This window comes from Ectothiorhodosinus mongolicus, assembly GCF_022406875.1.
GTDB classification, from domain to species: domain Bacteria; phylum Pseudomonadota; class Gammaproteobacteria; order Ectothiorhodospirales; family Ectothiorhodospiraceae; genus Ectothiorhodospira; species Ectothiorhodospira mongolica.
Window position 1 is genome coordinate 208,588 of the sequence record NZ_CP023018.1, and the last position, 115,343, is coordinate 323,930.

The following is a 115,343-nucleotide window of genomic DNA, read 5'->3' on the forward strand; positions in this document are numbered from 1 at the left end:
CGCAAATGCGGTTAATTGCTGCTGATCTTGAGTGCTCAGCGGATCAAGGTTACGAAACACCAAGGCAATCTGATCGCTTTCATCCACCGCCACCTCGATTTGCGGGATGCGCGCTTTGGCCTCTAGCCCATCCATCAGCTGGCGCAGCTTCATGATGCGCTCGCCAACACCGGGATGTAGCACGGGACAGCGCTCAATCATGGCCAAATAGGGGCTGGAACGCTCACGAAACCCCACCAGCACACCGCCTTTCTTGGGCACATATTTGACGCCCAAACGCGCTTTACGGCGATAACCCCAAGGCTGGGCGGTGATGGGCTCGGCCCATTCCACCGGGCTGACTTTGCCAATGCGTTCTAAATTGTCTCTTAAGGTTTGTTGTTTCATGCGCAACTGCGCGCCGGCGTTCATGTGTTGTAATGAACACCCGCCGCAGATGCCAAAATGCGCACATTCGGCGGCAACGCGATCGCTGCTGGCTTGCAGCACTTCTTCAGTGCGCGCCTCATCATAGCGGCGCTGGCAACGCGTGTACCGAAACGACACGGTTTCGCCCGGCAAGGCGCCATCAACGAACACGGTTTTGCCGTCGATACGGGCGACGCCGCGGCCTTCGGGCGTCATGTTCTCGATGGTTGCAACCACCGGCTCTTGGGGAATACGCCTACCCATGCTTGACGCCTAGCCCTGCCAGGACTTCAGGAACTGCTGAAAATGTTCGCCTTCGGCATTCTCCAGCCAGTCTTTGAGACGCTGTAACTCGCCGCTGAGCGCCGCCTCCCCCAAACGCCCGCGCATGGCTTCAAAGCGCAGATAAACCAAATAAGTATTGAGGACATCGGTCTCGCAATAAGCGCGAATCCCGGCAAGATCACCCGCCAGCCAAGCTTCCCAGACTTTCGACCCATCCATGCCCATCTTTCCGGGAAAGCCCAGCAGGGTAGCGATTTCATCCAAAGGCGCATTGGCGCGCGGCGAAAAACCTGCCAGCACATCCATTAAATCCACATGACGCCAGTGGTAGCGCGACAGATAATTGTTGTAGCGAAAGGCTTTATCTTCATCACCCATCTCCCAATACCGTGGCGCCGCGATACCATGGCGCAGCGTACGGTAGTGCAGCACCGGAAGGTCAAAGCCGCCGCCATTCCAGGTCACCAGCGTTGGGCTGTAACGCTCCAGACCGTCATAAAAACGCTGAATCAGCTCGGCCTCGTCAGAGGACTCATCGCCCAAGGACCAGACCTTAATGTGCTCGCGCGTAGCCAGCACCACAGAGATGGCGCAAATACGTTGCAGATGGTGCGGTAAGAACTCGCGACCGGTTTTTTGCAGGCGCATCTGAAACATGGATTTGGCGGCGGCGGCCGGCTCTAGGCCTTTTAAGTCATACAACCGCGTACCGCCCTCAATGTCCGGGATGGTCTCGATATCAAACACCATCACCGGTGTCGCGAAGCTCAAACTCATGCGGGATAAACCCCTGTGGAGATGTAACGATCGCCGCGATCGCAGACGATGGAGGCAATCACCGCATGCTCAACCTCGGCGCTAATGCGCAGCGCCGCAGCCATGGACCCGCCGGAGGACACACCGGCGAAAATCCCCTCTTCTGCCGCCAGCCGGCGCATCATGGTCTCGGCATCATTTTGGCTGACCTCCAGCACGCGATCAACGCGACTGGCGTCAAAAATCGATGGCAAATAGGCCTCTGGCCAGCGCCGGATACCGGGGATGCTGGCGCCCTCGGCGGGCTGCACACCGACGATTTGAATGTTGGGGTTTTGTTCTTTGAGGTATTTTGACACGCCCATGATGGTGCCAGTGGTGCCCATAGAGCTGACAAAATGCGTGATCGTGCCTTGGGTGTCGCGCCATAGCTCAGGGCCGGTGGTGCGGTAATGCGCGCCGGGATTATCGGCATTAGCAAACTGATCCAGCACTTTGCCGCGGCCCTCGGCTTGCATGTGCTGCGCCAGATCGCGAGCGCCCTCCATACTTTGTTCGCGAGTGACGAGGATAATTTCTGCGCCAAACGCCTTCATGGTGGCGATGCGCTCTTGGCTCATGTTCTCTGGCATGATCAACAGCATGCGATAGCCTTTGATGGCTGCGGCCATCGCTAGCGCAATGCCAGTATTGCCGCTGGTGGCCTCGATCAGCGTATCGCCGGGCTGGATCTCGCCGCGGGCCTCGGCACACTGAATCATGTTCAGCGCCGGACGGTCCTTGACCGAGCCGGCAGGGTTATTGCCCTCCAGCTTGCCGAGGATGGTATTCGTGGTTGGCCCTGGGATACGCTGCAAGCGCACCAAGGGGGTATTGCCAACACATTGTTCGAGCGTGGGATAATTCATCACTGCGTCACCGAAGAATCAGGGGCCATCATACATGCCGAAGGACGGTTTCGAAATCTCACTGCTGGCGAAGTTAGCACATGAGCTGCGCACGCCTTTAACCGCCAGCTTGGGGTATGCGCAATTGCTGGCCAAGCGCCCGAGCTTGGATGCCGAGTCCGGGGAGATGGCGGCGGCAATCGAGCAGGCCAGCCGAGCAGGCTTGGCTTTGGTGAATGACATGCTGGACTGGTCACGCCTAGAAATGCAGGTGTTGGCGCCACGAAAACGCGCTTTTGAGCTACGCTCGGTGATCACTCAGGCCGCCGATTGGGCATGGCAACGTCCCGGTATCGCGCATGTGCATCTGGATATCGATATCGCGGCGGAAGTGCCTGAGTGGTTGGTCGGCGATCCTGATCGACTGCGGCAGATCCTGATCAACGTGCTGCACAATGCCGCGCGTTTTACCCAAAGTGGTGAGGTGCGTTTGCGCGCTGAGTACTCATCTGAATCCGGTGGCTGGCTGGATTTGGCGGTGGAGGATGATGGTCCCGGCGTGCCTGAGGCTTTTGCCGAGCGTATCTTTGAGCCTTTTTTCCAAACCCCTGAGGCAGCGGCAAAGTCTGAAGGCTCGGGCCTGGGTCTGGCCATTGTCAAAGGCTTGGCCGAATTGATGGGCGGCTCGATTAAGCTGGTATCCCCACCGGATCGAGGCAGCGTGTTTTCTCTTGGACTGCCATTGCCCGTGGCTATAGAAGTCGAGAGCCCACCGCGGTCTACGCACCCGCAGCGCGTTTTGTTGGTGGATGATTCTAAGTTGCATCGCTATTACGGCCTGCAGGTTCTGGCGCCCCTAGAAGCCGAAATTGTGCAAGCTTCTTGTGGCGAAGAGGCGTTATCGCTGATTCGCGAGCAGCGCTTTGATCTGGTGCTGCTGGATCTGCAGCTGCCCGATATGAGCGGGCTGATGTTGCGCTCTGAGTTGCGCCAACGTGCATGTCTCGCACCGGTCATCGCGGTGACCGGTGCTCCTGAGCTTTGCGCAGCCGAAGATATGGCCGAGTTCGCGGCCGTGCTCAGCAAACCCCTAGACCCTTCGGTCTTGCAGGCCGAACTCCGTGCTCTATTCCCCAGCTGGGATAGCAGTGCGCTCACCGCGCAGCCCGCATCGCCAGACACCGACCTCGAGCAGCTCTGGCTGGCCGAGCTCGCCGAAACCATCGCCGCTCTGGAAAACCCCGACTACCCCCGCGAAGCGCTGGCCGCGTTGCTGCACCGCCTGCGCGGCAGCGCCGGCGTGTTAAAAAAGGGGACGGATTTATTTTAAAAAAGGGGACGGATTTATTTTTCCTGCTCTTTCAGGAAAAATAAATCCGTCCCCTTTTTTATTCAGCTACGACGAAGGCGAGGGCGTGGTCGGCTTCATCCGAGAGGCTGAGGTGCAAGCGGGTGACGCCAAGGCGGGCGGCGGTGGCCGCGCCAGCGCCGCTGAGCGCCAGCTCTGGGCGGCCCAGCTCGCTATGGGTGACGCAGATGTCATGCAGGCTGAGCTGGGCGCCAATGCCCACACCCAAGGCCTTGGCCAAAGCCTCCTTGGCGGCAAAGCGCTTGGCGAGAAGTGCCGCGGGCTGGGCCGATTCCTGCCATTGCGCGTATTCCTGCGGGTGCAAGATACGCTGTGCAAAGCGCTCACCATGGCGCTCTAGAGCGCGCTCGATGCGCTCAATGCGCACCAAATCCGTGCCAATGCCAATTATCGGCATGCTGCCCGCCCCGCCTCCATGGCGCCGTGCATCTCACGCACCGCCTGAGCGATCCCCACAAACACCGCACGCGCGATTATCGCGTGACCAATATTTAGTTCATGCATCTCGGGTAAGGCTGCTATCGGCGCGACGTTCTCGTAATCCAGGCCATGACCGGCATTGATCACCAAACCCAATGACTGACCCACCCGCGCTGCCTCAGCAATACCCGCCAGATGCTGATCCCGCGCAGCGCCCACAGCGTCATTGGCATAAGCACCCGTATGCAGCTCCACTACCGGCGCGCCAATACGCGCTGCCGCCTCCAGATGCGCGGCGTCTGGCTCGATGAACAAGGACACCTCTATGCCAGCCGCAGCCAAATCCGCACAAAATTCCCGCAGCCGCGCCTCGTGGGTAATCACATCCAGCCCACCCTCAGTAGTCAATTCCTCGCGGCTCTCTGGCACCAAACACACAGCCCTAGGCAACACATCCAAGGCAATGGCATGCATCGCCATGGTGGCCGCCATCTCCAGATTCATCGCCGTACGCAAAAACGGCTTTAAGGCATAAACATCGGCGTCTTGAATATGGCGGCGATCTTCTCGCAAATGCAAAGTAATGATGTCGGCACCCGCCTCTTCCACCAAAGCCACAGCCGCCAACAAATCCGGATAGCGGGCGCGGCGCACCTGCCGCAAAGTGGCGATGTGGTCGATGTTCACGCCCAAGCGCAACGTTGATAAAGCCGATGTCATGACTGTTTTTCCCGATGCATACGAGTAATGAGTTGGCGCGAGACAATGGTTTTCGAGCCCAAATGATAATCCAGAAGCGCCCGCATCAGGCGCCTGGCCTCACGCAGCGCCACCCGATCGCCGAGCGTCCCGGCCACCAAAGCCTGCAAAGTCGCTCCATGAATACAAAAAGCCGAGTCCCGCTCGGCTTCCAGCGCCAAGCGCAGCTCATCCTGCGGCAACAAAATATAAGCGGCCGCCGCATCCAGCTCGCTGGCATCAATAAACTCCAAACCCTCGCCCAACTGCACCAGCAGCTGCCACTCAAAGCGCCGCAACAAGGGTTCCACGGGCTGTTGCACATCCGCCAGGCCCGCCAGACACGCCTCATAAGCCGCATACACCTCGGCCAAAGGCATATCCCGCGGCAAAAGCTTCAAACACAGTTCATTGACGTATAGGCCACAAACCGCGCGCTCTCCGGTCAAGGTAAATCGCCCCAACTCCTCGCACCGCGTGAGCGTCGCTAGGCTACCCCGTGCGCGCCAATTGACCTGCAAATGCAGGAAAGCCTGAGCCGCACTGCCAGAGCCGCTGCGACCGCGGCGCAAGAGACCGCTCATACGCCCCTCTTCAGCGGTCAACAGCTCCAACAGCTGGCTGCTTTCGCGATAACGGCGGGCGTGCAAGACATAACCCTCGGCCTGGCGCTCCTCGCTCATGTGCCGGTATCAATGCCCATGCGCCGGATGCTCTCGACATCCCGCTGCCAACCCTCGCGCAAGCGCACATGCAAACTCAGCATCACCTTGCGCTGCAACATCGCCTCTAAAGTCTGCCGCGCGCCCATGCCAATGGCTTTGATCATGCGCCCACCCTTGCCCAAAACAATAGCTTTTTGCGAATCCCGCTCGACATAGATCACCGCGCCAATATGCAGGCTGCGGCCGCTGTCTTGCCACTGTTCGACCTCCACCGCTGTGGCATAAGGCACTTCTTGACCGAGGCGCTCCAAGATCTCCTCACGAATCACCTCAGAGACGCGAAACCGCTGTGGCCGATCGGTGATTTCATCCTCGGGAAACAACATCGGCCCCTCCGGTAATAACGCCATCAAACGCTGCAATAACTGATCGAGGCCCGATGCCGTCAGCGCACTGACCGGCAAAAACTCCGCCTGAGGTAAGCGCTCACCCAAACGCTGCAAAAAAGGCAGCAAGCGGCTTTTGTCTTTGAGCCGATCGATTTTATTAATCACCACCAACACCGGCTGTGTTTGCGGCACGATCAAAGTCGCCAGATTTTCATCTCCGGCCTCCCAGCGATCCGCCTCCACCACAAACACAATCACATCCACATCGGCCAAAGCCGATCGCGCCGTCTCATTCAATACCCGCCCCAGTAACTTGGGGGTATCCGGATCCAGCCCTGGCGTATCCACCAACACCAGCTGACGCTGCGCCTCGGTGATAATGCCGCGGATGCGGTGGCGTGTGGTCTGCGCTTTGCGGCTGGTCGCGGCGATTTTCTCGCCCACTAACTGATTCAGCAGGGTCGATTTACCCACATTTGGCCGCCCGACAATCGCCGCCAGGCCGCAATAACTCATCTCAGCTTGCGCCATGAGCGCCTGTCTCCTGCTGTAACTGCGCTAATACCCGAGCCGCCGCGTCTTGTTCGGCGCGCCGCCGGCTAGACCCTTGACCCTCAAGAGACAGCGACAGCGCGGCAATCGCACAACTGACGCGAAACTGCTGCGCATGCGTTGGTCCCAAAACTTCAAGTGTTTTATACAAAGGGATCTCTATCCCTCTGTCTTGTAGATATTCTTGCAACTGAGTCTTCGGGTCTTTCAAGCTCTGAGCGGAGGGTAACTGCGCCAAACGCTCGGTATACAAATCGAGAATAAAACGCTGCGCTGCGGCGTGCCCCGCCAGCAAAAAAACCGCGCCTATGACCGCCTCTAAGGCATCCGCTAGAATCGAATCGCGCCGCTTACCGCCGCTTTTGCGCTCACCCTCACCCAGCAACAAACTCTCGCCCAGCCCGAGCCCACGGGCAATAGCGGCCAGGGAATCCTGATTCACCAAACTGGCTCGCAGCCGGCTTAAATCGCCTTCAGGCGACTCGGGGCACTGATCGTAGAGCTGCGCAGAGATGACCTGGTTGAGCACACTATCGCCGAGGAACTCCAGGCGTTCATTGTGCAAAACAGCAGCACTGCGATGCGTCAACGCCTGAGTGAGTAAAGCGCTATCGGCCACACCCGCAGGCAAACGCTGGCGCCAGGGGGCCTCAGCCGGCATCATCCACGCTCACTGAATGCGCTGGCCAATGCGTGACCACTGCATTTCCCGGGCATCAAAATCCCAATGCATCCAGATCCGCGTTGCCCGGCCCACCAAATTGGCCTCAGGCACAAACCCCCAGAAACGGCTGTCATTGCTGTTATCGCGATTATCACCGAGCGCAAAATACATACCCTCGGGCACCCGCACCTCGCCCTCCACTGCGCGCCGCCCCGGCCACGCCAAGGTCTCAAAGCGTTTATCGCCAATCTGTTCGATAATCAGATCAGCACCGCTCATACCCTCGCCAGAACCCGTGCCCACATAACTCTCAATCAGTTCCTGGGGCATGGGCTCGCCGTTGATATACAGGGCCTTATCGTAAAACCCGATCACATCACCGGGCAGCCCCACAATGCGCTTGATGTAGTCCTCTCGGGGATTTTGGGGATATTTGAATACCGCCACATCACCCCGCTCAGGGCTACCGGTCTCGATGATCCGCGTGCGCGTGATTGGCAAATGCACGCCGTAGCTGAACTTACTCACCAAAATAAAATCACCGACCAACAAGGTCGGCATCATCGAGCCAGACGGAATGCGAAACGGCTCGGCCACAAAACCGCGCAATACCAAAACCACCAACAACACGGGAAAGAAGGAGCGCGCGTATTCCACATACCAAGGATCATGCGCCGCCTGGCGACCTGCAGCCGCCAACTTAGCCTGCCGACGCCGACGCAGAACCGCGAGATCCAACAACCAAATGGCCCCGGTCAAACCAGTACCCACCACCAGAATCCATTCCAAATCCACTGCCATTAGTGTTTCCCATCGACTTGTAAGACCGCCAAAAAGGCTTCCTGCGGCACTTCGACGCGGCCGATATTCTTCATCCGCTTCTTGCCGGCTTTTTGCTTCTCCAGCAGTTTGCGCTTACGCGAGGCATCACCCCCATAGCATTTGGCGGTCACATTCTTGCGCAGAGCCTTGACGCTGGAGCGGGCAATAATCTTCGAGCCAATCGCCGCCTGAATCGCCACCTCAAACATCTGCCGCGGAATCAACTCAGCCATGCGCTCAGTGAGCTCACGCCCGCGCGATTGTGACTGTTCACGGTGGGTAATGATCGACAGGGCATCAACTCGATCGCCATTAATCAAGACATCCACCTTCACCAGCGGCGAGGCTTGGAAACACTTCAGCTCATAATCAAACGAGGCATAACCGCGGCTGACCGACTTCAAGCGGTCAAAGAAATCCAGCACCACCTCGGACATGGGCATGTCGTACCCCAACACCACCTGCTTACCCATGTATTGCATACGCGTCTGCACACCGCGCTTCTCAACGCACAGGGTAATCACCGCACCCACATAGTCCTGCGGCACCAAGATATTGGTGGCAATAATCGGTTCGCGCACTTCGCTGATGCTGTTGGCCGGCGGCAACTGCGCCGGATTATGGATTTGGACCACCTCACCGGAGGTGGTTTCCACCTCGTAAATCACGCTGGGCGCCGTGGTAATCAAATCCAGATCGTATTCACGCTCCAGCCGCTCTTGGATGATCTCCATGTGCAGCATGCCTAAAAAGCCGCAACGAAAGCCAAAACCCAGCGCCTGAGAGGTCTCCGGCTCATAATGCAGCGATGCATCATTCAAACGCAGCTTGTCCAAAGCCTCGCGCAGATCATTAAACTCATCGGCATTCACCGGAAAAATCCCAGCAAACACCCGCGGCTGGACTTCTTTAAAACCAGGCAACGCCTGATCAGCAGGATGCGAGGTATCGGTAATGGTGTCGCCCACCTTGGCGCCAGTGATGTCTTTAATGGTGCCCACCACAAAGCCCACCTGACCCACACTCAGGCTGTCACAGGGCGTGGGCTTGGGCGTAAAAACTCCCACCTGATCCACTTGATGACTGCGACCGGTGGACATCATGGTGATTTTCTGGCGCTTGCGCAAAGTACCCTGCTTGATGCGTACCAAGGCGACCACACCGAGATAATTATCAAACCAAGAATCGATAATGAGCGCCTGCAGCGGCGCCTCAGGATCACCCAGCGGCGGCGGAATCCGCGCAATCAGAGTCTCTAATAAGTCCGGTATACCCTCGCCAGTCTTGGCACTGACACGCACCGCATCGAGCGCCTCAATGCCAATGATCTCCTCAATCTCCTCACAGACCCGATCTGGATCAGCCGCCGGCAAATCAATCTTATTCAAGACCGGAACGACTTCCAGGTCTTGCTCAATCGCCGTATAGCAATTGGCCACGCTTTGCGCTTCGACGCCTTGTGAGGCATCCACCACCAACAGCGCGCCCTCACAGGCATACAAAGAGCGCGAGACCTCATAGGAGAAATCCACATGCCCGGGCGTGTCGATAAAATTCAGTTCATAAGTCTCACCATCGCGCGCCTGATACTTCAGCGAGACACTTTGCGCCTTAATGGTAATGCCCCGCTCGCGCTCCAAGTCCATAGAATCCAGAACCTGCTGCGACATCTCGCGTTGTGTTAGCCCACCGCAGACTTGGATGAAGCGATCAGCCAGCGTCGACTTGCCATGATCGATATGGGCAATAATCGAGAAATTACGAATGTGGCTTTGATCCAACGGAGGGTCCTGAGTCAGGGGGATTTCGCGCCTCGCATTGTACCGACTGCATCGTGCAATGCCCAGCGCCTAAATCGTCAGTGCTCAGTCGGGTCGTAAGGCGGCGGCCAGGCCGTGGCGGTCGAGGCGATGGCAGCAGATAATGTCCTCACCCAAGGTCAGCACCGGCACCTTCTCGTTGAAGCGCTCCCGCAATGCCGGATCTTCATCAATATCGACGATGCGCAACTGGAACTCTGGCCAATCTTTAAGAATGACCAGCTCCCGCTGCATTTGCTCACACAGATGGCAACCCTCGCGGGTGTATAAAATCAGCTCAGCGCCCATATGGCCCACCCCTATTCGGGGATTTCCAGGGCCAACCACACCGGCCCACGGCTGCGCTGTACCAGCACCCGCGCGGTACGCCCGGCCGGCAGCTTGGTCAGCACATCGCTAGCCTGCTGCGGCGATTCCAAGGCTTGGTTATTCACCATCAAGAGAATATCGCCACGCCGAATGCCGGCGCGACTGGCAATACCCGACTCAAGCGCAGCGACCAACACGCCGCCCTCAGGCAGCTCCAATTGCTCGCGGCGCTGATCTGGCACGGGCTGCAGAGTCATACCTAAAGCGCCCACCTGGGTCGGCTCAGCCTTGGGCGGCTGCGGCTGAGCGCGGGCCACCGGCGAGTCATCCGGTAGGGCTTCGATGCGCACGCCGATGGTTTGTGCCTCACCGTCACGCAGCACATCCACCTGTGCCACCTGGCCAATGGGTGAGCGCCCAACAATCGGCGGCAAGGCCGAAGAACGAGGCACTTCCTCACCATTGAATTTCATGATCACATCACCAGCCTGAATACCCGCCTTTTCAGCCGGGCTGTCGGGCAGCACGCGTGCCACCAAAGCGCCGCTAGGCCGGTCCATACCAAAAGACTCGGCGAGCTCACGCGTGACTTCTTGAATAATCACACCCAACCAGCCCCGATCAACCGAACCCGTTTCTTTGAGCTGGGCCACCACGTCCGCCGCCACTTCGATAGGAATGGCGAAAGACAAACCCATAAAACCACCAGTGCGGCTAAAGATCTGTGAGTTAATTCCCACCACCTCACCTTGTAAGTTAAACAGGGGCCCGCCCGAGTTACCGGGATTAATCGCCACATCGGTTTGAATAAACGGCACATAATTCTCGCTGGGCAAGCTGCGACCTTTGGCACTCACAATGCCTGCCGTCACCGAGTGATCAAAGCCAAAAGGCGAACCAATCGCCAACACCCACTCACCGACTTTCAGATCCGAGGAATCGCCGAGTCTCAGCACCGGCAAATTATCCGCTTGAATGCGCAGCAGCGCGACATCAGTACTGGGGTCAGAACCCACCAGTTCGGCGTCGTAAGTCCGTCGATCGCTGAGGCGCACTTGAATCTCATCGGCATCGGCAATGACATGGTGATTGGTCACCACATAGCCGTCAGCGGAGATAATGAAGCCCGATCCCAAGGAGGTGCTGTCGCGGCCTTGCGGCGGCATCCCCCCGCCCCCTTCACCAAAGAAGCGGCGCAATAGATCGCCAAACGGCCCATCCTCAGGCAATCCCTCGGGCAACATGCCCAGCGGTGGATGACCCTGCGGGAGATCAGCGGCCACGTTGCGTGTGGTGCTGATATTCACCACCGCCGGGCTGTAGCGCTCGACCAAGGGCACAAAGTCCGGCAGACCTTGGGCCTGTGCCGTTGCCCAAACCATGGCCAGCAGCAACGCCAACATTTGGCTGACCCGTAATCCCTGTTTTATCATCACTCGCATAAAGAATTCACTCTCTCCCAATATTCATTAAGGCGCCAGCACACCCGGCGCCACCGGGATCACCGGAGGTAGTCTACGCAGCACTACTGGCTGATAACGTGGGTCTTGCCGCATTCGGCGATTCTGCAGCGCCAACAAGCCAAACCCGGCCAGCAAACCCAGACCCCCCAACGCGATCACACCGCCTTCCGGAACACCGGCTGTCTGCGCCAACAGCGCCGCCAACAGCATGAACACCAACGGCAACAGATAAATCAGTAGTGAACCGCGCAGCAGCGCTGATTCTTCAATACCGACCATCACCTCATCACCCAATGACACGCCTACCGGGTCGATCACTCGCACCATAGCGCGGCGGTTACTGAACATTTTGGCGATCACCGAAGTGCCGCAACCCTTGGCCACACTGCAGCTGCCGCAGGTCGACTGGCGCTGGGTTTCCACCCAAGCAAACCCTGACTCTTCGACACGGATTACCCGAGCCTTTTCCTCAATCATCGGCGCTCTCCCGATAGATATTCTCGGCAATCATCTGCATCGTTGCCGCCGGCACCTCACCCAAAATGGTGATCTGATGGTCCTCATGCGGCCTCGCCAAAGCATGCATCGCCCCGGCGCGGGTCATGCCGACCAATAAATCGCGCGGCTGATCGACTTGAACCACGAAGACCGAGACCGATGCCATCCCATCCGACAACAACAAATGCTCTACCGGATGCGTCTCGCCGGGCATTTGACGACGCGTCGCCTGGGTGAGTTCAAAACCACGGGGCAACTCGCGTATCCGCCATTGGGTCGGCATCGACTCGACCCTATCGTCGGCTGCTGGCTCTTGCCAATGCATCACCTCCCCACGATCACTCATCAGCGTCGGTGCAAAGCGTTCCGCGGGAATGTGCTCAGCAAAGCTCAGCTGGGTGAACATAAACTGCTCGAGCACTTGCCCGGCGGGAGTGAGTAGCTGCGATTTGAGCAACATGCCAGATTCTTCGTGTACACACAGACGATGTCCGTAGCGCAGCTCGTCGCGCGGCTGGATATGCACCACCCGGCAATGCCAATTGGCGACCCGCCAGGTCTCACCCAATCGCACTCGATAGTAGCGGCGCACCGGCGCTTCATACTCGCGCATCGGCACTACCCCCGGCAAACCTTGCAAAGTCTTGCGCGGCTCCATGCAGGGACCACTGCTATCTCTTCGCATACACAGCAAAACATCCCCTTCGCGCACCAGTTCCCGAGGATCACCAGAAAGCGTCACCAAGCGTTCGCGAACAACCCCATCATCGACCCCATGCATGATCTGCATGGTCTCCACGCCATGGTCCTGAATGTAAACAAATATCCCTTCATAATTAATCCCTTGAACGGCATTCATCATGCGCTTTATGAGGCTATCAGCCTCCCCATCTGCCGCTATCAAAGGTACCGCCCAGAAAACCATGAGCAGACCAAAGAGGCTCCAACGCAAGGGGCGCATCAACTCAGTTACCACCGGAAACGGGCACGCCCACAGAAACCGCTACCGGCGCCCGACCCATCGTTGACTCGGCATGGTTTTGCATGTAGCGATTGATAAGCTGATGATTGATATCGATGCCTCCCGAAGTCAGCGTTGGTTGCGTCAGCGGCGAATACTGCGGGCTGGCCCACGCTGGCGACTCCTGTCCCAGCCAAGGCAACTGACCTGCTGGCGCACTGGCCACTGGCTGCGCAGCGGCACTGGGTGCGCTGGTTGCGGGCTGCGTCGTTGGCGCGGTGGCGACCACCGGGCTCAAATCGGGCCCCACAGAGGTGGTGGTGAACTGCACACCCACTAAGATGGCCAAGGCAACGCCGGCGGCCACACCGATCCCGCCCACGGCCTTTAAAGGACGGCGCTGGCGCACCCAAAATGGCGCCTTCTCCAGCGGCTCATCAGCCATGGCGGCCTGAATCCGCGCAGACAGATCGGTATCGGCCTGCCAGCGTGCGCCGCGCATCACATCACCCATGAGATGATAGCGGCTGTAACGCCCGCGTAGCTCGGCATCATGCTGCAACTCATCCATGAGCCGACGCTGCTCAAAAGCCCCAGCCTCTCCGTCTATCAGGGCTGACAACCGTTCCTCTTTGGATACACTCATACGCTTCTCACTTTCTGAACATTAGCTCAGCAAAGGCTGTAACACTTTATCAATGGCTTCTCGAGCACGAAAAATACGCGAACGCACCGTGCCAATGGGGCACTCCATAGTTTGCGCAATCTCCTCATAGCTCAAACCCTCGAGTTCTCGCAGGGTAATCGCCACCCGTAAATCCTCGGGCAAGCGCGCGATCACATCCTGCACGGCCTGACTTATTTCCTCAGACAGCAATTCCCCTTCCGGGGTTGCATAATCTTTTAACGCGGATTCGCCGCCCATCTGTTCCGCATCCTGCGCATCCACCCCATAATCAGGCGTACGCCGGCCTTCTGAGACCAGATAGTTTTTAGCGGTGTTGATCGCAATGCGGTACAGCCAAGTATAAAACTGGCTCTCACCACGGAAGCGGGCAATGCCCCGGTAGGCCTTAATAAAGGCTTCTTGGGTCACATCCATGGCCGTGGCCTGATCACGCACATAGCGTGACACGAGGTTGACGATCCGATGCTGGTATTTGAGCACCAGGAGGTCGAAAGCCGCTTTATTGCCTGCTTGCACACTTCTGACCAACTCCTCATCACTTGCCTTGTTGCCCATTCGGGCTATCCCCCTTTAAGGAGCGCTTCCCCTTGCTCCAGTGTGATGGACAGTGACTGCCTGAATTGGTTCGGGTGTTGATACAAAAATCGCCCCCAACATAACCCAAGGCATCAGAATGCCTCAAGTTGCATTACACTGGCGGGCATGACGACACACTCCTCCCCGCGCAACACCACCCACGGCGATGTTTTGATCATCGGCAGTGGGGCGGCCGGCCTGACCTTGGCGCTGCATTTAGCCGAGACGCAACAAGTCATGGTGCTGAGCAAAGGCCCGATCACAGAAGGCAGCACCCGCTATGCCCAGGGCGGCATCTCCGCGGTATTGGATCAACAAGACTCACTGGATGCACATGTACGCGACACCCTGACCGCGGGCGGCGGGCTATGCGATGAGCCGGCCGTGCGTTTTGCCGTCGATGCCGGGCCTGCAGCGATTGCCTGGCTGCTGGATATGGGCGTGCCATTCACCCAAGAGACCAATGCCGAAGGCAAGGTGCAGCTGCATCTAACGCGCGAGGGTGGCCACAGCCATCGGCGCGTGGTGCATGCCGCTGACGCCACCGGTGAGGCTGTGGAAAACACCTTGGTGCAGCGCGTCCGCCAGCACCCCAATATCCGCCTATTTGAACACCATATCGCCGTGGATCTCATCACCACCGAAAAGATGGGCCTGAGCGAGAACCGCTGTGCGGGCGCCTACGTGCTGGATTTAGAGGCGCAGCGGGTCGATGTGTTTGCCGCACCCGCCGTGGTGCTCGCCACCGGCGGTGCCAGTAAAGCCTATCTCTACAGCAGCAATCCCGATGGCGCCACCGGTGATGGCATTGCCATGGCTTGGCGGGCGGGCTGTCGCATCGGCAATATGGAATTCATGCAGTTCCACCCCACCTGTTTGTACCACCCCAAAGCCAAGTCTTTTCTCATCTCTGAGGCGGTGCGTGGTGAAGGCGGCCGCTTGTTGCGCCCCGATGGCACGCGCTTTATGCCCGAGTTTGATGAACGCGATGAGCTCGCCCCGCGCGATATCGTCGCCCGTGCCATTGATCATGAGATGAAGCGACTGGGCGCCGAGTGCATGTATTTGGACATCTCCCACAAACCGGCGGAGTTTATTCAGCAGCACTTCCCAATGATTTATCAACGCTGCCTGGACTATGGCTTTGATATGACCCAAGAGCCGCTGCCGGTGGTGCCCGCGGCGCATTACACCTGCGGCGGCATCGCTACCGACTTGCATGCGCGCACCGACTTGCCAGGGCTTTACGCCGTCGGTGAAGTCGCCTACACCGGCCTGCATGGCGCCAATCGCATGGCCAGCAACTCACTGCTGGAGTGCCTGGTGTTCGCTCGAGCCGCAGCAGAGCATATCAGTGCGCATCCGCCAGCGCCTCTGCCCAAAACCACAATCCCGCCCTGGGACGAAAGCCGCGTCACCGATTCCGATGAAGAGGTGGTGGTGTCCCATAACTGGGATGAGCTGCGCCGTTTTATGTGGGACTATGTGGGCATTGTGCGCAGCACCAAACGGCTGCAACGGGCTTTGCGCCGCGTCGAGCTGCTGCGCGGCGAAATTCATGAGTACTATAGCCACTTTCGCATCAGCAATGACCTTCTGGAGCTGCGCAATCTGGCTGTGGTGGCGGAGATCATCATCCGCAGCGCGCTCAGCCGCCAAGAAAGCCGCGGCCTGCATTACACCCTGGATTACCCCAAGCCCGACCCCGCTTTGGACGGCATCCCGACCCTGCTAAAGATCACACCTTAAGCAAAAACTCACGGTAGTGACGCAGCTCAGCGATGGAGTCGCGGATATCGGCTAGCGCCTCATGCCGGCTGTCTTTTTCCACACTGGCCACGACATTGGGCGCCCAGCGCTTGGCCAGCTCTTTCAGCGTACTCACATCAATACTGCGGTAATGGAAGAAGGCCTCCAGCTCAGGCATGCAGCGCGCTAAAAAGCGCCGATCCTGGCAAATACTGTTGCCGCACATGGGTGAGACATGCGGCGGTACATATTGCTGAAGAAACTGAATGGTGGCTTGCTCGGCGTCAACTTCGGTGAACACGCTCTCGCGCACTCGCTGAATCAATCCGGACTGACCATGGGTGTTCTGATTCCATTCATCCATAGAATCCAGCACTTCGTCGCTTTGATGCACTGCCATCACCGGCCCTTCTGCCAAGATGTTTAAGGCTTTATCGGTGACGATGGTGGCGATCTCAATAATATAGTCCGACTGGGGATCCAAACCCGTCATCTCCAGATCAATCCATACCAAGTTTTCAGCATGCATGGCCATCATTGGAATCCTTGCTTTTGGTGGCGAAAATCGCGATCGACCTCGCTTTAACGGTACAGTCTACACGTTCAACACGCCAAAACTTTGGAGTTTGCTCATGTCTGATGATCTTAGCACCCGCCACTGCAAAGCCTGTGAAGGACTCGCCGGACCTGTGTCCTCCACCGAAATCGCGAAGCTCAAACAAGGGCTGCATGCCGATTGGGAAATTGATGCCGAGAGCAAAAGTATCAGCCGGCGCTTCCGCTTTTCGGATTATTACCGCACTATAGCGTTTGTGAATGCTGTCGCCTTCATCGCTCATGTCGAGGATCATCATCCCGATCTGAGCGTAGGGTATAGTCAGTGTCATGTTGTTTGGTCCACCCATGCTGTGGGTGGTCTGTCGGAAAACGATTTTATTTGTGCCGCTAAGGTGGATGCGTTGGTTCAAACGGATGAGTAGTGTTTAATCATTCGCGCCAAGGCCGTATCGTTCGGCGTTTTGGGGCTCGTCTGCTGGTTGAAGACGAGGCCGGTGCGGTGGTGGCTTGCGTCACACGCCGGCGTCTAGACGACGCCGTCTGTAATGATGCGGTGCTGTGGGAGCCTCAAGGTGATGCCTCAGCCGATGGGGTGGTCACCGAAGTCTTGCCGCGCACCAATTTGCTGGAGCGCGTTGATAGCCGCGGTCAGCCCAAGCGCGTAGCTGCCAATATCGATCAACTGGTGATTGTCTGCGGGGTTGAACCCGAGCTGAACGCCGGCCTCATTGATCAGTACTTGGTGGCCGCCGAAAATCTTCCGGCACGAGCCATCATTGTCTACAACAAAATCGATCTGCTGCCGGATTTGCAACTGCCCGCGGCGCTCGGAGACTACCCACCTTTGGGCTATCCGTTATTGCTGGTCAGCACGAAAACCGGCTTTGGCATGGATCTGCTGCTGCTTGAACTCAGCAAAGGCACCAGCGTCTTGGTCGGCCAATCGGGTGTGGGGAAATCCTCGCTGGTGAAAACTCTACTGCCCGATTTAGACATCCGCATTGGTGCGCTGTCGACGATGGGCGGTGAAGGCGGGCGTCATACCACCAGCCACACCACCCGCTATGCCCTGCCTGGCGGCGGCCATCTGATTGATTCTCCGGGCGTGCGGGATTTTGCGCCGGGAGCATTGAGCGTGGCGCAGCTCACTCGCGGCTTTGTCGAGATCGGCCAAATCAGCAGTGAGTGCCGCTTTCATAATTGCACGCACCGCATTGAGCCCGGCTGCGCGGTGATGCAAGCAGCGGTCGCTGATGGCATCAGCCAACGGCGCTACGAGAGCTATTTAAGCCTACTGACCTCCGCCTAGGCCGTGGGCGCCGGTGAGGCGCTGACCGCCCAGGACATGGGCGTGCACGTGATACACCACCTGCCCGCCATACTCATTACAGTTGATCACCACGCGATAGCCTTCATCAGCCAGCCCCTGTTCGCGCGCCAAGTTCGCCGTGGCCCTCAACAAATGCCCGGCCAAGGCGTTTTCCTCGGCGGTGAAATCATTCAGCGTGGCGATGTGTTTGCGCGGAATCACCAAGGCATGAAATGCCGCCACCGGGTTGATGTCGCGAAAGGCGATGACATGCTCGTCTTCATAGAGCTTTTCGGCCGGCAACTCACCGTTGACGATACGACAAAAAATACAATCGCTCATGCATCCTCCTGGCTGATCAGTAATCGCGGCGGCTGGCAAAAGCATGCGACAGCGTACCGCGGTCGACAAACTCCAAATCGCCGCCCAAAGGCACGCCGTGGGCGATGCGCGTGCTGCGAATCCCCCGCTGACGCGCCAATTCATGAATGTAATGGGCGGTGACCTCGCCCTCAACCGTCGTGCCCATGGCCAAGATAAGCTCATCGATTTCACCGGCATCGAGCCGCTGCTCGAGCTGATCGAGCCCCAACTCTTCGGGGCCAATACCATCCAGCGGCGACAATTGCCCCAACAGCACATGGTAGCGGCCGCGAAAACCCGTGGCCTGATCGATGGCCAGCACATCAGCCGGCGTTTCGACCACGCAAAGACTGCGCGGGTCACGGCTGGCATCGCTGCAAATGCCGCAGACATCGTGCTCGGTCAGTGTGCGGCAGATGCGGCAATGGCCAATACGCTCCACCGCCTCACCAAGCACCAAACCCAAGCGCCGTGCGCCCTCACGGTCACGCTCCAAAACGTGCAAAGCCATGCGCTGCGCGGACTTGGGGCCGACACCCGGCAAGCAGCGCAGGGCGTCCACTAAGGCATCAAGCAAGGGGCTACCAGACATGAATAACCTTGGCGCGGGCTAGAAGCGGGTGGAGAGCAGGCGCAAAGCGATCTTAGAACGGCATCTTAAAGCCGGGCGGCAAACCCATGCCCTGGGTGACGCCGCTCAAATGATCGCGGGTCATGTCTTCGACCTTTTGCACGGCGTCGTTAATGGCCGCTGCCAGCAAGTCCTCAAGCATATCGCGGTCTTCTTCAAAGACGCTGGGATCCACTTTCACGCCGCTGACGCCATGTTTGCCATTCATCACCACGTTGACCATGCCGCCGCCGGCGCTGCCGGTGACTTCCATTTCCGCTAGCTCGGCCTGAGCCTTGGCCATGTCTTCCTGCATTTTCTGGGCCTGCTTCATGATATTACCAAGACCACCCTTCAACATCGGACTTCCCCCTATCGAAATAAGAACTTCGGATCATAAATCATTATGCCGGTGCGTTAATGCTCCGCCGGCGACTCATCCACGGGTCGAATACTGCCCGGGATTACCTCAGCGCCAAAGGCTTCGCCCAACGCCTGCGTCATGGGATCAGCGGCAATGGCCGCCTCGGCTTCTTGCTGTTTGGCATCACTGGCTTGCTGCTGGAGGACCGCAGGGGTCACCACCTCCGCCTCTCCCAGCTTAATGACCACGCGCAGCTCCTCGCCATAGGCTTTCTTGACCGCGGCCTCTAGGCGCTGCACCGCGTTGGGCGTCTTTAGGCTTTCATGCTGCGGTGCCAAGCCCAGCACCCACTGCGTCTCGCTGCGCTCCAGCAGCGCACAATTCTGTGCCAGCTGCGCCGCCATGCCCGCCAGCCCCAGCTCCGCCACCACCGCCGACCAATCCGCATCAGCGGGTGGCGCCACCGCGTTTGCGGTTGGGCTGGCTTGGGTTGCCACTGACGCCGTTTCGGCTGAAGCACCTGACTTTGACCGAGGTGGCGCTGACGGACTTGGTGACGCTGCCTGAGCCGGTGACAATGCGGCTGCCGCCGCCGAGGACGCAGTCACTGCAGCTCTCCGATCGAAGGCGAGCATGCGCAGCAGCAGCATCTCGAGGCCGCTGCGCGGGTCGGGCGCCCACACGAAGTCACGGCGGCCGTGAATGGCGATTTGGTAATACAACTGCACATGTTCGGGACTGAGCTGGCCGGCCAAATCCTGCAATAGCTCGGTATCCTCGGATAACGACTCGGCCACCTCCGGCACCTGCTGCACCAAAGCGACCTGATGCAGCAAAGTGGTCAAATCCGTCAGTACTGAGGCGTAATCCGGTGCCTGCGTATCGAGCTCAGCGACCACCGCCAGCATCGCCCGCGCATCCGCATCCGCCACCGCGCGCAATAAACCGCCTAGATGCGCCCGCGAAATCCCACCCAGCATGTCATTCACGGTATCCGCCGCCACCGACCCGCCGCCAAAGCCAATCGCCTGATCCAACAGACTCAAAGCATCACGCATGCTGCCATGAGCGGCGCGTGCCAGCTGGCCCAAAGCCTCTGGCTCACAGGCAATCGACTCTTGCTCTAAGACATAAGCCAAATGCTGCGCAATCAAATCCGTGGGCATCGCCTTAAGATTGAACTGCAAACACCGCGACAAGATTGTCACCGGCAGCTTTTGCCGATCGGTAGTCGCCAACAAGAACTTCACATGTGGCGGCGGCTCCTCCAAAGTCTTTAACAGCGCATTAAAGCTGTGCGTCGACAGCATATGCACTTCGTCAATCAGATAGATCTTGAAGCGCCCGCGGGTCGGCGCATAGGGCACATTTTCCAAAAGCTCGCGGGTATCGTCGACGCCCGTACGCGAGGCTGCATCCACCTCAATCAAATCCACAAAGCGTCCGCTGTCGATCTCCTGACAAGCGCTGCACACCCCACAGGGCGTCGCCGTGATGCCGGTTTCACAGTTCAAACACTTAGCCAGCACGCGTGCAATCGTGGTTTTGCCCACGCCGCGTGTGCCGGTGAACAAATACGCATGATGCAGGCGATCGTCTTTTAAGGCATTGACCAGCGCCCGCACCACATGCGGCTGACCGACTAATGCCTCGAAATTGCGGGGCCGCCACTTACGGGCAAGAACCTGATAACTCATCCAGCTGGCCTGTATAAGGTGGCAACCTGCACCAGCCACACCCCGGCGCCCAATGCCACTGCTACCGTTGCTCCCTTCCGGGCCTGGCGGGGTTCACAGCTTCTTGTCGCGGGGGGACCGATACAGGTCACCATGACGCAGGTGCGGGACATCAATGCCCCCTTGAAAACACGAATGATTATGCGGGCTTGGGCTCCAAAGCGTCAACCAAACTCCACGCCAATAATCCCTGCAAGGCTGAGGCCCATCAGTTCTGTGGCGCGCGCAACCTGCTACACTCGGCATCTGGTTTTCATCGCCTGATTGCACGCCCATGAGCACATTATCCGCTGACTACCGCCGCCACCCCACGACCCAGGTCCGCATTGGCCCGGTCACGGTGGGCAGCGACCACCCCGTCACCATCCAATCGATGACCAACACCGACACCGCGGATGATATTCGTACCGTGGTGCAAGTCGCCGAACTGGCGCGCGCCGGCTCAGAACTGGTGCGCATCACCGTTAACACCGAAGAAGCCGCTGCGGCGGTCCCCAAGATCCGCGAAAAACTCGATGCCATGGGCCTTGATGTGCCGCTGGTCGGGGATTTTCACTTCAATGGCCACAAACTGCTGACCAAATATCCCGAATGCGCCGAGGCGCTGGCCAAACTGCGCATCAACCCGGGCAATGTCGGCCGCGGCAGCAAACGCGATACCCAGTTTGCGCAAATGATCGAGATCGCCTGCCGTTACGATAAACCCATTCGCATTGGCGTCAATTGGGGCAGCCTGGATCAAGAGCTTCTGGCGCGCATGATGGATGAGAACGCCCAGAACTCCGAGCCACTTACCGCCGACGCGGTGAATCAAGAGGCTCTGATCCAATCGGCCCTCGGCAGCGCCGCCCGCGCCGAAGAGATCGGTTTGCCGCATGACCGCATCATTATCTCCTGTAAGGTCAGCGGCGTGCAGCCCCTGATTCGCGTCTACACCGAACTGGCGCGCCGCTGTGACTACCCGCTGCACTTGGGACTCACCGAGGCCGGCATGGGCGTCAAAGGCATCGTGTCCTCAACCGCCGCCCTGTCCGTGCTGCTGCAGCAAGGCATTGGCGACACCATCCGCATCTCACTGACCCCGGAACCCGGCGCCTCGCGCACTCAAGAGGTCATCGTCGCCCAAGAAATCCTGCAAAGCCTCGATGTACGCCGCTTTGCCCCCGCAGTGGTCGCCTGCCCCGGCTGTGGCCGCACCTCCAGCGACTACTTCCAACATCTGGCGCAAGACATCCAAACGTACATCCGCCACAAAATGCCGGAATGGGCCGAGCAATATCCGGGCGTTGAGGATATGACCGTGGCGGTCATGGGCTGCGTGGTCAACGGCCCCGGCGAGAGCAAACACGCCAATATCGGCATCAGCCTGCCCGGTACTGGCGAACAACCCGTCGCTCCGGTCTATGAAGATGGCGAGAAAACCGTGACTCTCAAGGGCGACCAGATCGCCGAGGAATTCCAAGCCATGGTCGAGCGCTACATCGAGCGCACCTACGGCCAAGCCAAAGCTTCTTAGCCGCCAAAACATTGACCCTTTGGGGTCAGATGCCTATACTCGCGGCTCTTGAGCTTGGGCGGTTAGCTCAGTGGTAGAGCACTGCCTTCACACGGCAGGGGTCACTAGTTCGAACCTAGTACCGCCCACCATTTTCCTTCAGATTTAAGGTGATACATGCCCGGCTTTGAGTGGTTTGGTTCAGAAGAGAGAGCCGAGGCGCTCGAGGTCCTCGATCACGGCGTGCTCATGCGCTATGGTTTTGATGGCCAGCGCCAAGGCAAGTGGAAGGCTTTGGAATTTGAGAAAGCCCTGGCCGATCGCATGCAACTGCCCTACGCCCATGTCTGCTCCAGCGGCACCACCGCCGTTTTCACCGCTATGGCCTGCGCCGGAATTGGTGCTGGCGACGAGGTCATCGTCCCGCCCTTCACTTTTGTGGCGGATATCGAGGGCGCGCTCTATGCCGGCGCCATCCCAGTCTATTCCGAAATCGATGAGACCCTGAACCTCGACCCCAATAAACTGGAAGAGAAAATTACCGAGCGCACCAAAGCTGTGCTGCTGGTGCATATGTGCGGCTCTATGGCCCACGTAGCTCAGATCCGTGATATTTGCGCCAAGCACAATCTCATTCTGATTGAAGACGTGGCGCAAGCCATCGGCGCCTCTTATCAAGGCCAAATGCTCGGCAGCTTCGGACTATGCGGCTGTTTCTCCTTTGACTACGTCAAGACCATCACCTGCGGTGAAGGCGGCGGCATCGTCAGCTCTGATAAAGACTTCTACGACCGCTGCCAGGCATTCACCGATCATGGCCACGACCATCTAGGCGCAGATCGCGGCGCCGATAAACACCCGATCATGGGCTTTAACTTTCGCATTGGCGAGCTCAACGCCGCCATTGGTTTGGCCCAGCTGCGCAAACTTGATGACATCATTGCCCGCAACCGGCGCAACAAAGCCCTGATTAAGGATCAGCTCAGAGATATCCCCGGCCTGCGCCTGCGTGACGTGCCGGATCCTGAGGGTGATTCCGCCACGTTCTTAAGCTTTATCCTGCCGGATGAGCCCACAGCCCTGCGCGCCCGCAAAGAGCTGGGCGAAGCGGGCGTTGATGGCTGCCTGCACTGGTACTCCAACAACTGGCACTACTACCGTAGCTGGGATCATTTCGCCGAGCTCAAAAGCCCCAACCCGCTATACCAGACCATGTCCGATGACTTCCGCAAGCCAAACTTGCCCCAATCTGACGCCATTATGGCTGGCACCCTATCGATGCTGATTAAGCTCTCTTGGGATGAAGGCGAATGCATTGAGCGCGGCCGGAAAATGCGCGAAGTGCTGATGAGCGTGTTGAGCTAAGCCTCATGCATACGGCGATCATCGTCCCGGCGCGCCTGGGCTCCACCCGCTTTCCCCAAAAACTGCTGCACCCCGTGCGCGGTAAACCCGTTTTGCTGTGGACCGCTGAACAAATCCGTCGCGAAGCCCCAGAGTTTGATTTGTGGTTTGCCGTTGATAGCGAACGCCTGAAAAATCTTTTAGAGGCCGAAGGCTACCGCGCTGTCATCACTGATCCAGAGCTACCCAGCGGAACCGATCGCATTGCCGCGGCCAATGAACAAATCGGCGCCGCACGCATCATCAATGTGCAAGCCGATGAGCCCATGGTGACAGGCGAACAAATCCGCTTACTGGATAAAATTCTTACCCCCGGCGTGGATATGGCGACCTTAGGCTTTCCGCTGACCACCGACCGCGATTACCACAACCCCAACCACGTCAAAATGGTCTGCGCGCAAGACGGCGCAGCACTTTACTTCTCGCGCTCGCCCATTCCGTATGTGCGTGAGACGGTGGGGCGTTATGACGCCGATCTCACCGGCCCCGAGGGGGTTTTGATTCATGTGGGCTTGTTTGCCTACACCCAAGAATTTCTCGCCACTTTTGCCAAGCTGCCGATGAGCCACTTAGAGCGCCTTGAGAAACTAGAAATGCTGCGCGCTCTGGAACATGGCTATCGTATTGCCACCGCCGTCACCCATGATACGCTGATCGAAATTGACACTCCTGAGAACATCATTCAGTTTGAAGAAGCCGTCACCGAACACTTTAATCCCGAGTATTAATCGCCCCTATGTATAAGAATCTCCGCGTTGTTCCGCACATGGTCTTTGGCCGCGGCAGTTTCAATCAGCTGGATGACATCCTGCGCGCCTACCGCACCGACGAAGGCTCGCATGTGGTCTACCTCATCGACGCTATCCATGAGCATCGCCCGCTGATTCACCGAGTGCCCATTCATAAAAACGACCTGATTATTCTCGTTAATGTCGATACCGAACCCAAAACCAGTTATGTCGATGAACTGGTACAACGCGTCAATGAATATTCCAATCGCCCACCGGATGCCATCATCGGCTTGGGTGGTGGTAGTACTCTGGACTTGGCTAAAGCGGTGGCATTGATGCTTACCAATCCCGGCTCTGCGGCCGACTATCAGGGCTGGGATCTGGTGAAAAACCCCGGCATTACCCACATCGGCATCCCCACCCTCGCCGGCACTGGCGCAGAAATCTCCCGCACGACCGTGCTCACTGGCCCCACCCGCAAGCTCGGCATCAACTCCGACTTCACCCCCTTCGATCAAATCATCATGGATGCGGAATTGGTTGAGGGTGTGCCCACCGATCAGTGGTTTTATACCGGCATGGACTGTTACATCCACAATGCCGAAGCACTGGCAGGATCCTTCATCAACACCTTCGCCCAGGCCTATGCTGAGAAGTCCTTGGATCTGTGCCGCGATGTCTACTTGGGTGATGACCCCGAGGCTGACGACAAACTCATGGTGGCGTCCTATTTTGGCGGCATGAGCATCGCCTACTCACAGGTGGGTGTGGCCCATGCGCTGAGCTATGGATTGTCCTTCTTGTTGGGCACCCGTCATGGCGTGGGCAACTGCATCGTCTTTGATCAGCTGGATGACTACTACGGCCCCTATGTCGAAGAGTTTCGTCGCATGATGGACAAGCACAATATCCAGCTGCCCCGTGGCGTCACCAAAGACGTCGATGAAGCGGGCATGGAGAAGATGATCGATGTCGCCCTGGGTCTTGAACCTTTGTGGCAAAACGCTCTAGGACCTGACTGGAAATCCATCATGACCCGCGAGAAAGTGCGCGCCCTGTACGAGCGTATGTAACCTCACCCCGCATCCCCGGAGTTTGCGTTCCCAAAGCTATTGGAGCTAGACGGTCTTCGCGACTTTCGGGAAGCGCTCCGGGTTCTCGATGATATCGCGAGTAAGATCCACATCAATATCCGGCCAATAAAAATGGTCAGGAGATACCTCCTGCACATTTAATATGGCCTTGACCGGCTGATCCTTAAACCATGGAAACGCCTCATAGGACATGAACATTTCATGATCATGCGCGAGCAGCCATACCCCATGACTCGATATATGAGTCACTTCAACCGCCGAAGCAGCTTTTCCATGCGTCGATAAGCTCAAGGTGGCGCTCCTCAATCAGTGACTGAATTTCTCTAATCTGCCTTTGATTGTAATGATAGCTCTTTTCTAGCTGAAGCACTGGCTCTAACCAGAATTTAGCCTCTCCATCCCCAGAGACTACATGCACGTGCATTCTTGACTCTTCGCGGGAGAAAAAGAAAAAACGATAGCCTCGCTCTCTAAAAATTGTTGGTGTCATTGGAGACTTCCTTGTCGTTGTGAACTCAAATTAGCGACTTGAATAAGCAGAAGTTGAAGTTTTGGACTGCGCCGGCGGGCGTCATGTGCTCCACTGCGGCGTGCTTGATGATGCTAAATCCTTGCCCCAGTGTTTCCTGCAGGCTTTCCGGGCCATAGCGCACCACCGGCAACCCACTGCAGCGCTCCGGTCCATCCAGCGCGAAGGTGGCCATCAACACCCATCCACCGGGGCGCAGTGACCGCATCAAACGTTGAACATACGCCTCGCGGTGCGCCGCCTCCGTGAGGAAATGGAATACGGCCCGATCATGCCAAAGATCAAAGCGATCATTGGGTAATTCGGCTTGCGTGATATCTTCAACTCGCCACTCCACAGCGTCGGCCGCCGCGTCCAGTCGGTTACGTGACTGCTGCAACGCTTGCTCGGAAATATCCAACACGGTCAGATCGGTAAAACCGGCCGCTACTAGCTCATCAATCAGAGTCGACATCCCGCCCCCGACATCGATGATGCCGGCCTCAGAAGGCAAAGCCAGCCCCTGAATCCATTCTAAGGACAGCCCCCCACCTTGCTGATACCAGCTCAAAGACTCACCAGGCCGCGTGCCGTAAACAGTCTCCCAATGCGCCTTGTCCGGTGCTGCCATCAAACTGCCTCCCGCCAACTACCGCCGAATTCCATCACTTTACCTGCTTCTATTTGCATCGGCGATAGAACAACCGATATGTTCGATAGTCAGACGAATTGAAGTGACCGAAGACGAGGCAATGCGATGCTTTTTCGACAATTGTACGAACCCGATTCTTCCACTTTCACCTACTTGCTGTCTTGTCCGGACACGGGCGTTACCGCTCTGATCGACCCGGTGCTGGAGACGGTGGAGCGGGACCTGGAAGTGCTGCAGTCGATGGGGCTCAAGCTGGACTATGCCATCGAAACTCATATCCACGCCGACCACATCACTGGCGCCAAAAAGCTGAAAAACGCCACCGGCTGTCAAATCGCTGGACCCGCACAGGATGAGCTACCCTGCCGTGATATTGGCCTGACCGAAGGCGCAGCTTTTCAGATCGGCGGCATCACGCTCAACCCTCTGTTTACGCCTGGACATACCGACACGCATCACGCCTATCTGCTGGATCATCATGGCATGCCGATGCTGTTCTCCGGCGATGCCCTGCTGATCGAGGCCTGCGGGCGCACGGATTTCCAATCGGGCGATGCGCATGTGCTCTACCGGAGCATCCACAACAAGTTCTTTCGCTTACCGGACGAGACCTTGGTCTATCCGGCGCATGACTACGAAGATCGCCGCATCACCACTATCGGGCAGGAAAAACTGCGCAACCCGCGTCTCGGTAAGAACCGCAGTGAAGAGGAATTTGTGGCGATCATGAACGGGCTTGATCTGCCCTACCCCCGCAAAATCGACTTCTCGGTGCCGGGCAACGAACTTTGCGGAATGTGTCCGGACAACATGCCCGAAGAGATGAAAGGCTTGTGCAAAGACAGCCAGCAGCGCTAAACCCAACAATACGTCATGCGGTTTTCAAGTACATATCGATGTGCATGGAGGAGTAAGGGCAAATAACCCCGTTTCTTACGGTTCGCTCGAGCAATCCAAGATCAGTAAGCACCACAACATCTTGATGCACCCGCTTCACATCACGCCCCACCATGCGAGCCAGTTCACGTATTGATATCTCCCCCTTACCCTGCGCTGCTCGCACGAGCTCCCATCTTTTTTCTGTCAGTTGAGCGAAGAATTGAGCCGGGGTCTCGAAATTTAGAACCTCGCCCTGATAAGTCTCTGAATTCGCTAGTTGGCCCGCACGTCGCAAAGCACTTCTCCAATCTGACTCTAAAGTAATAGTGAGATAACGATCAGTCACGATTCTCTCCTGGCGGCAACAGCCGAGATGAAATCTTCAGTTAACTGCTCCACCGAAATGAATTGATAAGGATATTCCTTTCCATCCAAGTGAAAGTGATCGCCCTTACCCCGTTCATTATCAAAGCCAATAAAGTGAGTATCATGTTGTCAATCATGCCAACATCATCAGGTCTTTGCGCAGGGACTCGATCTCATCACGAAGCTGCGCCGCCTGCTCGAACTCGAGATCGCGAGCATGTTGGAACATGCGCTTCTCCATCTCTTCAATGCGCTTGGCCAGATCATCGGGTGAGAGCTTGGCATAGCGACCTTTTTCCTCGGCCACCTTGGCATAGCGCTTGGCTGAGGCCCCGCTGCCGCCAGCGTAGGCGCCTTCCATGATATCGGCGATGCGTTTTTGTACGCTGCGCGGAGTAATGCCATTGGCTTCGTTAAAGGCCAGCTGTTTCTCACGGCGCCGCTCGGTCTCATCCATGGCCCGGCGCATTGACCCGGTGATTTTATCGGCATACAAAATGGCCTTGCCCTTGAGGTTGCGCGCCGCACGACCAATGGTCTGGATCAATGAGCGTTCTGATCTGAGAAACCCCTCTTTGTCCGCATCCAGAATCGCCACCAGCGATACCTCCGGCATATCCAAGCCCTCGCGCAGCAAGTTAATCCCCACCAGCACATCAAACTCGCCCAAGCGCAGATCGCGAATAATTTCCACCCGCTCCACCGTATCGATATCCGAATGCAGGTAGCGCACGCGCACGCCATGCTCACCCAGATATTCCGTGAGATCCTCGGCCATGCGCTTGGTGAGTGTGGTCACCAACACCCGCTCTTGATCAGCCACACGCAAATGAATCTCCGAGAGCAAATCCTCTACCTGGGTGGTCGCCGGGCGCACTTCCACACCGGGATCCACCAAGCCAGTGGGACGCACCACTTGTTCGACCACCTGCCCCGCTCGTTCGCTTTCCCATGGGCCTGGAGTGGCTGACACATGAATGATCTGCGGCGTGATATTCAAAAACTCTTCGAATTTTAAGGGGCGATTATCCAGAGCGGAGGGCAAACGAAACCCGTAACCCACCAAGGTCTCCTTGCGCGAGCGATCACCGTTATACATGGCCCCCAGCTGCGGCACGGTGACATGGCTTTCATCCAGCACCATCAAGGCATCATCCGGCAGGTAATCGAGAAAACACGGCGGCGGCTCACCGGCTTTGCGTCCCGATAAATAGCGTGAGTAGTTCTCGATACCCGAGCAATAACCCAGCTCCAGCATCATCTCCAGATCGAAGCGGGTGCGCTGCTCCAGGCGCTGTGCCTCGACCAACTTATCGGCTTGTCGTAGCTCATCCAGGCGCTCGCGCAGCTCCTCTTTGATCTTCTCAATCGCCTCCAAAAGGGTCTCACGAGGCGTGGCATAATGTGTTTTGGGATAGATAGTTAGACGCGGAACTTTGCGTGACACTTCACCTGTGAGCGGATCAAAATACGAGAGCTGCTCGATCTCATCATCAAATAGCTCAATGCGCACAGCCTCGCGCTCGGATTCGGCGGGGTACACATCAATCACCTCACCGCGTACGCGATAGGTGCCGCGACCCAGGTCCAAATCATTGCGCGTGTATTGCAGCTCAGCCAGGCGTCGTAGCAATTGCCGCTGATCGATCACATCGCCGCGCTTGATGTGCAACACCATCTCCAAATAGGCACGTGGATCCCCCAGGCCATAGATGGCGGAGACACTGGCGACGATGATGGCATCGCGGCGCTCCAGTAAGGCGCGCGTAGCCGACAAGCGCATCTGCTCGATGTGGTCGTTGATCGAGGAGTCTTTCTCGATATAGGTATCCGAGGACGGCACATAGGCCTCGGGCTGGTAGTAGTCGTAATAAGACACGAAATACTCCACGGCATTATCCGGGAAGAACTCCTTCATCTCACCGTAGAGCTGCGCTGCCAGAGTCTTATTCGGCGCCATGATGATGGTGGGGCGCTGTGAGCGGGCAATCACATTGGCGATGGTGAAAGTCTTACCCGAGCCCGTGACCCCCAAAAGAATCTGGTGCGCCAGGCCACTATCTAGCCCATCCAGCAGCTGTTCAATGGCTTTGGGCTGATCACCGGCCGGGGTATAACCCGTTTTTAAAACAAAACCTGCCGACATGCGCTTATCTTTAATCCCCAATTTCAGTATGATTAACCCGCAATCGCCACTCACTTTCTAGCAAGCGGACAGACCTTTGGACATCAAGCTCTCCTCACGCGTTCAGCGCATCAAGCCCTCGCCCACTTTGGCCGTGACCGCTTTGGCGGCGCAGCTTAAAGCCCAAGGCCGCGACATCATTGGCCTAGGCGCCGGCGAACCGGATTTTGATACCCCCGAGTCCATCAAACAGGCCGGCATCACTGCCATTCGTGAGGGCAAAACCAAGTATACCCCAGTGGGCGGCACGGTCGGCCTGAAAAAGGCGATCATCGACAAATTCGCGCGCGACAACGGCCACGACTACAAGCCCGAGCAGATCCTCGTGTCCTGCGGCGGCAAGCAAAGCTTTTACAACCTCACTCAAGCCCTGCTCAATGAAGGCGACGAGGTCATCATCCCCGCCCCCTACTGGGTTTCCTACCCCGATATGGTGCTGTTGGCTGATGGCAAGCCGGTGATCGTTACCGCTGATCAGTCTCAGCATTTCAAAATGACACCCGCGCAGCTTGAGGCGGCGATTAACTCCAAGACCCGCTTAGTGGTGATCAATAGCCCTTCTAACCCCACGGGCGTGGCCTATACCCGCGAGGAACTGGCGGCTTTGGGTCAGGTGCTGCTGCGTCATCCCAATGTCTTAGTGGCCACCGATGATATGTACGAACACATTCTGTTCCGCGGCCAGACCTTCTGTAACATTTTGATGGCCTGCCCCGAGCTATACCCCCAGACCATGGTGTTAAACGGCGTCTCCAAGGCCTATTCCATGACCGGCTGGCGTATCGGTTACGCCGCTGGCCCTGTGGAGATCATCAAGGCCATGACCAATATTCAGTCGCAAAGCACCTCTAACCCCACCTCGATCAGCCAAGAAGCCGCACAAGCCGCGCTCAATGGCGATCAGGGCTGTGTCGAAGAGATGCGCGCCGCCTTCGAAAAACGCCATGACTACCTGCACAAGGCGCTCAACGAAATCCCCGGCGTGGATTGCCTGCCCGCCGATGGCACCTTCTACTTGTTCCCCGGCATGCAGGGCGCGATGCAGGCCTTGGGCTATGACAATGACATCGACTTCTCGTCGATGCTCTTGGAAAAAGTCGGCGTTGCCTTGGTGCCCGGCAGTGCGTTTGGCCTAGATGGCCACATGCGCCTGTCTTTTGCCACCAGCATGGAGAACCTGGAGAAAGCGGTGGAACGCATCGCTAAGGCTGTGCAGGGCTGAATGCGTGCTGCTTGACGCCTCAAGCCCGAGCCCGTAAACTCGCGTGCTTTCCCATTCCCCGGTAGCTCAGTCGGTAGAGCGGGTGACTGTTAATCACTAGGTCGGCGGTTCGAGCCCGTCCCGGGGAGCCAATCAAAAAAGGGGACGGATTTATTTTTCCGCAAGGAAAAATAAATCCGTCCCCTTTTTTGCGTTTGTGAACCGCTTGACAGCGGCAAGAATGCTGCGCTGCAATAGAGCTACATTCTCCAGTGGAGTAGCCGCATGCCTAGCCCCTCGCAACCCAAAATCGTTGACCTCGCCCTGCAAGGCGGTGGTGCTCACGGCGCACTCACTTGGGGCGTGCTTGATCGTCTCTTGGCTGATGAGCGCATTCAAATCTCTGGCATTAGCGGCACCAGTGCCGGCGCCATGAACGCCGTGGTGCTGGCCGATGGTCTGCAGCGCGGTGGTCGCGATGGCGCGCGCGAAGCCCTCGAGCAGTTCTGGCTGGCGGTGAGTAATGCCGCCCGATTCTCACCGATGCAGCGCAGCCTCTGGGACCACATGACCAGCAACTACAGCCTCGATCAATCCCCCGGCTACCTGTTCTTCGAGCAGCTCACCCGCCAGTTCTCGCCCTATGAGCTCAATCCGCTCAACATCAACCCGCTGCGCGATCTGGTCGCCGCCCAAGTCGATTTTGAGCGCGTCAATCAATGCCCCGATGTCAAAGTCTTCGTCACTGCCACCAATGTGCGCACCGGCCGCGGCCGCACTTTCAGCCAGCCTGAGCTCACGGTCGACAGCGTCATGGCCTCAGCCTGCCTGCCGTTCATGTTCCAAGCAGTGGAGATCGACGGTGAGGCCTACTGGGATGGCGGATATATTGGCAACCCTGCCCTCTACCCGTTGGTGGAAGACAAAGCCACCCGTGACCTGATCGTCGTGCAGATCAACCCACTGATGCGTGAAGACCTGCCGCGCACCGGTCGCGACATCATCAACCGCATCAATGAGATCACCTTCAATGCCAGCCTCATCAAAGAGCTGCGCCTGATCGAGCTGCTGCATGAACTGATCGAAGTCGAGCAGCTAGAATCCGAGCGCTACCGCGACATTTTCGTGCACTTGATCCATGCCCACGAGGAACTCAAGGATCTCGATGCCTCCAGCAAACTCAATGCCGAATGGGCCTATTTGCAGCACTTGCGGGAACGCGGCTGGACCTGGGCCGATCGCTTTTTGCAGCACCATTATGAGGATTTGGGAGTGCGCGGCACGTTTGACATGACCGATCTTTTTGATGGCGACAGCTTCCGCTCACCTTTGAGCGACGCCGACAAAAGCCAGAAAAGCCAGAAAAGCAACAAAGGGACCCAGTCATGATCGGCCTGATGGTCGTTTTCATCGCGCTTTTTCTGCTGATTTATCTGGCGTATCGCGGCGTCAGCCTGCTCATTCTCACTCCAGCGCTGGCGACTTTTGCGGTCGTTGCCAGCCGTGAGGGCAGTGCGCTGGGCAGCTACACGCAGATCTTCATGGGGGGTGCCGGCAACTTCATCACCCTCTACTTCCCCATTTTTCTGCTCGGCGCGGTATTCGGCAAGCTCATGGAAGACTCCGGCAGCGCCCAAACCCTCGCCAATGGCATCATTGCCAAGCTCGGGGCCGGACGCGCCATCTTGGCGGTGGTGCTCTCCGGTGCGGTGATGACTTATGGCGGTGTGTCATTGTTCGTGGTCGCTTTCGCGGTATTCCCCATCGCCGCCGCCTTGTTCCGTCAGGCCAATATCCCTAAGCGGTTGATACCGGCGACCATCGCGCTGGGCGCGTTCACCTTCACCATGACCGCCCTGCCCGGCACGCCTTCCATCCAAAACGCGATCCCCATGCCCTATTTCGGCACCAGTCCATTTGCCGCTCCGGGACTGGGCGTGATTACTGCCTTGATCATGTTTGGCCTAGGGTTGATGTGGCTGCAGTACCGCGCGCGCAGCCTGGCTGCTGAGGGCTATGGCGATCATCCCGATGCCGAGTTTAGCCCCAATCGCGAGCTGCGTGAGAAGGCCGCTGGCGAGGGCTTTGACCTGATGGAGCTGCCTGTTGAGCAGCCCGCCAAAGACCAGCCCTCATTTGTGGTGGCCGTGCTGCCTTTGATCACCGTGATCGCCGTCAACCTGTTGTTCACCTTTGTGGTGATTCCACGCATGGACACTGGGTTTTTGGCGCTGCCGCTGTATGGTGAGACCGATATCGAGGCGGTGCGCGGCGTCTGGTCGGTGATTGTGGGGCTGGTGTGTGCTTTGCTGTTGCTGTTAGCGATGAACTGGCGGCGCCTGCCGGGTTTGAAACAAACTCTGGACAATGGCGCTAATGCCTCGCTGGTGCCGATTTTTAATACCGCTAGCTTGGTGGGTTTTGGTGCGGTGATTGCTTCGCTCAGCGCATTCTTGCTGATCCGCGATAGCGTCGTCACCTTGGGCGGCGATAACCCGCTGATTTCTTTGGCGATTGCCGTGAATATTCTGGCGGGCATGACTGGCTCTGCCTCTGGTGGCATGAGTATCGCGCTATCCACGCTGGGGGATACCTACCTGGAGATGGCTCGTGTGGCTGGCATCAATCCCGAGCTGCTGCACCGCGTCACCGCCGTGGCCACCGGTGGCCTGGATACCCTGCCGCATAATGGCGCGGTCATCACACTCTTGGCTATCGCCGGCCTTACCCACCGCCAGGCCTACTTCGATCTTGCCATGGTCGCTATGCTGGCGCCTTTCATCTCGCTAATCGCGCTCATCACCCTCGGCACCCTCTTCGGCAACTTCTAAAAAGGGGACGGATTTATTTTTCCTAAAGGAAAAATAAATCCGTCCCCTTTTTAGCCGTCCCCTTTTTTGCCTATTTTCGGGGTACGACCCCAATTAGGTCGCGCCAACCCAACACTTGCACAGGCTTACGCTCGTGGGATCCCGTGCCTCCGTAGATCAGAGTGGGGTTTTGCGCCATTGACCCAGCTAGCCCGACCCAGCGTTCTAGGCCAGTAAAGAAATCCTTATTCAGGGTCTGCCCCGATTTGATCTCGACCGGCATCAAGCGGTCAGCAGATTCAATCAACAGATCGACCTCATTTCCATTGCTGTCGCGCCAATAATAGAACAGCGGGCGCTCGCCGCGATTAAGCCAGGCCTTACGCAACTCACTGACCACCCACGTCTCAAAAATTGCACCCCGTAATGGGTGGGTAACCAATTGCGCCTTACCCTGAATACCGAGCAACCAGCACAGCAGCCCTGTATCCAAAAAGTACAGCTTGGGTGCCTTGACTAGGCGTTTTCTGAAATTCGCATAATGGGGCTGCAACAAAAACAGTACATAGCTGGCCTCGAGCACCGAAATCCAAGCCCGTGCTGTATTGTGGGTGATCCCGCTGTCGGCCGCCAACGATGATAGGTTGAGAATCTGTCCACTCCGACCAGCGCACAAACGTACAAAGCGCTGAAAGGCGTCCAAATCCTGCACGTTGAGCATCTGACGCACATCGCGTTCAACGTATGAGGCAACGTAAGCTGGAAACCAATGCTGCGGGGTAATCAGGCGATCGTACAAGGTGGGATAGCCACCGGTGAATAAGTGAGTGTCGAGATCCTCTGACGATATCCCTGCGCAGACCAATTCGCTGTGGCTCAACGGCAATAATTCAACAAAGGCGGTACGGCCAGCGAGCGACTGCGAAATCCCCGACATCAGCCCGAACTGCTGAGATCCAGTGAGTAAAAAGCGGCCCATGCGCCTATCTTCATCTACATTAGACTGCAAATAGGACAACAGGTCTGGCGCCCGTTGCACCTCATCCAGAACGCCGCCATCCGGCAGAGTGGCTAAAAAACCGCGCGGATCTTCCACGGCCAGGGCCCTAAGATCTGGGTCTTCCAATGATCGATAGGGACGCTCAGCAAAAATACTGCGCGCTAGCGTCGTCTTGCCCGATTGCCTTGGCCCGGTAATAGTCACGATGGGAAAACCAGCCAAAAGCTGGCGCACAAGCGAATAGGCAGCACGCGGAATCATGAAGCTAAACTAGCACAAATTATGCAAATTGAGAATCTGATTCTCAATTTATGAAACAGGGTACGACCCCGTTTGGGGTCGTACCCCCACGTTTAATTGCTGATCGCGACCTTGAGCACGCCATCGCGCTGATTCGAGAACAGGTCATAAGCGGCGACAATGTCCTCAAGAGCATAGCGATGCGTCACCAAAGGCCCAAGATCAATGCGGTTACGGGCGATGATGTTCATCAGCCGCCGCATGCGCTCTTTGCCGCCCGGACACAGCGAGGTGATGATCTTGTGATCCCCAAGCCCCGCACAAAACGCATCCAAGGGAATGGTCAAATCCCCGGAATACACACCCAAACTGGATAAAGTGCCACCCGGCTTGAGTACCCGCAGCGCCGATTCAAAAGTCGACTGCAAACCCAAAGCCTCAATCGAGGCATCGACGCCGCGCCCGCCGGTGATTTTCATGATCTCGGAGACGACATCCACCTTGCGGAAATCCAAGGTTACGTCCGCGCCCATCTGCCGCGCCATCTCCAGACGCGCATCCACCCCATCCACTGCGATAACCATGCCCGCCCCACGCAACCGTGCACCGGCCGTCGCACACAGCCCAATCGGCCCTTGCGCGAACACCGCGACGATATCGCCGATGCGGATATTCGCGGATTCGGCGCCGGCAAAGCCTGTGGACATGATGTCCGGGCACATCAAGACCTGCTCATCGCTCAACCCATCCGGCACGGGCGCCAAATTGGCCTGCGCATCAGGCACCAGCAGGTACTCAGCCTGCGAGCCGTCAATCGTGTTACCAAAGCGCCAGCCACCCATGGGCTTGTAGCCATGCGCATGATGCCCGCCGTCCTGGGCGCAGCAATCATCCTGACACGCATAGGAGGTAAAGCTGGGACAAATGGCACCGGCGATGACTCGCTGACCCTCCTGATATCCCTGCACATTCGCCCCCAGTTTCTCGATGATACCCACCGGTTCGTGACCGATCGTCAATCCACTGGCCACCGGATACTCGCCTTTAAGGATATGCACATCCGTGCCACAAATGGTCGTCGTGGTAATGCGCATCAAGGCATCGTTGGGGCCGATATCCGGGATCGGCTTATCCTCGATCTCCACGCGTCCGGGTTCCACAAAAACAGCAGCTTTCATCATCTGGGCCATGACAGTCTCTCCGGTTGATTAGAGGGCATCATCCAAGCTTTGCGGATTCACCTCACCATTATCAACCGGCCAGATGACACTTATGCGATGGCAAAATGATGCAGCGCAAGAAAACTGCGCCAAAATGGGGACGGATTTATTTTTGTGCCGAGAGGGGTCTGCACTAAATGGGGTCTGACCCCAGAAGGAACATCAACTACTTGCGGTAGTTATACGTTATTCATAGTGGGTCCAGAGTCTGAGAACTTTCACCACCTGCTCGTCCTCTAGCACTTGGTAAACCAAGCGATGCTGAATATTGATGCGGCGTGAATAGGCCCCCGTGAGATCACCAATAAGCTTCTCAAACGGCGGCGGCGTGCCGAACGGATCTTCTGCTAAAAGCGCTAACAGTTCCTGAGCTTTCGGTTTGAGACCGCTTGAGGCCAACTTCTTGGCATCCTTCTGAGCTTGCTTGGTGTACACCAACGTCCATGTCACCAGTCCAGCTCCTCATCGCACTCATCCACAGGGGTTTCCATCCCCTCACGAATAGACTCACGCATACCCGGTACGGAAAGCAGATGAAGTGTCTCCTGAATGGCAGACCAGTCTTCCTCCGACACCAAAATGGCTTTGTTCCGCTTACCCATAATGACGATGGGTTGATGCGACTCAGCAGTCTCATCAATTAACCGATATAGGTTGCTGCGCGCCTCAGTCGCTGTGATTCCCGTCATGATGCACCTCTCACATGTTCGATCTTGCCACAATTGTACGGTTTTAGGTACGTACGTCAAGACGAACGCCATTTGGGTAAAGGGGACGGATTTATTTTTGGGGTCGTACCCCAGCATTACGACCCCAATTGGTGCACTGAATGGGGTCAGACCCCATTTGGGGTCGTACCCCGTCTTTATTGGTTATAAGCATTAGCTGATTTGGTTATACTTGGCGCATGAACGCGCTATTGCTCCGCTTGCTGCCGTTTTTGCGCTGGCAGCGGCCCTCTGCTGAGATCCTTAAGGCTGATTTTTCCGCCGGGCTGGCTGTGGCGCTGGTTTTGGTGCCGCAGTCGATGGCGTACGCGCAGCTGGCCGGTCTGCCACCGGTATATGGCCTGTATGCTTCGCTGCTGCCGGTGATCGTCGCCGCGCTATGGGGCTCATCGAATCAGCTGGCCACCGGCCCTGTCGCCGTGGTCTCGCTATTGACCGCCGCGGCATTAATACCCCTAACCACTCCGGGCTCGGCCGAATACATCGCCTTAGCCATTCTTTTGGCCTTTATGGTAGGCATCATCCAGCTGACCATGGGCGTTTTGCGCATGGGCGCGCTGGTGAGCTTCATCTCCCATCCGGTGATTGTCGGCTTTACCAATGCCGCGGCGCTGATTATCGGTCTATCACAGCTCAACAAGCTCCTGGGCATCCCCATCGATACCAGCGGCCACTTCATGCTCGGGCTGATCGGCATGCTCATGGACATCGCCCAAATCCATTGGCTAACGCTAGCGTTTGGCCTTGGCGCCATTGCTTTGATGGCCGGCCTAAAACGCTACCTTCCCAAATGGCCGGGGGTGTTGGTAGCGGTGGTAGTGGCCACCCTCATCAGCGCCCTGATTGGCTTTGAAAACAAAACCGAAATCGACATTAGCAAGGTCGAACCCGCCCCCGTCCAGGAACAAATGCTAACGCTGGCCGACCTCAAACGCGAAATGGCCCGTCTCGACAACCAAATCCGCGAGGCGGCAGGGCGCATGGATGATGCTACCGCCCTATTAAAAGCCGAGCTGGCTTACCGGCAACTGCTTTGGCAGGACGAGCGCGACACGCTCGCTGCTGAGGCGGGACCCCTACTCCGTGAGCTGCGGCAACTGCGCTTCGTCCTCGATGAGACGGTTGGCGGCTTTGTCGTCGATGACGCCGGCCATTGGCGCTATGGCGGTATGGTTGAGGATCGCGTCACCATGAACGCCGGTGGCAAAGTCATTGGCAGCATCCCCGCAGGTCTGCCTGAGCTGCGCCTGCCGGAGATGAGCACCTCGAAAATTCTGGCACTGATGTCCGCCGCCTTTGTGATCGCCTTGGTGGGCTTTACCGAGGCCATCGCCATTGCACGCGCCATCGCCGGGCGCACTGGCCAGCGCCTCGACCCCAATCAAGAGCTCATCGGTCAGGGCCTTGGCAACCTGGTGGGCAGTGTCACCCAGGCCTACCCAGTCAGCGGCTCGTTCTCGCGCTCGGCGGTCAACCTCAATGCCGGCGCACGTACCGGATTGTCCTCGGTATTTACGGCCGTTTTGATCCTGCTGGTGCTGCTGTTCATGACCTCGTGGTTTTATCACTTGCCGGAGGCCGTGCTGGCCGCGGTGATCATGATGGCAGTGGCGGGCCTGATTAACTTTAAGGCGATTCAGCATGCCTGGACCGCCAGCCGACATGATGGCATTGCCGCCGTGGTCACCTTTGTGGCGACGCTCGCCGTGGCCCCGAACCTGGACATTGGCATTCTCATCGGCGTGGGTGTGGCCATCGCCCTATTTTTGTATCGCACCATGCGCCCGCGCGTCTCGGAGCTGGCGCGGCACAGCGACGGCACGCTGCGCGAGGCCCAGCGCTATGGCCTGACCACCGATGATGAGATCGGCCTGCTACGCTTTGACCGCTCTTTGTATTTCGCCAATGCGCCCTACTTCGAGGACGCCGTGCTCGAACAGGCCGCCCGTCACCCCAATGCCAAATACCTCATCATCGTCACCAAGGGCATTAACGAGATTGACGCCTCCGGTGAAGAGGTCATCCGCTCGCTGGTGGCGCGCCTCAAAGCCCGCGGCGTCACCCTCGTCTTCGCCGGCCTTAAAGCCCAAGTCTTAGAAGTTATGGAGCGCACCCACCTGGTCGATGTCATCGGCCGCGAAAACATCTACCGCTCCACCGAAACCTGCATCGAAGACGTCCGCCGCCGAAAATAGGGACAGATTTATTTTTCGCCGAAAAGGGGTCTGTCCCCATTTTTTGAAAAAAGGGGTCTGTCCCCATTTTTAGTCGAAGTCGAGAACGAGCTCGGTAGAGGTGCGGTTGCCTTCGCTATCGATAGCGATCACCTGCACCACCAGCTGACGTATACCCTCAGGTGGCTGCCCGGTAAAGCGCAGTGACCCGGGCTCAAAGTTCAGCCACGAGGGCAGAGGCGAACCATCCAAAGTCACCGCCTCATAGCGCAGATTCTGCGTAGGATCGCTGTGCTCGAAGGTGTTAGCCGGCAACTCGTATAGGAACGGAATGTTGACAGCGAAGCGCTGCGGCTCAGGACGACGCACGTTCACAAACGCGCGATTATCACCTACACGCACGTCGGCTGCCGAACTCACTGTACCCACGCGAACTTCAGCAACAACGAGACCCGGACGCGATGCCTGTGCGGCCTCCAAAGAGACGCCCTGCAAACGACTTGGAGCCCCATCAGCTATAGAGCGCAACTCACGACCAGCGTCTGGGCCCAAACCCGGTGGGGTTGCAGATCCGGGCACGACAATCACTGGTGGGGGCGGGTCAAATTCGAGGTTTGGCGTAATATCCAGAGCGTCAAACAGCGCCTGCAGCTCGCCCCCGAAACCTTGACCTTGGAAGCCCTGACTAAATTGCACCTGCTCAATTCCCCCAATTGGATTAGGCAAAATTGGGTCACCGTTATTAACTGGAGGGTTCAACCCAGGTATCAGGTTTACCGCACCCGTTTCAGTCCGCAACACTTGATCGGGCTGGCCCGTCAGCGCAATCTCACGGCCCACGAAGAGCTGATCACCGGTAGTCGCAATCGATCCAGCAAGCGTGATTTCACCCACAAAGTCAAAGCGCTCTTCATCATCGTAAAGGCGATCGGGATCACTGCTCAGCGGCGCAAGATCGGTCACCAGCGCTTCATCCGGATCCGTCCACTGCGAGCCCACCCGCACATCCAGCGCCGCCAGTGGGTTGGTCTGACCCACTTCATCCAACGTGATGGTGGGCACTTCAGTATCCGGCTGTAGCGTGATTGCCCGCAGCACGAGAGTGTGGAGGCCGTTGCCACTGTCATCCACCGATCCCTCAAAGGTGATCGACGGATCCAGCGAGACCAACAGCCGGATGAAGCCATTGTCTCCATTATTGCCAATGGTCGTGGCCCCGGTGTAGCGCTGGGTCTCAAAGGTGGTCACATCCGCGTTCAGATTAATGGTCTCGGCATTGATATCGACCGCCCACGGGTTGAGATCCTGATTGCCCTTATTAGCACTATAAGCACTCCAACGAATGGTCTTGTAGGCATCCGGGTCGCTGGGATCGACAAGGTTCATGCCGATCTGGCCGTTAACCGTCACATTGCCTTCTGTTGCGGAGACCACCAGCGAACGCTTAGCGTCTTTAGAGCCCTTGCCGGCGCTGACTGCCCCATCAAAGCGGATATCACCCGATTCGGAGAGGAAGTTCGGCACCGCCGGGGTAACGAGCAAGATGCCGCCGTTGTCGGTCACCTGGGTCGCCGTGCCGGAGCTCAAGAAGGTTAAATCACCACCAAATGTTTGATCACCCAGCGTGGTTACATTCGACAGCAGCGTAACCGGGCCATCCACCGACAAGGCGGGCAGCGTTAGACCCGTCACATCCAGCGTGCCGCCGTCTGAGATTACCCGACCTGCGCTACCCAATGAGCTATTTTGTGTGGCAGTTAAAGTGGCGGCGCCCATATCCAGGCTGCCTGAGAAGCTATTATCCCCGCTGACCGTGTAGTTATCCGAGCCACGAAGGACCAAATCACCGGTGCCACTCAGGGTATTGCCAATGGTCAGCGCGGTGGTATTGGACAAGATCTCAAGCGTGCCGTCGTTGGCAATGGCGCTGCCAACCAATCCAGCCGAGTCAAGCTCATAAATCACCCGCACGGCGTCCGGAATGACAACCTCTGCCACGTTATCGATGGCAGTGGCATCTTTACGATCAGGGATAGCGCCATCGGCCCAGTTTGATGGATCCGTCCAGAAACCAAAGTTCGCACCCACCCAGGTCACGCTCTCACGCTGGGTGATGGTGCCGGTGATGCCATCATCTTCTGTCGTTAGCGCTGTGCTGTTGAGCGCATAATTCAGGGCATCGGCACCGGTTAGGCGAACATTTAAGGAGACACCTAAATTAGAGCCCACATGGCGGTCAGCGAACTCACCCGATCCAAACACTTCGAGCTGATCACCCAGCAGGATTGGCGAGCCCGGTAAGTTCGCATCCGCAAACCCTAAATCCAGATCCCGAATGCGCGTGCCGCCGTCATACACTTTTTCAAGCTCGGTAAGGCCAAGATCAGCCGCGCCAATCACCTTAGGTGCCACCGTCAAAGCGCCCACCAAACGAAGGCGACTAAACGCATCGCCTTCAAGTGTTAACCCTGACTCGCTCAGGTTATAGCCACCCACCGACAATTGCCCTGCGCCACTTCCGACACCCTCCGTCACTGCGATTGAGAATGCGGCAATATCATCGGCCGTGAAATCTCCACCTGCGCCCGGTGCAATCGTGTAAACACCCGTAGTCGTATCTAGATTAGCATCCAGCGTGGTCGGCGCAATGGCGTCTTCCGCCCAATACTGAACCGTCAAGGTAGGCTCGAACGTGACCGCCTGGTTGATCGGCGTATCGCCATAAGTGAGAGATGGCGCACCGAGGTTGACGCGCAGCAGCAGTGAACCGCGCGGCAGAATCTCAAATTCCGCTGCTGCATAGTTAAGCGCATAGTTATTGGCAAAGCCGCCTGAGGCCGTGAGCGCATAAATCCCCTCATCCTCACCCGCCACACGCGAAATCTCAGGCAGATCCGCACCAAACACCGCTTTATCCTGCGTTCCCACAAAGCCTTGGAAGAGCAGACCCGCATAGCCAGTCACATCATCAGCGCCCAGTAATTTCGCATCATCCACAGGCCGCACGGTCAGCGGCGCCGGGCGAATTACGCTGGCGTCATTACCCGCCAGCGTCACCGTATAGTTGTTGCCCGCATTGCCATCGATGATGTCAATAAAATCAAGCGTTACCGTGCGGTCTAACAACTCACCATCCGCATCGCGCAGCACATCTGGCCCGCCTACAAAGGTGATTTCAGCGGCCTCAATGAAATCCGCACCAACAAGCTGCGCGGTCATCGCATCCAGCTCGTCTTGGGTGGCCACATGCAACGCACTGGCGTCATAGAGCTTATCGATAATCGGCGCCGTGACCGTAACGATACGCGGCGTGATAGTAATCTCGGTCTGCTCAACACTCAGCGGCAGGTAATTACTGGTCAAGGCGCCCGCATTGCCGGTGAGCGTAAGCCCTGCAACCGAATCAGGATTAATAGCACCGCCGGTAACGTGCTTGTTATCCAGCGCCATCAGACCGGCTGCGGTAAAGGTCTCCGCATTCACACCCGTGATGGTCACCACGCTACCCTCGACCACAGCGGTGCCATCATATTGGCGCTCCGCCACGGCGCTGAGCGTGGCGGGATCGATGGTGGCCTCAGTCGTGCCTTGTAATGTGATGTCATAGTTGACTGCATCATCGCCCAAGATCGTCTCTGTCAAGGTGACGGTTTTACTCAAGACACTGCCATCGGCCCCGCGGCGCACATTGGCATCATCAAACACGCCAGTGGCTCCCACTTGCACATTATCGCCCGCAATCATGCCGTTACCTTCAAGCGTGCTGGCACGGTTGGCGATATCAACATCCACCGTGGCTAGTGCATTGCCGTCATAGACCTTATCGGCAGCGCTAATACCACTAATCGTCAATGCCAACGGGTTAATGGTGGCCGTAGTCTCGCCCTGCGCGGTGATGTCATAGTTACCACGCTCGGCACCGGAGAAGATCTCATTCAATGTCACGGTTTGCGCGATCGGCGTGCCATCGGCATCACGCACCACATTTTTGCTAGCGAAGGTACCGGTCACGGCCACATCGACTTCATCGCCAGTGATCAAGCCATCGAGCACGATCTGTGTATCGTCAATCACGGCCACATCGGTCTGATCATAATCGCGATCGGTGGAAGTAATACCACTGATGTTAATGGCCTTAGGTGTGATGGTGGCCTGAATAATGTCATCCGCGACGGTGTAGTTGCTGGCAAAGCCACCGAAGAAGCCATCGCTGATGCTGTAGACCACCGTGACATCCTTGGCTACCGCCGCGCTTAGCGGATCAGCCAGATCAGCGCGCGAGACGTTGGCATCAGCAAACGTACCCACGGCCCCAGCGAGCTCAACCGTTTGCGTGCCGACCAAATTATCGAACAGGCGCTCAGGGAACACATCAGCCACCGTGATCGTGGCCGCATCGCTTTGGTCGTACTCTTTATCATCGACTACCGTGGCGTTATCTGCCGAGATCGTCAGGATGCGCGGCTCAATAGTGGCCGTAGCTTCCAGCTGATCAGCGATGGTGTAGTTCAACCAATCCGCTCCGCTGTAACTACTTGTCAAAGTGACAGTTTGTGCCAGCAGGTTGCCATCGGCATCTCTACGCACATTGGCATTGGCGAACTCGCCGCTAGAAGTAATGATGACCTCATCGCCAGTCACCAAGCCGTCGCGCACAGCACCACTGACATCCACCAAGGCATTCGTGGTGGCATCGTATTGACGATTTGCCACGGTGAGACCTGAAATCGTCAGACCACGAGGAGTGATGGTCGCGGTCGTGCTGCCCTGAGCGGTGACATCATAGTTCACCAATTGGGCCCCGCCGAAGGTCTCGGTCAGGGTCACATGCTTAGCGATTGGGTTGCCATCAGCATCGCGCAGGACGTTCTTGTCGTTAAAGAGTGCCGTGGCAGCAACAGTGACGTTATCGCCATCGATCAAACCGCCAGCAATTAGCACGGCATTGGTCACGCCGCTAACATCCGCGCTTCCAACATTATTACCATCGTATTCTTTATTAGCAACGGTGATGCCACTAATGGTCAACGCCTTGGGCGTGATCGCAGCAGCCTCGACCAAAGTTTCGCCCGCGAGGCTGTAGTTGCTGGCAATCCCGCCATTGGCACCATTGAGCAAGGTGTAGGTGACGGTCACATCCTGCTCCAACGGGTCAGCCCCATCACGCACCACATCCTGGCCCGCAAAGGTGCCGGCACCCGTCACACCCAGCTGCTCGTTGCCGATCATATCGGCCAGCGTGCCCGCCGTGACGCTAGCGACATCAGTCTGATCGTAGACCTTATCGGCCACGGTGGTACCGCTGATGCTCAGCGCTTTCTGGGTAATCGTGGCAGTCGCCGAACCCTGAGCCGTGATGATGTAGTTACGCCGATCTGCGCCCGTGTAGGTTTCGGCCAGATTGACTATCTTGCTCTGCGCGCTGGTGCCATCCCAATTCACATTGGCATCCGCGAAGAAGCCGTTGGCAGCCACCTCAACATCATCGCCGGCAAAAAGCCCGTCGAGGACGACATTGCTGAGATCCACATTGGTCGAGATATCACCATCGTAGATCTTATCTTCAACCGTTATGCCGCTGATCGTGAGCGAGGCCGGGGTAATCGAACCCGAAGTAAACACCTGATCAGTAATGCTGTAATTCAGCAAATCCGCCCCACCATAACTGCTGCTGAGAATGACGAGTTTGTTGTCGCCCACATTCCAGTCATCAGAGGTGTTGCTGGCATTTCGGAAAGTGCCCGTTGCCGTCACTTCGACCTCATCGCCATAAACCAAACCATTGAGCAGCAGGTTGTCTTGCGAAATCGTCGCCTCAACATTCCGGTTGTAAACCTTGGTATCAGCCGTCAGTCCCGAGACGATCAGAGTGCGAGGCGTGATCGTGGCGGTATCACTCGACTGAATCGTCACGGTGTAGTTACCCAGATCGGCGCCGGCGGCCACGCCGTTAATCGTGACGTTTTGTGAGGTCACCTGATTGCTTGCGTACTGCACATTCTCATTAGCAAACGTACCCGTGGCGCTCACGGTGACAACATCGGTGCCGATCAAACCGGTGAACGAGGCATTCGAGACATCAATCATCGCCTCGGCATTGCCGTCATAGACCTTATCCAAAGCCTCCAAATCGGTGATATTGAGCGCAATCGGGTTGATCGTTGCGGTGGTAGTTCCCTGGCGCTCAAAGGTGTAGTTACGAGCATCGGCACCACCGAAGGTTTCAATCAGGTTGACGGTTTTGCTGGTGACCGTGCCCGTGGCCGGATCATCGGTGCGCGCTACGCGATGGTCGGTAAACTCACCGGTGGCGCTAATGGTCAGCGTGTCGTCAGCAATCATGCCCAGCGATACCCAATGATCCGCGTCAAATGCACTGACATCGACGGTCGCAATTGCGGTGCCGTCGTAATCCCGATCAGCTGCGGTGATACCGCTAATCGTCAATACTTTAGGCGTAATGGACGCCTCGGTCGTGGCACTGGTTTGCACCAGGCTGTAGTTCACGGCCAGGCCTGCATCGGCGCCCGTGCCATTGGCCAGACCGAGCCCAGTGATTGAGACGAGCTTATCATTACCAACGTTTTTATCTGCAAACCGAGCGGTAGCCGTAAAGCCGAGGGTTTCATCGCCCACTAGCCCGGTATAGTCAACGCTATCGATATTGCCATTTCGCGTGCCGTCATATTGGCGATCGGCAACGGCGATAGCACCCAAGGTCAACTCGCGCGGCGTGATTCGGGCGGTGGTGCTGGCCTGATCAGTAAAGCTGTAGTTCCCGGCATCTGCGCCGGTGTAGAGGAAGTCAGACAGGGTAACGATTTGAGACTCAATCGTACCGTTGGTGCTGTTGATCACCACATTAGAGCCAGCAAATTGCCCGTCTGCTGCCACATTCACCTGATCGCCAAAGACCAGACCGCTAATGACGACGCTATTGGTGTTTAACGTGGCCACGTCATCGCCGTCATAAACCTTATCGGCCGCGGTGATACCAGAGACCGTCACCAATTTCGGGCTAATGGTCGCGCTAGCAGTGCCCTGCTTGGTGATCGTGTAGTTGCGCAGTGCCGAGCCGCTGTAGCTTTCGTTCAGCGTAACATCTTTTGCAATGACATTAGTGCCATCATAGGCCACGTTCCTGTCGGCAAAGCTACCCGTCGCGGTGACAGACATTGTCAGGATATCGTCTTCAAACATGCCGCCGTCGTTGCTTGCTCCACCCCAGCTAATGTTGCTGGTGCCGATCGATGCTCGTGTCGTGCCATCGTAGTCACGATCCCCGGCGGTGATGCCCGAGATGGTGATCTCACGCGGCGTGATGTCAGCGTTAGTAGTAGCCTGGTCTACCAGGATGTAGTTATCCAGCGAGGTGCCGGAGCCTGCCGCATAACTCGTGCTGGTGATCGCAACCAGCTTGTTGCTACCGGCATTAAAGTCATTGGCGGTGTTCATGGCATTGCGGAACACGCCTGTTGCGCTATCCACCGTAATCGTCTCGCCATCCACCACGCCCACAAAGGTGGCATCCGAGCCATCGATTGTGGCCGTGGCATTGCGATCGTAGGTCTTATCTTGGGCCGTTAGCCCAGACACAGTCACCGTTCTGGGCGTTATATCAGCGCTTGTACTTGCCTGGCCTGTGAAACTGTAGTTCGCAGCATCCAAACCTGCCAAGTTTGCATAGTTAATGGTTACGTTTTGACCAAAACCAGCATTGAAGTCATCAAATGTTCCAGTGGCTGAAATCACCACGGCATCACCAGCAATTAAGCCAGCATCAATTAACTTCGCGGTGGTGATTCCGCTGAGATCCAAAGTGGCCACATCGTTGCCGTCATAAACTTTATCGGCAGCGGTGATGAAACTGGTGTTGGATAAATCCAACGTTTTAGCCGTGATATCCGCCGTGGTTGAGGCCTGACCCGTGAAGGTGTAGTTACCCGCATCGGTGCCGGTCAGTGCGGAGTAGCTGAGGGTGACTGGCTTGCCGTCGGCTACGTTTTTATCCGCAAAGGCGCCAGTGACGTTGATGTCAACATCATCGCCACTGAGCATGCCGGCAGCTACCAGCGCTGCAGTGTCAACAGCGCTTAAATCCAAGGTGGCCGATACCGTGCCGTCATAGGTTCTGTTATTGGCAGTAATCAGATTTGCATTGGAGATATTCAGCGCAATCGGCTTGATCATGGCGGTGGTGCTGCCCTGCAGGGTAACGGTGTAGTTACCCAGATCGTTACCGCTGAGCGTCTCGGTCAAATTCACGGTCTTGGCAATCACATCGCCCTGGGCATCACGGGCGACATGCTTATCATCAAACGCCCCCGTTGCGCTGAGCGTGAGGTCATCGCCTGAGACGCGGCCGATGGCAGCCCAGTCGACGCTGTCATTCACGGTGACTGACGTGTCGCCGTTGTAATCTCGGTCATCTGCCGTAATACCAGCGATGGTAATGGCCTTGGGCGTGATCGCCGCTGTGGTGGTCGTCTGGCCGACCAAGTTGTAGTTGCCAGCCTGATCGCCATCGAGATCGTCGTAGGTGATATTGACATTCTTATTAAGAATCTGGGTATTGTCATTGGAGTCGCGCTCTACATCCTTGTCAGCAAATGCACCGGTGGCGGTAACGATCACATCATCGCCTGCGATGAGCCCCGCGGTAATCAGCGCTGAATTGGTCAGTCCACTTAAATCAAGCGTGGCCAAGGTGCTGCCGTCATAAACCTTATCGGCTGCGGTCACCAGACCAGCTGAAGAGAAGTCGAGATCGCGCGCAGTGATCTTAGCCAACACAGTGCCCTGAGAGACGATGTTGTAGTTGCGAACATCTGACCCAGAGAATATTTCTGTCAACGTCACGGTTTGAGCGATGACATCACCGTCATCATTGCGCGCAACATTTCGGCTACCAAATAGGCCAGTGGCGCTAATACCGAGATCATCGCCGGCAACCATACCCAACGATTCCCAATAGGATGAGTCAAACATGCTGACATCAACCGATGCAGTCCGAGTGCCGTTGTAGGTCTTGTCACTCACTGTGATACCGCTAATCGTGAGCGTTTTTGCCTCAATGCTGGCCTGAGTAGTGGCCTGATCAATAATGATGTAATTACCCAACAAGGTGTTGTTATTGCCCTCGGTGTAACTACTGCCGCTGATCTGCACCAGCTTGCCCAAGCCCACGTTCTTGCTGTTTTCCGTATTGAGTGCGTTACGGAAGGTACCGGTGGCTCCAGTCACCGTAATCGACTCACCCGAAATCAGGCCATTGAAAGTGGCCCCGCTAAGGTCGATGGTGGCAACGGCCGTGCCGTCATAAATGCGATCTTCCGCAACAAGACCGGATACCGTTAACGTTTGCGGTGTGATGGTGGCCGTGGTGGTGGTCTGCTTCGTGAAAGCGTAGTTACCCGCATGCGCACCACCAAAACTATAGTCTGTCAGGTTGACGGTCTGTGAGGTGACGGCATTGTTGTTGCTCGAATCGCGGGCCACATCCTTACTGGCAAAGGCCCCATTGACAGCCACGGTGACCTCATCCCCCTGAATCAGGCCTGGCATGGTGATATTGCTGGTATTCAGGATGGCGATAGCGTCACCATCATAGGCCTTGTCTGCGGCAGTAATGCCGGCAATGGTGACCGCCAGTGGGTTAATCGTCGCCTCGGTTGTATCCTGGGTGACGATGTTGTAGTTGCGCACATCGAGCCCAGAGAATGTCTCGATTAATGTCACCGTCTGAGCGATGACATTACCGTCATTATCGCGCGCGACGTTTCGGCTACCAAACGCACCCGTGACATCAATCGTGACAACATCACCATCGATCAGGCCATCAAGAACGAGGCCGGTGAGAGCGTTGTCGCCATCGCGCTTGAGTGTAGCGGCAACTGTACCGTCGTAGTCCCGGTCGTTGGCTTGGATACCGCTAACCGTCAAAGTCTTAGGATTAATCGAGGCCTGCGTGGTGGCCTGATCAATGATGATGTAATTATCCAACGAGGTGTCGTCATTGCCCGCCGAATAGCTGCTGCCACTAATCTGCACCAGCTTATCCTGGCCCACATTTTTATCATCATCGGAGTTAAAGGCATTGCGGAACTTGCCGCTTACCGAAGCCACATTAATCGACTCGCCAAAGACAATGCCGTCAAACTCGACATTGCTAGTGTCAATCGTCGCGTTGGTCGTGCCGTCGTAGTCTCTGTCCTGCGCAGTCAGACCAGTCACTGTCAAGATTTGCGGTGTAATGGTGGCGGTGGTGGTTGCCTGCCCGGTGAAGGTGTAGTTACCTGCATCAGCACCACCAAAACTGTAATTATCAAGGGTCACAATCTGTGAGGTGACGGCATCGTTATCGTTTGAGTCACGCGCCACATCTTTACTATCAAATGTACCCGTGGCACTAACGGTGACCACATCACCTTGAATTAACCCTGGAACGCTTGTGCTTCCTGTCAACCCAAATGTTGCGTTGCTGACATCAACCTGCGCGATGTTGTTGCCGTCATAGGCTTTATCTACGGCAGTAATACCGGCAATGGTGACCTGGCGTTGATTAATCGTGCCATCGCTAAAGAATGCGTTGTCGGCTACCAGTTGGTAGTTCGCGGCATCACTGCCACTTAAGGTGATGTTATTGACCACAAACTGCGCAGCGTTCGCAGCAGTGGCATTGCGGCTGGCGAACTGGCCAACACCAGTAACGGTGACGTCATCAGTGTGGTCGTTGCTGCCAGTGACAATACCGTCTGAACCCAGCGCCAAGTCTGGCATGGCGGTGGTGCCGTCATAAGTCTTGGTGTTGCCACCGGTCACCGTTGCGGTGATGGTCTTTGGTGTGACGGTCAGTGCGCCTTGGCGGAAGAAATGTGCCGTAATAGGGCTTGCATAACTTACCGACACCGTTCTCGTTTCTGTAATGGTGTAGTTACCCGCATTGATCAAACCAGCAGAGCTCAGGTTGCTACTTTCGTTCTCGATCCCTAATCCGAAACCGCTGAGCAAAGTAGTGTCATCACCCGTTTTAATGGTCCAAACATTGCTGGATTCGGTGCTAGTCAGCGTGATGATACCGTCTTCAACAGTAGAGTATCGCGCCTGGGCAATCGTCAGGGTTGGCGTATCGCCATAAGTCATCGCCACATCAGCGATATCGACCACCAGCACGCCATTACCAGCGGTGGTTAAGGTGCCATCCTCAAAGGTGAGGTCATAGTTAATGGCGGTGGCCGAAGCGGTTACGGTAGACTCAGTATTGCCATCCTTATCAGGGGTCCCGGCTGTGCCCACTGATGTGTCCAAGCCCGACAGCACCGCACTCGTCTCACCATTGACGAAACCACTAAAGGTATAAGTAAACGCAGGATCCTCTTCACCGGCGAGCTTGACGGTGTCGTTCACCTTGATGGTCAGGGCTGCTTTGCCGATAGTGATGTTATCGACAGTCATGGTGCTGCCATTCGTCGCATCTACATTAATGACGTAGTTGCTTGCCAGACCACCCGATGTATTGGTCGCATCATCGTCATCAGCCAAGGTATATGCCACTGTCACGCCATTATAGGTACCAGCATTCGCCGACGGTAGTGTGCCCCTAGCGGTGATATCGAGGCTCTCGCCACCTACTAAACCGCTGACCGATCCGGCTTCAAGTGCAATGGTGGTTCGGCCAGTGTAGGTGTAACCACCAGTGGCTGCGGCGGTTCCTGTAATCGTCAGCACCGCTGGCGTGATATTGCCCACTGTGTTGAACGTTGTTCCAACCAGCTCGTAGTTGGTTGCCGTACCTGTGCCATCACCCAATGCCAGGCTAGACACGCTCACGCCAATGCGCGAGCCCACGTTTTTATCAGCAAAGGTCGCCGTACCGGTCAGATTAAGCGTTTCTGAGTCTACTAGGCCAGACAGCGTGAAACTGCCGATGTCGCCACCGGTGGTCGCGTCATACACCTTGTCATCAATACCAATCGCGCTAACGGTCAAGGTACGTGGCGTGATATCCGCGGTGGTTGTCTGCTGAAGCGTAAAGTTGTAGTTGCCGGCATCGCCGCCGCCCACCGTTTCAGTGAGGCTCACCTCAATCCCATTGCCAGCATTGGCGCTAGCGAATTCGCCCGTGGCAGTGACTTGAATGTCATCACCGGCTACCAGTTCGGCAATCGTAACGCCCGAGAGATCAATCTGTGCCTCTGTGGTGCCGTCGTATTCACGGTTGAGTGCATTGATCCCCTTAATGGTGGCCTCTCTGGCGAGGATCTTCGCTGTCGTGGTGCCCTGCCCTGTGATGCTGTAGTTGCCCACATCAGCACCACCAAAGGTTTCGGTCAGGGTGACAGTCTTGTCGGCGACTGTGCCGCCCACGTTACCGTCAACCCAGGCCACATTCTTATCGGCAAACTGACCTGTCGCCGAAACGGTGAGCGTATCGCCAGCGAGCATGCCCAGACTTTCCCATTCCGTTGTGGTGAGTGCCGACACATCCACCGTTGCAGTCGCCGTCCCGTCATAAACCCGATCAGCCACTGTCAGTCCGCTCACCGTAATGGCCTTGGGCGTAATACTGGCCGTGGTATTGAAGCTATTCGCTGCCAATTGGTAATTCGAGGCGGTACCGGTCGCGCCATCCGCCAGCGTTAGGCTGGAGACTGCCACGCCAATGCGCGAGCCAACATTTTTATTGGCAAAGGTGGCGGTACCAGTCAGCTCAAGCGTCTCTGACTCTACTAGACCAGACAGCGTGAAGCTGTCGATGGTACCAGCGGTGGTCGCGTCATACACCTTGTCGTCAATACCTATGGCGCTAACCGTTAGCGTACGTGGCGTGATATCCGCTGTGGTTGTCTGCTGGAAAGTAAAGTTGTAGTTGCCCGCATCGCTGCCACCAACTGTTTCGGTGAGATTCACGATAATGCCATTCGCTGCGTCAACGCTGGCAAAATCGCCGGTGGCACTTATTGTTATCTCATCACCAGCCACCAACTCGGCGATGGTTACCCCCGAAACATCAATCTGCGCGTCCGTGGTGCCATCGTATTCACGGTTGAGTGCCGTGATGCCCGAAATAGTGGCGGCCAGCGGGGTGATTTTGGCAGTGGTGGTGCCCTGCCCAGTAATGGTGTAGTTGCCAACCTGGGCACCATCGAAGGTTTCCGTTAGGGTGACTTCTTTGGCAATGACCGTGGTGCCATCGTTATCGTAGGAGACGTTCTTGTCAGCGAAGGCCCCGGTGGCTGACACCGTCACCACATCATTTCCAACCAAGCCACTAAAGCTCGCGCCGCTAACATTTACCGTGGCAGCCGTCGTACCGTCGTAAACCCGATCAGCCACTTCCAGACCACTGACCGTAAGGGCTTTAGGCGTAATGGTGGCCGTGGTGGTTGGCTGCCATTTCACCTCATAGTTGCCAGCCTGCGCACCATTTAGCGAAGCAAAATCGAGCGTCACCGTCTGCGCGATTACCTCGTCACCGCCATACGCCACATCTTTGCTGGCAAAAGTACCCGTGGCGGAAATCGTGCCCAGAACATCACCACTGATGAGCCCCACACTCTCCAGTATTTCCGTCGTGATACCCGTGACATCCACGGTGGCCGTCGTATTACCGTTATAGATCTTGTCGGCTGCTGTGACATCGGTGCGGCCACTGAGATCCAGCACACGCTTGTCGATATCCCCCAAGGCTGTCTCTTGGCGCGTGAAACTGTAGTTACGAGCATCTGCTCCACTGAAGGTTTCAGTCAGGTTTACGGTAATACCCGTTCCCGCATTGATATCATCGAAGACACCTGTTGCACTGAGCACGACATCATCGCCGGCAATCAGGCCATCCAACGACGAATCACTGGTGTTAGTGAAGGTAGCGCCCGAGACAACCACAGTAGCTGCGTCGGTGCCATCATAGACCTTGGTATCAGCGGTAATACCACCAACTGTGACACCCCGCTGAGTGATCTTGGCCTCGGCCGTACCCTGTGCGGTGATCAGGTAGTTATCCAGCGATGTGTTGGCACCGGCTGTAAAGGTCTCATTCAGCGTAACGGTCTTATCAATGACCGTGCTGCCGCTATAAGCGACATTCTTGTCGGCGAAGGCACCACTAATGCTGATATCTATCGTGTCACCTGAGATAACACCAACATCAGTCCAATTGATGCCGTTCGTAATATCCCCGCTGGCCACATCGACCGTGCCGTCATACACCCGGTCAGCCACCGTAATACCGCTGATGGTGATGGCTTTTGGTGTAATAGTGGCCGTGGTGGTCAGCTGATCGGTAATCGTATAGTTACCCAGATCGTCGCCAGTGTACTGGGTGGTGATGTTGACTTGCTTGTCGACGCCCGCGTTGAAGTCGACAAAGCTTCCGCTGACGGTAGCGATAGTCACGATATCACCGGCCACCAGGCCATTAAAGACAACACCGGAATCGTCAATCGTCGCATCCGTTGTGCGATCGTAGACTCGATCGTTCGCTGTCAAACCAGCAACCGTCATCGACTTGGGCGTGATCTTGGCGTTGGTGGCTGTCGTCTGACCGATAAAGTCATAGTTACCGGCGTCTGCACCGGCAAGCGCCGAGTACGTGATGTTTACTGTCTTGGTGACAACGTTATCGTTAGTGTCCCTTGCGACATTCTTGTCATCAAACGCACCCGCAGCTGTGATCACCACTTCATCGCCCGCAATAAGCCCGTTCGCTTCCAGCGCCGTTGGCGTTAAGCCACTGAGATCAAGCGTGGCCGTAGTTGATCCGTCATACACCTTGTCCAACGCAGTGATCAGGGTCGTGCCTGATAGATCCAATGCCGCTGGATCGATCTTAGCCTGAGCGGTGCCCTGAGCAGTGATGGTGTAATTCCCAATGCTCGCGCCACCAAAAGTCTCGGTGAGTGTCACTGTCTTCGCGATTACATTGCCATTGAGATCACGCGCCACGTTTTTATCGGCAAATTGCCCCGTAGCCGAAACGGTGAGCGTATCGCCGACAAGCATACCCAGACTTTGCCATTCCGATGTGCTGAGTGCTGACACATCCACCGTGGCATTGACCGTACCGTCGTAATCTCGGTCAGATGCAGTAATACCGCTGATAGTGATGGCTTTTGGCGTAATCGTTGCGCGCGTGGTGGCCTGATGAATGATGTTGTAGTTATTAATATCATCGCCTGATGCGCTGCCGGACAGAGCGACGAGCTTGTTGATGCCGGCATTGAAGTCATCCGCATCATTGTCTTCGTTGCGGAATTTACCGGTTGCCGAGATCACAACATTATCTCCCGCAATCAGCCCAGCCAGCGTCACGTTAGAGACGATGACGCTAGCCGTGGCATTGCGGTCATATTCCTTGTCTTCAGCGGTGATGCCGCTAACCACCAAATCACGCACCGTAATATCGGCCGTGGTGCTGGTCTGATTGGTGATACTGTAGTTCGCAACATCCAAACCACCGAAGGTGTTGGTGAGCGTGACGATCTTGCCGGTGCCGACATTACGGCTGTCAAAGACACCGCTGGAACGCACGGTAATTTCATCACCGGCCACCAAGCCATTGAACTGAGCATCCGCCACAACCACGCTGGCAATATCAGTGCCATCGTAGACTCGGTTCTCGGCGGTGATGCCCGATACTATCAACGTTTTTGGTGTGATATTAGCGCTGGCCGACGGCAGCAAGAGACTGTAGTTACTGGCTGCGGTGCCTGTCAGGGTCAAGCCTGTGATGGTAATCGGCTTGGCATCACCGACGTTTTTATCGGCAAACACACCTGTGGCGGTTCCACCGATCGAGACAGCATCACCACTCACCACGCCACCATTAACACCAGCACCTAAGTTAGCCTCTCCCGATAGAGTGGCGTTAACCGTGCCGTCATAGACGCGGCCAACCCCAGTCAAACCCGTGACCGTTAACTGACGCGGCGTGATGTTGCCCAAGAGGCCGCCAAGTAGCGTGTAGTTGCCGGCTTGTGCACCGCCCAAAGACAGGCCAGCCAGCGTGACGACCTTATCGGTGCCAGCATTCGCGTCTGCGAAGTTACCTTCAATGGGATCATCAGTTAAGCCCACCAAAGTGACCTCATCAGCACCAATGGCAAATACCTCAGGCGTACCGGAAATGGTGGCGGCCACCTCTCCGTCATACACCTTATCGGCTACCGACAAGCCCACAATACGAATCGCTGCTGGGGTGATGTTTGCAGTGCTCACTGAAGGTGCGGTCAATGTGTAGTTGCCTCGATCCGTCCCCGAGAGCTCCACGCCACTCACCGTCACCTCGATATCGTCAGCTACATTACGATCGGCAAACTCTGCGGCCACTGCATTTAAGTCAAGCGCGACATCGTCAGTTAGGAATACGCCATCCAAGAACGCGCCCGAAGCCAATGTCGCGATGTTGGTGCCGTCATAGACTCGGTCTTCGGCGACCAGGCCACTGACATCTCCATTGTCATCGGTTGCAGTGAGGATGCTAATGCTCTTGGGCGTAATATCACCGGTCACACCCACCGGATCAATCAGCGTGTAGTTGGTGGCAAGCCCGGTAGTGCCCGTGGTGCCATCAGCCAAGATATAGTCGGTGACCGCCACATCCTTGCCAATGCCCGCATTGCGATCGGCGAAGATGGCCTGAACGGCGCTAGTGTCTAGGCTCAGCGTCTCGAACTGGCCATCGCTATATTCAATACCCTGCACAGAACCGAAATTACTCACCGTGGCATTCAGGGTTGTGTCGTAGACTCTGGACGCAATCTCCACGCCTGTAACGGTGACTTCCACCGGCAAGATACGCGCGGTGATGCCCTGCGGCTGGGTGATACTGTAGTTGCCCGCATCGGCACCGGTGATATCCAAACCGACAACGGTCACATCCTTAGCGATCACCGCCTGCGTGGCTAGGTTGCGCGCTACATCCGCATCAGCAAAGCTGCCGATGGCGGTGCCTGTGAGCTGCACATCATCATTGAATAATGGGTTGATAACTGCCGTGCCAATGAGCTCTGCCGTTGTGGTTCGGTCATACAAACGATCTTCTACCGTCAGGCCCTGCACGGTGAGTTCATACGGCGTGATCTCACCAATATTGGCGCCGACCAAGGTGATGGTGTAGTTGTTGTTGACGTTTTCGCCATCGCCATCAAGCAGCAAGGCGCTGAGCAGGTTTACCTGCTTGTCTGACTGAACTGCGCCACTACCGTCACGTTTGACCGAGGCACTATTAAACTCAAGATCAAACCCACCCACGGCATCGGTACCGAAGAGCTGGGTGCCATTCGTTGCCGTTAACGACACGCCAGTGAGCACTGCCCCATCATCTTCACTAATAATGGTGGTGGTGTCATAGACGCGGCTGACTGACCCGAGCGCACCGGTCAGCTCTAGCGTCAGCGCCGCCTGAGAGATATCGACGGTGGCACCCGTGGCCTCCACGATGGTGTAGTTAACCGCCTTGTCACCGGCCAGCAACACGCCATCGAGCTCAATAATCGCTTTATCTTCCGCAGCGTCCTTATTTTCCGTCAGACCAAACGCACCAGGCGCAAAGTTCACGTTGACATCGTCTTCGTCACCGTTCAGCAAGCCATCGATGGTGACGCCACTATCCGAGAGCTGAACCTCGCGGGTACCGTCATACACACGGTCCACACCCGAGATGCCGCTCACCGTCACATCCAGCGGGTTGATGATGCTGGTGGTGTTGCTCTGATAGGTGATGACGTAGTTATTGCCGTCATTGCCATCATTGATGCTGACCCCAGAGACCAACACTTCTTTATCGGCCAGAACCAGTCCATCAGCATCGCGGCTGACATTGGCATTGGCAAATTCGAAGCTGCCACCGACCAAAAGATCGCCGCCGAAGAGCTCGGTCTGTGTGTCAGGGTCATCGGTTTGGAAGACCACCGCACTGGCAACATTTACGTTGGTCGTGCCGTCGTAATCTTTTTCAACATCACTCGAGGAGATGGTGATCTGCGCAGGGGTAATATCGGCGGTGTAAGTAATTGCCAAGCGCTCGGGTGAGCTCGGATCAGTCAGATCAAAGTCATCGTTGGCAACCGTAAGGATCACACCATAGTTACTGGCATCAGTACCGCCAAGGGTAATCGAGCGCAGCGTCACGGTTTTATCATCGCCCACATGCCGGGTGTCAAACTCAGCCAAATAATCATCGATCAGCAGGCCGCGCACCGACTCACCGGTTGCCGCAATAATAAAGCTGGCCCTATCGGTGCCCGAGAGCTCGGCATTAACCGTGCCGTCATACACCCGACTCACGGCATCCAATCCACCAATGGTCAGCATGGCTGCCGTGATATCGGCAGTGAGGGTCAATCCTGAAATGTCATAGTTGCCCGCCTCGGCGCCGGTCAAGGCAAACCCGGTCACACTCACATCCTTATCGCGGCCCACATTGGCGTTGTCAAAGCTCGCGGATGCGCCCGTGTTTACCAGCGTTACTTGATCAGCACCCAACACACCACTTAAAACGCCATCAAGCGCTGTGGGCGTGTCGCCCTCCGCAAAATCTGCATTGACTAAGGTCGCGTCTGTCGTGCCATCGTAATCACGGCTGAGCGCTTTAATACCGCCCACGGTTAATTCCGCGGGATTGATGGTGGCCGTGACATTCTGTGGTTGGACCAAGGTGTAGTTGCGTGCATCGGCCCCGCTGATGGTGTACCCCGCAACTGTGACCGCCTGCTCAATGACCGCATTGCTGCCGTCACGCGCCACGTTGGCATCATCAAAAGTCGCCACGGCTGTGCCACCTAAGGTGACGTCATCGATAGTGCCCGCCACTTCAATCGGTGCAATAGACCCGCCCTGGGTGATCGTGGCAGCCGTAGTCGTATCATAGGTCTTATCAGCCACTTGCACGCCAGTAATGGAAAGCAGTGCACGGCTGATATCCACCGTCACATCGCTCGGCAAGACCAGATTATAGTTGCCATTATCATCACCGGTGCCCAGCGAGAGCCCACTGATGGTGACTGCTTTACCCAGGCCGGCATGTTTGTCTGCCAGCGTGCCTATCTCCTCACCGTCTAGGCTCACGGTATCACCGGCCAGCGCAGTCACCGTCGCGCCCGATACCTCAACCACAGTGGTGGCATCATAGGCACGATTGGTCGCAACAATACCCGTCACCAACAAGTCACGCTGCGTGATTTCACCGCCGGCGTGGGTGTAGGTGGCAGCCAGCATGTAGTTGGCGGCGCTGGCGCCCGCTAGGGTAATGACATTAGTGTCATTGATGGTCAGCAGTTTGTCGGTGCCGACGTTTTTGTTATCAAAGGCATTCGTGATCGGGCCGTTAAGCGTGGCCGTGACGTCATCAAGGCCCACCAAATTGGTCAGGGTGATATCAGCAGTATCCAGATCGCGGGTGGCGTCATAGACACGGCTGGCCGTCATCTCAAGCGTCAGTTCGCGTGGCGTCACTGTTGCAACACCACTGACCACCGAGCCGGCACTGAGCTGATAGTTGCCCACATCATCGCCGGTTAGGTTAAAGGTGCCGGCGCCCACAAAGGTGGTGGTGCCGGCATTGACGTTGGCCACCGTGGCTACCAGATCGGGCGAATCAACGCTCACCGCATCCAGCTGCCCGGAGCGCGTCACTACCCCATCAAGCGTGTAGCTAATTTGATTGCTTGATAGCGCATTGCTGCCGTCATACACCTTAGTGGCGGTTGCCGTGGGCGAGAGGGTAAGCAGCTTGGGCGTAATGGTACCGCTGGCATCATACGTTGCACCCACCACCGTGTAGTTAAAGGCATCAGCGCCGGTGAGCATGGCATTGCTGATATTGAGCGCCTGGGAGGTCACCGCACCGGAATCGTTGTCGTAGGCCACATTTTCGCTGGCGAAGGTGGCGGTGACATTCAAGCCCACCTGCTCGCTGCCCACCACATTATTGACGCTCGTGATTGGGTTGCTCAGCGCCGTGGTGCCGTCATACACCTTAGTGCCGGTGACCGTGGCATCAATGATGCGCCTGTCGATCGTGCCGATGCCGCTAATGGTGCTGCTGCTCAAAACATAGTTACTGGCCACGCCACCGTTGCTGCCATCAGTAAGACTGATGCCTGACACGGTAAAGTTACGGCTACCGGCATTGCGATTATCAAACGCAGCCGTATCAAAGGTGATGTTCAGTTCTTGTGCGTTACCATTTGCATCGTTAACGCCTGTATTGACCGTAAGATCCGGTGTCATCGCCACCGTGCCATCGTATTGGCGGCTGGTGGTGGTGGCGACCGCATCAATGACCTTCGGCGTGACTGTTATTTTTCCGGTGTTTTCGACGCGGAAGGTGAACTGGGTACCATCTTTGGTGAAGGTGTAATTGGCATTGCTGTTGCTCGCCAAGACCACCGCGCCATCAACTACGCTCAGGCTGATATTGCCAACACCCTCAGTGGGCGCAAACGCAACGCCGTATTCACCCACATTAGCCAGGCGGGCAGCGCCATCTGAGGTGGTATTTTTAACAGTGAATACTTCATCAATCGTCACGCCGGAGTTATTCGGTGTTTCCGTGGTAAAGGCAACGGCCTTTAAGTCCACCGTGCCCACACCACCGCGATCGGTCAGCGCCACATCAGACAGGGTGCCACCCAGACGGGTGTAGGTATCGCCGGCCAATGTATTGGCATCCAACTCAGTACCATATTCCTTACTGGCACTGCCGGTATAGATGGTCAGCAAGTTAGCCGCCGTTGCGGGTGTCTCACTGGCAAACACATAGCGATTGCCCGATGCGGTAACGCCGCTGTAGTCCCCAGTCGCCCAGGTCGTCTGCCACATTGCGCCGTTGCCACTGGCAAGAATATCGGCAGCATCGTCGCTAGAGCCAAACTGGCTGTAGTTGATTTGGTTACCTGTGCCTTGTTCAATCTCCCAGCCCGCTGACCAGACCTGCCAAGCGCCACCAGCTGCCACCGCATCAGCACCGCGATTGTTAATGAAATGACCAGTCATGCCGGCATCGAGCAGCACATCGCCAGCGCTTGAGATGATCCGCGCGCCAGTGCCGATTGTCATGCTGTCGGCCGTTGCCCCAGCGAGTACGAAGCCATTGTCCTGAGTGCTATCCACACCCGCGGCGAGCGTGATATTGCCGCTGGCCTGCACGGTCTGATCAATGCTGATGGCGCGGGCACCGGTCACAGACACGCTCGCGGCATTGGTTATGCCATCCACACCCGCCACGCTGCCGATGGTCATGTTGGCATCAGTGGCGCCCAGGCTGATATTGCCGGTGCTGTTGGATGCCAGGGTGCCAATGACGTTTTCTTCGTCCAGGGTGATGTCTCCCGCACCACTGAGCAGCAAGGCATCCACATCCAGCGTCATGCCCGTGGCCTGATCCACCGCGTTGGCGCTACGCAGCGTTAAGGCCTTACCGGCATCCAGCGCCAGATCGTTATCCAGGGCGATACGGTTGAAATCGAGCACTAGGTGGCTCGCAACTTCCGCGGCGGTGATTGGCGCACCGTCCACCGTGCCGCTTAAGGTCATGACCGGGCTCACTGCCGGCGTTGTTGCGTAGCTGCCACTGCCACCAATGGTCAGCGTGTCAATGGCTTGTAGGTTGGCTAGATCCGTGACACTGAGGCTCGCTGTGCCGGCCACTTTTTCCATCAGGGTCAAATCACCGCCGCCTTGCTGCAGCAGGTTCACGTTGACACCCTGCAAGGCGCGATCAAAGGTCAGATGCCCGGCGGTGGTCAGCGCGCGGTAGTTCAGGGTCAAATCACCGCCCGCGGCAACCGCTGCGCCATCACCTGCAGTCGCGCTGACCACACCCAGCGCATCAAAGGTGAGTGCTTTGCCCGTATCGCTGGCCAGGGTACCGCTGTCGAACGTGATCGCATCGCCATAAACGGTGAGCGGATTAAACACGGTCAGCGTTGACCCGGCATCAATTGAAACGGTCACATCACCGCGCAGGTTGGCATCAGGCGCCGCGTTACCAATGATCACCGAAGCAAACGAATTACCCAGACGCGAGAGATCGCCAAAGGTGAGATCCAGCGTGTTGGCATCGGTGTTGGCATTGCCGCCCAATGCAATGTCCAGACCATCGGTAAAGGTTGTCAGCGTGAGTGATTGCCCGGCCGCATCAGCGGTAAGCAATTGGATGAAGTCCATTTCATCGGCGCTCAATACCCGATCGCCCACCAGGGTGGTTTTACTGCCCAGCGAAATCAGATCACTCGCGGTCAGATCCCCCTTGATCGTGGTGGTGCCCGTCGTGTTCTCCACCACCAGCTCAGCCAAGTGGCGCACTGAGCCAATTGAGCCATCGAGTGTGATGTTTGCTGAACCTGCACGCAGACGCAGCGAATGCGTGCCGGCCGTGTCAGGCTCAACCACATTACCCAGCACAATGGCGCCGTTGGCCTGTGCGGTGTTTAATACCGTATCACCCATGAGTGTCACGGCCGTGTCGCTATCACCCAGCGTGAGTGCGCCACCGATATTAAATGTACCGGCAATCTCAACAGCTGAGGCAGCGGTGACAGTGAGCCCAGCGGCGCTAAAGACATCCGTGCCTTGATCGCCAAGCTGGACCTGCCCGGTGTTCTCAAGCACCAGCGGGACATTGCCCAGGGTATTCACCCCACCGGTCATGCGCAGGTCATAAGCGCCGGCCGCCAGCGAGAAGTCGGTGGCAATGTTAGTGTTGCCAGCAAAACTCAGCGTACTGCCAGCTTCAACCGACTGAACTTGAAGGTTGGCAGCCTCAACCGGGCCGGCAAAGCTGGCATTGCCGGTGTTGACGAGCTTGATAGTACCCAGATCGGTGCCCACCGCGCCCGTCACATTAATCGATCCGGTCGTATCGAGGGTTAAGTTAGAGCTCGCCCCACCGGCGGTACCGGCCACACTGCCGATATTCACCGCCCCGCTGCTACCACTGCCAATGCTCAGCAGCGTGCCATCGGCCAGCACCACGGCGCCTAGCGTCACCACGGCGGTCATGGCGGCGCCGGGCTTAATACTGGAGTTGCCCAGCACATCCAGATTGCTGGTGGTCACGGCATTATCGAAGGTATTGAGCTCACCAAACAGCGTGGTATCACCCGCCGTGTGAGTAAAGCCACCACGGAAGTTGAACACATCGGCAGCGGCATTACCTAAGTTGACCGTGCCTGAGGTGGTCAATGTCGTGGTATCGATGACATCCGTGACATCACCATAGAAGCTCACATCAAAGCTGCCGCTGTTGGCCATACGGGTGGCAAACACACTATCGGCAAAGGTGATCGCGCCATCGGCGGCTTTCAGATAAATCGCATCAATGCGGTCTGCACTGCTGCCAACCTCAGCGTTAAAGGTCATGTCGCCAGCACTTTCGATGGTCAGCGAGGCCAAATCGGTGCCCACAGCGCCATCAATCGACGCTGTGCCGGTGGTATCGATCACTACGCGGCTCTTGCCTCCGCCTGCGCTGCCAGAGATTGATCCTGTGGTCAGATCGGCCGCCACACCGGTGCCGATAGTCAGCGTGACATCATCAGCCAACACTGCATTGGCTAGCGTAATGGCGCCTGTCGATACGCCACCGACCGAGCTCGTGGCGGTAAAGTCAATCGCGCTGGCTCCGCCGAAGTTAATAACGCCAGTATCGCCAGCAGCAGCCCCAGCGGTAAATGTACCGGCCAGTGTCCGCGTGGCAGCATTTGTTGCCGTAATACCGCCGACAAAATCAAACTGCGCATCAGCGCTGGTACCCATCAGTAAGGAACCCGTGTTGGCAATGTTGGTGACACCACCCACCGCGTTATTCTCACCGCGCAGCTCAATGTCGTAAGCTTGATTATTCAACCCAGCCTGACCGCCCGCGGTGACATTGCCGGCAATATCCAGATCGCCTGCCACCCGCACCAATTCACCATCTGCTGTGCCCTGAATCGTCAGACTGGCACCAGCCAAATCACCCTGGAAGTCGATGCCATTGGAATTGTTTACCGTGATAGCACCATCGGTGTTCACATCGCCGGCAATCGTGATCGCAGCAGTGCTGTTTAGCGTCAGGTTTGATGCTGCGCCGCCTGTTGTGCCGCTGATCGCGCCGGTTGCAATCGTCGAGGCCTGACCCTCGCCAATGACAAGGCTAGCACCACTGGACATCACCACATCAGCCAGCGTGATGTCGCCCGTAGCGGCATCGGTGAAGATCGGATTCAACGGATCATCATTGGTGAAGAAACGCCCGCCAATGACCGCGGTATCGACCACTTCGGCGGAGGCTGCGCTAAGATCAATTTCGCTTGCGCCTTCCGCAGCAATCAAACCGGCCAGACGGAGGCTGGTGGGGGCAGTGTTGGCAAGCACGCCACCGACAAACGAGATCCGGTCACCGGCGTTGTCACCGATTTGCACGCGACCGCGGTTGTTAAACACGGTCTGCCCGCCAATACGTGAATGGAAACCATTGAGATCCACGTTATACGCCGCGGTGCCCGCCTCAATGGTCAGGCCCGAAGCAATCATCGTCTCACCACCAAACTCAATGGTGCGGCCTTCGGCAGTATCTTGGATCGTGATCTGGTCTTGCGCCACAGCGTTCATGAACCGGATACCGCCAGACTGCACAATCGTCATATCACCGGTGCCATTAAACGCCTGAGCCTGAATGGTGGCAATGCCATCAATCACTTCGGGCGCCGTGGCCAAGCGATTAATCACCAACTGTGCGTTGTTGGTGACTGTGCCACTGACCAAGGCCGTGTTGACTGTGCCATCACCGATTTGCAAGGTGCCGTTGTCAACCAACACGGTGCCGGAGCCAATAGTGATGCCTGAGCCGCTAAACGCCTGGGTGCCAGCGCCGATAACCTCAATGTTTGTGGTGCCGCGCAGGCTATTAATCAGACCCGAGAAATTGCCGTTGCTATCATTCACGCCGATCACCAGCGTACCCTCGTTCGGGTTCTGGTTATTGGCGATGGCCGTGCGGGTAATCAAGCCGCCGCCCTTGAGTGCGTCGATATAAACGTTGGTATCGTCTTGACCGGCTGCAGGCGCAATACCCGAATCCCAAAGATCAAGCGTTGTCCCAGCCAGTAGCGTCAGCGACGCTTTGTTGTCTGTCCAGTCCGTTACTGCGCTATTTGACAAACGCAGGGTGCCACTGCCCAGAACAATCTCTCCACCCGCACTCATGGCAATCGAGCCACCAGCGTTACCCACCAGGCTACGCACCGCATTCGCTGGGCCTTGACGTATCAGGGTACCAGCGCCAGTGTAGGTGATGTTGCGCCCGAAGGTAGCCAGGTTTGGCGCCAGCTCCATGGTGGCGCCAGCAGCCACATCAATACCGCGGGTGTTGGTTGTTGCTGTGGCAAAGACCAGCTTGCCGGCTTCGACATTGGTTTGCACGGTAAAGAAGTTATTGTTGTTGGTCAGTGTGGTCATGCCCGTGCCACGCTGGACAAAACTACCCGTGAGTTGGTCCGTATCTGCCACTGGCTGAGCGGTGAACGGATCAACGGCACCGGTGCTGGTGATCATTTGCGTCATCACCACGTTGTCGCTACGGTTCATCACCAAGGAACCATTGGTGATAACGATACGGCCACCCGGCAGGTTACCGGTGGTGCCACCATCACCAATCTGCAGCACGCCACCTTGAACCTGAGTGGTGCCGCTGTAGGTGTTATTACCAGTAAAGACCTGTGTACCCTCACCCACCTTGATCAGGTTGCGCACACGGTCACCCGCACCCGGATTAAAGTCGACAATCGAGCCCGAGAACACCGCGGCCTCACGTTGTCCATTGGTATCAAGCGCCATACCCACACCGCCAGCCACACCAATCACCGGTGTGCTGCGGAAGGCATTACTGCGCCAGCCACCCGCCCAGGTGCCCGCACCGGTCAAGGCATCGACGCGAACTTCAGCCTCAACACTACGGAAAGTGGCACCGGCTTCGATGTTCAGGCTCGAGAGGTTGTTATCCCAGTTCTCGTTGCCGAACGACCCTGCCACAAAGGTGCCGCCTGCGATGTCAATCCACGACCCAGCAGCGAGCTCAAAACGCGCCGCACGTGGGCCCCAGACTAGCAAACCATTGCCGCTCTTGCGCCATGTGCCGGTTCCTTCAAAGACTGTGTTAGTCGGCATGTCACGCGTGCCCGAAGCCACATGGAAATCAAGCACGCCATCGCTATTAATCACCCAGCGCGAGGAGCGATTCAGATTCGAAATCTTAAGGGTGCCGTCGTTAATCGTGGTGACACCCGTGTAGAACTGATTGCCACTGGAGAGCTCAAGCTCAGCGCTACCGGCCTTGGTGATATTCAGAATCGCATTACCACTGGAGACGTTTCGCACATAGCCATTGAAGTTTTGGTTCACTGTTTGAGTGATATTCAGTGTGCCTTGGGTCGGCGTTGCCGTGTTACCGTCTTGCCAGACTTGGATCACACCGCGTTCTGAGCGAGTACCGGCCAGAATGTTGCCGATGGTCTGCGTGGTCCCATAGGTTTCTAGGTAAGAGTAGCTTCTGCCGCTGTTCACAAACTCTACATCGGCTAATACGCCGAGCTGATTATCCGCTCCAAACTGCAAGCGCGCATTACGCACCTGCACGCTGCCATCAGCGTTACCGATAATCACGCGGCCGCGGTCAGCGGCATCCAAGTTATCCCAAGCTGCCGTATTAGTGTAAAGCGACGGGCCATCGGCACGGTTAAGCACGAGATTGGCTTCGGAGATCTGCGTGTTGCCCAAATAGGTGTTGGCACCAGTGAGCGTCAAAGTGCGATTACCCGTGACCTCAATGCCGTAAGCATTGGCACCCGAGGTGATTTCGCTGGCGATGGTCAAATTACCATGGCCAAGCACACTAATTCGCGCATTGTCAGTCAGGGTTATTTTGCCGTTATAGGTGGCCAGACCACCACCAGGCCCGCTACCTGTTGAGCCGGTGTAGGTATACGCAAACAAGGCACCCCAGCGCTCGCCGCCTGGCTGTGACCAGCCCGTGCCCTCGATTTCCAAGGGGCTGTCATAGGTGCCACCGGCACCCATGTAGAGTTGGCCATCGTTGATGACTTTGACTGTTGGCCGGTTTACCCCAAGATCAGCCTGGCTAAACACCACCAAACGCGCATTGTCGATCACAAAGTTCGCATCTTCACTCATGGTGTTGGTGCCGGTGTAGCGATAGTCACCCGCACCGCGCACACCAACGCCAGCGGCGTTTTGATTGTTACTGCGGAAGATCAACGAACCGTCACCGCTGATATCGTGACCGATGCGGATCACGCCTTCCACGTTTTGACGATCGCCGCGGAAGTACTCTAAGGTTGCGCCCGCAGCAACATGGACTGGGTTGCTGTTTGATATCGAGCCGACATACCCGCCCGCGCCGATTTGCAGCGTGCCCGCCTGCACATCAATGCCGCCCGTGTTCAAGCTGCCGTTGGTCAGCGTCAGCGTGCCTTCCCCTTTTTTGATTAGCTGCAGCGGCGCACCACGGTTGGTGCCACCTGTCCAGGAGTTACGCAGCCGGCCGTTGTAAACGAGGTCAACATCCTGATTGATGATCAACACACCCTTGGCATTGCCATACTGCGCTGCAGTTCGGGTGTCGTCTTCGTAGTTCTGGATGTGGGCTGCCGCCGGATTGCGACCCGTAGAGATATTGCCCACTTCCTGGGTGGTATCACCCAAGGTCATGTAGTTGTAGTTAAAGGTGGTATCAAACACGATATCCACCTTCGAGCCGAGCTGGTAATTGAGCCGAGGATCAGGGGTTCGGTTGTTTGCGCCACTGTTGGCAGCGCCAACCCCAAACTCCAGCATCGAAGCCGTGTCGGGATACACCCAGCCGTTATTCACTCGGTGATCAATGATGATGGTGCCGCGCGGGCGATTCACCGAGTTGTGATTAGTTGGATCGTTGGGATCAACATAGAGTGCTGGGCCATTTAGGTTAGCCAGCTTGAGCTGGCCATCGCCCACCACCGTGTCGCCGGTGAAGGTGCTGAAACCTGTGAGAATAATGCGGCCATTACCCCACTTTTCAATGCCGTAGCCTGCGCTTGTGCCAGAGACATCGCCATTAGCGGCGATGACAATCCCATCGCTGATCACACCACCAATCGTGCCGTCTTGGCCGCGCCATGCGCCAATTCGAGCATCACCAGTTAACAGAATGTCACCGGTGAAGTCACCCTTAATCATCCGCAACGCACCAAGCTGGCCGACACCCTCTCTCCAGCCTATACCCTCAAGCTCAAGATCGTTGGTGACAGTACCCGTGGCCACATCAATCATGAGCTGACCATCATCGAGCACCTTGATTGTGCCGGGTTTAACGCCATCAGTAGTCGTTTGACCCAAGCCGCTGGCGTGCATCAAATGCATGCGCGCACCCGCCTCAATAATGGTGTCACCCGTGAAGTCGGGGCTTGCTACCCGGAACTGATACGAACCGGTGTTGTTTACGTTGGTTGATTTCAGGCGAAGCGTGCCCGGTCCTGAAAGCGAATGACCCACGCTGATCGCCGAGGTGTTCGTGCGGAAATACTGCAGCGTGCTGGTTTCATGAATGAACACATCGCCGGCTATGTAACCGGTGGTGCCGCTATTACCAATCTGCATCACGCTGGCAGGCGCGCTCGCACCCGCCGCACCAATGGTGGTATTACCGGTAAAGCTGCTATTGGCCTGCAAGGTCAGCTGGCCACTGCCCGTGTGCGTGAGGTTACCCGTGCCACTGACCACTCCCGTCCACAGCTGTGCAGTGGTGCTTTCGTTGAGCAGCGTGGCGCCGTTATCAATGCGAATCGTGCCACCGTAGCTGCTGCTACCGGCGCTTGCCAAGCTGCCGGTTTCAGCAATGCGCAGCGTGCCGTTGCGCACCTGCGTAGCCCCGGGGTAGATATTGGCGCCGCTGAGAATCAGCTCAGCACCGCCCGTCTTAATCAATGTCGGTGCATTGGTACCACGACGGTCGATGGTGGCACTGATTTCCAAATCACCGATGGTGTTAAACGTGGTGGTCTGATCCAGCGTCAGGCTGCCACCAGCCGCCGTTGCAGATATGGTGGCAATCGGATCGCCATTGGCCACCGTGTTGGAGGTCACATTCAATGTGCCGGCCGGGTTAAAACCGTAATTGGCAGGCCGGCCCAGAATTAACTCACCGCCGGTCATATTCAGGTTAAAGGTGCCACCACCGAAGAAATGCTGGGCATGCTCGGCCCCACCCACGGTGCCGCCGACGATGTTCAGCGTGTGAATCGACTGGCCGGCTGCCCAACCAAAGGTATGGTCAGCGGCGTAGTCCACCATGCCACCCGCATTCACCGTCAACACACCTCGTATCGTACCCACGCTACCACCACGACCCAACCACAGCGTGCCGCCGTCCACAGTGGTGCCACCGGTGAAGGTGTTGTTGGCATTGAGCGTCATCTCGCTATTGCCATCTTTAATCAGCGCGCCGGCACCGCTGATCACACCGGTGAATGACTGGCTGTCGCCATCGGTATTGGCAAACTTAAAGGTCGCGCCATTGGCGATGCTAATGGTGCTGGTGTAGATATTGGCCGCATTGCCACTGGTCATCGTACCCGCACCGCCAATCTCGAGCACACCGGCCTCAATATTGGTCGGGCCGCTAAAGCGGTTATCACCCTTGAGCACCAAAGCGCCCGAGCCCTCTTTGTTAAAGCGCGCTGTGCTGGGGTTACCAAACAACGAATCCAGCGCACCATTGATGGTCAACGTGGCACCCGCGTCAGCCACGTCAATGGTGGCGGTGATGTTGTTTTCTAATACGGCGCCACGGTCGGTGTCGGCATCTGCTGTGCCCACATAGCGCAGCGTGCCGCCGGCAAAGCGCAGATTACCCACACCGCTGTTCGATGCGCCGATACTGCTGTTCTCACCACCATCTTTAATGGTCGTGGCTTCGAGCACACCACTGACCAAGCGCGTGGCGCCGGTGTAGGTGTTCGCGGCACTTAACTTGAGCGTCTTGTTACCCGTCAGCTCGATGCCATAGTCACCGTCTGGGGAGCTAATGGTGCCGGTGATGTCCATGTTTCCGAAGTTCAACACGCTCATGCGGGTGTCACCGGTCAGTGTGATATCACCACTGTAGGTAATCGCACCACCACCTGCACCTGATCCTGTTGGACCGGTGTAGCTATAGCCAAATAACGCACCCCACTGCGTGCCATCGGGCTGCTTCCAGCCCATGCCTTCAATTTCCAGAGGGCTAGAGAAGGTGCCGCCTGATCCCAGATAAAGCTGACCGCCGTCTTTGATCTTGACCGTGGTTTCACCAAACCCATTATCATCCACCGCACCGAGGTTTGCTTGGTTAAAGACCACCAAGCGAGCACTATCGATCTCGAAGGTGCCGGAAGACGACAATGTATTCGCGCCCGTGTAACGATAGTCACCGGCACCATTAACCGTGCTGTTATTACTCTTGAATCGCAGCGTGCCATCACCAGTGATGTCGTGGCCAACAAAAATCTGGCCCTCTGCGAGCGTTCGATCGCCGCGGAAATACTCCAGCGTGCCATCGCTCTCAATCGTTACGGTGGTGGCATTGCTGAGCGCACCCACAAAACCACCGTCACCAATTTGCAGGGTGCCGGCCTTAACCGTGGTGGCACCGGTGTAGGTATTATTGGCCACGATGATGGTGCGATGTGTGCCCTCTTTCGTGACCGTGCCTGACCCAGTAATCGGCGCATTCAAGCGAATGGTGCCCGCACCGTCACCGGCAAAGGTCAGTGAAGTGTTATTGGTAATGCTGGTGCCGCTGCCCGCGTTCCAGTCATACGCTGTATTGTTTAACAGCGTGGCGCCACCAGTGCCGATGGTAAAGCCATGGCCATTGTTTAAATCGTTGGCATTGCCAATGTATTCAATCGTACCGTTCGCTACTTGCGTGCGGCTAGATGCGTCGGCCAATTCGCCAATGCCGCCGTCCTGACCCCAACGCCAGGTGTTCACCTGCAAGCTAGAATCACCGGTAATCGTTAAGGTCGCGCCATTGTTAAAGCCGGTATAAAGACGCCCAGTCGGGGCAATCTGCAGCACGCCATTGCTGACCGTAGTATCGCCGCGGAAGGTGTTGCGTGCCGACAGAATCAAGGTGCCGCTACCGGCCTGCTCGATCTCACCGGTGCCTGAGATCACGCCCGCAATGGTTTGCTGCCCGCTGTAATTAAAGATCAGCGTGCCGTTATTTAAAATATTGCCGCTATAGCTAAAGGGACTGTTGGCAGTGCCCAAGCCACCCTGGAACTCGAGCACACCGCCTCGCACCGTGGTGTCACCCGTGTAGAGGCTGTCACCTGAGAGGATCAGCTTGCCGACGTTGCCTTTTTCAAACCGGCCATTGGTAGCTGCCGTGCCGCCAGACAGGGTGAGCACAACACTGCTGCTCTGATCAACAGCAATACGACCCCAGCTGTTGGCGGCAATGGTAAAGCCGCGATCGATTTCAATCGTGCCACCGTTGTAACGCAGAATGCCACCATCGAGCACGATGTTGCCGACATCAGCTGAGGCGGCACCAATGCTGCTGGCGACGCCGCCATCGGCCAGTGTTAAGGCATCAATTAACCCACCGGCAATACGCGTGACACCCGTGTAGGTGTTGGTGCCGGTCAGCGCCATAAACCCACTACCCGCTTTGGTGATGCCGCCGCTGCCACTAATGACACCTGCATAGGTCGTTGTGCTGTTGTTGACACCAGCAGTCAAGGTGCCAGAGCCTAATGTGACATCACCACCGGTGGTACCACCACCGTCCAAAGAGCCAATGGTGTTGCTAAAGTCATTCAGGTTGAGCAAGACGTCGGCGGTATTGGTCAACTCAAACGCCGAATTGCTGCTTAAGCCCGTGGTCGAGCCGGCCTTGATTTCACCGGCATTGATGGTGGTGGTGCCGCTGTAGACATTGTTGCCAGAGAGGAGCAGCACACCATCACCGGTTTTGGTCAGGAAACTGGCCTGACGGGTGGCCGTGCCGGTCGCGGCGCTATTGACCAAATTAGCTGAAATGGTCAGCGTCTTGTTGTCAGCAATGTCAAATGTCGTTCCGGTGGCTTGCGCCATACCCAGCGCGGCTGAACCCACACCAGAAATGATAGCATCATCGGTTACCGTGACATCACCCGCCAATCCCCAGGCAAAGCCCTGCCAGCCACTGCCGTTGGAAGTCAGCGTGCCGCCATCCATGTTCAAGGTGCCGATGCGGTTAAAGCTGCTGCCGGTGAGTGTGCCGCCAGCGTTAATATTGATCTCAGGATTGACCACCACGCTGTGGTTGCCCCACATGTCACCGACAGTGAACGACAACGTGCCGCCATCATTAATGGTGTAGTCGGCACCGGCGACGTTCGCGCCATCACGCCGACCGGCCATCACCAGCGTGCCGTTTTCTACCATGGTAGTACCGGTGTAGGTGAGCTGCGTGCCAGCCAGTGTCTGGTTACCTGTGCCGGTCATCACCAGATTCAGCTTTGTTGTGCCACCATTCTGGGTGTCACGCAAAAAGCCGTTGTATTCATAGCTACCCGTGCCGTTTAAGGTCAACGTGCCATCGGTCGCATGATCGATGTCTTGATTAGTCCAGCTGCGACTTTGAACAACTGCCCCTGCCTGCGTGCCCGTTGAGCCGGCATTCATACCCGCCAGTGTCTGGTTGGTGCCGCGCAGCTCAAACCGACCCCAATTGCCAGCGGTGTTGCCAAATGTCAGTTCAACGCCTGCACCAAACTGATTATCTTCATACATGCGCAGATACGGCTCGGTGCTGCTGCCAGTACCCAGCACCACATCGCCAACGACGGCAGGCCCACTGGCGCTAGCTAGTTCAACGATACCGTTTTCAATTAGAAGGTCACCGGTGAAAGTGTTTTGATTGGTGAGTCTGAGCGTACCGGTGCCAGTTTTTTCTAGATCAAAACTGCCGCCGGTTTCACTAATGACGCCGCTGATCGTGCCGCTCGCACTGGTGCCCCAAGCGGTGATGCGCGAGTTACCTTTGAGCGTGATGCTGCCGCTCAATGTGCCACTCGACAGACGGATTGCACCCAATCGGGCTGTGGATTCCAGCCACCCGTCGCCTGTGATCGAAATGTTGTTGCTTAGCGTGCTACCACCAATCGCAACCGACAGCTGGCTGTTGTCTAAGACATCGATGTCAGCGGTGCCTAAGCCACCGGTGGCCAACAGACGGGCTTTGTCGACAATAATGTCGCCGGCCAGATCCGCATTGGTCTGGCTGAAATTGAAGCTACCCTGACCAGATGCGCCTGAGCTGCGCACAATCACGGTGCTGGTGTCGTTGGCGCCCGCACTCACAATGGTGTGGGCAACGGTGCTGTCACCCGTGCGATCAAAAATCAGAAAAGACCCATCGCCCACATTGACTGTACCCGTACCCAACACCCCGGCATTGGTTCTGACACCCACCTGCAACGTCTTGCCGTCTGCGATGTTGGTGGTACCGGTAAATGAACTGTTGCCAGCTAGGGTGAGCTTACCGGTGCCCTGCTGATTAAACGTGCCCGAACCCGTGATCACCCCGTTCCATTGCTGTAGGGCTGTGGTGGCATTGGTCAGCGTGCCATTGATGACGATATTGCCGGGATAGTTACCGCCATCAGCGGCAGCTAGACGCCCGCCGCCTGAGATAAGCAAAGTCCCGGCATTGACTGTTGTATTACCGGTGTAGCGATTGTCGCCCGAGAGCTCTAACGTGCCGGCACCGCCCTTGGTCACAGCGCCACCATTGCCGCTCTGCGTGAGCGACGCGCTGATGAGCAACTCGCTACCATAGTCGGTCACGCCATCGGCTTTCGCAGGAATATTAAAGCTCGGCTGGGTGTTGTCGACCCGCAGGCGAATACGCCCGCTGATCACCGCTTGCGCGGTGGGGTTGGTGACCGTAACGCTCGTGCCACCCCACTCCCACCAATTGCCGGTACTGGCAGATGACACACCGCCGTTAATTCTGAGCTCACCACCACCACTGAAATTCACGCCGCCCGACATGTTCCAGAGGTGCTCATTCGAAGTACCACTTGCGGGAACAAGTTTCTCAACCAATGCACCATTGCGAATATTCAGGGTGGTGACGTTTTCACCAGTACGCCAACCCAGAATGGCAGTATAGCTGGTGCCGAGCTGCACTGTGGTGCGCGGGTCACCTACCGAATCACCCTCAGCATCAACAGTCAGCACACCGCGGACCGTGCCAACGCCTGACAAGCTTGGCGTGCCACCGTTCAAGAACAGCGTGCCGCCGGTGATCTTGGTGCCAGACGTTGTGCCTAAGTTATCCAGACCACCCACTGTGGTGCCACCGGTGTAGGTGTTTTGACGGGTGAGTTCGAGCTTGCCGGCGTCTGTTTTAAACAGCGCACCGGCACCATCGATGACACCGGTGATCGTCTGCTCCACACCTGCCGAGGGACTAAAGACAATACCGGTATTGTTAGCAAGCGAAATCGATGAACCGTATGAGTCATTGGTGTTGCCACCCGTTAGCGTGCCCTGATAAATCAAGCGACCTGCGTTAACTGTTGTGTTGCCGCTATAGCGGGCATTGCCTTGAATTTCGAGTGAACCTGCGCCTGTTTTATTAAATGCCGAACTCACCATGCTGGTGCTTGAACCTGCACCCAGGGTGCCACCGAATGTCAGTCGCGTGTTGCCACTGGTCACTTCAATGGTGGCGTTGCCGCCATCGGTCAGCAAAATCGAGCGATCAATCTCAACGGAGGTGCCGGTATAACGGAACGTACCGCCACGCAGAACCAACTTATCAGGGGTATTGGCTGATGCGCCGATGTGACTGTTTTCGCCACCATCAGCCAGATCGGAAACACTCAGCACACCGCTACCCACATAGGTTCTACCGGAGTAACTATTATCCGCATTGGTGAGTGTCAGGGTGCCACTATTCCACTTGCGCAGCTCACCCGTACCACTGATGACGCCGCTTAGTGTTTGGCTTTGGTTGCTGTCTATTTCAAATATCGACGTGCCGTTGATGGTGATGCTCTTGTCGTAATTGCGACTCGTCGTTGTGGTGCTATTTAACGATGCAGTACCAGATACCGCCAAGTGCCCTTGCTCAACAGTGATCGTGCCCGTGAAGGTGTTGTGATTCTGCAGGTTAAGACGCCCGGCACCCAGCTTGGTGAAATCACCACTGCCAGATACCACCACTGGAATCGAAGCGGTGTGACCATTGGTATCAACAAACCCACCACCTGTGCCTAAGTTAAAACCAATGTTGCGGCCATTGACTACTAGGGTGATGTTGTTGGCAGCGGCTTTCAGCGTACCCCCATCGAAATTCACATTCGAAGCTTTAGACGGATCGCCCGAGTGAATCCGTCTAGCCGTCTCAAGCGTGCCGCCATACAGATTGATGGCGCTATTGGTGTCTCTGCTACCCCAGGGGTTAAACCAGATTGACGACGCATCCCAGTTGGCCACCACATCGCCCGGCGCACCCACGTTAACCTGGCCGCCGGTGTTAATCGTCATGATGCCGGTGCCGGCCGCACCTGAGTTGTTGTAACGACCACCGATGTAAACCGCCGCACCGCCATTGCCGATGTTCAGTACGCCGCCATCGTTGACGACGACAGTGCCCACCGAGTTACTGCTTGATCCCACAGAGAACACATGCCGGTTGCCTGCGGCCTGCGTGAAGGTGCCATCGATTTCTAGCGTGGCGCCATTGGTGATGCGCACGTTGCGCGTACGCGTCACGTCACCATCGGCACCGATAATCAGCTTGCCACCATAGACAAAGGTGTCACCCGTGTGCTGAACCGATCCATTAAAGGTTTGCTCGCCGCTGCCCACTTTTTCGATGCTAAGGGTGCGTCTTGGATTCAAGATATCGCCTTCGAATACACCCCCAGTGCGATTGCCAGCACCGATATAGAGTCTGCCATCGGCATTGATGCTCGGATGACCAAAACTAAAGTTGCCCGAGCCCGTCAAGTTACCGATTCGAACTTCATCTTCATCGCTCATATTGAAAAGCGCGCCAGATGCGATATTCAAATCAGCCTGGTTATTGGTCCAAGTCGATGCTGTTGGCCAACCTAAACGAATACTGCCGGCTTTGACATCAATGAGTGCTCCGGCGCTCATCTCGAGCGTGCCGCCATTACCTTCGTATAGCCTGAGCTCACCTGCACCCGTTTTTTCTATGGTGCCAGTGCCGCTGTAGGTAATTCTTCGGGCGTAGCTCCCAAAACCACCACTGGCGATGTTGTACTCCAACGTTGCGCCAGTAGCGATATCGAATTGTGATGTGGAGACCCTACCACCGGTGATGATGATTCGGCCCGCATCAATATCGGTTCGCCCTGAGTAGGTGTTGTTACCGCTGAAAGTCACAGCACCACCACCTATTTTCCTGATTGTGGCTTGTGAGCTCTCAGTGATGGCCGCACTGATCAACAACTCGCTATCGACATTGGCGTTATCTGCCACGTTAATCGTCAGTGACGGTTGCCCAGATGCAACACCATCAGGCCGCAGGCGAATGCGCCCAGTGATCTTGGCTTGGTTCTCGGCCGTGGAATTGATGACACTAATGCTGCTGCCGCCCCATTCGAGCCAGTTAGCGGTGGTGTCTGATGAGGTGCCGCCATTAACCCGGAACTCACCCCCCCCATCAAAATTCACGCCGCCGGTCATTCGCCAAACATGCTGCTTGTTCAGGGAATCAACCAAACCACCTTTGATATTCAAGGTGGTGACGCGCTGATTGGGGTTCCAACCGAGCGATGCATCGCTGTTTCCAGACAGCTTAACCGTGCCCCCGGCATTCACCGTTAACTCGCCGGTAAGCACACCTCTGCCAGAATCGTTGCTGCTCGAGTCAAATAGTTCGAGTACGCCATCATCAACCACGGTGCCACCGGTGAAGCTGTTCACCCCGGTGAGCACAAGCTCGCCAGAGCCAACTTTCTTAAGACCACCGGCACCAAATGCTGTGCCATGGAATTCGGTGTTAGTCGTGTTACCCACCGTGAGTGTGGTGGTATCAGCTAATAAAGCATGACCCCACATGCCACGATCTTTGCTACTAGCCAGCGAGCCGATCGTGAGGTCGTGTTTCACCTCGAGGCCAGCATCGGGATCAACCGTGACTGCATTGGCTGCGCTCAAAGCGGCAGCGTTATCTGCCACCAGCAAGCCACGATCCACGGTCACTGCACCTGTAAAACCGCTGTTATCTGCTGAGAGGGTTACTGCGCCCGAGAACGACAGTTCGGCCACACCATAACCACCGGCAGTGCTTGAGTTAGCAATCGACGAGCCCGTAAAGCCTTCGAGGAAATCCTCACCGCGGATATCGCCATTGGCGTAAGCCGATCGGATAATGCGTGCTTGCACATTGCTGCCACTTTGACTGAGCTCGACTACGGCGGTTTTAGTGAGGCTGCCATCAAGCACCTGCATCTGCACCGTGGCCGTACCATCAGGATTGATCATCCGCCGCACCACCGAGGTAGCGGCATAGTTTTTCACGCCATTACCGATCCACCCACCCTGCAGCACCGCACCATCAATGCGTGCCAGGGTTTCGCCGACCGTGCTGTTCGATGCAATGGTCGTGGCGGTGGTGGTTAGCCCACTCGTGAACTGATTCGCAGTGTTGGCTTGAACGTTAAGGCTGGTGGTGGTGTTGCCCGAGATCGCACCCCTTAGCACCAGCTCACCCGATGTTTTAAAGGTGGCTGCCGCTGATGGATCGAGCGTGATCGTGCCCGAAATTTCAGCCGAGGCGGCATCGAGCTTAAACTGGCTGGAGCCCGTGCCGGTAAACGTATGGACTTGGTAGCCATCATTGATGCCCGTGCCCGTACTCACCGTGCCGCCACTGGCTGCTGCGGTGCTGCCAAGATAACGAATGGCCACCAAACCGGAGCCACCATCACCCCCACGGGAGAATAGATTGCCCGCATTACCGCTGCCACCGCCACCACCACCGGTGTTGTTGCCGCCGCTTTGTGCTTTGGTCGTGGTCGCAACAATGCCATTACCGCCGCCGCCTAGCCCGCCCGAGCCCGCGGCTGCATTGGCGCCCACGCCAAACCCGTGCACACCACCGCCACCGCCGCCACCGAACCAGCCATCATCACCTAAGCTCGCTGCGTCGGCCCAATCCACATAAACGCCGATGCCACCATCACCCGATTTGGATGGGCTCCAATTACCACCGGCGCCACCGGCACCGCCGCCACCACCCGTGGGATAGCCATTGGTTGAATTACCGAGACCGGTGCCACCGGCAAAGCCCTGACCAGCAGTACCCGTACCAGCCGCACCGGCATTACCGCTGCCGCCACCGCTGGCGCCAGAAGCCGGCGCTTGACCTGACCAAGAACCACCATGACCACCACCAAGCGCCGTTAGCCCAAATGCAACGGAACTACCGCCGCTTGTTGCCCTCAAGTCATTGGCATTCATGGTGCCGGGGTTGGTTGCACCTGTACCGCCGCCGCCAACCACAATGGTGGTAACGCCATCAGCCAGCGTGGCACCAGTCAGCACACCACCGCCACCGCCGCCACCGCCGACCCAAGCACCGCCGCCACCACCGCCACCAACGATGATGTATTCAACGATACGGCCAGTCTCGATAGTGGAAGCGCCGGCCAGAGTAATGTTGTTGGCGAGCGTGACACCAGCGCCTAGTAGCAGGCCTGCATTCGTCACGTCAACTTGTACGTTGCCAAAAGCATCGTCACTAAACGCACCGAGTGTGCCGTCATTGACCGCAATGTTGGACGCAAACGTGTTGGTGCCGTAAAGCGCGAGGATACCAGTGCCGTTTTGTGTGAAGGTGCCGTCAGAAGAAATATTGCCCGTCCACTGCTGCGTGGCGCTGGCCTGGTTGGTCAGGCTGGAGCCCGATGCGATGCTGATATCTCCCTGGTAGTTACCACCCGTGGAACCACCCAAGAGACTAGTGCTAGCGATGATCAAATCGCCGTCATCGACTGACGTATCGCCGGTGTAGGTGTTGCGACCGGTCAGCGTGATCGTTCCCGCACCGGTGAGTTCTAATTCGCCGCGGCCGGAAATATCACGATTGAGCGTCAGTGCGTTGCTGCGATTAATGCGCAGCATTGGGATTGGGTCAGCAGCGGCCGGGGCGAAGATAATGTCACCGGCACCGACCATGCCCGTGCTGCTACCACTGTCAGCCGCACTAAGATCACCTGCACCGAGTTGCAGCACGCCGCCACTGATGGTGGTGGTGCCGTCGTAGGTGTTGTCCTGTGTGAGGATGGTGGTGCCGCTGCCGGCCTGAACCAGGCTGCCACTGCCACTGATCGTGCCACCCAAGGTCTGGGTGGCATCGGTGTTGATGATCAGCTCGGCGTTGTTAGTGATCGCGGCAGCGTAGTCACCCACCGCAGGGTTATCGCCCGCAGCATCCGATTGATGACCCAGTGTGCCAGTCATCTCAATCACACCGCCTGAGAACACCGTGCTCCCGGTGTAATCACTCGCCCCTGAGAGCGTTAATTGGCCGGCCGAGGCGTCCGCCGTGAGCGAGCCCGACCCGGTGATACTGCCGGTAATCTCGGCATCAAAAGATCCGCCAGTCAGGCTAAATGTAGTGGCACCTGATAAGAAGGTGTGAACCTGAAACTCACCTTCCGTGCTCACCGTACCGCCCGTGGCCAAGGCGCTGTCACCCGCATAGCGCAGCAACACAATGCCCGAGCCGCCATCACCACCACTGGCCGAGCCCCCAGTGCCGCGGCTACCGCCACCGCCACCACCGGTATTGGTCTGACCATCCTGAATCGATGCGTCACGGGTGATGTTGCCATCACCGCCACCACCGAGTCCGCCAGCACCCAACGTGCCTGGGTTGGCACTGCGGTGGCTGGTACCACCACCGCCGCCACCAAAATACCCATCATCGCCACGGCCTAAGGCGCTCGCCCAACCCACAAAAAGCCCGTCACGACCATCGGTATTGGAACCTACCGCCGTATTACCCGCTACGCCGCTGCCGCCACCGCGCTGACTGGTGCCACCTTCTCCGCCACCGCCGTTAACACGGTTATCCGCCAAGGTATCGCTGGCCCAACCAAACCCGCCACCACCACCGGCCGCGGTGAGGGTAAAGAATTGGGAGTCACCCCCTTTTAAACCATGCCGGCCTTCGTTGGTGTCTGTACCCCCAGCGCCACCGGCACCCACCGAGACTTGCGCGTCTGATGCGGTGAGGATGACGGTGCCCGAGAGCACTTGGCCGCCGCCGCCGCCGCCGGCGATATCACGGCCACCGCCACCGCCGCCACCGCCCACCACAAGATATTCGATAGGAATACCGAGCAAGACAGACACAGCACCGTTGAGAGTGACATCGTTATCCAGCACCACGCCTGCGCCCAGTGCCAAGGTGGTGGATGAGTTGCCATCCACACCCATTTCTAGGCCACCGGTAAATCCACCCGCGGCGGTCACACTCAACGCTAACGTGCCATCTTTAACCTCGGCACCCCCGCTAAAGCTGTTAGTCCCCGTTAGATTGAGTAACTCCGCACCGGTTTTAATGAGCTTGCCTTCGCCAGTGAGGTTTGAGCTGATCGTAAATCCGTTAGAGCGATTGGTTTGCAGAATCGCCCCTGCGCCGATGTTGACCTCACCGGTGCCGATATTACCGGTGGTGCCGTTATCACCAATTTGCAATGTGCCGCCGGATATCGTTGTTGTGCCGGCATAGCCGTTGTTATTCGTGACGGTCAAGGTACCTGAGCCGGTTTTTTCCAGATTGCCAGCCCCTGAAATACGGCCAGCAAAGGTGGTATCGGTATCCAGTGAACCGGTTTGTAGCGTGGTACTCGCACCGAGCGAGACATTACCGCCGTTGGCACCTCCACCAGCTAGTGAACCAATCGCAACGGTTAAGGGGTTATTCGTGGGGTCGGCATCGGCGTTGTATGTGCGCAGCTGCGCACCGGCGGTATCACTAATAGTGACTGCTGAGTTGCTGCCTAACCCACTGGCGCTGGTGACCTTCACCGCACCGGCACTGATGGTGGTGCTGCCGGTGTAGGTATTGTTGCCAGACAGGGTCAATTCACCGGCGCCGGTTTTAGTGAGTGCGCCAGTGGCACCCGAAGCATTGGTAATGTTACCGGTGATGCCGGCCGACATCCTGGAGTTATCCACCGAGAAGCTGGCTGAACCGACGGACGTGAACGCATGAACGGTATAGGCTTCAGTTTGACCATTGCCATCACCATCAAAGTCAATCGACTGAATGCTGCCACCGGTGGCAAACTGCGAGCCGGCGTATTTAATCAGCACAATGCCCGAGCCACCTTTGCCACCAAGTCGCGCGCTCGAAGTGCCGTTGTAACCGGCACCACCGCCACCACCGCCGGTGTTGGCTTGGCCGTCATGGGCTTTGGCAGTCGTCGTCGTGCCGTTACCGCCGCCACCATTGCCACCAACACCGGCGCTGCCGTGCCCAGAGCGCGGACCACCGCCGCCACCACCACCGAAGTAGCCTGATTGACCAAAGCCTGCCTCTTGCGCCCAGTCAATCAGAACACCGACGCCTCCGTTACCCGCACGATCGCTTGGCGCTGCTTCACCCGCACCGCCAGCACCACCACCGCCGCCGGGCCTATTGCCGTCGTTTCGACCGGCGCCACCGTCATTCCCCTGACCTGCGGTGCCAGCACCGCCTTGTGCATTACCGGTTGCTGAACCACCGCCACCCGAACCACCGGCACCGCCATTATTGAGCTGGCCCGTGTTGTGCGCACCACCGTAACCACCGCCAATGGCAACCAAATTACCGAGACTGGAGTTCTCTCCTTGAGTACCGTTTTGCGGCGCGAAGTTCCAACCCACACCACCCAAGCCACCATCACCCACAGCGACGGTTACCGTGCCGGACAGTCCGGTTTCGCCTCTCAGTACACCGCCGGCACCACCGCCACCGCCGATGATGCCGCCACCGCCACCGCCGCCGCCAACGATGAGGTACTCGACGTACAACTCATAGGGCGCAAAACCAATCTCCACTGCACCCTCAAGTTCAATCGAATTCGGCAGTGTGATGTCATGATCGAGCAGCAGCTCGGTGCTTGCAGCCATGGTTAGGCCAGCCGAGCCTAGCGCGTTGTTATGACGGGCAATGATGGTGCCTGCGTCTAGATCGGTGCCACCGCTGTAGGTGTTGTCACCTCTGAGCGTGAGTGTTGATGAGAGCAACTTTTGAATTGAACCCGCACCGGAAACCACCATGCCCAAGTCGTAATCAGTGGTGCGATCGACAATCAGCTTAGAAGCGCTGTTGTCAATGATAATGTCACCCGTACCCACAGATCCCGTGGCGGTGTTGTTACCAACCTTGATATGTCCAGCTGAAATCGTGGTGGTACCAGTGTAGGTGTTATCAGCCGTGAAGGTCAGCTTTGAATCCGCGTCTTGCTCAACATCACCTGACCCACTGATGGTAAAGGGTGCCGTCAAATCATCGGTGCGTTTGAAGATCAGCGTGCCATCGTTGACGAGGCTCGTTGAAAGCACCATACCCGCGTTGGTGTTGTTGCCCAGTTGCAAGGTGCCATCGCTAATGGTGGTCACACCGGTGTAAGTGTTGTCAGCCGTAAAGATGGTTTTACCGGAACCCGCTTGCTCAAATGAGCCTGCACCGCTAATGACGCCAGAGAATGTATGGGTTGCATCGGAATTAACAATCAGCTTGCCGGCGTTGGCGATGGTGTTGCTAAACGTGCCCGTTGCAGTTGCTGCACCCGCCGCCGAGTCGTGACCCAGTGTGCCAGTCACTGCAACCGTGCCACCGGTGATGGTGGTGTTGCCATCAAAACTGTTCTCACCCGCCAGCGTGATCGTGCCCATGGCGGAGTCGAGCGTCAGCGCATCCGACCCTGAGATATTACCAGTCAAGTTCGCTGATAACTTATCAACAGAGAAAGTGCTCGAACCGGTGCTTGTAAAGCGATGCACCTGGTAGGTGACGCCATCTTCACCAATCGTGCCATTGCCATTAAAGGAGGACAGACTGCCGCCCGAAGCCAATGCATCGGACGATGCGTAACGCACGACAACCACCCCAGCGGCTGCATTGTGGTCAGCCTGGGCGCCGCCGCCCGTATTAGCCGGAGCATGTGCTTGGCGCGTGACACCATCACCGCTATAGCCCCAGTTGGTGGCGTTTCTTCCGCCCCCACCGAAGCCGTACATCACTGAATCGCCAGTGATAGTCGAGGTAAGACCGGCGCCACCCTCGCCACCTTGAGTGCCAGTTGGCGCGTCAGACCCCGCCTCTGTATGTCCACCAGCACCGCCTGAGGCGTAGCCGTTTCGAATACCGCCAGTGTTGCCTGAAGCACTAGCGCCGCCGCGCCCAATCAATAGGTTGTTATCGGCATCCAGACCACCACTCCAGCCACCGAGCGCGTCCGTCCCCAAGAAGGATGACGTACCACCTACACCTAGAACGCTTCTAGCGCCTGCGGCACCTACGGTAACTGTCGAGGAAGCTGATCCAACCGACCCCAAACCCAAGACAACAGCGCCACCACCACCCGGTGCGTTGTAAACAACACCACTTTGGCCACCACCTGAGCCACCGCCACCACCAACAATCAGGTATTCAACATCCAGAGGCGCAAGACCAATGGTGGCTGTGCCCGCTAACGTGATGTTGTTGGCAATGGAAACATTGTGACCGAGTAATAGCTCAGTGTTGGCGGCCATATGCAAACGGCTATCAGTTGCCGCGGCATCACCCAATGCCGTGCTAGAACGGGCAATTAAGGTGCCCGCGGTTAAATCCGTGCCACCTGTGAAATCGCTATTACCTGACAGGGTGATCTGGCCGCGACCGGCATCAATTGAAGCGTTACCCGCACCGGTGATATTGCCTGAGAGATATGCAGCGAAGTTGTCTTGCACGCCGAAGGTTTCATCACCGGTGCTGGTGAAGCGATGGACGGTGTAGGTCTCGCCATCGATGACGGTTTGCGAGGCATTGCCGCCCGTTGCTGTGGTGGTACCGAGGTAACGTACAACAACAATACCAGAGCCGCCGTCGCCGCCTTGCTCGTGACTGCCATTGGTAGACCCACCACCACCACCACCGCCAGTGTTGGCTGCGCCGTGAATGTTCGGCAAGTTTGCACTATTTGCAGTTTGGCTATCACCGCCACCACCTTGACCGCCGAGGGCTACAGTGTCGCCACTATGACTACCACCTGCACCGCCACCCGCGTACCAGGTACTTACACCAGTAATATCGCTTTGTTTGCCATCGCCACCTTTGCCACCGACATTTCCGCTGGCCTTGAATCCTAGCTGGCCGGCACCGCCGCCACCGCCGCCACCAAAATCGTCTGTAGATTGAACACCATCACCACCATCCATGCCCTGTCCTGGCGTTCCACTGGCACCAAACGTGTTCGGGCTCGTCGCGTTGTCACCTCTTCCCGCACCGCCACCACCAGAGCCGCCCGTCGATGCTAAGTTTTGATGACCACCGCTGGTAAGACTGCCGGGATTATCATCATACGAACCGCCGACCCCGCCCCCAAGTGCAGTTTGCCCAAACGCGCTTGAGTCACCACCTTGGCCAGGATCGCGACCGCCGCTAATATCGATGTTGTTTCGACTCGACCGTCCTCCCTCTCCACCATCACCAACCGTGATGGTATGTGCGATGCTCAGATCATCCAGTACGGTGAAGCCTTCAATAAATCCACCGGCACCACCGCCGCCGCCACGGCGTGCGCCACCACCACCGCCACCACCGACGATGAGGTATTCAACCAATAGTTCTTGGGCAAACGAGAAGTTCACATTGCCTTCGAGCTCAAGGTCGTTGGCAATATTCACACCATGACCAAGCACCATGCCAGTGCTACCGGCCATGGTGATGTCGCCAGTGCCTAGTGCACTGCTTGATAGCAGAGCAACCGAACCTGCGGTGACTGTCGTGCCACCAGTGAAGGTGTTGTTACCACGTAGCTTGAACGTGCCGCTACCTGCTTTTTCTAGTGCACCATCTCCAGATATCACTCCATCGAAGCTGGTATCACTGCTGTTGCCCGTGATGAGTTTTGTGTTGTCGCCAAGCACCAAGTTGCCGCCAGCTGAACCACCACCGGCTAGCGAACCAATGGTCAGCGTCATCATCGCGGCGTCAGCTGCTGTGTCTAGGTTTTTGGTTCTGAGCACCGTGTCTGCAACATTGTTGATCGTGACGGCTGACCCGCTGCCCAAGCCACTGGCGCTGGTGACTTCTACCGCACCAGCCGCGATCGTGGTGTTGCCGGTGTAAGTGCTGGTGCCACTCAACGTCAGCGTGCCGAGCTTGGCATCAAGTGTCAGGTTCTCAGAGCCGGAGATCTCGCCTGAAAGCGTTCCAGCCATATTGAACGCAAAATCCGTTGTGCCGCTTGTGAACTTATGGACCTGATAGGTCACATCATCTTGAGTAATCTTAGTGACCGTGCCGCCCGTGGCGACTTCATCGCCACCTCGGTAGCGCAGCACCACAATGCCAGAGCCGCCATCGCCACCCACTCTGCCACTGCTGCTGGTGCTTGTACGCCCACCACCGCCGCCACCCGTGTTGGCAGTGCCATGGGCATCGTTTAGGTTACCACCGCCTTCATGAACGCCATCACCACCGCCGCCGGTGCCACCAAGACCAATTGCAGTCCCCGAGCCGCGGCCACCGCCGCCGCCGCCCCCGGCGTACCACGTCAGAGTGCCGGTGATATCCGATGAAACACCGTCACCCCCCTTACCACCTGTGGTTGAGTTGACCGTAGCGCCTGCCTGCCCTGCTCCGCCGCCACCGCCAGCGCCCGCACCGGAAGGCCATGCACCGCTTGATCCACCACCAGCATTACCAAGGCCTGGTGCTGCTGCAGTCGATGCACCACCGTTGATGCCACCACGGCCCGCACCACCACCACTCCCGCCGGCGCTACCAGAACTACCTCCACCATTGCCGCCTGCGCCACCACCTCGGGCCAGCAAGAGATTACCGCCCACTGATGAGCTGGCCCCATCACGATTGGCTGCACTCGCATTACCACCGGCACCCACAACCACGGTGTAACGACTTTCATCGAGTATCTGAGCGCCTGTCAGGAATTCACCGGCACCGCCACCGCCACCAGGGCTGAACGCTGCGCTTATACCGCCGGCACCGCCACCCCCCACCAGCAGATACTCAACCTCTAGCGGGGCCATACCAATGGTGGCCGCCCCCGCCAGGCTAATGGCATTAGCAATTGATACATTATGGCCGAGTAGCAGCGTGGTGCTCTCAGCCATGGTGAGCGTGCCATTCGTGCTGTCACCCAACGCCGTATCCGTGCGCGCAATGATGGTTCCAGCGTCTAGATCGGTGCCGCCTTCAAACGTATTACTACCCCAAAGGCTTAGCGTGGTGTTTTGTTGTTTGACGAGCTTACCCAAACCCGAAATATCTTGGGTCAGGCTGAAGTCGTTGGTGCGATCGATGATGAGGCTTGAGCCACTGGCAATTGAAATATTGCCAGCACCGACGCTACCTGTGGTGCCATCGTTGCCAACCTGCAAGTCACCATCAGAAATCGTGGTAGTACCCGCGTAGGTGTTGTTAAGGCTGAAGGTCAGCTTGGAATCGCCTGCTTGCTCAACATCACCTGACCCACTGATGGTAAAGGGTGCCGTCAAATTATCATTACGCTTAAAGATCAGCGTGCCATCGTTGACCAGGCTCGTTGAGTCCACCATACCTGCACCGGTATCGTTACCCAGTTGCAAGGTGCCATCGCTGATACTGGTGACACCGGTGTAGATGTTATCAGCCGTAAAAATCGTTTTACCGGAACCCGCTTGCTCAAATGAGCCTGCACCGCTGATAACGCCAGAGAAAGTATGGGTGGCAGCGGACTCAATAATCAGCTTACCGGCGTTGGTAATGGTGCCGGTGAAATCACCGGTTGCTGGTGTGACCCCGGCGGCTGAACTAAGCCCCAGCGTGCCAGTAACTTCAACGGTGCCGCCGGTGATGATGGTGTTGCCGTTGAAGCTATTCTCACCCGCCAGCGTAATTGTGCCGAGTTTTGAGTCGAGCGTCAGCGCATTAGAGCCAGAGATATCGCCGGAAATCGCTGCACTTAGATCAAGCTCAAAGGTACTCGTGCCAACATCAGTAAAACGATGGACGGTGTAACCGTCTGCCGTACCAGTACCCGCTTCAGTATCTCCGCCAATCGCAGCTTGGTCGCCAAGATAACGGATGACAACAATACCCGAGCCGCCGTCGCCGCCTTGCTCATGAGCACTGTTGGTAGAGCCACCGCCACCACCGCCACCCGTATTGGCTTCACCATCCAAATTTGCAAGGTTTGCATTCGTTGCCGCCTGACCTTGACCGCCGCCGCCATTACCACCTTCCGCGATGCTACCGCCACTATGACTACCACCTGCACCGCCACCGGCGTACCAAGTGTTTACACCAGTAATATCGCTTTGTTTGCCATCGCCACCTTTGCCACCAACATTTCCGCTTGCGTTAGCCCCTGCCTGGCTGGCACCACCACCACCGCCACCACCATAGTTGGCTCCGGCACCACCACTTTCGCCGGCGGTTCCATTTGCACCTGCCGTATTGCTTGTGCCTGCACCACCACCGCCAGAGGCACCTGCAGCTGAAGCCTGACTGAGGCCGCCATCACCGCCAGCGTAAGAACCGCCATGACCACCGCCTGCAGCAGTCACCCCAAAAGCCGTTGAGGCGTCCCCTGAAGCGGCATTGCGGTTACCGGAAACACCCGCAATACTATTGCGGCTCGACAATCCACCCAGACCACCCGCACCAACCGTAATGGTGTGCAAATTCGTCGATGCGTCTAATAATGTCGTACCCGAAACAAACCCACCGGCACCACCGCCGCCGCCACGGCGTGCTCCACCGCCACCGCCGCCACCAACAATCAGGTACTCAACATCCAGAGGCGCAAGACCAATGGTGGCCGTACCCGCTAAGGTGATGTTGTTGGCAATGGAAACGTTATGACCGAGTAATAGCTCAGTGTTGGCGGCCATATGCAAACGGCTATTGGCTGCATCGGCATCACCCAATGCCGTGCTAGACCGAGCGATTAAGGTGCCCGCGGTTAAATCGGTACCGCCGGTGAAATCGCTATCACCTGATAAGGTAATTTTCCCGCGATCCGCATCAATCGAGGCTTTACCCGCACCGGTGATATTGCCTGATAGAGTTGCTTTGAAATTGTCTTCGAGCGTGAAGGTGCTGCTACCAGCAACGGTGAAGCTGTGAACGGTGTAGGTGCCATTGCCATCACTGTCATTGGTAATGGAACCACCCGAAGCTGTGGAACTGCCGGAATAACGCACGACCACGATGCCGGAGCCGCCTTGGCCGCCTTGTTTACCAAACTCGTGCGAACCACCACCGCCACCGCCCGTGTTGGCAATACCAGCAATGCCGTTGCCGTCCGTACCAGCGCCGCCGCCGCCTTGGCCACCGGCGCCACCACCGGCCCCAGTCGTAGCACCACCGCCACCACCACCGACCCACATCGATGAGCCTGTGATGAATGTTTCAATACCGATGCCACCGGCACCGGTCGCATTGCCAGCCCCACCCGCACCGCCGCCACCTGCACCCACGGTGGATGAACCAGTGATGCTTCCACCTGCAAAACCCTGACCTGAAGAGCCTGCGCCCCCAGTGCCACCGATGCTCGCCGCACCACCGCCAGAGCCACCCGAACCTGGCCCAGCGGCGTTAGTGCCACCAGCACCCCCACCGCCACCGTCTGCAGTTAAACCAAAGGCGCTAGAGTTCTGCCCTGCCGTCCCCTTGGAATCAGTAGTAGCAACGGGATTTGTTCCCGAGCCGCCAGCCCCCACGACAACATTATTGCTATTTTCCGCGATGGTCTTATAACCCTGTAGCACGCCACCAGCACCGCCGCCACCGCCAGCGTTGGCGCCACCGCCACCACCGCCACCACCACCACCGACAATCAGGTATTCAACTTCCAGGTCGGAGAACGCGATGTTGGCGTTGCCTGAAAGCGTGATGTCGTTATTTAGGATGGTGCCGTGATTTACCAACAGTGTGGTGCCCGCATCCATCGTTAGTCGGCCAGTACCGATGCTATTTGAGCGAACAGAGATCTTGCCACCAACTAAATTCGTACCACCGGCATAGGTGTTGTTACCGCGTAGTGTCAGAGTGCCACTACCTGCTTTTTCTAGTACACCGTCACCGGAAATCACGCCACCAAAGCTTGTATCACTGCTGTTGCCTGTCACCAATGTAGTGTTGGCACCGAGCACCAAGTTGCCGCCTGCTGAACCACCGCCGGCTAGGTTGGCGATGGTGACTAAAAGTGGATTATCAGTAGGGGCCGGATCGGTATTGGCAAGCTCCAGTTTTGCGCCGGAGGCATTTGACAGTGTGACAGCCGAGCCACTACCCAGCGCACCTGCGTCGGTCAGCTTAACGGTGCCGCCGGTGATGTTAGTGGCCCCCGAATGATCACTCGTGGTGCCACTGAGCGTTAGTGACCCTGCACTTGCATCAGCAGTCAACGAGCCCGACCCGGTTATTTTGCCGGTAATGGAGGCATCGATCGGCCCGGAATTAAGCGTAAAAGTCGCATCGCCCACAGTAGTGAAGGCATGCACTCGATAACCATTCGATGCGTATTCAGTGCCACCAGTAGCTAGGTCTGAGTCACTAAGGTAGCGCAGCATAACGATGCCAGAACCGCCCTTGCCTCCCGTGGCAACCGCTCTCACACCGCGACTAGCACCACCACCGCCACCAGTGTTGCTAGCGCCGGCCTGCCCACCTTCGGTGCTCGCGTCTCCACCGCCACCAAGCCCACCGGTGCCTAAGAACAGCGGTGTCGTTGACCTATGACTCGATCCGCCACCACCTGCCCCAAAGAATCCATCTTCCCCAAAACTCAGGTCATCTGCCCAAACAACATAGACACCATCGCCACCGTCTCCTGGGTTCGGGTCGTTCGGACCCTGACCTAAACCGCCGGCTCCTTCGCCACCAGTGCGAGAAGCTCCACCATCTCCAGCCGCACCGCCTGAGCGCTCATCGCCACTATTCCAACCGAAGCCACCGCCGCCGCCGGCAGCACTTATCGTAAAGAACGACGAACTATCACCGCGTAAGCCATGTCTGTCTTGGTCGGCCGAGTCGTTTTCATCGTAGCCACCTAGTCCACCACCGCCAACAGTTACATCTGCGGAAGTGCCAGTCAGAATCACAGTGCCAGTTTGAACCTGACCACCACCACCACCACCAGCGATATCGCGACCGCCACCACCACCACCGCCACCTACGATTAGGTAGTCAACCGGTATGCCGAGCACCACTGACACGTCACCATGCAGGGTGACATCATTGTTAAGCGTCACACTCGGACCAAGTGCTAGGGTAGTTGAGGAGTCTTGATCGACACCCATGGTCAGACCACCCTCAAAACCACCGGCAACATCGGTGCTGATGGCTAGCGTGCCGGCTTTAACCTCCACCCCACCTTGGAAATCATTCGTACCTGTTAGGTTAAGGAGATCGTTACCTTTCTTGACTAGCTTACCTTGACCAGTAATGTCAGCCGTGATGCTAAAGCCGTTGGAACGATTGGTTGAGAGAATCGCTCCACTATCAATGGTGATGTTGCCCGTGCCTAATGTGCCAGTCGTGCCACCGGCACCGACTTCCAGCGTACCGCTCGAAATGGTTGTCGTACCTGCATAGGTGTTGTTGCCGGTTAGCTGGATTTTTCCAGCACCGTCTTTTTCTAGGGTGCCGGAACCTGAAATGTTTTTACCAATAGTGACGGTGTCAGCAGCTGCGGTGTTAAATACCAGCGCTGCGTTGTTAGTCACCGTACCAGCAACACCGAGACTTCCACTACTGGTGCCATTACCAATTTGCAGCACACCATCAGAAATGGTGGTGGCACCGGTATAGGCATTGCCTGAAGCCGTAAGAATGGTTGTACCGGCGCCAGCTTGCTCAAACTGGCCTGCCCCAGTAATCGCACCGGCTAACGTTTGCGTGGCTGACGTATTGATCTTTAAGGTGCCGTTATTAGCAATCGCACCAGCGTAACTACCCGTTGTTTGTGCGCTTGCGTCGTGGCCTAGTGTGCCGGTTACTTCCATTGTGCCGGCATTGATGATTGTGTCACCGTCAAAGGTGTTAGCTCCGGCAAGCGATAGCGTTGCTGCGCCCGTTTTAGTCAGATTACCTGAGCCAGACACGTCGCCAGTGATGGTTGCTCCGAGCAGAGCAAACTCGTCGGTGCTCGTAAAGGTGTGAACTTGATATGTGATCCCCCCGTCGCTCAGCGACGCAACGCTACCACCAGCGGCACCAACTCCGCCTTGATAACGAACGACAACAACACCAGACCCACCGCTTCGTCCGCCAGCACCACCACCTCCAGTGCCAGCCTGACCGTCACTCCTTAACCCACCGCCACCTGGGTTATTTTCGGAGGGATAAACGTAAGTTCCCGGCGACCCACCACCTCCGGCACCACCACCACCATAGTATGTCGCAGACCCAGTGATCGAAGAGCTAACACCGATACCACCCTTGCCTATGTAGTACGTGGAGCTAGAGAATGTTGTAGCCTGACCCACACCGCCAGCACCGCCACCGCCGCCGCCACCAAAGCTAAATCCAACACCCCCAGCGAACCCATTCCCACTGGTGCCGCCGCTGTGTCCATTAACGTCCCTATCATTCCCTTTCTTGCCACCAATGGCTATCGTCCCAAATGCAGAAGTACTTTGGCCATCGGCTTGCTTCACCCCTCCAAGACCGACTTCAATGGCATAGCTCGCATCCGTCAGTGTCATCCCTGTTGTGCTTTCAATGACTTGGCCACCTCCACCACCGCCGCCATAACCATTACCACCGCCACCACCACCACCAACTAAAAGATATTCCACCTCAAGGTCAGCAAACGTGATCGTTGCCCCACCCGTGATCAGTTCAATGTCGTTGGCCAGCGTCGTGCCATGCGCCAGTGATAATGTCGTGCCGCCACCCAGAATCAAATCACCAGCACCCGATACCGAACCCGAACCTGCCCTAAGGATCAAGCCACCGGTGCTTGAACGGGTAATGTTTTCATTGATGATGATGTCGTTGGCGGCTTTGAGCTCAAGATCGTAGATTGAGCCTGAGGAGATGGCAGCTGCCACCGTGATGTTGCCCTCCTGCGTTCCAGTCGTGCCGGTAAAGACAGTCACGTTCGTGCTGTTAAGTGCGGTTTGTAGCGTTGCCACATCCACAATCGCACTGTCAGCCGTAGCTGTGTAGCTGGCATCTACATCCGTGTTGGTGCCACTGGTAATCGTGATATTCCTCGGGTCCAGCAACCACTGCCCGGTAGTTCCGTTGGTTGCTTGCGTGGAGATGGTAATCCCATCGACCTTCAGGTCATAGCCCGAGGTTTCGATCTTGCCGCCGTCGCCGCCTTGTTTGCCACCTTCGGCTTTGAGGCTGCCCGCCACTGTGGTGACGCTATTGGGGTTGGTGATGTCGCTCCAGGCCACGATCATGCCCCCATCGCCTTGGCTGAGGGCTGAGGCATCGAGGCTGACGTCGTCGGTGATGGTGACGGTGGTGGCTTGGTGCAGGTTGCCTCGGCCTTGCCAGTCGCCGCCGACTTTGATGCTGCCGCCGCCGGTGTCGCCACTGGCATCGAGGCTGCTATTGCCGGTAAGGGTGATGTGGTCGCCGGTGATTTGAATGTCACCGCCATTGCCACGTCGTGAACTGGAGTTCAGCTGCACATTAGTGAGAATGACTTTGCCCGGCTGCGGTGGAGGCACCTCTGGCTCATCCGGTACTTCCTGCCACACAGGTTCTGCGACCTCGGGCACGTTGGTGGCAGGCGTGGCAAGGGCTTCAATCAGGCCTGCTCGGTACAAACCGCCCACATCCAATTGGCTTTGGCTGACTGCTATCTCATCGCCCAAGAGTGCGATATACCCACCCTGCGCCATCTGGCCTTGGGCACTGAGCGTTGCGCGCGCAATCTCCAGCTGAGTGGTCTGCAGCAGGATACTGCCCGCAGTCGCCTCAGCGCCGCTGCTATCAACGCGAATGCTGGCCGGAGTGTCTTCATCACCCCGAATGGTAATGCGGGTCTCACCTTGCAGAGTGACTTGGCCGCCGGTTTCGCCGCTAGCGTCGATAGTGCCGCGGTTGTCGATGTCTTCGGCTTTGAGGGTGATGTTGCCGCCGGGGGTGGTTGCGTCGCCCTTGGCGATGATGGCGCCGGTGTTGGTGATGCGTTGTTCGGCGTTGAGGGTGACATCCCCGCCGGAGCCGTCGACGATGCCGGCGTTGTGGATTTCGCGGGCTTCGAGGCGGATGACATCTCCGACGCGGCGGGCACCGCGGGCTTCGATGGTGCCGGTGTTGCTGATCACGGCGCGGGCCAGGGCATCGGCAGCGCGGGCGCTCATGAAGATGCGGCCGTCTTCGGCTTCGATGAGGTTGCGGTTTTCGATGAAGGCGTCGATGGCGCCTTGTTCGACGACCACGGTCATGCCGCTGGCTTGGTTGGTGAGGGTGATGGCTTCACCGGCAGCGAGAATGACCGTGCCTTTGCGGGCGCGGATGACGCCTTCGTTGATGACTTCGGGGGCCAAGAGGGCGATCAGGCCGGCGTCTTCGGCGCTAAGCTCACCCATGTTGGTGATGACGCCTTGGCCGTCGGTGAAGCGATAGTTGCCGGCGAGGAAGTCTTCGTCGGTGATGCGCATGGCGCCGGCCACCAGGCTGCCGACATCAATACGGGCGTTGGGGCCAAAGACGATACCGCTTTGGTTTAATAAAAAGACTTGGCCGACGGCGGTGATTTGGCCATAGATGCGCGATTCAGCACCGGATAGGACGCGGTTTAGGGTCGCGGCATCGCGGTTTGGTTGATCGAAGTGCACTCGGGCGTCGCGGCCGACGTCAAAGCTTTGCCAGTTGATGATCCCTTGTTGGGATTGCTGGCGGATGTTCATTTGATTGGCGGCTTGCTCGACCTGGATCTGGCCGTGGCGGATGTCGTAGCCGCTGGGCAGTTCGTTCGGTGGCGGCTGGGCCAGTGAGGGGCCGGAGAGCAAGCTGCCAGCCAGGGCCATGCCTGCGGCCCACTTGCCTACATGTTTATTGATGGTGCGGCCGGCTTTTTTCGCTGAGCGCGCGAGCTCCGAGCAGACGACGAGCTGCTTCTTGGCCTTGCTAAAGACGATGTTGAAGATCTTATTCATGGCGGCGGCAACCTCACAAACTCACGCTGAGGTTGAGCCAGAGGCGGGTCTGGTCGTTGGTGCCGTCGCCGTCATTGCCCTCTGACGTGCGGATTGGGTTGCTGCCGACCTTGGTGGCGAGCGTGGCGCGCAGTTGGGCGCGGCTGGAGAGGCTGTAGGTCATGCCGACGCCAAGGCCTTTGAGTTCGTAGGTGTTGGGCTCTGTTGTAGTTTCGGGGCGGTAGTCGAAGCGGTGTTGGCGGACTTGGCCGTGGTCGTAGAAGGCGATGCCTTGGAGTTGGTCGTTGAAGTTGTGGCGGATCTCAACGGTGGCGATGATGGCTTGGTCGCCGGAGCCTTCGGATACGGGGTAGGCGCGCACGCCGGCTGGGCCGCCCAGGCTAATGCCTTGGGAGGAGTCGAGGTTCTTGGAGGCGAGCTGGCCGTTGAGCGAGACCCAGAGCGTGGTGTTGGGTGTCAGGCGCTGCAGGCGGGCCAAGTTGCCGGATAGGGTGGCGAAGCGGCCTTCGGTTTGGGGGCCGCGTCGTGTCTCGTCACCTGAATCTCTTTGACGCAACTTGCTGTCGAGGCTGACCTCTCCCCAAGTGGCGTTGAGACTCCATAGAGTGAAGGCGCCGCCGCCCCAGGCGTCGCTGAAGTCGCCGCTCAGGCCGCCGGTGAGGGTGGTGACAGTCTTATTATCGATCTCACCACTCAGCTCGTTTTCATAACGGGCATGGTTGGCGCCGGTGGTTAGGCGCACGGTGCGGGTGTTGGTGCGGATCCAAGGGTAGTTGCCGGTGACTGCAAAGGTACGCGCTGAGCCTTTGGAATCGAGGAGCGCGAACTCATCAAGGACATTTTTATAGCTGAGCAGGCTGAGGCTGCTGTTGACGCGCCAGCCGTCGTAGCCCACGGGGATGTCGTAGGCGAAGTTGGCGAAGCGGTTGCCTTCGGTGAACATGAGGCTACTGCTGATCTGGTCGCCGATGCCTCGGGGGTTGGCCCAGACGGCGTTGGCGGTGGCGCGGGCGCGGCCGGTGGAGCGTGAGCCGGAGTTGTCGGCGCTTATCGTTGTGCTGAGAGCTGTGGTCGGCGCTGCTTGGATTAGAAGGTCCGAGGCGCCGGGGGTTTCGCTGGCGGATAGGACCACGCCGGCGCTGATGCCGGGCAGGTCGTTGAGGTTGCCGATGGCGCGGTTGACTTCGTCGGTGTTCAGGAAATCGCCAGGGGTTTGGCGGGCGAGCATGTAGCGGTTGATGAGCTCGGGGGCGATGGCCAGCTCTTCGGGGTCGAGGATTTGGATCTCGCCGAGGCGGCCTTCGATGATGTTAATACGAACCGTGCCGTCGATGATGTCTTGGGCCGGGAGCTGCGGGCGGGCGAACCAGCCGCGCTTGGAATAGAGGTCAGAGATCTTGACGAGGGCTCGGTCGAGGTCGTCGAAGGTGATCTCTCTATTGAGGTAGTCGGCGAGCACGGCTTGGATGTCTTGTTCCGGGATGAGCGTGACGCCCGTCAGCTCGAAGCGGCTGATGGTGAAGGTCACGGCGTCGGGGTCCGGCTCGGCGGGGGGTTCGGGGATGGCGGCGGGAGCGAGCGGCGGGACGTCGGGCACGCGAAGGCGCTCGGTCTCTCTTAAGATCGAGCCGGCGTCGATGCCTGCTTGGGCGAGCTGGGCCGCTTGGGCTTGGGCGCTTTGGGCGCTTTGGCCGCTTTGGGCATGGCCGATGGCTGGCATGGCTGCCAGCATCGGACATATCACCCAGGCTGCGCGTGCTGCTCCTTGCATGATGCTTCGCAAATCCTAAGCGTTACTTCAACTTCGACTGCGCAAGAACGCCCTTAGGCGCTCTTTTTCTCCGCATCGCTGCTGGCGTCTTGCGCGGCAGCGGTGGTCGTCGTCGTGGCTTGCTGGCCCGCTTGGGCTTGCTGGGCTTGAGCCTGGTTGGCGATCACCTGGGCGCCGACTTTGGCGGCCTGGGAGAAGTGCTGCGCGACCTGGCGCTTCAGGTCGTCGATGACGTTGAAGGCGTAGAAGGCGTCGGGGAACACGGCGGGCATGTCGAGGACGCGGTTGTCTTCGGTCAAGAAGGCAGTGCGCACGACGACGCCGGCAGCGGTGGTTTCGATGGCGAAGACGCTGCGGCCGGTGACGTTGACGTTGCCTTCGCCCTGTTCTGCTGCTTGGGTTTCGCCTTGGGCTGTTTGGGCAGGGGCGGTCGTGGCGCCGGTGGTGGTGGTTTTGGTGGCTTCTGCGGCTTCCGGAGCTTTGCTTTCGGCGGCGGCGGCGGAAGTGGTGCGTGGTTTGCTGGACATTGTGTTGGTCTCACCTAGGGTACATTGAGGGGGTGAGACATTGTCCCGCACTTCTTTTATCTATTTAATCCTATATTCGTATGAGTTTTGGACTTATTTTAGAATTGAACGATTTTCCGCATTTTACCCTTCAAATTTAGGGTTTTCGCGGGTCTTAGCGTCTTTTTGTTGAGCTACATTACCACACCTTTTAGCCTCCGTTTACCGCACCTGCTAACCATCATTTATTTTAGGTAATCCCCTAAATGGGGACAGATTTATTTTCCCCGAAAACCGGGGTTGAAAATCGGGGACAGATTTATTTTTTCCCTTCAACGGGGTACGACCCCACGGATTTTGAGTGGGCGAAAATCCCCGGGGTACGACCCCATTTGACTGAAGACTGGGGTACGACCCCTTTGATTTCATCCCGCTAGTCGTTGAAATAGGCCTGGCTATCGGGTTTTGGCTTTCTGTTGAGTGTTAATGGACTACCCTTAAATCTCGGGGCTTAATCATGGGAACTTAGCCACTGGGTGTTTCACGCAACTCGTGGGCGGATTGTGAAAAAAGGGGTCTGTCCCCATTTTTGCGTTTTTTGGACAGGGAGGTTTTATGGACGAGGACAAGGATGGCCCTTCTGCGGATCATGACAGTCCGTGGAAGGAGGCGCTGGAGGTGTATTTCGAGCCTTTTTTGGCGCTGCTGTTCCCTTCAGTGCATGCGCAGGTGGATTGGGCTCAGCCGGTGGAGTTTCTGGATAAGGAGCTGCAGGCGCTGGATGGCGATGCCGAGCAAGGACGGCAGTACGTCGATAAGCTGGTGAAGGTGCGCGCCCTCTCAGGAGTTGAGACTTGGGTGGTGGTGCATGTGGAGGTTCAGGGGACTCCTGATGGCTCGTTCGCTGAGCGCATGTACCGTTATTACGCGCGACTTCGAGATAAATTCTCGATGCCAGTATTAAGTTTGGCCGTTTTGGCTGATGCCAAGCCGACGTTTAGGCCATCTGAGTATGTGGATGATTTTTGGGGCTGCTCGGTCTCTTTTCGGTTTCCTGTGTGTAAGTTATTGGATTGGCTCGACAATTGGGACGAGCTCGAGTCCAGCCGAAACGTGTTTGCGCCTGTTGTCATGGCGCAGATTCGGGAGAAAACCGAAAGGACTCTCGAGCGTCGGAAGTTTTGGAAATTCAAGCTACTGAAACGGCTTTATGAGCTTGGCTATAATCGGGAAGATATCAGTCAACTGTACCGGCTTATTGATTGGATGATGCGACTGCCTGAACCGGATGAAGAGCGCATCTATCAGGAAATCAAAACCTTAAGGGAGCAAAAACTCATGCCATATATCACGACCGCACAACGTGTAGAGCGCAAGCTGGGCCTTCAAGAGGGCCTTCAAGAGGGCCTTAAACAGGGCCTTAAACAGGGCCTTGAGAAGGGCCTGGAAAAGGGCCATCGCCAAGGAGAGGTTGATATGCTGATGCGCCTGGTGGAGCTGAAGTTCGGCTCTAAGGCTGTCAAGCGTTACGCGCCGCTTGTTGCCGATGCCAATGAAGAGGAGCTGCGCCAATGGGCCGAAGGCATCTTAACCGCTGATTCAGCCGAGACACTCTTCGGCTAGAAAAGGGGTCTGTCCCCATTTTTGGTTTTTAAAAAAAGGGGTCTGTCCCCATTTTGCCCTTTTTGCCGTTTGTCGCAGGGATTCGGCTATCTGTCGGATTTTGGGTTTATCTACATTTTAGATGGGGTAGTCTGAATGGGCAGACAGGAGTCTCGCTCGCAACAGTGACTTCTTGCGGATAGCGAGCCCTGATTGTGGACACGGATGTCGCGTCAGTAGACATGGAAGTCGTGTCAGTCAACAAGGATGTACTGCCTACGGACAAGGATGTCCGGCCTGTTGGTAAGGGTACGACCTCTGGCAACAGGGGTCGTACCCCATTTCTTAGAAGGTTTCGAGGGTCATGGTTCCTGCGCAGTAGCCGCCGTAGCGCGTGCCTACCCATATGTCATAGGTGCCGGGTTGCGGACCGAAGACCGAGATTTTCGCATCTAGAGCACCGTTGCTGTCGTCGTCATAGAGCCAGGTGCCATTAGGCAGATTCACCAACAAGATCGAGTCGCAGCCCGTATTGGTGCGAATCTCCAAGCGCTGCATGGGTCGGTCGGCATGGTAACTCATAGTGAAATCCGGTGCGCGCATCACATGGCCAAGTCCAGGTATCGACATACAGTTTGCGAGGTCAACGTTGCCACCCGCTGCTGCTGAGACAGTTTGCGGCGAGTACAGCTGGCTTGCGGTGTAGCTCAGCGCCGTGCCGTTCAAACGAAAGTCTGGGCAGGCCCAAGCCGATTGCGCAAAAAACAGCAAAGCAACAAAAGTAATTGCCCTAAACATTGCCTACTTCCTTAGTGAGTTTTAAAGCTGTCGTATACCCTTTTTCTTGAGTTTTGGTCAAGAAAAATATTAGTGGAAATCCAAAAAATAAATCCGTCCCCTTTTTTAAAAAATAAATCCGTCCCCTTTTTTAGAGGATTTGGGCGAGGGCGGTTTCGAGGGGGGGGAGTTTGGCGAGCCAGTCGTGGTCGCCGGCGATGAGCATGGCCTCAAGGGCGGCGGCGTGGGTGGCGACTTGCTCGGCGCCGAGGTAAGCGGCGGCGCCTTTGAGGCTGTGCAGGCGGCGCTGGGCATGGGACCATTGCTGGGCTTCGAGCTCGCGGCGCAGCTCGGGAATGATGTCGCTGAAGGATTCTTTGAAGCTGGCGACGAGCTTGGCGAAGAACGCGGAGTCGTCGTCTACCATTTCCATGGCGTGCTGCATGTTAAAGCCAGGCCATGCCTCGAAGCCTGGCGAAATCTGGACTTCATCGTTTGCATCGCCGCCATCAGGGCTCGAGGCACATGAGTACACGGAGCCGTCGGGAATATCGAATCGTTGAGACGATGGCGCCGGCGCGCGGTGGGCGAGATGCTTGGCAAGACAGCGTGCAAGAACCTCCAACTTGACAGGCTTGGTGAGCACGTCGTTCATGCCGGCATCTCGCGCAGCCTGCTGCTGCTCTTCGAGCACGCCAGCGGTGAAAGCAATCACGGGAAGGTCCAAAAGGCCTAGGCGGCCGCGAATTTGGCGTGTGGCCTCCATACCATCCATGCCCGGCATTTGCACGTCCATGAGCACGGCATCAAAGGCCTCGGGCTCGAGCGACAGCACATGCAGGGCCTCTCTGGCACTGCCCAGACAGGTGGCCTCGGCGTTGAGCTCTTCGATAAAGCGCGCCAGCAGTTCGCGGTTGACTGCAACGTCATCCACCACCAAAAAACGTCGGCCGGCGACATGGGCCATGATATCGACGATCGACTCCAAAAGCGCTTGGTTGCGATAGATCTTGTCGGCACGCGGCAGACGCAGGTGGATTTTGACCTCTGTCCCCTGCTCCAACTGACTGTTCAGAATAATCGTACCGCCCATCAATTCAATAAGTCGCTTACTGATGGGTAGACCCAGGCCCGTGCCCTCGCGGCGTGAGCTCTTATCCCCCTGTTCAAAGGGATCAAACAGTTTGTTCAGATACTCCGGCGCAATCCCAGTGCCGGTGTCGGTGACACTGAGCTCTAAACCCACGCTATGGGCATCAATTGAGGTGGTGCGCGCTAAAAGCTGCACCCTGCCGTTCTCGGTAAACTTGATGGCGTTACTCAAAAGATTCCCAAGCACTTGCTCCAGCCGGTGGGTATCCCCCAGTAGAGCTCCAGGATCATCGCCCGCCAACGACCAGCCAAGCGTCACGGACTTGGCCGTCAGCAAGGGGCTGTAGAGATCATGCAAACGCTGCAAGAGATCTTTTAATTCAAAGGGTTCATGACGGATGGGCATCTTGCCGGATTCGATTTTGGAGAGATCGAGCACGTCGTCGATGATGGTTAATAGAAGCTCCCCTGCCCGCTCGATGCGCCGCACTAAACTGAGCTGATCGCGGGTTAAGTCCTCGAGCTGTAGAAGCTGCGTAAGACCCATCACTGCATTCATGGGGGTGCGGATTTCGTGGCTCATACTGGCGAGAAAATCACTCTTGGCACGCTCGAGTTTTTCGGCATGTTGTTTGGCTTCAAGCAGTGCTTGCTCGGCCATTTTGCGCGGAGTGATATCGGCCAGTACGCCTTCCCAGATAGTTGTGCCATCATCGCGAGTTCGCGGCGTGGACTCAGCGGTGATCCAGCGAATTTCGCCATCGACCACCACGCGGGTCTCACCATAGAACCGTTTTTTCTCGCTAAATGCCTCGATGTTCAACTGCACCCATGCGTCGAAATCATCAGGATGCACGCAGGCAAAACCCCGCATTGGATCTTCTGCAGCTTCCTCTCGGGTTAGGCCGGTGAGCTCGAGAAACCGGGTGCTCATGAAGGAAAAGTAGGCCAGTCCGCCATCGGCCGGCTGCACCATCGTGTAGGTGCCCACAGGAATATTTTCGGTGAGTTCGTAGGCCGCTTTTTCTAGCTCTTTCTGGGCGCTGCTGAGCGCTTGTTCGGTTTCGCGTAAAGTCGTGACATCGGTGAGCGCGACGACTAAGCGGTCATCTAGGGCTACCGCGCGAAAAATAGCATCGCGCACTTCGCCGGTTTTGGCGGTGACTCGAAACTCCATGGACTCGATGCGCCCACGTTCCTTGCGCGCATGTTCTATGGCTCGATTCCAACGCCCCATCACCAGATCGCGATAATTGGCATCGGGATAGGCCTGCTGCGCCCAAGCTGCCACCGTCGGAATATCCGTCAAGGTGTAACCAAAACTGGCGGTAAACTCCTGATTAACAAACAAAGTTTTGGGGTTTTCATCAAAAGTAATCGTACCAATGGCAATGGGCAAGCCGTCAAGCAGGCGTTCGAGTCGAGCGCGATCCCGCTCGATGGTCTGGCTGAGCTTGCTGAGCGCCTGTTCGCGCTGGTTTACGGCATTGACCATGCTCTGGAAACTCGCCTCTAGATTGGCGAATTCCTTGAGGGCCATGGCGCGCGGGCGAGTACCAGGTTGCTGCGCGCCCTCGGTCATGGCTTCAACGCGTGTGAGCAGCTGTTTGAGCGGCATAGCGACCCACTCGTCGGCGCGACGCAGTTTATAAAGAACAATGAGCAACAGACCCATGAGCACCAGCGTGAGTGCGATCCAAAGCGTGCGCAGCAATGTATCTAGTGCTGCAGTGGGCGCCAGCAAGACGATATAGGCGCCTTCGATGGCAGAGAATTGAGAGAACGGCAGCCAGCGTGTGTCCGCATGGGTAATACGGTCACGCAATCCGATCCTTTGATCCAGCGCTTGAGGCTCAATTTGGGTAATGCGCAGCTGACTGTCACTGCTGAGCATCACTAGGCCACGGTTTTGGGTGAGCAGCAGCGGTTGGCCAGTGAGCTGAGCATAGTCTTCAAGAAACTTTTTCAGATATTCCAGATTAAAGCGGGCGAGAAAAACTTCATCACCTAAGCTGAAAGCCATATAAAGACCAGGTTGATCGTCTTCGATGCCGCGACGCAGCGAATAGGTCAACACTTCTGTGGCACCCTGCTGAATGACTGACGCCAGCGTCGTGTTGGCGAGCGTAAATCCGGGAAAGACACGGCTTCCTTCGGAACCGATCAAAACTTCCGCGACGCGCAAATTGGCATCGAGACGATAGACATCGGTGTAGCTGGGGATGTTAAGGAGTATCGGCTCCGGCGTGCTTTGTTGTTCGGAAATTTGTTGAATTAGGTCGGTGCGAGACTCGCCAAGGTGGTAGCTGAGAAACAAATTGATGCGCGAGACATCGGCGGTATTTAGTTCAACGAACTGGCGAACAATTAGGTTGGAGACGAGGAATACCGCACCGATTGAGAGTAAAGAGGATAGCAACAAGGCCCCGAACTCGAGACGCCGGGTAAATTGAACCAGAGATTTTCGGGCCGGGGGGGTCACCTTAGTTCGCGCTCGAGGTCCTTTAGCAGGTAGAAGCCGTGTTGCACATCCCCGTAGCGGTTGAAGTGAATGGAGCCTAAAGAGGTCTGATGTGGCGTTTGTTGAAGTAGGAAGCTTTTCACGGCAGCCGGGGTGGTATGCCCCTGACGAAAGGCGGCATCAACCAGCTCAAGTGCTTGGCGAATTTTGATGGCCATGAACTGGGGTGTGTAGTCGAACTCCCGTTCAAAGCGGGTGAGGTAGCTATCGATCGCTGGGTTATCTCGACGCGAGGGGAAATGGCTGACTAGGATGGTTTGGGCAAGCGCGTCACCGCTGAGCTTGAGGATTTCAGCAGACCGCGACCAAGGCGTGAGAATAATGCGGGCATCGGGGTTATTGCTGTGAAAGTAATGCATGATGGTGCCGGTCGCCGTTTGGAAATCACCACCGAGCAAATAGAGTGCGTCATAGCCTTGGGCGATGATGTCGCGGTATTCCGTGGGATCGAAGTCATGATAGACCATGCGCACGTGGGTGATGTCCCAGGAGTTTTGCGCTTGATTCGGGCTTGGGGTTTGCTCGGTGCTCGCGGCTTGGTCCGGACTCGGGGCGTGTAGCGCGAGGCGGAATTGTTCATAGGCAGGGTCGGTATAGGCCGCGTTGCCGGCGTCTTGCACAACCAAGAGACGTCGTCCCGGCATGTCGCGGATAACGCTGGCGATGAAGTTTTGCTCGATGGCCAGGTCAGGCATGATGCGCAAAATATAGTCATCTTTATCGCTCATCAGGAGGCTTGTTGACGAGGTATTAATGAGTAGCACCTCGCCATCGGTGAACCGATCGATGCTGCCGACCATGGTGCTTGAGGGTTGGGTAGTGACGATAAAGCGGGCGCCTGCGGTGATCATGTCTTCGATGGCAGCGCGACCACTGTCGATATTGAAGTCATAGTAACCGGGGACGGCGGCGATGCGGCTGCGGGGATTTTCTTTTTTAAACAGCCGCAATGCGTCCATCTCTGTGGGATCGAACAGGCGGTAGTCGGTTAGAGGGGCGTCGACACCGACGATGACGGCACGGCTGTCCAGCCAGAGCACCGCGAACGCAATCAGCAGGGCTCCTGCTAGCACGCCTCCGATGATGCGCTGGCTATGGGGCATCAGCCTCTAACGCCTTGGGCCGTGAGCCATTCGTCTGGCTGTCGCGCTCAACTGGGTGGGGCTTTTGCCTTTGGTGAAGCTGCCTTTAGAGGAGGCCATGGCGCTTGGCTTTGGCTAAGGCTTGAAGACCGGAGTGGACGCCCAGCTTGCGGTAGAGATTGCGCGCATGTGTCTGGGCGGTCGCCAGAGAGATGCCCATTTTTTGTGCGGCTTCTCCATAGGGGTCACCGTTGGCGAAGTGGCGCAGCAGCTCGATTTCGCGGCGCGTGACTTTGGGCAGGGTCTCGTCGGGAATAGGCTTGTTGGGATCTTCTTTTTCCACGAGCTTGAGAAAGTAGCCGGCCAGCTGCATCGAGAGCGGGTGCATGCCGTCGAGGACTTGTTGCACCGCGCGGTTGATGGAGAGGTTGGCGTCGCCTTTGACGATGTAACCGACGGCGCCGAGGCGCACGGCCGCTAGCACACGCTGTTCATCAGCCGAGCCGGAGATGACGAGGATGCGGGCGTTAGGGTGGCTGCGGTGTAGCGCGCGGATGACGTCGAGACCGTCACCGTCCGGGAGCCCGAGATCGATCAGAGCCAGGCCGATTTGGTTCTCTTTTTGACCGATGGCATCGAACGCTTCTTGGGCAGTGCCAGCGGTGAGGAACATCCACTGATTGTCCATGCGGGCGATGGAGTCGCAGACAACGCGGCGGAAGAACGGGTCATCCTCAACAACGAGGACTTCGAGGGCTGGGACGATTGCCTGGGCGACTGCCATGGGGGTACTCCGGTTGCGTTTCTGGCGCGTAGTATCGTCAAAACTGAGTAAGACGGGAATACCAAATTTGAGGTATTGCTGCAAATGAAGATTGGGGTACGACCCCAATTGAGACTTACGGGATCGTACCCCAGTTTAGAGTTCGCGGGCGTGGCTGCTTATGACGTCGCGGAATCGAGGGGTCACAGCGGCCCAGTCGACTATATCAACCTTATATGGCAAGTCTGACTCAGCGAATGCCTCTCTTATGGCGGCCATCAACGGGAGTGGCAGCGGATCCTCGCCGAGTATAGCCAAATCCAAGTCGGAGAATGGCTTGGCTGTGCCGGTAGCCCGTGATCCGAATACCAATACTTTTTTATCAGACACAAAGCGCTGCAGTATGTCCCGAGCGATCTCTGCATGGCGTTGCTCGATGTCGAGAGCTTTTTCCACAGCGATTAGGACTGCCTCTGTTGCAGTTGCTCAAAGAGATGTCTTGCTTCATCAAGAAATGCCGGGATGCCATCGACCACTTCTAAGGCGATGCTCTCTTCATAGGTGTGGCTGGTTTTGCTGCGCATCTCGCGGTAATTACGCCAGTTCGGCCAACTGCCTAGCAACAGCCCCTGCTCATTGGCTGTGCGAATGAGATCGGCAAACACCATGGCATCGATGGCTTGTGGGTTTGCAGCAGTGGCCTCGAGGTAGCGCTTTAGCGTTTTGTGGCTGATTTCATATGTGAATTCAAAGCGTTGGATGAGGCCATCGCGGATTTGGAGATCATTCGTGTCCTGCTGATAGCGGTCCCAGCCTTCAGCTAGCCTTTGGATGGCGCGTTCTAGGGGACTGGTATCAAGGTTCATTTTTTTCCGGCCGCTGGGGGACAGATTGGGGGACAGATGAAATTTTGATAATTTTTATCATATATTTATCATGCACTTAGGGCCTGATAATGGCGGAGAGGGTGGGATTCGAACCCACGAAGGGCTTTCACCCTTGCCGGTTTTCAAGACCGGTGCATTCAACCGCTCTGCCACCTCTCCGGAAGCTGCGCATTGCCCTGCAAGCCCCGAGGATTTTACGGACACTTGGGCCTTGGCTCAAGCAAAAGCCATTGCTCGCATGGACTTTGCTCTAAAGTCCCAAATGAATTAACTTAAGCCGCGATTCGATTTTATTTCATTCACGGAGGTTGCCCGATGGAAGCTCGCAGTGCTGACACGCTTTCTCGTTCCCAAGCCGGCGCGCGTACGCTGGCCACCAATAAGGTCATCCGCAATACCTATTTGCTGTTGTCCATGAATCTGGCGTTCAGCGCTATGGTGGCCTTTGTTGCCATGGCTACCGGCGCTAAACCGGTGTCGTGGATTCTGATGATCGCGGTCTTCTTGGGTATGCCCTTCGCGATTCATGCTCTGCGCAATAGCATTTGGGGCCTGCCAGCGACCTTCGTATTCACCGGTGTCATGGGCTATATCCTGGGTCCCATCGTTGGCTTTTATCTGGGCATGGCGAACGGCCCGGCGATTGTCGGCGGCGCGCTTGCAACGACCGCGGTGGCCTTTGTGGGCCTGTCTGGCTATGCCTTGGCGACCCGCAAGGACTTTAGTTTCTTGGGCGGCTTTGTGCTGGTCGGCTTCTTGGTCATTTTGGCAGCTATTGTGGCGAATTTGTTCTTGGCAATTCCGGCCTTGTCGCTGGCGATATCCTCGGCGGCAGTGATGCTGGTATCGGCGGCCATTTTGTGGGACACCAGCCGCATGGTGCATGACGGTGAGGCCAATTACATCACCATGACCGTGTCGCTGTTCGCCAATATCTATGTGTTGTTCCTGCATTTGATGAACCTGTTCGCCGCGTTTACCGGCGATAACTAAGCCGTTCATCATGAGTCAGACCTCGCGGCAGCCAGGGCTCAGCCAGGGCGTCATCCTGGATCTTGAGACCCTGGCGCCGCGGGATTTGGATCTTTCTCGCCTGCGTGCTTGCCTGCCTCACTGGCGGGACTATGAGTACACCCTGCCCGATCAGACCGCAGAGCGTATGGCAGGTGCCGAGGTGGTGATTACCAACAAAGTGGTGGTGGGCGCCGCCGATATGGATGCAGCGCCTGAGCTCGAGCTCATCGTCGTTTCCGCCACGGGCACCAATAACGTCGATCTGGCTGCTGCCGCCGAGCGCGGCATTACGGTGTGCAATGTACGCAATTACGGCACGGCGTCGGTCGCTCAGCACGTGTTCGCGCTGATCTTGGCACTGACCACGCGTCTTAACGAATATCAGCGCGATGTGCAGGCCGGGGCTTGGCATGCCAGCCGTCAGTTCTGCCTTTTAGATCACCCCATCCGCGAGCTTGCCGGCAAGTCTTTGGGCATTGTCGGCCACGGCACCCTCGGCAGCGCCACCGCCGCGCTGGCGCGTGCCTTTGGCATGCGCGTACTCATCGCGCAAAGAAGGGGTACGACCCCACAAGAGGGTCGTACCCCATTTGAGACGGTGCTCAGTGAAAGCGATTTGCTCTCGCTGCATTGCCCGCTGACTCCTGAAACCCAGCATCTGATTGATGCGCAAGCGCTACGGGCGATGCGCTCGGATGCGCTGCTGATTAATACGGCGCGAGGGGCGATTGTGGATAATGCGGCGCTGGCCGAGGCTTTGCGCGCTGGTGAGATTGGCGGTGCGGGCATTGATGTGCTGGAGAGCGAGCCGCCGCCGGAAGACCACCCATTGCTGCAGTCAGACATCCCCAATTTGATCGTCACGCCGCACATCGCTTGGGCGGCGCGTGAGGCGCGTCAGCGCATGGTGGATTTATTGGCCGACAACATCACGGCCTTTGCCGCTGGCCATCCCATCAATGAGGTCAGCGCCTGAACGCCCGAAAAAGGCCAGATGCGGGTCATGCGCCCGAAGCGTCATCAGGCCCGTCGCCAGAGTCGGATGCGCCAATTGCGAAGCTGCAGCGTGTCGATGACCGACTAGAGCTCCATTTTGCGTCGTTCGATGCGCCCTCGCCGGACCGCTTGGTGGTGGATTTCACCAAGGGGCGCATGGGTTACCGAGGTCCACGAGCGGGCCGGCGTAATGAGCCTTTGGCGCGGGCTATCGGTCTCAAAGCTGGCGACTGCCCGCATGTCATCGATACTACTGCTGGCCTGGGCAGTGATGCCTTTATCCTCGCGCAGCTGGGCTGCACAGTGACGCTGTGTGAGTCCCACCCCCTACTCGCAGCGCTCCTCGAAGATGGCCTAAAACGCGCGGCGCAGCATGAGGCCCTGGCACCAACCATAGCGCGTATGCAGCTGATCCCCGGCGATGCTCGGGATACGCTAAGAACCCATCAAGCCGACGTCGTCTACCTCGACCCCATGTACCCGCATCGGCAAAAATCAGCCGCCGCGAAAAAGCCTATGCAGCTGTTGCAGCGCCTGCTGGGAGCGCATGGCCAAGGCGAGGATCTTTTGGAGCTTGCCTTAGGCCGAGCTAGCTCCTCTGGGGTACGACCCCCAAATGGGGTCGCACCCCGTTTCGCTCGGGTGGTGGTCAAGCGCCCGCTGCGTGCGCCGCCATTAGGCGAGATCAAGCCGCACCACAGCATCGAGGGCAGCAGCACGCGGTTTGATGTCTACCTCGGCAACTACTCTAAATAAATGATCCACTCTCTCATTCAGCCGCTAACTGCTCGAGGGTTAGCGGGTGAACAGCAGCAGATGACCGTCGATGTGGTAGTCGGGCACCACCAGGTTGCGCCGCGCCGGCTGATCGCGCCACACCCGGCCCGCTGCATCAAATTTTGAGCCACGACACGAGTCGACAAAGTGCGCATGCTGATTATCACCGTCCGCGGGCACCCAGCGCAGCGCACACGACAAATCCGTGCTCTGCGCAAACACCACAAAATAAGCCGGCTCAGCGCTTCGGTGGGGGTTACGGTACGCCGTGGGCTGCTGGCTCCAGCGCGAACTGGGGTCATAAAGTTCAACAGCACTGTCTTCGAGTTGCCCCAGCATCTCGGGCGTTCGGTGCAATACCCAAAGCGGTCGGCCCTGCCAGGTGCGCTCCAGTATCTCGCCTGGGGGAATGGCACTCAAATCAATGCGCAAGGCGATGGTCGCTTGGGTTGAATCCGACTCGGTGGGGTCGCCCCAAATGGCGCTGATGACCACGTAGACCACGAACACCGCAGCCACCACCCCCATCAGTTTCAGCCCAATGCGGTAGTAGAACCGCCGCGCATTATCTCCTACAGCGAGGCCAGGATGCGGCGGTTTTTTCATTCTCATGGCAGACCATGTTGGTGGCTAAAACCCTTTCAAGCAAGGGTAACCTATCACCTATCTTTTTCAACCCGGCAATCACATACCCAGTGCCGGAGTCACAAATTACAGCTCATCCTGCGCTAAGGGTTTATAATCCAGCGTTGACGAATTTGGGAGGCGTGATGAAGCCGCGCAGTAATCAGACGTATGTGGGCATCCACAATGACTTGCATGGCGGCATGACGCCGATTGGCGGGCTGATCAAAGATGCATGGGCGTTTGGGCTGATCCCCGAATCCGAGACCTGTGAGGGTTGGAGTACCGCGCAGATTCAAATGCTTCATGATAAGGTGGGCGCCGAGTGGGATAAGTACGGACTGCTGGTGAGCCGACTGCCCGATGATATTCGCGCGCGCCATGAGCGCATTCATGCAGCAGCGGTAGAGAAAGCCAAAAGCATGGGCTGGATCCCGGGCTACGACTGCGACCCAGAGATGGAATAGGAGAAATACGGCATGAGCAATGCTTCTTTTGCGGTTCAGGCGGACGAGTTTTTGGAAGATCTGGTGGAGCGCATGAGCGCCATCGATTCACTGGCCGACCTGGATGCCGATATTGTCGATGGGGTGCTGAAGGTCGAGTTTGATGACGGCAGCAAGCTGATCATCAATCGCCAAGAACCGGTGCGCCAGATTTGGCTGGCTTCTCCCGAGGGTCCGGCGCATTACAGCCGCTCCAGCGACGGCGCCTCTTGGGAAGACGACAAAACCGGTGAAGACATCTACGCGACGCTAAATCGCGTTTTCAGTCAGAAGATGGACGAGCCGATCAGCTTGTAAGCCGAGCCTGAATGGCGGCCATCACGGCCTCGGGGCCATGCTGCTCCAGCAGTGCCTCGATCTTATCGGCCGCTGGTCTTGCCACGGGTTGCTCTGAGACACGGCGCAACGCCAGGCGCAGTGAAAAGCGCCGAAACTGACGAAAGAACAAATACGCACAGGTGGCAATGATGATGGCCAGCCACGTGCTGCCCTGCCACCAGCTCCAAATCGCCGCCCCATAGCCGGCAAAAGTCACTACGAAGATCATCCCCGCATATCGCTGCGCGCGCTCAGCCAGCGCCGTCAAATGGGCTTTATGCTCGCCCCACTCGGCATCACTGATCAGACTGGTTGGCGGTGTGGCATTGTTCAAAGCTGATCTCCCGATTGCGGCGACAAACGGCCCTGAAGTTCCGATAGTAAGCGCTGATGCAGGCCGGCAAAGCCGCCGTTGCTCATAATCAGCACATGATCCCCGGGCCGTAGGTCCGCCTTCAAGCTGTGCAATAAGGCATCGATGTCGGTTTCCACCCTGACCTGATCACCCAAGGGGCGCATGGCCGCGGCCACATCCCAACCGATGTCAGGGCTGGCATAAACCCAGGTGGCGTCGGCTTGTTTTAAGCTGGGGGCTAGGGCCTGCTCGTGCACACCGAGGCGCATGGTGTTTGAGCGCGGCTCCAGCACAGCGATCACACGCTCACTGCCCACGTGCTGGCGCAAAGCGGCAATGGTGGCACCGATGGCTGTGGGGTGATGCGCGAAGTCATCATAGACGCGAATCCCGCCCACTTCACCGCGCAGCTCCAGGCGACGCTTCACTCCTTGAAACTGGCTGAGCGCCTCGATGCCGACCTCGAGTGCCACGCCGGCATGACGCGCTGCCAGTAAGGCCGCCAAAGCATTGAGCTGATTGTGCTGCCCGGGCATGGGGAAAGCGTCTTGTAGCGCTGGCGTGATGCCCCAGTCAGCATCAGAGTCGGTGCCAAAGCGTGTTACAGGTGTCCACAGGCCTTGGGCCAAAACCCGCTCCAGCGCTTCATCCCCATAGCGGCTGATGACCAGCCCATTACCCGGCACAATGCGTATTAAATGGTGAAATTGCCGCTCAATCGCTGCAAGATCGGGGAAGATATCCGCATGATCGAACTCTAGATTGTTGAGGATCAGCGTCCGCGGGTGGTAGTGCACAAACTTAGAGCGCTTATCGCAAAACGCCGTATCGTATTCATCGGCCTCGACCACAAAAAACGGCGAGCGCCCCAAGCGCGCTGAGACCCCGAAATTACCCGGCACCCCGCCAATCAAAAACCCCGGCTCAAGCCCGGCGTATTCTAAAATCCATGCCAAGATACTGGCGGTAGTGGTTTTGCCATGTGTGCCAGCCACGGCCAACACCCAGCGGTCTTTGAGCACATGCTCGGCCAGCCACTGCGGCCCGGAGGTATAAGCCAAGCCCTGATTCAGCACATATTCCAGCGAAGGATTACCACGGCTAATCACATTCCCCACCACCACATTGGGGTACGACCCCCAATTGGGGTCGTACCCCTCTTGGAAGGTGATGCCTTGCTCTGCGAGCAGGGTACTCATGGGTGGGTAGACGCCAGTGTCGCTGCCGGTGACGTGGTAGCCGGCAGCTTTGGCCAAAAGTGCGATGCCGCCCATGAAGGTGCCGCCAATGCCGAGGATGTGAATGTGCTTCATGCCACCCAGGCGCTATGCACCCACTCACCCAAAATGCCAGCAAGCAGCATATAGAGAATGGCCAGACCGACACCGCCAGCCGGATTTTTGATGTCGAGAGCGCGACGCAGCACATGGCCATAGGCAGTAAGCAACCAGCCCAGCAGCAGCAAGTAGATGATGGTGGTGAATAAGGACACTTCTTCTGGGCCATCGACGCTGCGCAGCTGAAGCACCACAGGGATCATCAACACGCCTAGCACAACACCTACGCCCAGAAGGCCCGTAAAGGTCTGATTGAACCGCTCACCCAGGCTCCGCGTGCGCAGCAAGACAAGGGTGAACACGCCCAGCAAAGCCAAATCCAGACCCGCCTGCACCAAAGCAACGCCAAGCGGATAAAACGGCGCAACAACCACCACGGCCAAAAGCCAATAAAGCAGCGCGCAGATCAGCAATAAGGGCTGAGAGGCCGGCAGGTCCTCGGGGCCGCGGCGCAGCAAGGCCAGGTCAACAAATGGTTTGAGCAGCGCGTACATGGTTGTGGCTTAAATCCGCGACGCGCCCATTAAGGCATACCGTCTTCTTCCAGCTCTCTTAAGAAATCCAGCTGCTGATCACTGCTGGGAGCACCATCGCGCACCAGAAACTCGCGCCGCTCAAGATAAGCATTGCGGATGGCCATATAGCGATCGGTGGCTACCTCATCCAAAGCCCGCTCGGTAGATAGCAAGCGCGCTCTTACGTGGACGATATCTAGCGCCAACAAGGCGTAACGCTCATCACCCAGACCCGCACGAATCGCCGGATCGAGTTCCCAATCGACCACCCGCGCCGGCGCATCGCGCACGCTGCTGGGCCCGAGCATCGGCAGAACCACGTAAGGACCCGAGGGCACACCCCAGACTCCCAGGGTCTGACCGAAATCTTCCTGACTCTTCTCCAGTCCCATGGGGGTGGCTACATCAAACAAACCTAAAACCCCGAAACTGGTGTTCATAATCAGGCGCGTGAAATCAGAGGCGGCGTTGTGAAACTTGCCCTGCAGGACGTTATTAAAGGCATTACGGATCTCCAGCAGATTGCTGAAGAAATTACCGACGCTGTTTTGTACCGGCCGGGGTGTCGCCGCTTTATAGCCTTGCGCCACCGGTTTTAATACCGCCCGATCCACCGCGTCATTCACAGTAAACATCGCGCGGTTGTAGCTCTCGAAGGGATCGCGGTCATCACGCGAGTACTCAGGCACGCTGGCGCAAGCGCCCAAAAGACCCACGGCCAACAGCAGCGCCAAGATTTGACTAAGGCGGTTACCGGCCACGCTGAGCCGCAATCCGCATACGCAGCGCGTTGAGTTTAATAAAGCCTTCCGCGTCCTTTTGATCATAAGCACCGGCATCGTCCTCAAAAGTGGCGATATGGGTATCAAATAGGCTGTCGGATTGCGACTGCCGTCCGGCCACAATGACATTGCCTTTGTAGAGCTTCAAGCGCACCAGCCCGTTGACATGCACCTGCGAAGCATCGATCAGGGCCTGTAGCATCTGGCGTTCTGGGCTCCACCAATAGCCATTGTAAATCAAGCTGGCATACCGCGGCATCAGCTCATCTTTGAGATGCGCGGCCTCGCGATCTAAGGTCAACGACTCAATCGCGCGATGCGCTTTCAATAAGATCGTGCCGCCAGGAGTTTCATAACAGCCGCGAGACTTCATGCCGACATAGCGGTTTTCAACCAAATCCAGCCGCCCGATACCGTGACGACCTCCGATTTGATTGAGGCGCTCCAGCAGGGTTGCTGGCGATAGCGACTCACCATTTAAGGCCACAGGGTCACCGCCGGCAAACTGGATTTCCAGATACTCCGGCGCATCGGGGGCCGCCTCAGGAGAGACGGTCCAGCGCCACATGTCCTCTTCCGCTTCACACCAAGGATCTTCCAGCTGATTGCCCTCATAGGAGATATGCAGCAGGTTGGCATCCATGGAATATGGGGATTTCTTGCCGCGCTTCATGTCGACGGGGATTTGGTGCTGCTCGGCATAGGCCAAGAGTTTTTCGCGCGAGTTCAAATCCCATTCCCGCCAGGGGGCGATAACTTTAACCCCGGGCTTTAGCGCATAGGCACCCAGTTCAAAACGCACCTGGTCATTGCCCTTGCCGGTGGCGCCATGCGAGATGGCATCAGCGCCGGTTTCATTGGCGATTTCGATCAGGCGCTTGGCGATCAAGGGGCGCGCGATCGAGGTGCCCAGCAGATATTCACCTTCATACACGGTATTGGCACGAAACATCGGGAACACGAAGTCGCGCACGAACTCCTCGCGCAAATCATCGATGTAGATTTCTTGAACGCCCATGGCCTGGGCTTTGGCGCGCGCTGGCTCAAGCTCTTCGCCCTGACCAATATCGGCAGTGAACGTCACCACCTCACAGCCGTAAGTATCCTCCAGCCACTTGAGAATCACGGAGGTATCCAGCCCACCTGAATACGCGAGCACGACTTTTTTGATGGGTTCTGCCATGGTTGTGTTCCTGAATCACGCCTGTACCAACAAGGCGCGCAGTATAACCAAAACGCTAGCGCGGGGGCAGGATATCGGTGATCGAACCGTGTAGCACTTCTGCCGCAAAGCCAACGGTTTCTGACAGCGTCGGATGCGGGTGAATAGTCAGCCCCAGATCGGCTACATCCGCGCCCAGCTCCATCGCCAGCATGGTCTCGGCAATCAGCTCACCGGCATGTGGCCCGACAATACCTGCACCAATCACGCGATCCTGATCATCGACAAGCAGCTTAGTCAGGCCGGCATCCCCGCCGACACTGATGGCCCGGCCGCTGGCCGCCCAGGGAAACACGCCTTTCTTATAAGCAATGCCCTTTTGTTTGGCTTCGGTTTCGGTGAGACCCGCCCAAGCCACTTCGGGATGGGTGTAGGCCACGCTGGGAATACTGCGCGCATCAAAACTGGATTTCTGCCCGGCGGCGACTTCAGCGGCGACCTTACCCTCGTGCGTCGCTTTATGCGCCAGCATGGGCGCGCCCACCACATCGCCAATGGCAAAAATATGCGAGACATTGGTGCGCATTTGCCGATCCACGGCGATAATGCCACGCTCGTCCACGGAGACGCCGGCCGCCTCGGCGCCGATCTTGCCGCCATTAGCAGAGCGGCCCACCGAGACCAACACGCGATCAAAACAGTCATTGGCCGGAGCCTTATCACCCTCAAAGCTCACCTCGATGCCTTTTTTGCTGGCCTTGGCCGAGGTCACGCGGGTTTTTAAGAAGATATTTTCGTAACGGCCGGCAAGGCGTTTTTCCAAGGGCTTGACCAAGTCACGATCCACACCCGGCATGAGATCTGAGGACAGTTCACACACCGTGACTTTCGAGCCCAATGCCTCATAAACGCAGGCCATCTCCAGACCGATAATACCGCCGCCAATCACCAACAATCGCTTAGGGATATCGCGCAGCTCCAAAGCGCCGGTGGAGTCCATCACCCGCTCATCTTCCCAAGGCAACCCCGGCAGACGAATGGGTTGTGAGCCCACGGCGATGATGGCTTGTTCAAAGCCGATCATGTGTTCTTGGCCATCATGACTCACGCTGACCGAATGCGGCGATACGAACTGCCCTACGCCCTGCACCACCCGCACTTTGCGCTGTTTGGCCAGATGCGCCAGACCCTTGGTAAGCTTGCCGATGACGCCGTTTTTATACTCCGCCAGCTTGGGCAGGTTGATCTTCGGTGCACCGAACTCAATACCATGAGTGGCGAATGTGGCCGCCTCATCAATGACATTGGCAGCATGCAAAAGCGCTTTTGAGGGAATACAGCCGACGTTCAAACACACCCCGCCGATCACCGGATAACGCTCAACCAGCACCACATCCAAACCCAAGTCGGCAGCGCGAAACGCCGCGGTGTAGCCGCCCGGACCGGAGCCCAGTACCAACAGTTGGCATTGCAGATCGGGGGTTACATCACTGGCTTTGGCATCGGCCATCATTGACTCCAAAAGAATGCTCTTACAGCAGCATGCGGCGCATATCCGACAACAGGCCGCTTAAGTAAGTGGTGAAGCGCGCCCCCAAGGCACCATCAATCACGCGGTGATCATAGGACAGTGACAGCGGCAAAATCAGCCGCGGCATAAACTCCTGACCATTCCATACCGGCTGCATGCCGGCCCGCGAGACGCCAAGAATAGCGACCTCTGGGGCGTTTACGATCGGCGTGAAATGCGTGCCGCCGATACCGCCCAAGCTGGTGATGGTGATACAGCCACCCTCCATATCTTGGGTTTTGAGGCGGCGATTGCGGGCTTTTTCGGAGATCTCGGCAGTCTCTCGCGCCAGCTCGACTAAGGATTTGCGATCCACATCACGCACTACCGGCACGACCAAGCCATCGGGG

67 protein-coding genes, 3 tRNA genes and 1 other RNA gene (2 of these 71 only partly in view) are annotated in these 115,343 nt (G+C 57.2%); 21 read left to right on the forward strand and 50 right to left on the reverse strand.

Annotation, left to right across the window (positions count from 1 at the left end; genetic code table 11):
- The 3 genes in view from rlmD to cysM are tightly spaced (at most 9 nt apart) and all read right to left on the reverse strand, a layout consistent with a single transcriptional unit that may run on beyond the window.
- A protein-coding gene (gene rlmD, locus CKX93_RS00785) for a 23S rRNA (uracil(1939)-C(5))-methyltransferase RlmD (protein WP_076754387.1) crosses the window boundary here: on the reverse strand, window positions 1-672 show its 5' portion. Its footprint begins 666 nt before the window's first position; the window shows 672 of its 1,338 coding nt (coding positions 1-672); it begins with the start codon at window positions 670-672; its stop codon lies beyond the left edge, outside the window.
- 9 nt (window positions 673-681) lie between these two features.
- Window positions 682-1,470: a 3'-5' exonuclease gene (locus tag CKX93_RS00790; RefSeq protein ID WP_234982768.1), complete on the reverse strand. Its 789-nt coding sequence runs from the start codon at window positions 1,468-1,470 to the stop codon at window positions 682-684.
- Window positions 1,467-2,357: a cysteine synthase CysM gene (gene cysM, locus CKX93_RS00795; RefSeq protein ID WP_076754389.1), complete on the reverse strand. Its 891-nt coding sequence runs from the start codon at window positions 2,355-2,357 to the stop codon at window positions 1,467-1,469. Before cysM ends, CKX93_RS00790 begins: the two co-directional genes overlap by 4 nt.
- Window positions 2,358-2,391: 34 nt before the next feature.
- Here cysM and CKX93_RS00800 point away from each other — a divergent pair, with 34 nt between their 5' ends.
- Window positions 2,392-3,666, forward strand: a complete 1,275-nt coding sequence (locus CKX93_RS00800; RefSeq protein ID WP_076754390.1) for an ATP-binding response regulator — start codon at window positions 2,392-2,394, stop codon at window positions 3,664-3,666.
- A gap of 58 nt (window positions 3,667-3,724) precedes the next feature.
- Here the strand turns inward: CKX93_RS00800 and acpS are convergent, their stop codons facing one another.
- The 13 genes from acpS to rpoE all read right to left on the reverse strand — a co-directional run bounded on the left by acpS (window position 3,725) and on the right by rpoE (window position 14,249).
- Window positions 3,725-4,102, reverse strand: coding sequence for a holo-ACP synthase (acpS, locus tag CKX93_RS00805; protein WP_076754392.1), 378 nt, complete (start codon window positions 4,100-4,102; stop codon window positions 3,725-3,727).
- Complete coding sequence (locus CKX93_RS00810; RefSeq protein ID WP_076754394.1) at window positions 4,093-4,845, reverse strand: pyridoxine 5'-phosphate synthase; 753 nt, start codon at window positions 4,843-4,845, stop codon at window positions 4,093-4,095. The genes acpS and CKX93_RS00810 overlap by 10 nt, the downstream gene beginning before the upstream one ends.
- Window positions 4,842-5,546 (reverse strand): DNA repair protein RecO, encoded by a 705-nt coding sequence (gene recO / locus CKX93_RS00815; protein ID WP_076754395.1) that lies wholly within the window; start codon window positions 5,544-5,546, stop codon window positions 4,842-4,844. Before recO ends, CKX93_RS00810 begins: the two co-directional genes overlap by 4 nt.
- A complete protein-coding gene (gene era / locus CKX93_RS00820; protein ID WP_076754397.1) occupies window positions 5,543-6,448 on the reverse strand; it encodes a GTPase Era in 906 nt (301 codons plus the stop codon). The genes recO and era overlap by 4 nt, the downstream gene beginning before the upstream one ends.
- Complete coding sequence (gene rnc, locus CKX93_RS00825) at window positions 6,435-7,133, reverse strand: ribonuclease III (protein WP_200799800.1); 699 nt, start codon at window positions 7,131-7,133, stop codon at window positions 6,435-6,437. Before rnc ends, era begins: the two co-directional genes overlap by 14 nt.
- Before the next feature lie 6 nt (window positions 7,134-7,139).
- Window positions 7,140-7,934 carry a signal peptidase I gene (gene lepB / locus CKX93_RS00830; protein WP_076754399.1) on the reverse strand — a complete coding sequence of 265 codons (795 nt, stop codon included), beginning with the start codon at window positions 7,932-7,934 and terminating at the stop codon, window positions 7,140-7,142.
- A complete protein-coding gene (lepA, locus tag CKX93_RS00835; RefSeq protein ID WP_076754400.1) occupies window positions 7,934-9,736 on the reverse strand; it encodes a translation elongation factor 4 in 1,803 nt (600 codons plus the stop codon). The genes lepB and lepA overlap by 1 nt, the downstream gene beginning before the upstream one ends.
- 84 nt (window positions 9,737-9,820) lie before the next feature.
- The gene (locus tag CKX93_RS00840) at window positions 9,821-10,063 is read right to left on the reverse strand and encodes a glutaredoxin family protein (protein WP_076754402.1); all 243 of its coding nucleotides are present in this window, start codon (window positions 10,061-10,063) and stop codon (window positions 9,821-9,823) included.
- 11 nt (window positions 10,064-10,074) lie between these two features.
- Window positions 10,075-11,526, reverse strand: a complete 1,452-nt coding sequence (locus CKX93_RS00845) for a DegQ family serine endoprotease (RefSeq protein WP_084178584.1) — start codon at window positions 11,524-11,526, stop codon at window positions 10,075-10,077.
- Between the two features lie 27 nt (window positions 11,527-11,553).
- Window positions 11,554-12,024 carry a SoxR reducing system RseC family protein gene (locus CKX93_RS00850; RefSeq protein WP_076754405.1) on the reverse strand — a complete coding sequence of 157 codons (471 nt, stop codon included), beginning with the start codon at window positions 12,022-12,024 and terminating at the stop codon, window positions 11,554-11,556.
- Window positions 12,017-13,006 carry a MucB/RseB C-terminal domain-containing protein gene (locus CKX93_RS00855; protein ID WP_084178585.1) on the reverse strand — a complete coding sequence of 330 codons (990 nt, stop codon included), beginning with the start codon at window positions 13,004-13,006 and terminating at the stop codon, window positions 12,017-12,019. Before CKX93_RS00855 ends, CKX93_RS00850 begins: the two co-directional genes overlap by 8 nt.
- Window positions 13,007-13,010: 4 nt before the next feature.
- Window positions 13,011-13,652, reverse strand: coding sequence for a sigma-E factor negative regulatory protein (locus CKX93_RS00860; RefSeq protein ID WP_076754407.1), 642 nt, complete (start codon window positions 13,650-13,652; stop codon window positions 13,011-13,013).
- A gap of 21 nt (window positions 13,653-13,673) precedes the next feature.
- Window positions 13,674-14,249, reverse strand: a complete 576-nt coding sequence (gene rpoE / locus CKX93_RS00865) for an RNA polymerase sigma factor RpoE (RefSeq protein WP_076754408.1) — start codon at window positions 14,247-14,249, stop codon at window positions 13,674-13,676.
- A 147-nt stretch (window positions 14,250-14,396) separates the two neighbouring features.
- Here rpoE and nadB point away from each other — a divergent pair, with 147 nt between their 5' ends.
- Complete coding sequence (gene nadB, locus CKX93_RS00870; RefSeq protein ID WP_076754410.1) at window positions 14,397-16,019, forward strand: L-aspartate oxidase; 1,623 nt, start codon at window positions 14,397-14,399, stop codon at window positions 16,017-16,019.
- Here nadB and orn read toward each other — a convergent pair.
- The gene (gene orn, locus CKX93_RS00875; protein WP_076754412.1) at window positions 16,009-16,554 is read right to left on the reverse strand and encodes an oligoribonuclease; all 546 of its coding nucleotides are present in this window, start codon (window positions 16,552-16,554) and stop codon (window positions 16,009-16,011) included. The genes nadB and orn overlap by 11 nt on opposite strands.
- Before the next feature lie 97 nt (window positions 16,555-16,651).
- Between orn and CKX93_RS00880 the strand changes: the two genes are divergently transcribed.
- Complete coding sequence (locus CKX93_RS00880) at window positions 16,652-16,999, forward strand: 4a-hydroxytetrahydrobiopterin dehydratase (RefSeq protein WP_076755186.1); 348 nt, start codon at window positions 16,652-16,654, stop codon at window positions 16,997-16,999.
- Window positions 16,999-17,886, forward strand: a complete 888-nt coding sequence (rsgA, locus tag CKX93_RS00885; protein WP_076754414.1) for a ribosome small subunit-dependent GTPase A — start codon at window positions 16,999-17,001, stop codon at window positions 17,884-17,886. Before CKX93_RS00880 ends, rsgA begins: the two co-directional genes overlap by 1 nt.
- Here the strand turns inward: rsgA and CKX93_RS00890 are convergent.
- The 5 genes from CKX93_RS00890 to ffs form a co-directional block, all read right to left on the reverse strand.
- Window positions 17,869-18,228: a histidine triad nucleotide-binding protein gene (locus CKX93_RS00890; protein WP_076754415.1), complete on the reverse strand. Its 360-nt coding sequence runs from the start codon at window positions 18,226-18,228 to the stop codon at window positions 17,869-17,871. The two genes, rsgA and CKX93_RS00890, sit on opposite strands and share 18 nt — an antisense overlap.
- Before the next feature lie 16 nt (window positions 18,229-18,244).
- On the reverse strand, window positions 18,245-18,841 hold the full coding sequence (gene recR, locus CKX93_RS00895) for a recombination mediator RecR (RefSeq protein ID WP_076754417.1): 597 nt from the start codon (window positions 18,839-18,841) through the stop codon (window positions 18,245-18,247).
- 52 nt (window positions 18,842-18,893) lie between these two features.
- The gene (locus CKX93_RS00900) at window positions 18,894-19,220 is read right to left on the reverse strand and encodes a YbaB/EbfC family nucleoid-associated protein (protein WP_076754419.1); all 327 of its coding nucleotides are present in this window, start codon (window positions 19,218-19,220) and stop codon (window positions 18,894-18,896) included.
- Between the two features lie 56 nt (window positions 19,221-19,276).
- On the reverse strand, window positions 19,277-20,920 hold the full coding sequence (gene dnaX, locus CKX93_RS00905; protein ID WP_076755188.1) for a DNA polymerase III subunit gamma/tau: 1,644 nt from the start codon (window positions 20,918-20,920) through the stop codon (window positions 19,277-19,279).
- Window positions 20,921-20,946: 26 nt separating this feature from the next.
- Window positions 20,947-21,043: signal recognition particle sRNA small type (ffs, locus tag CKX93_RS00910), an RNA gene on the reverse strand.
- Window positions 21,044-21,233: 190 nt separating this feature from the next.
- On the opposite strand from ffs, the gene ispG reads away from it, so the two are divergent.
- The 5 genes from ispG to CKX93_RS00935 all read left to right on the forward strand — a co-directional run bounded on the left by ispG (window position 21,234) and on the right by CKX93_RS00935 (window position 25,662).
- Window positions 21,234-22,475, forward strand: a complete 1,242-nt coding sequence (gene ispG, locus CKX93_RS00915) for a flavodoxin-dependent (E)-4-hydroxy-3-methylbut-2-enyl-diphosphate synthase (RefSeq protein WP_076754420.1) — start codon at window positions 21,234-21,236, stop codon at window positions 22,473-22,475.
- A 56-nt stretch (window positions 22,476-22,531) separates the two neighbouring features.
- Window positions 22,532-22,606, forward strand: a tRNA-Val gene (locus tag CKX93_RS00920).
- Window positions 22,607-22,631: 25 nt separating this feature from the next.
- Window positions 22,632-23,819, forward strand: a complete 1,188-nt coding sequence (locus CKX93_RS00925; protein WP_076754422.1) for a DegT/DnrJ/EryC1/StrS family aminotransferase — start codon at window positions 22,632-22,634, stop codon at window positions 23,817-23,819.
- A gap of 5 nt (window positions 23,820-23,824) precedes the next feature.
- Complete coding sequence (gene kdsB / locus CKX93_RS00930) at window positions 23,825-24,586, forward strand: 3-deoxy-manno-octulosonate cytidylyltransferase (protein WP_076754424.1); 762 nt, start codon at window positions 23,825-23,827, stop codon at window positions 24,584-24,586.
- 8 nt (window positions 24,587-24,594) lie between these two features.
- Complete coding sequence (locus CKX93_RS00935; protein ID WP_076754426.1) at window positions 24,595-25,662, forward strand: iron-containing alcohol dehydrogenase family protein; 1,068 nt, start codon at window positions 24,595-24,597, stop codon at window positions 25,660-25,662.
- Between the two features lie 45 nt (window positions 25,663-25,707).
- On the opposite strand, the gene CKX93_RS00940 is transcribed toward CKX93_RS00935, so the two are convergent.
- From CKX93_RS00940 to CKX93_RS00950, 3 genes are read right to left on the reverse strand one after another with little or no spacing between them, the layout of a single operon-like run.
- The gene (locus CKX93_RS00940; protein WP_076754428.1) at window positions 25,708-25,974 is read right to left on the reverse strand and encodes a DUF2442 domain-containing protein; all 267 of its coding nucleotides are present in this window, start codon (window positions 25,972-25,974) and stop codon (window positions 25,708-25,710) included.
- Window positions 25,934-26,173, reverse strand: coding sequence for a DUF4160 domain-containing protein (locus tag CKX93_RS00945; protein WP_076754429.1), 240 nt, complete (start codon window positions 26,171-26,173; stop codon window positions 25,934-25,936). Before CKX93_RS00945 ends, CKX93_RS00940 begins: the two co-directional genes overlap by 41 nt.
- A gap of 25 nt (window positions 26,174-26,198) precedes the next feature.
- On the reverse strand, window positions 26,199-26,822 hold the full coding sequence (locus CKX93_RS00950) for a class I SAM-dependent methyltransferase (protein ID WP_076754431.1): 624 nt from the start codon (window positions 26,820-26,822) through the stop codon (window positions 26,199-26,201).
- Window positions 26,823-26,948: 126 nt separating this feature from the next.
- Between CKX93_RS00950 and CKX93_RS00955 the strand changes: the two genes are divergently transcribed.
- Window positions 26,949-27,701, forward strand: coding sequence for an MBL fold metallo-hydrolase (locus CKX93_RS00955; protein ID WP_076754432.1), 753 nt, complete (start codon window positions 26,949-26,951; stop codon window positions 27,699-27,701).
- 13 nt (window positions 27,702-27,714) lie between these two features.
- Here CKX93_RS00955 and CKX93_RS00960 read toward each other — a convergent pair whose 3' ends face one another.
- The 3 genes from CKX93_RS00960 to uvrB are packed head-to-tail and all read right to left on the reverse strand — an operon-like array spanning window position 27,715 to window position 30,234.
- A complete protein-coding gene (locus CKX93_RS00960) occupies window positions 27,715-28,068 on the reverse strand; it encodes an HVO_A0114 family putative DNA-binding protein (protein WP_076754434.1) in 354 nt (117 codons plus the stop codon).
- Window positions 28,065-28,199: a peptidylprolyl isomerase gene (locus CKX93_RS09600; RefSeq protein WP_076754435.1), complete on the reverse strand. Its 135-nt coding sequence runs from the start codon at window positions 28,197-28,199 to the stop codon at window positions 28,065-28,067. The genes CKX93_RS00960 and CKX93_RS09600 overlap by 4 nt, the downstream gene beginning before the upstream one ends.
- A gap of 22 nt (window positions 28,200-28,221) precedes the next feature.
- Window positions 28,222-30,234, reverse strand: coding sequence for an excinuclease ABC subunit UvrB (uvrB, locus tag CKX93_RS00965; RefSeq protein WP_076754437.1), 2,013 nt, complete (start codon window positions 30,232-30,234; stop codon window positions 28,222-28,224).
- A gap of 76 nt (window positions 30,235-30,310) precedes the next feature.
- Here uvrB and CKX93_RS00970 point away from each other — a divergent pair, with 76 nt between their 5' ends.
- The 4 genes from CKX93_RS00970 to CKX93_RS00985 all read left to right on the forward strand — a co-directional run bounded on the left by CKX93_RS00970 (window position 30,311) and on the right by CKX93_RS00985 (window position 34,305).
- Window positions 30,311-31,495, forward strand: coding sequence for a pyridoxal phosphate-dependent aminotransferase (locus tag CKX93_RS00970; protein WP_076754439.1), 1,185 nt, complete (start codon window positions 30,311-30,313; stop codon window positions 31,493-31,495).
- A gap of 55 nt (window positions 31,496-31,550) precedes the next feature.
- Window positions 31,551-31,626: transfer RNA gene (locus CKX93_RS00975), tRNA-Asn, on the forward strand.
- Between the two features lie 133 nt (window positions 31,627-31,759).
- Window positions 31,760-32,863 (forward strand): patatin-like phospholipase family protein, encoded by a 1,104-nt coding sequence (locus CKX93_RS00980; RefSeq protein WP_076754441.1) that lies wholly within the window; start codon window positions 31,760-31,762, stop codon window positions 32,861-32,863.
- Complete coding sequence (locus CKX93_RS00985) at window positions 32,860-34,305, forward strand: GntP family permease (protein ID WP_076754443.1); 1,446 nt, start codon at window positions 32,860-32,862, stop codon at window positions 34,303-34,305. Before CKX93_RS00980 ends, CKX93_RS00985 begins: the two co-directional genes overlap by 4 nt.
- Window positions 34,306-34,375: 70 nt before the next feature.
- Here CKX93_RS00985 and CKX93_RS00990 read toward each other — a convergent pair whose 3' ends face one another.
- The 4 genes from CKX93_RS00990 to CKX93_RS01005 form a co-directional block, all read right to left on the reverse strand.
- The gene (locus CKX93_RS00990) at window positions 34,376-35,545 is read right to left on the reverse strand and encodes an ATP-binding protein (protein WP_076754445.1); all 1,170 of its coding nucleotides are present in this window, start codon (window positions 35,543-35,545) and stop codon (window positions 34,376-34,378) included.
- 92 nt (window positions 35,546-35,637) lie between these two features.
- On the reverse strand, window positions 35,638-36,714 hold the full coding sequence (locus tag CKX93_RS00995) for an NAD(P)-dependent alcohol dehydrogenase (RefSeq protein WP_076754446.1): 1,077 nt from the start codon (window positions 36,712-36,714) through the stop codon (window positions 35,638-35,640).
- Window positions 36,715-36,930: 216 nt separating this feature from the next.
- Window positions 36,931-37,194 (reverse strand): Txe/YoeB family addiction module toxin, encoded by a 264-nt coding sequence (locus CKX93_RS01000; protein WP_076754448.1) that lies wholly within the window; start codon window positions 37,192-37,194, stop codon window positions 36,931-36,933.
- The gene (locus CKX93_RS01005; protein WP_076755190.1) at window positions 37,191-37,433 is read right to left on the reverse strand and encodes a type II toxin-antitoxin system Phd/YefM family antitoxin; all 243 of its coding nucleotides are present in this window, start codon (window positions 37,431-37,433) and stop codon (window positions 37,191-37,193) included. The genes CKX93_RS01000 and CKX93_RS01005 overlap by 4 nt, the downstream gene beginning before the upstream one ends.
- Window positions 37,434-37,651: 218 nt before the next feature.
- Here CKX93_RS01005 and CKX93_RS01010 point away from each other — a divergent pair, with 218 nt between their 5' ends.
- Entirely contained in the window at window positions 37,652-39,667 is a 2,016-nt protein-coding gene (locus CKX93_RS01010; RefSeq protein WP_076754450.1) for a SulP family inorganic anion transporter, read from the forward strand.
- Between the two features lie 69 nt (window positions 39,668-39,736).
- On the opposite strand, the gene CKX93_RS01015 is transcribed toward CKX93_RS01010, so the two are convergent.
- From CKX93_RS01015 to CKX93_RS01040, 3 genes are all read right to left on the reverse strand, one after another.
- Entirely contained in the window at window positions 39,737-94,036 is a 54,300-nt protein-coding gene (locus tag CKX93_RS01015; RefSeq protein ID WP_076754452.1) for a YDG domain-containing protein, read from the reverse strand.
- A gap of 13 nt (window positions 94,037-94,049) precedes the next feature.
- Complete coding sequence (locus CKX93_RS01035) at window positions 94,050-95,768, reverse strand: ShlB/FhaC/HecB family hemolysin secretion/activation protein (protein ID WP_076754454.1); 1,719 nt, start codon at window positions 95,766-95,768, stop codon at window positions 94,050-94,052.
- A gap of 92 nt (window positions 95,769-95,860) precedes the next feature.
- On the reverse strand, window positions 95,861-96,334 hold the full coding sequence (locus tag CKX93_RS01040; protein ID WP_076754456.1) for a hypothetical protein: 474 nt from the start codon (window positions 96,332-96,334) through the stop codon (window positions 95,861-95,863).
- A gap of 594 nt (window positions 96,335-96,928) precedes the next feature.
- On the opposite strand from CKX93_RS01040, the gene CKX93_RS01045 reads away from it, so the two are divergent.
- Complete coding sequence (locus CKX93_RS01045) at window positions 96,929-97,936, forward strand: RpnC/YadD family protein (protein ID WP_076754458.1); 1,008 nt, start codon at window positions 96,929-96,931, stop codon at window positions 97,934-97,936.
- Window positions 97,937-98,260: 324 nt separating this feature from the next.
- Here CKX93_RS01045 and CKX93_RS01050 read toward each other — a convergent pair whose 3' ends face one another.
- From CKX93_RS01050 to CKX93_RS01080, 7 genes are all read right to left on the reverse strand, one after another.
- Complete coding sequence (locus CKX93_RS01050) at window positions 98,261-98,713, reverse strand: hypothetical protein (protein WP_076754460.1); 453 nt, start codon at window positions 98,711-98,713, stop codon at window positions 98,261-98,263.
- 130 nt (window positions 98,714-98,843) lie between these two features.
- Window positions 98,844-102,206, reverse strand: a complete 3,363-nt coding sequence (locus tag CKX93_RS01055) for an ATP-binding protein (protein ID WP_076754463.1) — start codon at window positions 102,204-102,206, stop codon at window positions 98,844-98,846.
- Between the two features lie 56 nt (window positions 102,207-102,262).
- On the reverse strand, window positions 102,263-103,408 hold the full coding sequence (locus CKX93_RS01060; protein WP_076754465.1) for a type 1 periplasmic-binding domain-containing protein: 1,146 nt from the start codon (window positions 103,406-103,408) through the stop codon (window positions 102,263-102,265).
- 85 nt (window positions 103,409-103,493) lie between these two features.
- Window positions 103,494-104,171, reverse strand: a complete 678-nt coding sequence (locus tag CKX93_RS01065) for a response regulator transcription factor (protein WP_076754468.1) — start codon at window positions 104,169-104,171, stop codon at window positions 103,494-103,496.
- 135 nt (window positions 104,172-104,306) lie between these two features.
- Complete coding sequence (locus CKX93_RS01070) at window positions 104,307-104,606, reverse strand: nucleotidyltransferase family protein (protein WP_076754469.1); 300 nt, start codon at window positions 104,604-104,606, stop codon at window positions 104,307-104,309.
- A 5-nt stretch (window positions 104,607-104,611) separates the two neighbouring features.
- Window positions 104,612-105,016, reverse strand: coding sequence for a nucleotidyltransferase substrate binding protein (locus CKX93_RS01075; protein ID WP_076754471.1), 405 nt, complete (start codon window positions 105,014-105,016; stop codon window positions 104,612-104,614).
- A 90-nt stretch (window positions 105,017-105,106) separates the two neighbouring features.
- Window positions 105,107-105,196, reverse strand: a tRNA-Ser gene (locus CKX93_RS01080).
- Between the two features lie 156 nt (window positions 105,197-105,352).
- Between CKX93_RS01080 and CKX93_RS01085 the strand changes: the two genes are divergently transcribed.
- The 3 genes from CKX93_RS01085 to CKX93_RS01095 all read left to right on the forward strand — a co-directional run bounded on the left by CKX93_RS01085 (window position 105,353) and on the right by CKX93_RS01095 (window position 107,803).
- Window positions 105,353-106,030, forward strand: a complete 678-nt coding sequence (locus CKX93_RS01085; protein ID WP_076754473.1) for a Bax inhibitor-1/YccA family protein — start codon at window positions 105,353-105,355, stop codon at window positions 106,028-106,030.
- Between the two features lie 10 nt (window positions 106,031-106,040).
- The gene (locus CKX93_RS01090) at window positions 106,041-107,027 is read left to right on the forward strand and encodes a 2-hydroxyacid dehydrogenase (protein WP_076754475.1); all 987 of its coding nucleotides are present in this window, start codon (window positions 106,041-106,043) and stop codon (window positions 107,025-107,027) included.
- Between the two features lie 83 nt (window positions 107,028-107,110).
- A complete protein-coding gene (locus CKX93_RS01095) occupies window positions 107,111-107,803 on the forward strand; it encodes a class I SAM-dependent methyltransferase (RefSeq protein WP_234982793.1) in 693 nt (230 codons plus the stop codon).
- Window positions 107,804-107,842: 39 nt separating this feature from the next.
- On the opposite strand, the gene petA is transcribed toward CKX93_RS01095, so the two are convergent.
- The gene (petA, locus tag CKX93_RS01100) at window positions 107,843-108,436 is read right to left on the reverse strand and encodes a ubiquinol-cytochrome c reductase iron-sulfur subunit (RefSeq protein ID WP_084178589.1); all 594 of its coding nucleotides are present in this window, start codon (window positions 108,434-108,436) and stop codon (window positions 107,843-107,845) included.
- A gap of 158 nt (window positions 108,437-108,594) precedes the next feature.
- Here petA and CKX93_RS01105 point away from each other — a divergent pair, with 158 nt between their 5' ends.
- Entirely contained in the window at window positions 108,595-108,915 is a 321-nt protein-coding gene (locus CKX93_RS01105) for a hypothetical protein (protein ID WP_076754481.1), read from the forward strand.
- 12 nt (window positions 108,916-108,927) lie between these two features.
- Window positions 108,928-109,251: an iron donor protein CyaY gene (gene cyaY / locus CKX93_RS01110; RefSeq protein WP_076754483.1), complete on the forward strand. Its 324-nt coding sequence runs from the start codon at window positions 108,928-108,930 to the stop codon at window positions 109,249-109,251.
- Here the strand turns inward: cyaY and CKX93_RS01115 are convergent.
- The 7 genes in view from CKX93_RS01115 to CKX93_RS01145 are tightly spaced (at most 55 nt apart) and all read right to left on the reverse strand, a layout consistent with a single transcriptional unit that may run on beyond the window.
- Window positions 109,241-109,606 carry a hypothetical protein gene (locus CKX93_RS01115; protein WP_084178590.1) on the reverse strand — a complete coding sequence of 122 codons (366 nt, stop codon included), beginning with the start codon at window positions 109,604-109,606 and terminating at the stop codon, window positions 109,241-109,243. The two genes, cyaY and CKX93_RS01115, sit on opposite strands and share 11 nt — an antisense overlap.
- Window positions 109,603-110,940: a UDP-N-acetylmuramate:L-alanyl-gamma-D-glutamyl-meso-diaminopimelate ligase gene (gene mpl / locus CKX93_RS01120; protein WP_076754485.1), complete on the reverse strand. Its 1,338-nt coding sequence runs from the start codon at window positions 110,938-110,940 to the stop codon at window positions 109,603-109,605. Before mpl ends, CKX93_RS01115 begins: the two co-directional genes overlap by 4 nt.
- On the reverse strand, window positions 110,937-111,458 hold the full coding sequence (locus CKX93_RS01125) for a hypothetical protein (protein WP_076754487.1): 522 nt from the start codon (window positions 111,456-111,458) through the stop codon (window positions 110,937-110,939). Before CKX93_RS01125 ends, mpl begins: the two co-directional genes overlap by 4 nt.
- Window positions 111,459-111,487: 29 nt before the next feature.
- On the reverse strand, window positions 111,488-112,240 hold the full coding sequence (locus CKX93_RS01130) for an MlaA family lipoprotein (RefSeq protein WP_234982769.1): 753 nt from the start codon (window positions 112,238-112,240) through the stop codon (window positions 111,488-111,490).
- Window positions 112,230-113,444, reverse strand: coding sequence for an argininosuccinate synthase (locus CKX93_RS01135; protein ID WP_076754488.1), 1,215 nt, complete (start codon window positions 113,442-113,444; stop codon window positions 112,230-112,232). The genes CKX93_RS01130 and CKX93_RS01135 overlap by 11 nt, the downstream gene beginning before the upstream one ends.
- Window positions 113,445-113,499: 55 nt before the next feature.
- A complete protein-coding gene (gene lpdA / locus CKX93_RS01140) occupies window positions 113,500-114,936 on the reverse strand; it encodes a dihydrolipoyl dehydrogenase (protein WP_076754490.1) in 1,437 nt (478 codons plus the stop codon).
- A 19-nt stretch (window positions 114,937-114,955) separates the two neighbouring features.
- Window positions 114,956-115,343: the 3' portion of a dihydrolipoyllysine-residue acetyltransferase gene (locus CKX93_RS01145; RefSeq protein ID WP_076754492.1), read on the reverse strand. The gene runs 1,004 nt beyond the window's last position; the window shows 388 of its 1,392 coding nt (coding positions 1,005-1,392); the start codon falls outside the window, past its right edge; it ends in the stop codon at window positions 114,956-114,958.

Bases quoted from the DNA above. Each gene is read 5' to 3' on its own strand.
- CKX93_RS00790 (WP_234982768.1), bottom strand. From the start codon at position 1,470: ATGAGTTTGAGCTTCGCGACACCGGTGATGGTGTTTGATATCGAGACC.
- cysM (WP_076754389.1), bottom strand. From the start codon at position 2,357: ATGAATTATCCCACGCTCGAACAATGTGTTGGCAATACCCCCTTGGTG.
- CKX93_RS00800 (WP_076754390.1), top strand. From the start codon at position 2,392: ATGCCGAAGGACGGTTTCGAAATCTCACTGCTGGCGAAGTTAGCACAT.
- acpS (WP_076754392.1), bottom strand. From the start codon at position 4,102: ATGCCGATAATTGGCATTGGCACGGATTTGGTGCGCATTGAGCGCATC.
- CKX93_RS00810 (WP_076754394.1), bottom strand. From the start codon at position 4,845: ATGACATCGGCTTTATCAACGTTGCGCTTGGGCGTGAACATCGACCAC.
- recO (WP_076754395.1), bottom strand. From the start codon at position 5,546: ATGAGCGAGGAGCGCCAGGCCGAGGGTTATGTCTTGCACGCCCGCCGT.
- era (WP_076754397.1), bottom strand. From the start codon at position 6,448: ATGGCGCAAGCTGAGATGAGTTATTGCGGCCTGGCGGCGATTGTCGGG.
- rnc (WP_200799800.1), bottom strand. From the start codon at position 7,133: ATGATGCCGGCTGAGGCCCCCTGGCGCCAGCGTTTGCCTGCGGGTGTG.
- lepB (WP_076754399.1), bottom strand. From the start codon at position 7,934: ATGGCAGTGGATTTGGAATGGATTCTGGTGGTGGGTACTGGTTTGACC.
- CKX93_RS00840 (WP_076754402.1), bottom strand. From the start codon at position 10,063: ATGGGCGCTGAGCTGATTTTATACACCCGCGAGGGTTGCCATCTGTGT.
- CKX93_RS00845 (WP_084178584.1), bottom strand. From the start codon at position 11,526: ATGCGAGTGATGATAAAACAGGGATTACGGGTCAGCCAAATGTTGGCG.
- CKX93_RS00850 (WP_076754405.1), bottom strand. From the start codon at position 12,024: ATGATTGAGGAAAAGGCTCGGGTAATCCGTGTCGAAGAGTCAGGGTTT.
- CKX93_RS00855 (WP_084178585.1), bottom strand. From the start codon at position 13,006: ATGCGCCCCTTGCGTTGGAGCCTCTTTGGTCTGCTCATGGTTTTCTGG.
- CKX93_RS00860 (WP_076754407.1), bottom strand. From the start codon at position 13,652: ATGAGTGTATCCAAAGAGGAACGGTTGTCAGCCCTGATAGACGGAGAG.
- rpoE (WP_076754408.1), bottom strand. From the start codon at position 14,249: ATGGGCAACAAGGCAAGTGATGAGGAGTTGGTCAGAAGTGTGCAAGCA.
- nadB (WP_076754410.1), top strand. From the start codon at position 14,397: ATGACGACACACTCCTCCCCGCGCAACACCACCCACGGCGATGTTTTG.
- orn (WP_076754412.1), bottom strand. From the start codon at position 16,554: ATGGCCATGCATGCTGAAAACTTGGTATGGATTGATCTGGAGATGACG.
- CKX93_RS00880 (WP_076755186.1), top strand. From the start codon at position 16,652: ATGTCTGATGATCTTAGCACCCGCCACTGCAAAGCCTGTGAAGGACTC.
- CKX93_RS00890 (WP_076754415.1), bottom strand. From the start codon at position 18,228: ATGAGCGATTGTATTTTTTGTCGTATCGTCAACGGTGAGTTGCCGGCC.
- recR (WP_076754417.1), bottom strand. From the start codon at position 18,841: ATGTCTGGTAGCCCCTTGCTTGATGCCTTAGTGGACGCCCTGCGCTGC.
- CKX93_RS00900 (WP_076754419.1), bottom strand. From the start codon at position 19,220: ATGTTGAAGGGTGGTCTTGGTAATATCATGAAGCAGGCCCAGAAAATG.
- dnaX (WP_076755188.1), bottom strand. From the start codon at position 20,920: ATGAGTTATCAGGTTCTTGCCCGTAAGTGGCGGCCCCGCAATTTCGAG.
- ispG (WP_076754420.1), top strand. From the start codon at position 21,234: ATGAGCACATTATCCGCTGACTACCGCCGCCACCCCACGACCCAGGTC.
- CKX93_RS00925 (WP_076754422.1), top strand. From the start codon at position 22,632: ATGCCCGGCTTTGAGTGGTTTGGTTCAGAAGAGAGAGCCGAGGCGCTC.
- kdsB (WP_076754424.1), top strand. From the start codon at position 23,825: ATGCATACGGCGATCATCGTCCCGGCGCGCCTGGGCTCCACCCGCTTT.
- CKX93_RS00935 (WP_076754426.1), top strand. From the start codon at position 24,595: ATGTATAAGAATCTCCGCGTTGTTCCGCACATGGTCTTTGGCCGCGGC.
- CKX93_RS00945 (WP_076754429.1), bottom strand. From the start codon at position 26,173: ATGACACCAACAATTTTTAGAGAGCGAGGCTATCGTTTTTTCTTTTTC.
- CKX93_RS00950 (WP_076754431.1), bottom strand. From the start codon at position 26,822: ATGGCAGCACCGGACAAGGCGCATTGGGAGACTGTTTACGGCACGCGG.
- CKX93_RS00955 (WP_076754432.1), top strand. From the start codon at position 26,949: ATGCTTTTTCGACAATTGTACGAACCCGATTCTTCCACTTTCACCTAC.
- uvrB (WP_076754437.1), bottom strand. From the start codon at position 30,234: ATGTCGGCAGGTTTTGTTTTAAAAACGGGTTATACCCCGGCCGGTGAT.
- CKX93_RS00980 (WP_076754441.1), top strand. From the start codon at position 31,760: ATGCCTAGCCCCTCGCAACCCAAAATCGTTGACCTCGCCCTGCAAGGC.
- CKX93_RS00985 (WP_076754443.1), top strand. From the start codon at position 32,860: ATGATCGGCCTGATGGTCGTTTTCATCGCGCTTTTTCTGCTGATTTAT.
- CKX93_RS00990 (WP_076754445.1), bottom strand. From the start codon at position 35,545: ATGATTCCGCGTGCTGCCTATTCGCTTGTGCGCCAGCTTTTGGCTGGT.
- CKX93_RS00995 (WP_076754446.1), bottom strand. From the start codon at position 36,714: ATGGCCCAGATGATGAAAGCTGCTGTTTTTGTGGAACCCGGACGCGTG.
- CKX93_RS01005 (WP_076755190.1), bottom strand. From the start codon at position 37,433: ATGACGGGAATCACAGCGACTGAGGCGCGCAGCAACCTATATCGGTTA.
- CKX93_RS01010 (WP_076754450.1), top strand. From the start codon at position 37,652: ATGAACGCGCTATTGCTCCGCTTGCTGCCGTTTTTGCGCTGGCAGCGG.
- CKX93_RS01015 (WP_076754452.1), bottom strand. From the start codon at position 94,036: ATGAATAAGATCTTCAACATCGTCTTTAGCAAGGCCAAGAAGCAGCTC.
- CKX93_RS01035 (WP_076754454.1), bottom strand. From the start codon at position 95,768: ATGCTGGCAGCCATGCCAGCCATCGGCCATGCCCAAAGCGGCCAAAGC.
- CKX93_RS01040 (WP_076754456.1), bottom strand. From the start codon at position 96,334: ATGTCCAGCAAACCACGCACCACTTCCGCCGCCGCCGCCGAAAGCAAA.
- CKX93_RS01045 (WP_076754458.1), top strand. From the start codon at position 96,929: ATGGACGAGGACAAGGATGGCCCTTCTGCGGATCATGACAGTCCGTGG.
- CKX93_RS01050 (WP_076754460.1), bottom strand. From the start codon at position 98,713: ATGTTTAGGGCAATTACTTTTGTTGCTTTGCTGTTTTTTGCGCAATCG.
- CKX93_RS01060 (WP_076754465.1), bottom strand. From the start codon at position 103,408: ATGCCCCATAGCCAGCGCATCATCGGAGGCGTGCTAGCAGGAGCCCTG.
- CKX93_RS01065 (WP_076754468.1), bottom strand. From the start codon at position 104,171: ATGGCAGTCGCCCAGGCAATCGTCCCAGCCCTCGAAGTCCTCGTTGTT.
- CKX93_RS01075 (WP_076754471.1), bottom strand. From the start codon at position 105,016: ATGAACCTTGATACCAGTCCCCTAGAACGCGCCATCCAAAGGCTAGCT.
- CKX93_RS01085 (WP_076754473.1), top strand. From the start codon at position 105,353: ATGGAAGCTCGCAGTGCTGACACGCTTTCTCGTTCCCAAGCCGGCGCG.
- CKX93_RS01090 (WP_076754475.1), top strand. From the start codon at position 106,041: ATGAGTCAGACCTCGCGGCAGCCAGGGCTCAGCCAGGGCGTCATCCTG.
- petA (WP_084178589.1), bottom strand. From the start codon at position 108,436: ATGAGAATGAAAAAACCGCCGCATCCTGGCCTCGCTGTAGGAGATAAT.
- CKX93_RS01105 (WP_076754481.1), top strand. From the start codon at position 108,595: ATGAAGCCGCGCAGTAATCAGACGTATGTGGGCATCCACAATGACTTG.
- cyaY (WP_076754483.1), top strand. From the start codon at position 108,928: ATGAGCAATGCTTCTTTTGCGGTTCAGGCGGACGAGTTTTTGGAAGAT.
- mpl (WP_076754485.1), bottom strand. From the start codon at position 110,940: ATGAAGCACATTCACATCCTCGGCATTGGCGGCACCTTCATGGGCGGC.
- CKX93_RS01125 (WP_076754487.1), bottom strand. From the start codon at position 111,458: ATGTACGCGCTGCTCAAACCATTTGTTGACCTGGCCTTGCTGCGCCGC.
- CKX93_RS01135 (WP_076754488.1), bottom strand. From the start codon at position 113,444: ATGGCAGAACCCATCAAAAAAGTCGTGCTCGCGTATTCAGGTGGGCTG.
- lpdA (WP_076754490.1), bottom strand. From the start codon at position 114,936: ATGATGGCCGATGCCAAAGCCAGTGATGTAACCCCCGATCTGCAATGC.